The 115,343-nt window shown below is 69.6% G+C and carries 92 protein-coding genes and 8 pseudogenes (2 of these 100 only partly in view); 56 read left to right on the plus strand and 44 right to left on the minus strand.

Annotated elements, in window-relative coordinates; all coding sequences use genetic code 11:
• Positions 1-2,754, plus strand: the 3' portion of a protein-coding gene (locus OG470_RS23045; RefSeq protein WP_328415345.1) for a ThuA domain-containing protein. It extends 1,296 nt beyond the left edge of the window; only the last 2,754 of its 4,050 coding nucleotides appear in the window; its start codon lies beyond the left edge, outside the window; the stop codon is at positions 2,752-2,754.
• 59 nt (positions 2,755-2,813) lie between these two features.
• Here the strand turns inward: OG470_RS23045 and OG470_RS23050 are convergent, their stop codons facing one another.
• Positions 2,814-3,104 (minus strand): hypothetical protein, encoded by a 291-nt coding sequence (locus tag OG470_RS23050; protein ID WP_328415346.1) that lies wholly within the window; start codon positions 3,102-3,104, stop codon positions 2,814-2,816.
• A 393-nt stretch (positions 3,105-3,497) separates the two neighbouring features.
• Here OG470_RS23050 and OG470_RS23055 point away from each other — a divergent pair.
• Positions 3,498-3,842: pseudogene (locus tag OG470_RS23055) on the plus strand (IS6 family transposase); the annotation flags it as partial.
• A 274-nt stretch (positions 3,843-4,116) separates the two neighbouring features.
• Here the strand turns inward: OG470_RS23055 and OG470_RS23060 are convergent.
• The 8 genes from OG470_RS23060 to OG470_RS23095 all read right to left on the minus strand — a co-directional run bounded on the left by OG470_RS23060 (position 4,117) and on the right by OG470_RS23095 (position 15,825).
• Positions 4,117-4,896 (minus strand): FkbM family methyltransferase, encoded by a 780-nt coding sequence (locus OG470_RS23060; RefSeq protein WP_442930947.1) that lies wholly within the window; start codon positions 4,894-4,896, stop codon positions 4,117-4,119.
• A gap of 328 nt (positions 4,897-5,224) precedes the next feature.
• Positions 5,225-5,491, minus strand: a complete 267-nt coding sequence (locus tag OG470_RS23065; RefSeq protein ID WP_328415350.1) for a hypothetical protein — start codon at positions 5,489-5,491, stop codon at positions 5,225-5,227.
• Positions 5,492-6,504: 1,013 nt separating this feature from the next.
• Entirely contained in the window at positions 6,505-7,692 is a 1,188-nt protein-coding gene (locus OG470_RS23070; RefSeq protein WP_328415351.1) for a sugar phosphate isomerase/epimerase family protein, read from the minus strand.
• A 138-nt stretch (positions 7,693-7,830) separates the two neighbouring features.
• Complete coding sequence (locus OG470_RS23075) at positions 7,831-11,283, minus strand: ThuA domain-containing protein (protein WP_328415353.1); 3,453 nt, start codon at positions 11,281-11,283, stop codon at positions 7,831-7,833.
• A gap of 281 nt (positions 11,284-11,564) precedes the next feature.
• Positions 11,565-12,506 (minus strand): sugar phosphate isomerase/epimerase family protein, encoded by a 942-nt coding sequence (locus OG470_RS23080; RefSeq protein WP_328415355.1) that lies wholly within the window; start codon positions 12,504-12,506, stop codon positions 11,565-11,567.
• A gap of 19 nt (positions 12,507-12,525) precedes the next feature.
• Positions 12,526-14,631: a PQQ-dependent sugar dehydrogenase gene (locus OG470_RS23085; protein ID WP_328415357.1), complete on the minus strand. Its 2,106-nt coding sequence runs from the start codon at positions 14,629-14,631 to the stop codon at positions 12,526-12,528.
• Positions 14,632-15,418: 787 nt separating this feature from the next.
• Positions 15,419-15,610 (minus strand): hypothetical protein, encoded by a 192-nt coding sequence (locus OG470_RS23090; RefSeq protein WP_328415359.1) that lies wholly within the window; start codon positions 15,608-15,610, stop codon positions 15,419-15,421.
• Positions 15,607-15,825: a hypothetical protein gene (locus tag OG470_RS23095; protein WP_328415361.1), complete on the minus strand. Its 219-nt coding sequence runs from the start codon at positions 15,823-15,825 to the stop codon at positions 15,607-15,609. Before OG470_RS23095 ends, OG470_RS23090 begins: the two co-directional genes overlap by 4 nt.
• Here OG470_RS23095 and OG470_RS23100 point away from each other — a divergent pair.
• The 4 genes from OG470_RS23100 (at position 15,812) to OG470_RS23115 (ending at position 20,276) form a co-directional block, all read left to right on the plus strand.
• Positions 15,812-16,087 carry a DUF899 family protein gene (locus tag OG470_RS23100; protein ID WP_328415362.1) on the plus strand — a complete coding sequence of 92 codons (276 nt, stop codon included), beginning with the start codon at positions 15,812-15,814 and terminating at the stop codon, positions 16,085-16,087. The genes OG470_RS23095 and OG470_RS23100 overlap by 14 nt on opposite strands.
• Positions 16,088-16,260: 173 nt before the next feature.
• Complete coding sequence (locus OG470_RS23105; protein ID WP_328415363.1) at positions 16,261-16,602, plus strand: hypothetical protein; 342 nt, start codon at positions 16,261-16,263, stop codon at positions 16,600-16,602.
• A 298-nt stretch (positions 16,603-16,900) separates the two neighbouring features.
• Positions 16,901-17,446 (plus strand): excalibur calcium-binding domain-containing protein, encoded by a 546-nt coding sequence (locus OG470_RS23110; protein WP_328415365.1) that lies wholly within the window; start codon positions 16,901-16,903, stop codon positions 17,444-17,446.
• 1,246 nt (positions 17,447-18,692) lie between these two features.
• Positions 18,693-20,276 (plus strand): serine/threonine-protein kinase, encoded by a 1,584-nt coding sequence (locus OG470_RS23115; protein WP_328415367.1) that lies wholly within the window; start codon positions 18,693-18,695, stop codon positions 20,274-20,276.
• Positions 20,277-21,100: 824 nt separating this feature from the next.
• On the opposite strand, the pseudogene OG470_RS23120 reads toward OG470_RS23115, so the two are convergent.
• Positions 21,101-21,247 (minus strand): annotated as a pseudogene (locus OG470_RS23120) (ATP-grasp domain-containing protein); the annotation flags it as partial.
• An 80-nt stretch (positions 21,248-21,327) separates the two neighbouring features.
• On the opposite strand from OG470_RS23120, the gene OG470_RS23125 reads away from it, so the two are divergent.
• On the plus strand, positions 21,328-22,683 hold the full coding sequence (locus OG470_RS23125) for an MFS transporter (protein WP_328415369.1): 1,356 nt from the start codon (positions 21,328-21,330) through the stop codon (positions 22,681-22,683).
• A 263-nt stretch (positions 22,684-22,946) separates the two neighbouring features.
• Positions 22,947-26,135, plus strand: coding sequence for a glycoside hydrolase family 97 catalytic domain-containing protein (locus OG470_RS23130; protein WP_328415370.1), 3,189 nt, complete (start codon positions 22,947-22,949; stop codon positions 26,133-26,135).
• A gap of 160 nt (positions 26,136-26,295) precedes the next feature.
• Here the strand turns inward: OG470_RS23130 and OG470_RS23135 are convergent.
• A pseudogene (locus tag OG470_RS23135) lies at positions 26,296-26,595 on the minus strand (IS6 family transposase); the annotation flags it as partial.
• Positions 26,596-26,723: 128 nt separating this feature from the next.
• On the opposite strand from OG470_RS23135, the gene OG470_RS23140 reads away from it, so the two are divergent.
• From OG470_RS23140 to OG470_RS23190, 11 genes are all read left to right on the plus strand, one after another.
• Positions 26,724-27,410, plus strand: a complete 687-nt coding sequence (locus tag OG470_RS23140; RefSeq protein WP_328415372.1) for a M56 family metallopeptidase — start codon at positions 26,724-26,726, stop codon at positions 27,408-27,410.
• A gap of 105 nt (positions 27,411-27,515) precedes the next feature.
• Positions 27,516-28,346, plus strand: coding sequence for an ABC transporter permease (locus OG470_RS23145; protein ID WP_328415374.1), 831 nt, complete (start codon positions 27,516-27,518; stop codon positions 28,344-28,346).
• 116 nt (positions 28,347-28,462) lie between these two features.
• Complete coding sequence (locus tag OG470_RS23150) at positions 28,463-29,140, plus strand: response regulator transcription factor (RefSeq protein WP_328415375.1); 678 nt, start codon at positions 28,463-28,465, stop codon at positions 29,138-29,140.
• Between the two features lie 78 nt (positions 29,141-29,218).
• On the plus strand, positions 29,219-29,773 hold the full coding sequence (locus tag OG470_RS23155; protein WP_328415377.1) for an RNA polymerase sigma factor: 555 nt from the start codon (positions 29,219-29,221) through the stop codon (positions 29,771-29,773).
• A complete protein-coding gene (locus tag OG470_RS23160) occupies positions 29,770-30,507 on the plus strand; it encodes a hypothetical protein (protein WP_328415379.1) in 738 nt (245 codons plus the stop codon). Before OG470_RS23155 ends, OG470_RS23160 begins: the two co-directional genes overlap by 4 nt.
• A complete protein-coding gene (locus tag OG470_RS23165; RefSeq protein WP_328415381.1) occupies positions 30,504-31,250 on the plus strand; it encodes an ABC transporter ATP-binding protein in 747 nt (248 codons plus the stop codon). Before OG470_RS23160 ends, OG470_RS23165 begins: the two co-directional genes overlap by 4 nt.
• Before the next feature lie 62 nt (positions 31,251-31,312).
• Positions 31,313-32,704 carry a hypothetical protein gene (locus OG470_RS23170; RefSeq protein ID WP_328415382.1) on the plus strand — a complete coding sequence of 464 codons (1,392 nt, stop codon included), beginning with the start codon at positions 31,313-31,315 and terminating at the stop codon, positions 32,702-32,704.
• Positions 32,701-33,378: a hypothetical protein gene (locus OG470_RS23175; RefSeq protein WP_328415384.1), complete on the plus strand. Its 678-nt coding sequence runs from the start codon at positions 32,701-32,703 to the stop codon at positions 33,376-33,378. The genes OG470_RS23170 and OG470_RS23175 overlap by 4 nt, the downstream gene beginning before the upstream one ends.
• Before the next feature lie 79 nt (positions 33,379-33,457).
• On the plus strand, positions 33,458-34,873 hold the full coding sequence (locus OG470_RS23180) for a sensor histidine kinase (RefSeq protein ID WP_328415386.1): 1,416 nt from the start codon (positions 33,458-33,460) through the stop codon (positions 34,871-34,873).
• A gap of 108 nt (positions 34,874-34,981) precedes the next feature.
• Positions 34,982-35,536: a phosphatase PAP2 family protein gene (locus OG470_RS23185; protein ID WP_328415389.1), complete on the plus strand. Its 555-nt coding sequence runs from the start codon at positions 34,982-34,984 to the stop codon at positions 35,534-35,536.
• Positions 35,537-35,613: 77 nt separating this feature from the next.
• Complete coding sequence (locus OG470_RS23190; protein ID WP_328426558.1) at positions 35,614-36,291, plus strand: DedA family protein; 678 nt, start codon at positions 35,614-35,616, stop codon at positions 36,289-36,291.
• Between the two features lie 191 nt (positions 36,292-36,482).
• Here the strand turns inward: OG470_RS23190 and OG470_RS23195 are convergent, their stop codons facing one another.
• The gene (locus OG470_RS23195) at positions 36,483-37,670 is read right to left on the minus strand and encodes an FAD binding domain-containing protein (RefSeq protein ID WP_328415391.1); all 1,188 of its coding nucleotides are present in this window, start codon (positions 37,668-37,670) and stop codon (positions 36,483-36,485) included.
• A complete protein-coding gene (locus tag OG470_RS23200; protein ID WP_328415393.1) occupies positions 37,663-38,142 on the minus strand; it encodes a cupin domain-containing protein in 480 nt (159 codons plus the stop codon). Before OG470_RS23200 ends, OG470_RS23195 begins: the two co-directional genes overlap by 8 nt.
• A 90-nt stretch (positions 38,143-38,232) precedes the next feature.
• Between OG470_RS23200 and OG470_RS23205 the strand changes: the two genes are divergently transcribed.
• Positions 38,233-39,999: a helix-turn-helix domain-containing protein gene (locus OG470_RS23205; RefSeq protein ID WP_328415395.1), complete on the plus strand. Its 1,767-nt coding sequence runs from the start codon at positions 38,233-38,235 to the stop codon at positions 39,997-39,999.
• On the opposite strand, the gene OG470_RS23210 is transcribed toward OG470_RS23205, so the two are convergent.
• From OG470_RS23210 to OG470_RS23225, 4 genes are all read right to left on the minus strand, one after another.
• Positions 39,972-40,985 (minus strand): MFS transporter, encoded by a 1,014-nt coding sequence (locus OG470_RS23210; RefSeq protein WP_328415397.1) that lies wholly within the window; start codon positions 40,983-40,985, stop codon positions 39,972-39,974. The genes OG470_RS23205 and OG470_RS23210 overlap by 28 nt on opposite strands.
• Positions 40,986-41,158: 173 nt before the next feature.
• Positions 41,159-42,622 (minus strand): CoA-acylating methylmalonate-semialdehyde dehydrogenase, encoded by a 1,464-nt coding sequence (locus OG470_RS23215; RefSeq protein WP_386990798.1) that lies wholly within the window; start codon positions 42,620-42,622, stop codon positions 41,159-41,161.
• A 101-nt stretch (positions 42,623-42,723) separates the two neighbouring features.
• A complete protein-coding gene (locus OG470_RS23220) occupies positions 42,724-44,067 on the minus strand; it encodes a PucR family transcriptional regulator (protein WP_328415399.1) in 1,344 nt (447 codons plus the stop codon).
• A gap of 203 nt (positions 44,068-44,270) precedes the next feature.
• The gene (locus OG470_RS23225) at positions 44,271-45,248 is read right to left on the minus strand and encodes a LacI family DNA-binding transcriptional regulator (protein ID WP_328415401.1); all 978 of its coding nucleotides are present in this window, start codon (positions 45,246-45,248) and stop codon (positions 44,271-44,273) included.
• 525 nt (positions 45,249-45,773) lie between these two features.
• On the opposite strand from OG470_RS23225, the gene OG470_RS23230 reads away from it, so the two are divergent.
• The 6 genes from OG470_RS23230 to OG470_RS23255 all read left to right on the plus strand — a co-directional run bounded on the left by OG470_RS23230 (position 45,774) and on the right by OG470_RS23255 (position 51,801).
• The gene (locus OG470_RS23230) at positions 45,774-46,841 is read left to right on the plus strand and encodes an ABC transporter substrate-binding protein (RefSeq protein ID WP_328415403.1); all 1,068 of its coding nucleotides are present in this window, start codon (positions 45,774-45,776) and stop codon (positions 46,839-46,841) included.
• Positions 46,842-46,919: 78 nt separating this feature from the next.
• Positions 46,920-47,777 carry an ABC transporter permease gene (locus tag OG470_RS23235; protein WP_328415405.1) on the plus strand — a complete coding sequence of 286 codons (858 nt, stop codon included), beginning with the start codon at positions 46,920-46,922 and terminating at the stop codon, positions 47,775-47,777.
• Entirely contained in the window at positions 47,774-48,598 is an 825-nt protein-coding gene (locus OG470_RS23240; RefSeq protein ID WP_328415407.1) for an ABC transporter permease, read from the plus strand. The genes OG470_RS23235 and OG470_RS23240 overlap by 4 nt, the downstream gene beginning before the upstream one ends.
• Positions 48,599-48,647: 49 nt before the next feature.
• Entirely contained in the window at positions 48,648-49,412 is a 765-nt protein-coding gene (locus tag OG470_RS23245) for an ABC transporter ATP-binding protein (RefSeq protein WP_328415409.1), read from the plus strand.
• A 26-nt stretch (positions 49,413-49,438) separates the two neighbouring features.
• Positions 49,439-50,749 (plus strand): histidinol dehydrogenase, encoded by a 1,311-nt coding sequence (gene hisD, locus OG470_RS23250; RefSeq protein ID WP_328415411.1) that lies wholly within the window; start codon positions 49,439-49,441, stop codon positions 50,747-50,749.
• A 41-nt stretch (positions 50,750-50,790) separates the two neighbouring features.
• On the plus strand, positions 50,791-51,801 hold the full coding sequence (locus OG470_RS23255) for an amidohydrolase family protein (RefSeq protein ID WP_328415413.1): 1,011 nt from the start codon (positions 50,791-50,793) through the stop codon (positions 51,799-51,801).
• A 23-nt stretch (positions 51,802-51,824) separates the two neighbouring features.
• Here OG470_RS23255 and OG470_RS23260 read toward each other — a convergent pair whose 3' ends face one another.
• The 3 genes from OG470_RS23260 to OG470_RS23270 form a co-directional block, all read right to left on the minus strand.
• Positions 51,825-52,235 (minus strand): GlcG/HbpS family heme-binding protein, encoded by a 411-nt coding sequence (locus tag OG470_RS23260; protein ID WP_328426562.1) that lies wholly within the window; start codon positions 52,233-52,235, stop codon positions 51,825-51,827.
• Positions 52,236-52,240: 5 nt separating this feature from the next.
• Complete coding sequence (locus OG470_RS23265) at positions 52,241-53,131, minus strand: NAD(P)-dependent oxidoreductase (protein WP_328415415.1); 891 nt, start codon at positions 53,129-53,131, stop codon at positions 52,241-52,243.
• A gap of 91 nt (positions 53,132-53,222) precedes the next feature.
• A complete protein-coding gene (locus tag OG470_RS23270; RefSeq protein ID WP_328415417.1) occupies positions 53,223-54,479 on the minus strand; it encodes a PucR family transcriptional regulator in 1,257 nt (418 codons plus the stop codon).
• A 111-nt stretch (positions 54,480-54,590) separates the two neighbouring features.
• On the opposite strand from OG470_RS23270, the gene OG470_RS23275 reads away from it, so the two are divergent.
• Together OG470_RS23275 and OG470_RS23280 are read left to right on the plus strand one after the other, a co-directional pair.
• A complete protein-coding gene (locus OG470_RS23275; protein WP_328415418.1) occupies positions 54,591-55,286 on the plus strand; it encodes a cyclase family protein in 696 nt (231 codons plus the stop codon).
• Positions 55,283-56,083, plus strand: a complete 801-nt coding sequence (locus OG470_RS23280; RefSeq protein ID WP_328415420.1) for an SDR family NAD(P)-dependent oxidoreductase — start codon at positions 55,283-55,285, stop codon at positions 56,081-56,083. Before OG470_RS23275 ends, OG470_RS23280 begins: the two co-directional genes overlap by 4 nt.
• On the opposite strand, the gene OG470_RS23285 is transcribed toward OG470_RS23280, so the two are convergent.
• The 3 genes from OG470_RS23285 to OG470_RS23295 are packed head-to-tail and all read right to left on the minus strand — an operon-like array spanning position 56,080 to position 59,018.
• Positions 56,080-56,730, minus strand: coding sequence for a GntR family transcriptional regulator (locus OG470_RS23285; protein WP_328415421.1), 651 nt, complete (start codon positions 56,728-56,730; stop codon positions 56,080-56,082). The genes OG470_RS23280 and OG470_RS23285 overlap by 4 nt on opposite strands.
• Positions 56,731-56,775: 45 nt before the next feature.
• Positions 56,776-57,483 carry an enoyl-CoA hydratase/isomerase family protein gene (locus tag OG470_RS23290; protein WP_328415422.1) on the minus strand — a complete coding sequence of 236 codons (708 nt, stop codon included), beginning with the start codon at positions 57,481-57,483 and terminating at the stop codon, positions 56,776-56,778.
• A complete protein-coding gene (locus OG470_RS23295; RefSeq protein ID WP_328415424.1) occupies positions 57,483-59,018 on the minus strand; it encodes an aldehyde dehydrogenase in 1,536 nt (511 codons plus the stop codon). Before OG470_RS23295 ends, OG470_RS23290 begins: the two co-directional genes overlap by 1 nt.
• 29 nt (positions 59,019-59,047) lie before the next feature.
• Between OG470_RS23295 and OG470_RS23300 the strand changes: the two genes are divergently transcribed.
• From OG470_RS23300 to OG470_RS23320, 5 genes are all read left to right on the plus strand, one after another.
• A complete protein-coding gene (locus OG470_RS23300) occupies positions 59,048-59,941 on the plus strand; it encodes an NAD(P)-dependent oxidoreductase (protein ID WP_328415426.1) in 894 nt (297 codons plus the stop codon).
• The gene (locus tag OG470_RS23305; RefSeq protein WP_328415428.1) at positions 59,938-60,684 is read left to right on the plus strand and encodes an SDR family oxidoreductase; all 747 of its coding nucleotides are present in this window, start codon (positions 59,938-59,940) and stop codon (positions 60,682-60,684) included. Before OG470_RS23300 ends, OG470_RS23305 begins: the two co-directional genes overlap by 4 nt.
• Before the next feature lie 244 nt (positions 60,685-60,928).
• Entirely contained in the window at positions 60,929-62,032 is a 1,104-nt protein-coding gene (locus OG470_RS23310) for an LLM class flavin-dependent oxidoreductase (RefSeq protein WP_328415432.1), read from the plus strand.
• Positions 62,029-62,592 (plus strand): carboxymuconolactone decarboxylase family protein, encoded by a 564-nt coding sequence (locus OG470_RS23315; RefSeq protein ID WP_328415434.1) that lies wholly within the window; start codon positions 62,029-62,031, stop codon positions 62,590-62,592. Before OG470_RS23310 ends, OG470_RS23315 begins: the two co-directional genes overlap by 4 nt.
• Positions 62,589-63,311 (plus strand): alpha/beta fold hydrolase, encoded by a 723-nt coding sequence (locus tag OG470_RS23320; protein ID WP_328415436.1) that lies wholly within the window; start codon positions 62,589-62,591, stop codon positions 63,309-63,311. Before OG470_RS23315 ends, OG470_RS23320 begins: the two co-directional genes overlap by 4 nt.
• 199 nt (positions 63,312-63,510) lie before the next feature.
• Here OG470_RS23320 and OG470_RS23325 read toward each other — a convergent pair whose 3' ends face one another.
• Together OG470_RS23325 and OG470_RS23330 are read right to left on the minus strand one after the other, a co-directional pair.
• Positions 63,511-63,939: a hypothetical protein gene (locus OG470_RS23325; RefSeq protein WP_328415438.1), complete on the minus strand. Its 429-nt coding sequence runs from the start codon at positions 63,937-63,939 to the stop codon at positions 63,511-63,513.
• A gap of 114 nt (positions 63,940-64,053) precedes the next feature.
• Positions 64,054-65,055, minus strand: coding sequence for a Gfo/Idh/MocA family protein (locus OG470_RS23330; protein ID WP_328415440.1), 1,002 nt, complete (start codon positions 65,053-65,055; stop codon positions 64,054-64,056).
• Between the two features lie 274 nt (positions 65,056-65,329).
• Here OG470_RS23330 and OG470_RS23335 point away from each other — a divergent pair, with 274 nt between their 5' ends.
• Positions 65,330-66,478 (plus strand): flavin reductase, encoded by a 1,149-nt coding sequence (locus tag OG470_RS23335; RefSeq protein WP_328415441.1) that lies wholly within the window; start codon positions 65,330-65,332, stop codon positions 66,476-66,478.
• A 1,634-nt stretch (positions 66,479-68,112) separates the two neighbouring features.
• On the opposite strand, the gene OG470_RS23340 is transcribed toward OG470_RS23335, so the two are convergent.
• Both OG470_RS23340 and OG470_RS23345 read right to left on the minus strand, forming a co-directional pair.
• Complete coding sequence (locus OG470_RS23340) at positions 68,113-69,108, minus strand: hypothetical protein (RefSeq protein ID WP_328415443.1); 996 nt, start codon at positions 69,106-69,108, stop codon at positions 68,113-68,115.
• Between the two features lie 272 nt (positions 69,109-69,380).
• The gene (locus OG470_RS23345) at positions 69,381-70,937 is read right to left on the minus strand and encodes a hypothetical protein (RefSeq protein WP_328415444.1); all 1,557 of its coding nucleotides are present in this window, start codon (positions 70,935-70,937) and stop codon (positions 69,381-69,383) included.
• On the opposite strand from OG470_RS23345, the pseudogene OG470_RS23350 reads away from it, so the two are divergent.
• Positions 70,912-71,556: pseudogene (locus tag OG470_RS23350) on the plus strand (FAD-dependent oxidoreductase); the annotation flags it as partial. The gene OG470_RS23345 and the pseudogene OG470_RS23350 overlap by 26 nt on opposite strands.
• Positions 71,557-71,709: 153 nt before the next feature.
• On the opposite strand, the pseudogene OG470_RS37355 reads toward OG470_RS23350, so the two are convergent.
• Positions 71,710-71,817: pseudogene (locus OG470_RS37355) on the minus strand (hypothetical protein); the annotation flags it as partial.
• 55 nt (positions 71,818-71,872) lie between these two features.
• Positions 71,873-74,581, minus strand: coding sequence for a sugar-binding protein (locus OG470_RS23355; protein WP_328415448.1), 2,709 nt, complete (start codon positions 74,579-74,581; stop codon positions 71,873-71,875).
• 415 nt (positions 74,582-74,996) lie between these two features.
• Here OG470_RS23355 and OG470_RS23360 point away from each other — a divergent pair, with 415 nt between their 5' ends.
• From OG470_RS23360 to OG470_RS23395, 8 genes are all read left to right on the plus strand, one after another.
• Positions 74,997-76,160, plus strand: coding sequence for an ROK family protein (locus OG470_RS23360; RefSeq protein WP_328415450.1), 1,164 nt, complete (start codon positions 74,997-74,999; stop codon positions 76,158-76,160).
• Between the two features lie 36 nt (positions 76,161-76,196).
• Positions 76,197-77,246: an extracellular solute-binding protein gene (locus OG470_RS23365; RefSeq protein ID WP_328415451.1), complete on the plus strand. Its 1,050-nt coding sequence runs from the start codon at positions 76,197-76,199 to the stop codon at positions 77,244-77,246.
• A 128-nt stretch (positions 77,247-77,374) separates the two neighbouring features.
• Complete coding sequence (locus OG470_RS23370) at positions 77,375-78,448, plus strand: ABC transporter ATP-binding protein (protein WP_328415453.1); 1,074 nt, start codon at positions 77,375-77,377, stop codon at positions 78,446-78,448.
• Positions 78,445-80,241: an ABC transporter permease gene (locus tag OG470_RS23375; protein ID WP_328415455.1), complete on the plus strand. Its 1,797-nt coding sequence runs from the start codon at positions 78,445-78,447 to the stop codon at positions 80,239-80,241. Before OG470_RS23370 ends, OG470_RS23375 begins: the two co-directional genes overlap by 4 nt.
• A complete protein-coding gene (locus OG470_RS23380; RefSeq protein ID WP_328415457.1) occupies positions 80,238-81,098 on the plus strand; it encodes a creatininase family protein in 861 nt (286 codons plus the stop codon). The genes OG470_RS23375 and OG470_RS23380 overlap by 4 nt, the downstream gene beginning before the upstream one ends.
• Positions 81,095-82,048, plus strand: coding sequence for an amidohydrolase family protein (locus OG470_RS23385; protein WP_328415458.1), 954 nt, complete (start codon positions 81,095-81,097; stop codon positions 82,046-82,048). Before OG470_RS23380 ends, OG470_RS23385 begins: the two co-directional genes overlap by 4 nt.
• 65 nt (positions 82,049-82,113) lie before the next feature.
• Positions 82,114-83,571: an argininosuccinate lyase gene (locus OG470_RS23390; RefSeq protein WP_328415460.1), complete on the plus strand. Its 1,458-nt coding sequence runs from the start codon at positions 82,114-82,116 to the stop codon at positions 83,569-83,571.
• 106 nt (positions 83,572-83,677) lie between these two features.
• A complete protein-coding gene (locus tag OG470_RS23395) occupies positions 83,678-84,607 on the plus strand; it encodes an ROK family protein (protein ID WP_328415462.1) in 930 nt (309 codons plus the stop codon).
• 674 nt (positions 84,608-85,281) lie between these two features.
• On the opposite strand, the pseudogene OG470_RS23400 reads toward OG470_RS23395, so the two are convergent.
• Positions 85,282-85,719: pseudogene (locus tag OG470_RS23400) on the minus strand (sigma factor); the annotation flags it as partial.
• Positions 85,720-85,806: 87 nt separating this feature from the next.
• On the opposite strand from OG470_RS23400, the gene OG470_RS23405 reads away from it, so the two are divergent.
• Positions 85,807-86,265 carry a carboxymuconolactone decarboxylase family protein gene (locus OG470_RS23405; RefSeq protein WP_328415463.1) on the plus strand — a complete coding sequence of 153 codons (459 nt, stop codon included), beginning with the start codon at positions 85,807-85,809 and terminating at the stop codon, positions 86,263-86,265.
• A 221-nt stretch (positions 86,266-86,486) separates the two neighbouring features.
• Positions 86,487-87,362: pseudogene (locus OG470_RS23410) on the plus strand (ISL3 family transposase); the annotation flags it as partial.
• A 61-nt stretch (positions 87,363-87,423) separates the two neighbouring features.
• On the opposite strand, the gene OG470_RS23415 reads toward OG470_RS23410, so the two are convergent.
• A complete protein-coding gene (locus OG470_RS23415) occupies positions 87,424-90,156 on the minus strand; it encodes a M14 family zinc carboxypeptidase (RefSeq protein WP_328415465.1) in 2,733 nt (910 codons plus the stop codon).
• 256 nt (positions 90,157-90,412) lie between these two features.
• Between OG470_RS23415 and OG470_RS23420 the strand changes: the two genes are divergently transcribed.
• Positions 90,413-90,808, plus strand: a complete 396-nt coding sequence (locus tag OG470_RS23420; protein WP_328415467.1) for an effector-associated constant component EACC1 — start codon at positions 90,413-90,415, stop codon at positions 90,806-90,808.
• An 82-nt stretch (positions 90,809-90,890) separates the two neighbouring features.
• Here the strand turns inward: OG470_RS23420 and OG470_RS23425 are convergent, their stop codons facing one another.
• Positions 90,891-92,234: a glycoside hydrolase family 18 protein gene (locus OG470_RS23425; protein ID WP_328415469.1), complete on the minus strand. Its 1,344-nt coding sequence runs from the start codon at positions 92,232-92,234 to the stop codon at positions 90,891-90,893.
• A 143-nt stretch (positions 92,235-92,377) separates the two neighbouring features.
• Here OG470_RS23425 and OG470_RS23430 point away from each other — a divergent pair, with 143 nt between their 5' ends.
• The gene (locus OG470_RS23430) at positions 92,378-93,262 is read left to right on the plus strand and encodes a bile acid:sodium symporter family protein (RefSeq protein WP_328415471.1); all 885 of its coding nucleotides are present in this window, start codon (positions 92,378-92,380) and stop codon (positions 93,260-93,262) included.
• A 50-nt stretch (positions 93,263-93,312) separates the two neighbouring features.
• Here the strand turns inward: OG470_RS23430 and OG470_RS23435 are convergent, their stop codons facing one another.
• The 4 genes and pseudogenes from OG470_RS23435 to OG470_RS37360 all read right to left on the minus strand — a co-directional run bounded on the left by OG470_RS23435 (position 93,313) and on the right by OG470_RS37360 (position 96,534).
• The gene (locus tag OG470_RS23435; protein WP_328415473.1) at positions 93,313-93,732 is read right to left on the minus strand and encodes a PPOX class F420-dependent oxidoreductase; all 420 of its coding nucleotides are present in this window, start codon (positions 93,730-93,732) and stop codon (positions 93,313-93,315) included.
• 936 nt (positions 93,733-94,668) lie between these two features.
• Positions 94,669-95,285, minus strand: a pseudogene (locus OG470_RS23440) (transposase family protein).
• A gap of 143 nt (positions 95,286-95,428) precedes the next feature.
• Entirely contained in the window at positions 95,429-95,962 is a 534-nt protein-coding gene (locus OG470_RS23445; protein WP_328415475.1) for a hypothetical protein, read from the minus strand.
• 65 nt (positions 95,963-96,027) lie between these two features.
• On the minus strand, positions 96,028-96,534 hold the full coding sequence (locus OG470_RS37360; protein WP_442930950.1) for an endonuclease domain-containing protein: 507 nt from the start codon (positions 96,532-96,534) through the stop codon (positions 96,028-96,030).
• A gap of 276 nt (positions 96,535-96,810) precedes the next feature.
• Here OG470_RS37360 and OG470_RS23450 point away from each other — a divergent pair, with 276 nt between their 5' ends.
• Genes OG470_RS23450 through OG470_RS23460 form a run of 3 tightly spaced genes read left to right on the plus strand, consistent with a single transcriptional unit; the run spans position 96,811 to position 98,117 of the window.
• The gene (locus OG470_RS23450) at positions 96,811-97,134 is read left to right on the plus strand and encodes a hypothetical protein (protein ID WP_328415477.1); all 324 of its coding nucleotides are present in this window, start codon (positions 96,811-96,813) and stop codon (positions 97,132-97,134) included.
• A 15-nt stretch (positions 97,135-97,149) separates the two neighbouring features.
• The gene (locus OG470_RS23455; protein WP_328415479.1) at positions 97,150-97,599 is read left to right on the plus strand and encodes a hypothetical protein; all 450 of its coding nucleotides are present in this window, start codon (positions 97,150-97,152) and stop codon (positions 97,597-97,599) included.
• Positions 97,590-98,117: a hypothetical protein gene (locus tag OG470_RS23460; protein WP_328415481.1), complete on the plus strand. Its 528-nt coding sequence runs from the start codon at positions 97,590-97,592 to the stop codon at positions 98,115-98,117. Before OG470_RS23455 ends, OG470_RS23460 begins: the two co-directional genes overlap by 10 nt.
• 40 nt (positions 98,118-98,157) lie before the next feature.
• Here the strand turns inward: OG470_RS23460 and OG470_RS23465 are convergent, their stop codons facing one another.
• From OG470_RS23465 to OG470_RS23490, 6 genes are all read right to left on the minus strand, one after another.
• Positions 98,158-98,556, minus strand: coding sequence for a DUF4190 domain-containing protein (locus OG470_RS23465; protein WP_328415483.1), 399 nt, complete (start codon positions 98,554-98,556; stop codon positions 98,158-98,160).
• A gap of 30 nt (positions 98,557-98,586) precedes the next feature.
• Positions 98,587-98,976, minus strand: a complete 390-nt coding sequence (locus tag OG470_RS23470; protein WP_328415486.1) for a hypothetical protein — start codon at positions 98,974-98,976, stop codon at positions 98,587-98,589.
• Positions 98,973-101,426: an AAA family ATPase gene (locus OG470_RS23475; protein WP_328415488.1), complete on the minus strand. Its 2,454-nt coding sequence runs from the start codon at positions 101,424-101,426 to the stop codon at positions 98,973-98,975. Before OG470_RS23475 ends, OG470_RS23470 begins: the two co-directional genes overlap by 4 nt.
• A gap of 92 nt (positions 101,427-101,518) precedes the next feature.
• The gene (locus OG470_RS23480; RefSeq protein WP_328415490.1) at positions 101,519-102,337 is read right to left on the minus strand and encodes a ribonuclease HI; all 819 of its coding nucleotides are present in this window, start codon (positions 102,335-102,337) and stop codon (positions 101,519-101,521) included.
• Between the two features lie 27 nt (positions 102,338-102,364).
• Positions 102,365-103,108: a hypothetical protein gene (locus OG470_RS23485; protein ID WP_328415491.1), complete on the minus strand. Its 744-nt coding sequence runs from the start codon at positions 103,106-103,108 to the stop codon at positions 102,365-102,367.
• Positions 103,109-103,191: 83 nt separating this feature from the next.
• Entirely contained in the window at positions 103,192-103,716 is a 525-nt protein-coding gene (locus OG470_RS23490; protein WP_328415493.1) for a DUF4352 domain-containing protein, read from the minus strand.
• A 102-nt stretch (positions 103,717-103,818) separates the two neighbouring features.
• On the opposite strand from OG470_RS23490, the gene OG470_RS23495 reads away from it, so the two are divergent.
• Positions 103,819-105,723, plus strand: coding sequence for an N-6 DNA methylase (locus tag OG470_RS23495; RefSeq protein WP_328415494.1), 1,905 nt, complete (start codon positions 103,819-103,821; stop codon positions 105,721-105,723).
• Between the two features lie 2 nt (positions 105,724-105,725).
• Here the strand turns inward: OG470_RS23495 and OG470_RS23500 are convergent, their stop codons facing one another.
• Positions 105,726-106,127: a hypothetical protein gene (locus OG470_RS23500; RefSeq protein WP_328415496.1), complete on the minus strand. Its 402-nt coding sequence runs from the start codon at positions 106,125-106,127 to the stop codon at positions 105,726-105,728.
• Positions 106,124-106,435, minus strand: coding sequence for a hypothetical protein (locus OG470_RS23505; RefSeq protein WP_328415498.1), 312 nt, complete (start codon positions 106,433-106,435; stop codon positions 106,124-106,126). The genes OG470_RS23500 and OG470_RS23505 overlap by 4 nt, the downstream gene beginning before the upstream one ends.
• Positions 106,436-106,575: 140 nt before the next feature.
• On the opposite strand from OG470_RS23505, the gene OG470_RS23510 reads away from it, so the two are divergent.
• The 5 genes from OG470_RS23510 to OG470_RS23530 all read left to right on the plus strand — a co-directional run.
• Positions 106,576-108,537: a type I restriction-modification system subunit M gene (locus tag OG470_RS23510; protein ID WP_328415502.1), complete on the plus strand. Its 1,962-nt coding sequence runs from the start codon at positions 106,576-106,578 to the stop codon at positions 108,535-108,537.
• Positions 108,538-108,653: 116 nt separating this feature from the next.
• Entirely contained in the window at positions 108,654-109,760 is a 1,107-nt protein-coding gene (locus tag OG470_RS23515; RefSeq protein ID WP_328415503.1) for a restriction endonuclease subunit S, read from the plus strand.
• A complete protein-coding gene (locus tag OG470_RS23520) occupies positions 109,757-112,816 on the plus strand; it encodes a type I restriction endonuclease subunit R (protein WP_328415505.1) in 3,060 nt (1,019 codons plus the stop codon). Before OG470_RS23515 ends, OG470_RS23520 begins: the two co-directional genes overlap by 4 nt.
• Positions 112,817-113,137: 321 nt before the next feature.
• Positions 113,138-113,773 (plus strand): hypothetical protein, encoded by a 636-nt coding sequence (locus tag OG470_RS23525; protein ID WP_328415507.1) that lies wholly within the window; start codon positions 113,138-113,140, stop codon positions 113,771-113,773.
• Positions 113,774-113,817: 44 nt separating this feature from the next.
• Positions 113,818-115,343: the 5' portion of a serine/threonine-protein kinase gene (locus OG470_RS23530; protein ID WP_328415509.1), read on the plus strand. Its footprint extends 85 nt past the window's final position; only the first 1,526 of its 1,611 coding nucleotides appear in the window; it begins with the start codon at positions 113,818-113,820; the stop codon falls past the right edge of the window.

Raw genomic sequence — 115,343 nt, forward strand, 5'->3', positions numbered from 1 at the left:
ACCACCGGCATGGTGCGCGGTGACTGCCAGGCGACCATCGCGTCGAACTACCGCATCGAGCGGCTCACCACCACCAACCAGCCCGGGCAGCTCGACCAGATCGGCGAGCCGCACGGCCTGACCGTCGCGCCGGACGGCAAGGTGTTCTACATCGGCAAGGCGGCCTGCGCGTCCGGGCCGGTCGTCAACTGGGACGACCCGAAGGTCGGCCTCGGCTGCGGCACGATCCACCAGTGGGACCCGAAGACCAAGCAGGTCAAACTGCTGACCACCCTCGCCGTGATGGGCAACCGGGGCAGCGGCAGCGAGCTGGTCAAGAACGAGGAGGGCCTGGTCGGCATCACCCTGGACCCGAAGTTCGCCCAGAACGGCTGGGTGTACGCCTACTGGATGCCGCACGAGTCGATCGACCGGGACCGGCGGATCGGCCAGCGGACCGTCTCCCGGTTCACCTACGACGCGGCGAAGCAGTCCCTCGACCAGGGCACCCGCAAGGACCTGCTGCACTGGGACACGCAGATTCACAGCTGCTGCCACGCGGGCGGCGGGATGACCTTCGACGAGTCCGGCAACCTCTACATCGGTAGCGGGGACAGCAACTCCTCCGGCGGCTCCAACGGCTACGCCGGCAACAACTGGACGCAGGAGTACAAGGGCGTGTCGTTCCAGGACGCCCGGCGTACCTCCGGCAACACCAACGACCTGAACGGCAAGATCCTCCGCATCCACCCGGAGCCCGACGGTACGTACACCGTGCCGGCCGGCAACCTGTTCACCGGCAAGGAGCAGGGCGGTGGCAAGACCCGCCCGGAGATCTACGTGATGGGCGTCCGCAACATCGCGCGGATCGCCTGGGACCCGGTCAACGACTGGCTCACCGCGGCGTGGGTCGGCCCGGACGCCGGTGGCCCGGACCCGAACCTCGGCCCGGCCAAGTACGAGACGGCGACCATCATCACCTCCGCTGGCAACCAGGGCTGGCCGTACTGCATGGGCAACCGGCAGCCCTACCGGGACCGCAGCAACGTCGACGCCACCATGCTGACCGGCTGGTACGACTGCGACAACCTGAAGAACGAGTCCCCTCGCAACACCGGTCTGGTCAACATCCCGCCGGCGCGGGACAACATGATCTGGTACTCGCCGCAGGGCGGTGGGCCGGTCTACCCGAAGCGCACCGACGGGAGCGGACTGCCGACGTACCAGGCGGGTCAGGAGACCTTCACCCAGCCGTACCTCAAGGGCGGCGGGCAGGCCATCATGGATGGCCCGACCTACCAGCGGGAGAACGTCGACACCGCCAGCGGCGTGGCGTGGCCGGCATACTGGGACAACAAGTGGTTCATCGGTGACCAGTCCAACGCCAACAACCGGATCGCGGTCACCGTCGACCCGAGCAAGGTCGACAGCCACGGGCCGCCGGCCTTCGCCGAGGACCTGCGCAGCATCATCCGTTCGGGCAGCGGCACCACCCAGCTCCAGTCCTGGATGGACGCCAAGTTCGGACCCGACGGTGCGCTGTACATGCTCGACTACGCCGGCGGGTTCTTCAGCCTGCACCCCAACCAGAAGCTGATCCGGATCGCCTACCAGGGCGGCCCGGCGACGCCGAACCCGAACGACGCCACGGCACGGGCGGTGGCGCAGAGCAACCCGAAGACGATCGCCTTCTCCAATGCCCGGACCGGTGGCCTGAAGTGGGAGTGGAACTTCGGTGACGGCAGCGCGCCGTCACACGAGGCGAAGCCCACCCACACGTACGCGGACTACGGCACCTACCAGGCGACGGTGAAGGTCACCTACGCCAACGGCGAGGTCGCCACCGGCACGGTCCAGGTCGTCGTCGGGTGCGCCGCGCCCGACGGCCGGCAGACGGTGCAGATGCTCGACACCGACACCGGCGTGGCCAACCACCAGGCCGGCGGCGGCTGCACCATCAACGACCTGATCGACGACGAGCGGATGTGGTCCAACCACGGCCAGTTCGTCAGCCACGTCAGCGACGTGGTCAACGACCTGCGGGCGGACGGCGTCGTCGACAACCGTGAGGCGACGACGCTGAACCGGGCGGCGGCGCAGTCGGAGATCGGCAAGGTCGCCGGCTACCAGCCCATCTTCGACGGGACGGCGGGTTCCCTCGCCGACTGGCGACAAGCACCGGGCGGATCGTTCGCGCTCCGGCCGGACGGGTCGATCCGCAGCTCCGGCGGGCTGGGCATGCTCTGGTACGCCAAGGACGAGTTCGCCGACTTCTCCCTGCGGATGCAGTTCAGGGACGTCTCCGCCGGCAGCGTCTACGCCAACAGCGGCGCCTTCGTCCGGTTCCCGGACCCGAGGACGCCGCTGGCCGAGCGGCCGGAGGGCAGCTGCGGCACGTTCGGCTCGGCCCGGAGCTCGGAGGCGTGGGTCGCCATCTACTGCGGTCACGAGATCCAGATCTACGACGGACCCACCGGCGAACCGCAGAAGACCGCTTCGATCTACAACTTCGACCCGAACGGGCTGGACCAGGCGGGGGCGACCCCGAAGGGCCAGTGGAACGACTACGAGATCCGGGTGGTCGGCCAGCACTACACGATCATCCGGAACGGTGTGGTGATCAACGAGTTCGACAACACCCCGGGCAAGGCGTCGTCCCGCCAGGGCGACCCGCCCACGGACCTGCGGCAGTTCCTCAGCGGGTACATCGGGTTGCAGAACCACGGCACCAACGACCTGATCGAGATCCGCGACGTCAGGGTTCGCGAGCTGTAAGCGGAGGGCGTGCCGGGTACGGGGGACCTACCCTCCGTACCCGGCACTGCCGTTGGTGCTCAGGTCTTGCGCGCCGTACCGCGGCTGCCGAACGACTCCATGGTGGTCGCCTTCTTGGCCGGGGCCCTGGTGGCGGACGTGGTGCGGGCCCGGGTCGGCGCGGCCTTCTTCGCCGCCGCCTTCTTCGCCGCGGCCCTCGTCGCGGGCGCCTTCTTCGGCGGGGCGTTCTTCGCGGCGGCCGCCTTCGCCGTCGGCCTGCGGGTGGGCGTGGCCGTGGTGGCGGAGGTGTCCTTCTTCCGCGCGACGCGGGCCGTGGTCGGGGTGGGCTTCTCGCCGGGGCTCTTGGCCACGCTCGCGCCGGTGGCCCGCTTCGTGGCGGTGACGGCCAGCCTTCTTCGCCGCCGCCTTCCGGCTCATCGGAGCCTTCTTCGCCCAGGTGGCCTTGCGGGCCCCGGTCGGCCGGCTGCCCGCCGGGACGGCGCTCCTGCCTGCGGTCATCCTCGCTCATCCTCGGGTCTCCCGGCATCGCCAGTACTGCCGGACGACGGGCATGGCGGGTGCAGACTCGCCCGGCCCGGTCGGCCGGGTCTTCCCCCGCCTCCGCCGGGCAAACGCCGAAGGAACGGGCTGGTTGTGACGGTCTTCCTCGGCCCCACCCGGACGGTTCGGCGCCGTTGCATTGAGCGTTGGCAAGATCGAGGCAGACTTGAGCAGTGAAGTCATCGACCCGTCCTGGCCCATGGCTGCCTCCGAGGTCGGCGATCGCCGGGCTCCGGTTCCCGACCGAGGTGATCGTGGTCGCGGTCCGCTGGTATCTGCGGTTCAACCTGTCCTATCGCGACGTTGACGAGTTGCTGGCCGAACGTGGCGCCGAGGTCGATCACGTCACCGTCTACCGGTGGGTGCAGCGATTCACCCTGCTGCTGGCCGACGCCGGCCGGTTCTGCCGGCACTCACCAGGCGACAGGTGGTTCGTTGATGAGACGTACGTCAAGGTGAACGGGGTTTGGCGGTACGTGTACCGGGCGGTCGACCAGCACGGAAAGGTCATCGACGTGCTCTTAGGTATTCGGCAGGGGCAGGGTGCAGACCTGTCGGCGTGAGTTGCTGGACCGCGCGTTGATCTGGAACCAGCGCCACCTTTGCCAAGCCCTGCGGGAGTTCGAGCGGTTCTACAACTCCCATGGGCCGCATCAGGGCATCGCGAACGCCCGACCGCTGCACCCCTTGCCTCGGGCGATCACCGATCTAGGCCAGATCGCCCGCCTCGACTTACGTAGGCGTGAACGCCTGGGCGGCATCCTTCACGAGTACGAACATGCCGCGTGACCTGGGCGGACGAGGTTTCCGGCAAGGGCAGGGTCAGGCGGGCCGGGCGCGGGCGTAGACGTCGCCCGAGTTGGCCTCGTGGGGCAGCGCCCGCAGGTACGCCGCCACCTCGCCCGCCGGCCGCCAGCCATCGAGGGCGAACGCCATCTCGTCGCCGAGCGCCACGGTGAACGTGGTGAAGCCCAGCCGGGTGAGCCGGTCCAGGCAGTGCGCGGCCAGGTCCCGTTCGATGGTGGTGAATTCGAAGGACAGCGCCGGCAGGGGGCGGCTCAACCCGGCCAGCACGGCGTCCTCAAATCCCTCCACGTCGATCTTTACGAAGCCCGGTACGCCGTGCGCCGCGACCAGTGTGTCGAGTGTGGTTCCGGCCACCTCGATCTCGACGTCCCAAATCTCGTCCTCCCAGCCGCCGGCCCCGTCGGCAGCCTGCAGGAAACCCGCCGACGCCGTGGAGATCGTCGGGTTCGCCGAGTTGACGTGCAGCCGCACCGGCCCGGTACAAGCCCCGCACGCCGCCTCCACCACGGTCACCCGGTCGTCGTGCGCGTAGAGGGCGCGCAGGGCCCGGGTGCAGAGCGGTTGCGGCTCGACGGCCACCACGCGGGCGCCCAGCCGCCGGAAGCTGCCGAGCCGGTCGCCCACGTGCGCGCCGACGTCGAAGACCAGGTCCCCTGGGCGGACCAGGGGCGCGTAGAACGCGTCCATCGCCGCCTCGCGGGCCGGGTCGCCGTAGTACGCCTCCAGGGAGCGGCGCAACCCGGACAGGGTCGGGTCCGCCTTGAGTGCCTCCACCGCGCTGAGGTCATCGACCACTGGTCTGACCGTAGTCGCGTCCGGAGCAACGCGAGGGCGATTCGCGTCCATTTGCCGGGCACCCCTGGATACCCAGCCTCCTAGGACGGTGTAGACGGGGAGCGTAGCCATCGTGTGACGACGGCTCGGGTCGCCGTTGACGGCCCGCGCGAGTGCGCGACGTCCAGCGACGCTGCGGCCGTAGGCCACCACGGCGATGGCCTCGGCGAGTGCCTGTCGGGCTGTGTCGTCGCGGTCAGGCCCCTTCGCTGCTGTGAGCCACCGGTCCGGCCGGAACGAGCTGGTGAGCTTCGTCTGGTGGTTACCGACGTACTCCCAGACGGCGCGGTCAAGGGAAACGTTGACCACCGCCCCCGCCGGAAGCCGCTGGGTCCAGTCGGCGTGCAGCTGCCATCGCCAAGTCTTCGGGCTTCGTCTGGCGGCGCATCGTGACACCGATGAAGCGCAGCTTCCGCCGGACGACATCCCAGGGCTCGCGAACCTCGACGATCCAGTCGTTCAAAAGGTCGAACAGCTCGGCAAACGTCGAGCCTGCGTCGACCACGTCGACGAAGGTGACCGGCCGAGCCCGACGGGCCAAGGCGTAAGGGGTCACGCCCAGGTCTCTCAGCACTCGACGTGTCACCGCCCGCTGTTCAGCGGCGAGAGCTGGCAAGCGCCAGGTCCGCCGACCCGGATGGGTCGCCGTTGGAACAAGAGCGGCAGCCGTAACAGCCGACTGGCGGTGGGGGTGTTCGTCAGGCCCCGTTGAAGAGGTCGAACATCGGATCCAGCGACCGCGCCTTGGATCGGTCGCTTAACGGACATATTGAACGGAAGGCAGTCGGCAGTTAGCGTCGGCAGGCAATGCGGAACTCGCGAGGATGCTGATCGGTGCGGTGGTAGGGCACTCCACCAGCTCGGCTGGATGGCGGCCGTCGACCGGTCCATCGTTGAGGGTGCGGTCGTAGACGAGCCGGAAGCAGTACGGCAAGGCCCGTCCTCTCCGGTGCGCCGGTTCCACGAGTCGACGATCGGCGTCCGGCCGTGCACGCGAATCACCAGCACTATGCCGCCGGCCGGGTCGGATGTCGATCCGCGGATCAGCATGACCTCGACGCCCTTTACCCGTCCGGCAGTGCGGATAAAAAGATCCGCCCGGTCGGGACGGTAGTACTCGATCATTCGCTGCACGTCGCTCATCTGCAGTCAGGCGTCGTCCCTGATGCGCTCCTTTGCCTGGGCCAGGTCCTTCCAGTCCTGCCAGCCACCGCAGCCGGCCCTAAGGGCTGCCGGGCTGGCGTTGTTAAGGGGTAGCGGGCTGAGACTCGAATCCCGCCAGCATCGTGCTGAACAGCGTCTCCAGGTTGGTGACCTCTCCGATTCGCCCGAAGAGGTCACCAACGATCTAGACTTACGTGAGCTTCAAGGTCTTGCCGATCATCATCGGCGGTGGGGCAATGGTCTGTGTCGCCCCACCGACACGAACCCCCATGCCTGCGGTAGACGGGTCGTGACGGGTAGGCGCACCGAGTTGTCTTGAGGAAGCCGACGGCGGCGCTAGGCAGAAGATCGCCCGCTCCGGCCGACGCGCCGGGTCGGCCGGAGCGGGCGAATCTGTGGGAGTTGTCAGTAGCGCAGGGCGCGGAGGTTTGCGTAGCTGTCGCAGGCGGACGAGACGCCGTCCGGGCGGGGGCTGTCGTTCTCGGTCAGGTAGAGGCCGACGCCGCTCATCTGGCTGTAGGCGAAGATGCGGGCGAAGTCGATGGTGCCCTCGCCCACGTCGGCGAAGGAGCCGTCGGCGGCCATGTCCTTGACGTGGAACATCGAGAACCGGCCCGGGTACTGCTTGATCAGCTCCACCGGGTCGACGCCGACGCTGGCCGCCCAGTAGAGGTCGAGCTCCATCGCCACCAGGTTCGGGTCGGTCTCGCGGACCAGCACGTCGTAGCCGCGTACGCCGTTCTGGGCGGTGAACTCGAAGCCGTGGTTGTGGTACGCGACGGTGATGCCGGCCTGCTTGAGCGTGGCGCCGACGGTGTTGAGGGTCACGGCCACCCTGGAGTAGTCGGCGAGGGTCCAGGAGCCCGATCCGGAGATGCGGACGTACTTCGCGCCGAACGCCTTGGCGTTGGCGATGACGCCGTCGAGGTTGCTCTGGAGGTCGCCGAGGCCGATCCCGATGGAGGGAACGGACAGTCCGGCGTCGGCCACCAGGGGCGCGAGCGCGGTGGCCGTCCTGCCGTAGAAGTTGTTGACCGCGCCCGAGGGTTCCGCGTTGCGGTAGCCGCAGGCGGCGAGCGCGCCGAGGGTGGCTTCGGGTGCGCTCGACATGGTGGCCCGGACCGTGTAGAGGACGAGGCCGATGCGGTCGTCGGGTAGCGCGCGGGTCCCCGATGCCGGCTGCGGTGTGCCGATCTTGGAGCCGGCCGCCGCTCGTACGATGCTCGCGCTCTCCTCCGGTGTGATGACGTCGTCCTGCCGGAGCGTGTTGGTCAGGCCGCTGACAGTGCTCACGAAGCTGCCGTGGTCGGCGAACGGGGCCTTCGCCCAGACGGCGTCCAGGATGGTGCACCCGTTGCCGAGGTCGCGGTTGGGTACGCCTGAGTCGGCGCCGGCGCGGCCGAAGAAGACCGTGGACGAGGTGGTGTAGCCCCACGGGCAGAGGTCGGCGGCGACCTGTTCCGCGGCGGACGTGTCGGGTTCGGCGGCCGAGGCCGGCGCCGCGGTGAGCGGCAGGAGTGTCGCTGCGAGCAACACGGCGAGGTGACGGGCTCGCGGTCGATGGTGGGACGGGCGGGCGGAGCTGGAGTTCATCGTTTGTCTCCCGGAAGTCGGAGGGGCAGGTGGTCAGGCCACCGAGTGCAGCGCCACGGATGGCGGTTGCTGGAGGCTGTCGGGGCCGCGCCGGGTCGGTGGTGGCGGGGCGGCGTTCCGCCCCGCCACCCGTGACGCTCAGCTCACCGTCACGACCACGATCGAGGACGTCGTCGCCCCGACGCTGTCGGTGACGGTCAGTCGTGCCGTGTACGTGCCTCGGCGGGCGTACGTGTGACTGGCCGACGCCCCGTGCACGACGGCTGAGTTGTCGCCGAAGTCCCACGCGTGATCCGTGATGGTGCGCCCAGCCGCCGGCGAGGCTGTCCCGGCGAAGGCGACCGCCAGCGGCGCGGTGCCGGTGGTGGGCGTGGCCGAGGCCGAAACGGTGGCGTCGGTCTGTTCGCGTACCCCGGCGCCGTTGAAGCGCAGCCAGTCCAGCGCCATCAGGTCGGGGGTGCCACCCGTCTGGTTCGGGTTGAGGAAGACGAGGTAGAGGGTGGTCGTGCGGCCCGGATCGGTCAGCTCGACGGTGGGCGAGACGACGTTGTCCCAGCCGCCGGTGCCGCCGATGGTGGCCCGGCCGAGGAGCTGGCCGGTGGGGGAGTCGGCCCTGATCTCGATGTCGCCGCCGCTGCTGCCCGAGGCGACTCCGAAGGTGACCGAGTCGATGTTGCGGAGGTTGACCGGGCCGAAGTTGATCCACTCGCCGTTGTCGATGTCGCCGATGCGCTTGCCGGCGCTCGCTGTCGCGCGGTCGAGGACCTGGATGCCGCTCTGGCCGTCGAAGTGCTCGGCCTCCTTGCTCTTGGTCTGCAGCTCGGCCCGGGTCGAGCCGACCAGTTTCGGTGCCCCGTTCGCCCCGCCGTCGGTGTACTGGGCGGAGAGCAGCGTGTAGAGGTTCTGTCCCGGGCCGTGCCCGTCGCCGCCGTTGCTCTCGGTCACTGCCACCCCGACGCACCCGACGTAGTTGTCCAGCGGGTGGGCGTGTGAGTCATGGCCGAGCTGGGTCTGCACGACCACCTTGGAGCAATCGATGGTGCTCTCCTCCGGGTCGGTGACCGTCACCGTGTACGGGATGCGGTCACCGAAATCGAAGAAGGCCCCGTCGGGGACGCTGAGGGTCACCGTCGGGCGCGTGTTGCCGGCCGTGATCTCCTGTACGGCGACGGCGGTCTGCCCGTTGGTGGCGGTGACGGTGAGCCGGGCGGTGAAGCGCCCCGGTGTGCCGTAGGTGTGGCTGGGGTTGGCGGCGGTGGAGTCGACGCTGCCGTTGCCGTCGAAGTCCCAGGCGTACTGGATCGCGGTGCCGTCCGGCCCGCTGGAGCCGGCGCTGGAGAAGGCGACGGTCAGTGGCGCCGGGCCGCTGTCCTTGTCGACGGCCAGCTTGGCCACCGGCGGCCGGCTGTTGGCGACGTAGTCGATGCGGTAGATGCCGGCGCCCTCGTTGCTGCCGCCCCGACCGCTGCCGCTGCCCTCGCCGAAGTCGATGACGTAGAGGGAGCCGTCCGGCCCGAACTCCGCCTCGAACGGCTGGATCCACGACATGTTGCCGAGGATCCCGTTGATGGACTGCAGGTCACCGGCGTTGGTGGGGCCGAAGCGGGGATCGCTGAAGGTCTGGGCGGTGTCGTGGATCGACAGCGTCTTGAACCACCTGCGGGTCAGCTCGTAGACGATCCACTTGCCCTCGTAGTACTGGGGGAACTTGGTCAGCCGCTTGTTGGACGGGTCGTAGTCGTAGACGGGCCCGCTCATGGGGCCGCCGCCGCCCGTGCCCAGCTCCGGGAACTGCGGGGAGGCCGAGTAGGCGTACGAGACCAGGGCCGGCCGGGTTGCCGGGAGGTTGGTCAGGCCGGTGTTGTTGGGGGAGTCGTTGACCGGCGCGGCGCAGTCGAACTTCGGCCCCGAGGTGGCGGTGGCGAAGTCGTAGTCGTTGAACGGGATGTTGTTGCCGATGCAGTAGGGCCAGCCGTAGTTGCCGGCGCTGGTGATCCGGTTGAACTCGACCGTGCCCTCCGGCCCGCGGGCCGGGTTGGCGGACCGGGCGTCGGGGCCGTAGTCGGCGATGAGCAGCGCGTTCGTCTTGGAGTCGACGGTGATGCGGAACGGGTTCCGCATACCCATCGCATAGATCTCGGGCTTGGTGCGGGCCGTGCCCGGGGCGAACAGGTTGCCGTCGGGAATGGCGTATTTGCCGTTGGGCAGGGGCTTGATCCGCAGGATCTTGCCGCGCAGGTCGTTGGTGTTGCCGGCGGTGCCCTGGGCGTCGTACGCGCGACGGCCGGTCCGCTCGTCGATCGGGGTGAAGCCGCTGGACTCGAAGGGGTCGGTGTTGTCACCGATCGCGGCGTACAGGTTGCCCTGCTGGTCCATCGTCACCGAGCCGCCCATGTGCGAGTTGGCGCGAGCCTCACCGCGCCAGGTCGGGATCGTGAGCAGGCGCTTCTCCGAGGCGAGACTGACGCTGTCGCCGTCGACGGTGAAGCGGGACAGGTTCAGCTGCTTCTCCACCCGGTCGGACCAGAGCAGATAGAGCCAGTTGTTGTCGGCGAAGTGTCGGTCCAGAGTCATGCCGAGCAGGCCGTCGGACTGACTGGTCTGCGCCGGCGTGTAGGCGAAGTCCAGCAGCGTGGTGACCGCGAGGGTGTCCTGGTTGACGACCTTCAGCGCGCCGGTGCGCTCGATGTAGAAGACCCGGCGGTCGGGCGCCACCGCCAGTTCGAACGGGTCGGAGAGGTCCTGGTTGACCAAGGGGATCCGCTCGAAGTTGGTGGTCCTGGTGGCGCCGCAGTCACCGGGGGCGGCGCCGGCGGCCCACTTGATGCCGCCCAGCAGGTGCGCGAGGAAGGCCGGCTCCTGGAACGACGAGGAGCTGTGCCCACCGGCGGTGAACCAGGAGCGCCCGCCGTCGTAGTTCTGGCACCACGAGTAGGCATGGTCGGTGCCCTCGTCGAGCCCGGGAATGCCGTCGCGCACCTTGATCTGGGCGAGCGTGTGGACCTTGCCGGTGGGGTTGGTCCGCCAGTTGTACCACTCCTCGCTGCGCTCCCAGAGCTCCGGCAGGTCCTTCGTGGACGGGTGGGCGTGGTCGAGGACCTTGATCCGGCCCGGGAAGGTGCCGCCCGTGGCGGAGAAGTCCGGGTGCTGGTCGAAGATGGTCCCGACCAGTCCCTCGTACCAGGTCCAGTTCCGCTCGCTCGCCGACGCGGCGTGCAGGCCGACCCAGCCACCGCCGTTACGGATGAACCTCTGCAGCGAGGCCCGCTGGTCGGCGTCGAGGAGGTCGCCGGACGCCGGGGTGGAGTTGGTGTTGTTGAACACGAGAGCGTCGAAGCCGGCGAGGTTGGCGTCGGTGAACGCGCCCGCGTCGGTGGTCGCCTCGACGGCGAATCCCTGTTGGTCGCCGAGCTGCCGGATGGCGGCGACGCCGGCCGGGATGGAGTCGTGGTAGAAGTTCGTGACCTTGGAGAAGACCAGCACCCGGAAATTGGCGGCGCTCGCGGATTCGGCGGCGGTCGCTGCGGTGCTCGGCAACAGAAGTGTGACGGCCACGAGCAGGGCGAACAGTAGCGTGCGTTGGCGTCTCATACACGCGCTCCTTGGCGAGGGTCGGTGGTAAGAAAGCGCTTTCCACGTGCTCTGAACCCTACGAGATCAATTTTGGCAGGTCAATATTCTGACGGCGCCCGCATTCGGCGTTGGCGCATTTCTTGCTGCCGTTTCATGGCATGCCGATAACCACTCTCCTCGCGAAGAGGGAGTGGTTATCGCGGTCAGTTTGATATCGACAATAAATGCTGGTCGGGCACCAGAGCCGAGATTTCCGGCCGCCGGCCCTGGTGCCCGTCAGCACTCCCGTCGGCGGTTCCTCAGAACCGCAGCTTGCGCAGGTAGCGGTAGCCGATCTCGGCCGTCTGCTGCGGTGTCACGTCGGGCGTGTCGTTCTCGACGATGTATTCCAGGACCGAGTGCTCGCGGAAGATCCGGGCGAAGTCGACGGTCCCGGTCCCGAGGTCGGCCATGTCGCCGGTGGTCTCGTCCCGGTCCTTGACGTGGTACTGCAGGACGCGCTGCGGCGCGGAGCGGATGACGTCGAGGGTGAAGCCCTCGGGGTCCGCGATGCCGTCGCCGGAGTTGATGCCGCCGGTGACCGCCCAGTAGAGGTCGACCTCCAGGTGCACGAGTTTCGGGTCGAGTTCGGCGGTCAGCACGTCCCACGGCCGCTTGCCGCCGCCGAGGTCGATGGTGAACTCGTGGGCGTGGTTGTGGTAGCCGTAGCGGAGGCCGGCTGCCCGCGCCGCGGCGGCCTCGACGTTCATCTGCTCCGCCCAGCGTTTCCAGTCGTCCGTGCTTTCGGAGTACAGGTAAGGCACCACCATGAACTGCTGGCCCAGGGTGACCGCGTTCTGGACCTTCTGCTCCAGCTCCGCGGCAGTACCGCTGATCCCGTCGTGGCTGGAGCTGGCCCTGATGCCGATGCCGTCCAGGAACTGGCGCAGCTGGGCGGCGGTCCGACCGAAGTAGCCGAGCGCCAGCTCCACGCGCGGATATCCGATCCGGGCCAGGTGGGTGAGGGTGGCGTCGTAGCCGGGCGCACCCCACAGGGCGTCGCGCACGGTCCACAGCTGGATGCTGATCAGACCCGGGGGTACGTGGTGCCGTCCGGTCCGGTGGGCGGTGGCCGACGCGGCCGTCGCGCCGAGGCCGGACGAGGCGAGCCCGACGCCGACGGCGGCCAGCGTGCCGCGCAGCAGGCTGCGCCGGTCGACGGAGCGCCGCAGCGCGGCCATCCCGTCATGTCCGTAACACATGGTCTCTCCTTCTCGAACGTTATGCGCTGGGGACGAGGACGACCTCATCGGTGCCGGTCAGGGACGGCAGGCCGTCACCGCCGGGGTCGGTGTAGGACGCGACGAACACCCCGGTCAGGTGGTCGGTCGCCGGGTCGTGACCGGACGGCACCGTCGTCTGGATCGAGCCGGTGCAGCCGTTCGCGGTGGTCTGCGGGTGCCCGTGGGTGTCGTGGCCGAGGATGTACGTGACGCTGACCCGGGAGCAGTCCACTGGCTGGTCGTCGGTCACCCGTACCTCGAACTGCACGGTGTCGCCGAAGGCGAAGGGCTGGCCCGCGACCGGCTTGACGAGCTCCACCACCGGCGGGGCGTTACCGACCACCACCCGCACCGACGCGGCGGCCGAGAGCCCACCCGGGTCGGTCACCCGCAGGGTGGCGTTGTAGAGCCCGTTGTCGCGGTACGTGAACGTCGGGTTCGCCGCGCGCGAGTCGACCTTGCCGTCGTTGTCGAAGTCCCACGCATACTTCAGCCGGTCGCCGTCGTAGTCCGTGGTGCCGTCGCTGGAGAACGTGACGGTCAGCGGCGCGAGCCCGGCGGTGGGCGTGGCCGAGACCTGCGGCGCCGGAGTGTGGTTGCCCGTCCAGCCCGTGTAGTCGATCCGGGCCAGCTGCGCGTCCTGGTTCTCACTGAAGTAGCCGTCGCCGTACTCCAGCACGTAGAGCGCCCCGTCCGGACCGAACTCCAGGTCCATCGGGTTGTCGAATGTGAACGACGGCAGCACCGGCTCGATTCCGGTCAGGTCGCCGCCGGCGTCCAGCCGCAGGCCCTTCACGTAGTCGCGGGTCCACTCGGCCAGGAGCGGGACGCCGTCGTAGTAGGCCGGCCACGCCACCGGCGCGTGTCCCTGCGTCCCTGGCGGGCTGAACTGGTACGCCGGCCCGGCCATCGGGCCGATGCCGCCGGTGCCAAGCTCGGGGAACTGCGCCGACTGGCCGTAGGTGTACCACACCTGCGGCTGCGCCACCGGCGGCAGTTCCCGCAGGCCGGTGTTGTGCGGCGACTCGTTGACCGGCGCGGAGCAGTTGAACGGCGCCCCGGACACGCCCGTCGCGAAGTCGTAGTCGGTGTACGGCAGCGCCGCGGTGGCGCAGTAGGGCCACCCGTAGTTGCCGGCCTCGCGGGCGGCGAGCCACTTGCCGTGCCCGGCCGGCCCGCGCAGCGGGTCCGCCTGGCGCGCGTCCGGCGAGTAGTCGGCGACGTACAGGTCGCCGGTCTCGCGGTTCAGCTCGATCCGGAACGGGTTGCGCAGGCCCATCAGGTAGATCTCCGGACGGGTGCCGGCCGTGCCCTGCGGGAACAGGTTCCCGTCCGGGATGCTGTACCCGCCGTTGGCGCCGACCTTGATGCGCAGGATCTTGCCGCGCAGGTCATTGGTGTTGGCCGAGGTGCGCTGCGCGTCGTATGCCGGGTTTCGGCCCAGGCGCTCGTCCAGCGGCGCGTAGCCACCGGACTCGAAGGGGTTGGTGTCGTCGCCGGTGGACAGGTACAGATTGCCCTCGGCGTCGAAGCCGATGTCGCCGCCGACGTGGCAGCAGATGCCCCGGTCGACCGGTACGTCGAGGATCTGCTGCTCGGTGGTGAGGTCCAGCTTGTCCTTGACCAGCCGGAACCGGGATAGCCGCAGGGCGCCCTTGAACTTCGCGAAGTCCGCGGCGGTGCCCCAGGCCGGTGCGTCGCCCTCGTTGACGTTCGGCGTCGACGGGTCGTCGACCGGGGTGTTCATGGGCGGGGAGTAGTACAGGTAGACCCAGTTGTTGCCGGCCTTGCCGAAGTTCGGGTCGATCGCGACGTTCTGCAGGCCCTCCTCGTCGTGCCGGTAGACGTCCAGGGTCGCGGCGATCGTGTTGCGGCCGGTGTCCGGGTCGTGCAGCCGGACCTCACCGGCGCGGGTCACGTGCAGCACCCGGCGGTCGGGCAGCACCGCGAGGTCCATCGGCTCGCCCGGGTTGTCGTTGAGGGTCACCTTCTGGAAGTCGCTCTCGGGCGGCGGGCTGGTCGGCGCGGCCGTCGCGACGGTGGGGGTAGCGACGAGCGCGATGGTCGTCAGACCCGCTACTGCGAGCGCGAGTCGTCTCTTCATCTGCCTCTCCTTGCTCGGGACTGGTCGGGGCAGGTCGAGGAAGCCAACAACTCCTTGATGGACCTGTGCGGGCATGGCTGAGTCGCCCGTCGCGACGCACGCCGCCACCGCGGCGTCGAGCAGGTTGCCGACGGCCTGCGGCTGCGTGGTCGGGAACGGGGCGGAGGAGAGGGGTAGGGGGACAGGTGCGGTCAGATGTCGGCCGGCAGCCAGGGCCGCCAACGTCGCGGTTAACCGCGACGAAACACCATCGACCTGGCCGACGCTACAAAAGACATGTAGACGTGTCTATAGCTTTCCTTCGACTCAACCGAACTTTCGTCCGAGACGGACGAAAGTAGCTCTTCGTGCGCGATTGCCGATGGAGTCGGTAGGCTCGCGCGCTGGTCAACCGCGAGCCGCGGGTATGGCGCAGCCGGTTCGGAGGGCGGATGCACCTGGCCCCGGTTCGCACCTCAACAAGAAGCCAAGCTTCCCTGGGCGGGTGGCTTATGGTGAAGCCGGCGCGGCCATTGTGGTCCTTACTGGTGCGCGGCGGGCGCCCGGATCAGAGCGTAGGGCCTTCACGTCTTCCAGCTGAAGATGGGCCCACAGGATCATGATCCATGTGAGCTGCGACCTCGTCCGTCACGCCGGTCACGAAGACCTCATGCGCGAGCAGCACGACGGAGCGATCGGTTGGCAGCGGAAGAACAGCAACATCCCCCACGACTATGACTGGCCGGCGTACGTCAGCAAGCTGACGAAGCTCGCTGACCGGTTCGGATAGTCGTCCGGGGCTGTCATGTCACGCGCGGTCGGCGGCAGATCCGGACACTTGAACAACGTCACAGCAGGCAGAACAGCCAGGTGCCCTGTTGGTCGCATCGCTGCCCTGTGCCCACTCCAGCAACTGGTTCGGACTGCCGATCCCGCCCGCGCACAGCACCAGCACGGCGATCACCGCAGCGCTGATCGCGGCGAGGGCGCGGGCGTTCACCGCAGCGCTCCCGCAGCCGGCCGGCGATCGCAGGGCAGCTGTGGACCGCGGTCCACGCTGGGCGGGGTCAGGCAGCCGGCGAGCCGATAGGAGTCAACACGCGTGCCGTCGCCGGTGTGCAGGGCGATGGCGGCGGCGCCCGGGTCGATGAGGTAGATCCATTCGGCGTCGAGGTGACCGGCGTGGCACAGCGGGAAGACGGTGACCTTCCGCACCCAGGATGAGCTGGCCGAGGAGAAAGGAACACCGTGGACCGGCGGCCCTTGGACGGAAGACATGCGCGGCACCGAAATGCCCGGGATTAGCGCGTTCCTCCAGGTTGATGGCGAAGTGTTTCACACGTACTCTATGTACGGCCGGGGCATCGAGGAATCGACGTTCACCACCGCCGGTGTGCCGCGACCCGGCATCCTCATCGAGGAAGGACCCATGACCGTTCCCATATTCGACTGGTACCTGCAGCACCTTCACGAGTAGGTCATCACCACCGCCGTCAGCGCTTCACCCGCGAAGCTGTACGAGCGTGGCCACTGGGTCCGCCCGGGGCGGCGCAGAGCCCGACCTGGGGGAGGGCGTGTCGGACCTGCTCGGGCCTGCAGCCACGGTCGCCGACCGGACCCGCTCTCATTGCGGGAAGGGGTGAATCCTCTGTGCAGGTCTTTCAGGTCAGTCTCATCCTTTTGATCACCGCACCCGAGGACGCCTCGCTGCCGGCATTCATTGACGATCTGCGCGATCAGCTGACGCAGCTTCAGCACCGGTGGGAAGGCGTCATCGCGCCGACCGTTCGCTGCATGATCGAAACAGACACCTGCGAGGTGACCCTGAGTGTCATGGCCGATGACATCACCACCGCTCCCATAGCCGCAGGCCGGGCAGTCGCTTACGCCGCCGATCGTGCGGCACCGTCCTGGCGGGTCGCCGTCGGGCGCATCACCGTTCAGAGACCACCTCGGCCAACCACTCTCGAGGACCTGCCACCGCTTCCCTGACCCGGCCAGGCCGGGGTGCAGGTGCTGCCCACGCTCTTCGCCCGCATCCACGGACCCGGCCCGCCCCAGGCGCAGCAGTTTGGACGCACATGACGCACAACGCGGCGCGGCGACGCCGGCGCCCAACCAGGTGACGCTGCGGGTCGCTCTCACCGAGCCGCCCGCCACGGGCGCCACACCCATGCTCCTCATCACGGGCCTCGACGACACGGGAAGCTAAGAAATACTGCTGCCCGTCAGGCCCGGACCGTGGCCTACCAGATTCGTCTCCTACCCGACCGGCAGAAAGTCTCCACTGATGACACCCGACCCCCACCAGGCGCCGCACGGTGACACCGTGCAGCTACCCATCTACCAGCCCCCGTCAGCAGCCAGGAAGAAGGCGGTCCCCTGGGTGATCGCCGGCTCCGTCCTCCTCGGTCTCTGCTGCTGGGGGGGTTTCATCGCCGTCAACGACGACGAACCGAGCCGGCCCTCCGCCGGAAACAGCCCCACCCAGGCCGGCCCCTCCGCCGCTGCACCCCCCGACGGCGGCGCGACCGCCACCACCGACTCGAACGTCCTGCAGCAACTGCCCACACCGACGCGATCTACCCCGACGACGTCCGCGGCGCGGCCGAGCCCGTCATCAGCCCGGCCGAATCCGACCGCCACCCACAGCACCACGCCACGGCCGGCGCCCACCAGCTCCCGGCCGAAGCCTCCACCCGCGCCCACGACCGACCCGCGATTCGGCACCTGCAGAGAGGCCAACAACGCCGGCTACGGCCCGTACTATCGCGGCCTCGACCCCGAGTACGCCTGGTACATCGACCGGAACAAGGACGGCGTGGTGTGCGACTGATAAGTCCCCAGCCCCGGCGGAACGGAGCAACCGATCATCACTTGTGCCCACCGCTACGCCCTGCCGCTCCTGGCCGTACCCGGGCCAAGGTCGCGCACGGTGAGTGCGGCGAAGGTGGCGAAGGGGGCGGTGCCGGACGAGTGTAGATGTAACGCCCCACATTCCCGCGACGCCTGTAAATGATGGAAAGGTCGGGTGCGCGGCCTGACGAACGGGCGGGACTGCACCACCCCCGCGATCTCGCCCGGTGCATGGTCCGAACAGCGCACCATGAAGCCCGTCGGGAGATATCCCTATGGCTAATTCGACATCTCGTACCCCACCGCCGCGCTGGCCGGGCAGCCACAACGGCGTCGCCGCACCCGCCGTCTGGAACCTGCCAACCCAGCCACTTCCCCAACAGCCGCAACGCTCGGGCGAGTGGTGGCCCTATGCGGTGTTCGGCGCAGGGACCCTACTGCTCGGGTGCTTGGCGATGGTGGTCGTCCTGCTGGCCAGGTAGCCCGCGGGGCGCCGTTTCTTACTTGCTGTTAGGCAGCGGCAGGCCCGGCCACTGGCGTTCAACGCCTGTCGGCCACGGCCAGGTGCGAGGTCGGGCAGGCCACCGCGATCCTTAGGCCTTTGCCGACCGACGCTGCGACGGTCGCGTCGGCAATAGTTGCTAGCGCTGCCGCGCGGGCCCTCGCGGAAAGATCAGGCACGACGGCCCCTTCACCGGGGTGTGATAACACCTCCGCGCAGGCGTCAACGAGCCGCACCGCTGTTACATGATCCTGCCTCGGCCTGCAGCGCTAGACGATCATGGACGGGCCCTGAGCCGCCGCGGTACCCTCGCCAACCGTCGTGAGCAACTGGCGATCGGCTCGAAGCCGGTAGGAGCACGGCCAGTAGGCCTGGCAGTCTCGACACCGGCGGGGGTCGTCATCACACTGCCGGTGCCGCTCCGCCAACACCTGCCACTGCTCCAGGTCCATGTCCACGCCTTCCTGATACCCAGAGCGCGACCCCGGCACGCCCGGGCTGTGCAGCCGTGGCCCACAGTCAAGCGTGGCAGGAGTGTCATGTCCGGGGAGGTGTGCAAACGTGTGTCCCGGGACGTGTGTCATGGGGTGGGGGTGAGGCGGACGTAGCGGGTGTCGTTGGTGGTGGCATGGCCGATGGGTGGCCGTCCGCGGTGTAGACGGTGATGTGGTGGTGGTCGCGGATGGCGGTGAGGTGGTGTCCGCGCCAGGCGCAGCCGATGCCGATGCGGGCGGCTCCTTTCAGCACCGCCGCCGTACCCCAGCGCTGTCTCCTCGGCGCGCTCAGCCCGGCGGCGGCAGGGCGGTTGATGGCTGGTGCCGCCGGGCGGGCACACTGGACGGCCATGTCGCCGTTCACGCCCACCCTCCGGTTGCACGATCGGTACGTCCTGCGCGAGCGCATCGGCCTCGGCGGGATGTCCGAGGTGTGGCGCGCCGACGACGAGGTGCTCGGCCGGCCCGTCGCCGTGAAGGCGCTCGCCGGTGAGTTCGCCGTCGACCCGCAGCTGCGGGCCACCATCCAGCGCGAGGCCCGCGCCGCCGCCCGGCTGACCCACCCGCACGTCACCCAGGTGTACGACTACGGCGAGGCGACCCTGGCCGGCGGCACGGTGGTGCCGTACCTGGTGATGGAGCTGGTCGACGGGCGCAACCTCGCCGATCGGCTCACCGGCGGCCCGCTCGCCTGGCCGGAGGCGGTCCGGATGGCCGGCCAGGTCGCCGCGGCGCTCGCCGCCGCACACCGGATCGGGGTGGTGCACCGCGACATCAAGCCGGGCAACGTCATGCTCACCGACACCGGCGCCAAGGTGCTCGACTTCGGCATCGCCGCGCTCGCCGGCCCGCACCACCCGCTCGCCGGACAGACAGGCGAACTGCTGATGGGCACCCCGGCCTACTTCGCCCCGGAGCGGCTGGCCGCCGGCCCGCCCAACCCGGCCAGCGACGTCTACGCCCTCGGTGCCGTGCTCTACCGCTCCCTGGCCGGCCGGGCCCCGCTGCCCGTGCAGACCTGGGAGGACGCGATGGAGGTGCACGCCGGGCGCACCCCGGTACCGCCGCTGCGCATCCCCGGCCTGCCCACCGACATCGCCGAGCTCAGCCTCGCCTGCCTGGCGGCCGACCCGGCCCGCCGGCCTACGGCGGCACAGCTCGCCACCCGGTTCGGCGCCGGCCAGCCGGCCGACCCGCCCACCGCGGTCCTGCCCACCCTGCCGGCCAGCCGGGCGGCCGTCGCGCCCGCGCACCCGCGCACGCTGATCGACCGGTCGCTGCCCACGGCGCGACCGGTGCGCGCCGCATCGCCGGCAGGCCAGTCGCGCCGGTCGAATCGGCTGCTCGCGGTGCTCGTCGCGGCCGGCCTCGCCCTCGCCGTCGGGGTGGTTGGAATGCTTACCCTCGGCGGCGAACCGGACAATCCGCCCGCCGTGCCACCGGTCGCCGTCACACCCGTCGAGCAGCCGGCGTCGGATGCACCGGGTGATTCGTCCGATCCGGGTAGCCCTCCGCCAACGACCGGCGGGCCCACCCCGGTCACCCTGCGGCAGCTGGCCGCCCAGCTGACGGCGGTGATCGACAACGCGGAGAGCCGGAGCGAGATCGACCCAAAGACGGCCGAGGAGCTGCGGGACAAGCTCGCCGACCTGGACCGGGGCAAGCCCAAGGACCGCGCCAAACGGATTCGGGAACTGAGCGAGCGGGTCGCCGACGCGGCCGACGGGGGCCGGATCAGCGCCGACACCGCCACCCGCTTTCAGGACCTGCTCGCCGGGTACTCGCAGGCGCGGGACGAGGAAGACGACGACTGACAGCTCAGGCGCAGACTGATGCGGTCGGTTGTCCGAGGCAGGCGAGGGCTGCTAACCGACCGGCGTTCCGTTGAGGTGTCGTCGCGCCGTCCGGTCGGTGACGCCAGCTCGCCGGGCGATGTCTCCGCCACGGTGGCGGTGGGGTCGGCGGCGCGCGCGGCGAGCACGCGGGCGGCATTGGACGGGTCGAAATCGCCCGGGATCTGGCTCGCCTCACCGTGGACCATGGCGTTACTCGGGTGGCGCCCAACTCCGGTTTGGCCTTCGGCACCGGCGGCGGCCACGTCCGGCTGAATCTGGCCACCGCACCGGAGCTGATCACCGAGGCGGTACGCCGGATGGCCACCGCAGTCGCCTGAGAAGCCACTTCGGCCGCTGCCGACCGCCATGGCCCCGGAAGAACCCTTGCCCAGGGTGGATCAGCGCAGCGCGGCTCCGAGCGGTGGCACGTCGGCGGGGGTGAGGTCTAGGCGGGGGCGTAGGTAGCGGACGCGGTGGCGCCACCGGAGCCGGAGCTGCTGCCAGAGTTGGTCGAGATCGACGGGCTGCCCGACGATCTGCGCGAGACCCTCGCGGAGCGGCTTCTCCAGCGGCGGTAGCTCGTGATCGAGTGGCCGCGGTGAAATCTATCCGGTGCCGCCAGATGGCGACGGGCACCAGTGGCGACAGTTTCGGTCGATGACGGTTGCGCTTGAACGGCGTGTGTACGCTCCACTGGCTCCTGGACAGCCCTTGTCCGCGAAGGCCATCACAGCAGCGATGCCGTGGGCCGGGGCGCCCCAACAATCGGTTGATGCGGCTATCTGGGCGTGGGTTGCAGTTCGTCACGGACGATGATCATGGATTTGAGGTCGAGGTCGCCCCAGAGTTGTACGCCAGACGCCGTCGTCGCGTTGGGCGAGGTCGACGGTGACGAACGGCAGGCCGAGAGCGGCGACCAGCGGCGTGGTCGCGGTGAGGTCGAGGGCAGCGGGTGGGCCTCCTTGCCTACGGGAGGATCGTGAGCGTTTGCCCTTGACTTAAACCCGGGTCGATGTTTGAGGGTGCGCCCATGATCGTGTCTCACCGCCTAGTGCCCGAGGGCTACCGCACCGTCCTGGGCGACCCTAACTTCCGGCGGCTGTCGATTGCTGCGCTCATCTCCTTCCTCGGCGACGGCCTGGCGGCGGTGGCGCTGGCGTGGGTGGCGCTCACGCTCTCACCGCCTGGCAGGGAAGGGCTCGTCATAGGGGCGGCCATCGCGGCGTACACCCTTCCCGCCGCGGCCGGCGCGGTTCTACTCGCGCCGTGGCTCAGTCGCATCGACGCCCGGAGGCTGGTGAGCTTGAACGCGACCCTGCGCGCTGTGGCCTTGGGTGCGGTCACGGCTCTCCACCTCGTGGGCAAGCTAAATGTGGCCAGCTACGTCACGCTCCTGGCTATCTCGTCCGTCCTGGCCGCCTGGGGAACTGCGGGCACCTACACCCTGGTCAGCCGGATGTTCACCGCTGAGCGACGCCTGCCCGCCAACTCGCTGCTGAGCACCGCCCAACAGGTGAGCGTCATCATCGGCCCCGCCCTGGCGGGCGTCCTCGTGGCGAATGTCGACGCCGCCGTTGTGCTTGGCCTCGACGCGCTCACATTCGCCTTCCTCGGAGTTCAGGTGCTCCGCGTGGACACTCCACCAGCGGAAGCGGCACGCCGACGGCCTCGGCTGTCCGCCGGCTTCCGGCTCCTCGGCAGGCGTCCGCACCTCGCCGGATTGCTCGGCGTTACTGCGGTCTTCTTTTTCCTCTACGGCCCTGTCGAGGTGGCGCTTCCGCTCTACATCACTGGCGAACTGCGCGGCTCGGCGGGTCTGCTGGGCACGTTTTGGACGGTGTTCGGGGTCGGCGCCGTCCTCGGCGGCCTGCTCGGCGGGGCTCTGCGCGTCACCCGGCAGTGGCCGTTGGTCGTCGCCGTCGTGGCCGGCTGGGGCGCCGTGCTGGTCCCGTTCGGCTTCCTCGATTCGGCGGCGCCCGCCCTGTTGCTGTTCGCGTTCGGGGGCTTCGTCTATGGACCGTTCCTCGCCTTCAGCCTCGCCTTGTTCCAGAACGCGACCGACCCTGACGATCTGCCCGCGGTCTTGGCCGCGCGGGGCGCTATCACGACGGCCATGACGCCCATCGGCGCTGCGGTGGGCGGCCCGCTCGTCGTAACGGTGGGTGCTGGTGGCGCGCTGCTCGCCTCTGGCGCCGCCACGGTGGCCCTCGCGGGCATCACGGCTCTCGTTCTGCTCGCTGTCCGCCGCGCCCGTGGCGCACTGCAGATAATGCAACGGCACCCCGAGAGGAATGTCGACGACGACCAACGCGACGGCGGCGACCACGATGGCGGTGGTCGCCAGTCGACACCTGAAATCCGGCGTCCCGGCACGCCCTTGAATTGATTGGTGACGTGGATAACGTGGCGCGTCTCGACTGCTTGCTGCATAAAATGCACTAATTCTGAGGAATTTCGACTATTGACCATGGTCCCGCGCCGTCCCTAGGGTCTCTCCAGTGTTTCGGTCGGTTACGACCGCTTGAGGCGAGGATGGGACAGACGATGAACAGTGGCGGTCGAAGACTGGCCCTGAGGATGGGGCTGTCAGCAACGACCGCCCTCGTGATCTCAGCCGCCCTGGCCATGGCACCGGCCCGAGCAGAGCCGGTGCCGGTAGCAGCGGACGCCGCGCTGACCGCGAACGACGGGCAGATCGTGCGGTCTCCGGACGGATCACTGGGCGTCGCCGTCAGCGACGACAACGGGCGGCTCGCCTACAGCGTGACCAACCGCGGCAAGGTGGTCGTTGGCTCCTCCGGCCTCGGTCTCGACCTCGCCGGACGGCCCAGCCTGACCGAGGCGATGAGCATCGTCTCCGTCCAGCGCCGCATCATCGACGAGACGTGGAAGCCGCTCTGGGGCACGGACAGCAACGTCCGCAACCACGCTCGTGAGCTCACCGTCCACGCCGTGCAGGCGGGCACCGGGTTCCGTCTGGACGTGGTCGTTCGTGTCTTCGACGACGGCGTCGGCATCCGTTACCACATCCCCGCCCAGCCCGGGCTGGACCAATACACGGTGACCGCCGAGCGTACCGAGTTCACCCTGGACCCGACCTCGCGGAGCTGGTCCATCGCCGCCGGCAAGGACTGGAACGCCGACGAACAGCACTACCGCGACCAACCCCTGTCGGCGGTGTCAACGGCACAGACGCCCATCACGCTGGCGACCGGGAAGACCTACCTGGTGGTGCACGAGGCCGACCTCACCGACTACCCGAGCATGACGCTCAGGGCGGCGGCGGGTCAGCCGGGCCGGTACTTCAGCGATCTGATCAGCCTGCCGGACGGCACGAAGGCGAAGCTGCGCGGCGCCTTCTCCACCCCGTGGCGCACCCTGACCATCGGGGAACGACCCGGCGACCTGGCCGAGTCCCACCTGATCGAGAACCTCAACGACCCGTGCGCGGTCTGCACCGACGACACGTCGTGGATCAAGCCCGCCACCTACGTCGGCGTGTGGTGGGAGCTGCAGCGCCGCCAGACCACCTGGACGTACGGGCCGAAACACGGTGCCACCACCGCTCGCCTGAAGCAGTACATCGATCTGGCGAAGCAGGCGGGTTCCAAGTTCGTGCTGGCCGAGGGTTGGAACACGAACGCCGGTGGCAACTGGGCGAACCAGGACTTCCTCACTCCGCAGCCCGACTTCGACCTGCCCGCGGTGCTGGAGTACGCCAAGCAGAACGGCGTCGAGTACATCGCGCACAACGAGACCCGAGGCGACGTCGACTACTACGACAAGCACCTTGAGGAGATCTTCTCCCGGTACGAGGAACTCGGCATCCACGCGATCAAGACCGGCTACGCCACCAAGTTCCTGCTGGGCGGGGTGAACCGCAGCCACTTCGACCAGGAGGCTGTCCGTCACTACCAGCGGGTGATCAACGCCGCTGCCCGGCACCGCATCACGATCAACGCCCACGAGTCGATCAAGCCGACCGGCCTGGCCCGCACCTACCCCAACATGATGAGCGGCGAGGGCGTCGCGGGGATGGAGCAGCAGAACTACAAGGGCGCGAACGGCAACCCGCCGGCGCAGGCCACGATCCTTCCGTTCACCCGGTTCATGGGCGGCCCTGCCGACTACACCCCCGGCGTGCTGAACGTGACCTGGGACCCGGCCAAGCTCGGCACCCGCGTCCAGACCACCTCGACCGCCCAACTGGCACTGTCCACGATCTTCTACAGCCCCCTGCAGATGCTCGCGGACACTCCCGAGAACTACGCCGCACATCCCGGCTTCGCGTACCTGAAGGACCTACCCACCACCTGGGACGAGAGCCGGGTGCTCGACAGCGCCATCGGCGACTACACGACGACGGCCCGACGTCACGGCGACACCTGGTATGTCGGTGCGATCACCGACGAGAACGACCGAACCCTCACGATGCCGCTGTCGTTCCTGTCCCGTGGCTCGTACGTGGCGGAGGTCTACGCCGACGCCGCCGAGACGACCTGGCGCGGGAACCCGCTGCCCATCGAGGTCCGCAAGGTTCTCGTCCGCCCGTCGACGGAACTCAGCATGTCCCTGGTCGCCGGGGGCGGCCAGGCGGTCCGGATCCGGCCCGCCACCGACGAGGATCTGCGTGACCTCGACTGGTACGCCGCGCCCCGCGCAAAGTTCGGCGCCGCCGAGGCGACGTTGGACGCGGCCACGCAGCACCTGACCGTGACCGCGCCGCTCACCAATGCCGGTAGCACCGTGGCGGCCCTTCCCGCCCAGTTGTTCGTCGACGGTCGTGCCGCCGGCGAGACGCGGACCGTGCGCGTCGCCGGAGCCGGGAGCACCACCGTCGAGCTGACCCTGCCGGCGACCCAGGTTCCCGACCAGGACTTCAAGGTTGCCGTCGGCGCACCGGCCGGCGATCACGGCAAGCAGGTCCGGGTGCCGCAGACCCGGTCCATGCAGCGGCTCCTCCAACAGCTGCACAGGTCCGGCGAGGTGACGCAGTCGGCGCTCACCACGCTGCAGCAGCGGGTGGCTCAGGCCGAGTCCGAGCTGAGCAGCGGTGACGTGACCGGACGACTGCGTGCTCTGCAGAACCTTCGCCTGGATCTCTACCGTCAGCCGGTGGCGGAGGTGACCACCACGGCACGCACCGCGATCGACGATCTGCTCACCGTACGACTCGGGCCGCCTCGCGGGATGCTCTCGATCGCCAGGAACGTGCGGCTGGCCGCGGACCTTCAGACCATCGACCCCGCCCTGTCCAGGCGACTCCTCGCTGAGATCGCCACCGCGACCCGGTCCGCGTCGGCGAACGACACCACCGCGATGCAGGACGCTCTCAACCGGTTCGGTGCCCTCGTCACGGCGGCTCCGGCGGGACAGATCAACCCTGAGGTCGCGGCTGACCTGCTCGCTTCCATCGCCGCGCTCACCGCCGGGCCGAGCACCCTCCAGGCGGAGACCGCGCAACTGCTCGGTGAGGCATGCCTGCGGACCAACCACGCCGGATACACCGGCACTGGCTTCGTGGCCTGCCTCAAGACCCAGAACAGCGGCGTACGGTTCAACGCGCCGGTCGCGGGAGACGGCGACTACTCGGTTCGACTTCGGTACGGCAATGCGATGGGTGCCACCCAGACCATGACCCTCCGCAGCGGGGCGGCGTCGGTGCAGATCCAGATGCCGACGCTCCCAACCTGGCCGACCTGGTCCGAGCAGACCGTCAAGCTCCCGATTGCCCGGGGCGACTCCGTCGACCTCGTGTTCGGCCCCACCGACAACGGCAACGTCAACATCGACGCGATCACCCTCGAGCCAGACCTGGGCGTCGTCACGCGATCGTGAGGTAGCAGACAGGAGGGCCGGCCCGTCGGGCCGGCCCTCCTGTCGTTTCGGCACGGGACGCGGCGGCCGTCACGGCCACGCCAGATCTACGGAGTACGCGTCAGCGGACCACGCCGATGCCGCTGAACGACCTCGTCAGGTGGGGCGTGGGCCGCAGGGGCCCGTACTGGTCGACGGCCCGGTACACGTACCGCCAAACCCCGCTGACCTTGACGTACGTCTCATCAACGAATCACCTGTCGCCTGGCGAGTGCCGGCAGAAGCGGGCGGCGTCGGCCAACAGCGGCGTGAACCGCTGCACCCAGCGGTGGACCGTGACGTGATCGACCTCCACGCCGTGCTCGACCAGCAACTCCTCAACGTCGCGATAGGACAGGTTGAACCGCGGATACCAGCGGACCGCGACCACGATCGCCTCGGGCGGGAACCGGAACCCGGCGAACGCCGACTTCGGAGGCAGCCACGGGTCAGGCCGGGTCGATGACTTCAGTGCTCAAGCCTGCCTCGATCTTGCCAACGCAACAGCGCCCGCAAGCCCGCCTGCAACCCGCTACCGGCCGGCCGCCTGGCAGGCAGACAGTTCTCGCGGTGTCGGGTCTGCAGCAGCGGCCAGCTCTGGACGTTCTCGTCGACAACGCGGCGCTACTGGTGATCGTTGCGGTGTCGGTCACCCGACGGTGGCGCCGAGACCGCCGCGCGTTGCACCTCGGCCAGGTCGCCGTCGCCGGCACCGACCCGCTCGTGATGCTGCCCGACGCCAGTGCCCAGGCGTTCGCGGTTCCGGGCCGGCCCGGCCGCGTTGTCGTGACCACCGGCATGCGCCGGCTACTCACCGACCGCCAGTTCGACGCGCTACTCGCTCACGAACACGCGCACCTGACCTCGGGTCATCACCGGCTGGTCCGGTCGGCCGAACTCGCCGCCGCGATGCACCCGGCCCTCTGGTGGGTTGCACGTCACGTCGACTATCTCGTCGAACGAGCCGCCGACGAGCAGGCCGCCGTGGAGGTGGGCAGCCGTCATACCGTCGCGCACGCGATCGGCGTGGCCGCACTGGCTTCGCGAAGTGAAATGGATGTCCCGCAAGGCCCATACACCGCATCGCTGGGCGGAGTCGTTCCGCGCCGGGTGGCCCAGCTGCTGCGACCGCACGCCACCCTCCGCTCACCCGCGCTGCACGTGCTGCCGGTGGCGTTGGCGCTGGCGTCGCTGGTCTGGTCCGGCGAGGCGGTCTACGACCTCGTCGAGCTGATCGGCGCGGCCCGGCCAGGCTGATTAGCAGCCGGCTGGTAGCCCGATTTCCGGGGCAAAGTTCGTCAGCTATTGCCCGGCTGTTCGACGCTCCCGCCGGACAGGGGGTGATCATTCGACAGCGCCGGCATGTCTGTCACAACCGTCGGGACCGGCAGCGCCTACGCCCCTGGCCGGGCGTGGCGGGCAACTGATGGCATGTCCTCGACGATGCTCGTGGTCGGCCCGAAGCTCGGTGTTGCGCTGGTCGTCCTGACCCTCGTGGCTGCGGCCGTCGTGACCCTCGGAAAACTGGGCCACGGTCGGCAGGTCATGGTCGCCGCCGTGCGTGCCGCGATCCAGCTGGGTGGCGTGTCGCTGCTGATCGCGGGCATCGTGGTGTCGCTGTGGGCCACGGCCGCGTTTGTGGTCCTGATGTGGGCGGTGGCGGCTGGCACCTCCGGTCGGCGTGTCACGGGCGGTGCCGGAGGCTGGTGGGCCGGTGTGCCGATCGTCGTGGGCAGCATGGCCGTGGTGGTGGGGCTGCTGTTGGCGGGCCTGGTGCCGATGCGCGGCATCGCGATCATCCCGGTTGCGGGAATCCTGATCGGCGGGGCGATGACCGCGACGTCGCTGGCGCGCCGCCGCGCACTCGACGAGTTGACCAGCCGGCGCGGTGAGGTGGAGGCCGGCCTGGCCCTGGGCCTGCTGCCCCGCGACGCCGTGCTGCTGGTGTGCCGTCCGGCGGCCGGGCAGGCGTTGGTCCCGGCGCTCGACCAGACCCGGACGGTGGGCCTGGTGACCCTGCCCGGCGCGTCGCTGGGCGACTACCTGTCCCAGGCACCCAACGACGGCGGCCTCGGGCTGGGCACGGTCTTCACCAGCGCCCTGTTCCTCGCGACGATCCTGGGACTGGTCGCGTACCTGAACGTCACGAAGCGGGACGTGTCGGACCAGGACACCGGGGCCCCGCTCCGGTGACGGCACCTCACCATCGGGGTAGCAGGCCTGCCCCCGCCCCTTTGCACGCGATGATCGGAGGTGACGCGGACCCGGCCGGGCCCGCCGGGGACTACGGGCGGGAAGGAACGAACGGCGTGCGCGTGCTGGTCGTCGAGGACGAGACCGCCCTGGCGGAGGTGATCCGCACCGGCCTGACCGACGAGGGATTCGCTGTCGATGTGCAGCACAACGGGACCGATGGGCTGTGGGCGGCCACCGAGAACCCGTACGACGTGGTGGTGCTCGACATCATGCTGCCCGGTCTCAACGGCTATGAGGTGTGCCGCCAGCTGCGCTCGCGGGATGTGTGGACGCCGGTGCTGATGTTGACCGCCAAGGACGGCGAGTACGACCAGGCCGACGCGTTCGATCTCGGCGCCGACGACTACCTGATCAAGCCGTTCTCGTTCGTGGTGCTGGTGGCCCGCCTGCGGGCCCTGATCCGCCGCGGCGCTCCCGCCCGACCGGTGATCCTGACCGCCGGCGACCTGGCAGTGGACCCGGCCCGGCGGCAGGTGACCCGCGCCGGGCAACCGATCCGGGTGACCGCCCGGGAGTTCGCGCTGCTGGAGTTCCTCATGCGCCACTGCGGCGACGTGGTGTCCAAGCGGCAGATCATCGAGAACGTCTGGGACGCCAACTTCGACGGCGATCCCAACATCGTAGAGGTGTACGTCGGCTACTTGCGCCGCAAGATTGACCAGCCGTTCGGCCGGCGGGCCATCCAGACGGAACGGGGCATGGGCTACCGGCTGGCCGCCGACGGCGGGTGACAGCGTCGGGGGGCCAAGTTCACAAAATGCGTGTGTGATCAGTGAACCGATCCGCTCTGGAACGCAACAGTAGTGGCGATGGACAACGAGGATTTGATCGCTGCCGTGGCTGGCGGTGACGAGAGCGCGCTGCGGGAACTGTTCTCGCGGCACGCCCCGTGGCTGGCTGTTCGGCTGCGCACGGTGCTGCCGCCCCCCGACGTGGAGGACGTCCTGCAGGAGACCTTTCTGGCCGCCTGGCGAGGCGCCGCGGCGTACCGACGTGAGGGTGCCGGCGGCTGGCTGTGGGGGATAGCCCGCCGCCAGGCCGCGCTGTGGCTGCGCCGACGAGGGCAACCAGAACTGCTGCTCTCCGCCCTGGCCGAATCCGTTGACCAGCACGGCGCAGACCCGGCTGACGCGGCGCTGTCCAGGGCCGAGCTTGCCGACGCCGTGAAGGTGCTGGGGCCGGAGGGCAGCCTGCAGCGCGAGACCTGGCGGTTGATGTACGTCGAGGACAAGTCCGTGGCTGAGGTGGCTGAGTTGATGGGTGTTCCCGCGGGGACGGTGAAGAGCCGCGCGTACCAGATCCGCCGGCTGATGCGCGCTGCCCTGCGGCGCCACGAGCCGGCCCGCGATGGAGGTGGGCGGTGACCAGCGGTGATGCGACGCGCCAGGCCCAAGAGCCCCAGGAGCGCGGCCCCGGGCCAGAAGACGTCGATCTTGGTCGGGTCTGGATCGGGGTGGCCGCCCAGGTGTGGCGTCGCCATCCCGGGGCGGTGGAGCGGCTGGCGGGCCACCTGCTCCGCTCGCCGGGCCTGGCCCGGGCGTTAGTGACGACGCCGTCGCTGCTGCTCGGGTGGGTCAGCGCTACTGCGGTGGTGCTGCTCGCCGGACTGCTCGCCACGCTGAGCACCGGAACGCCGTACGTGGCCCTCCTCGCGCCCGCGGTCGCCGCCGTGGGCATCGCGTTCGCCTACGGCCCGGGGATCGACCCCACGTGGGAGCTGTCGTGCAGCATGGCGGTCAGCGATCGCATGGTGCTGCTGGTCCGGGCAATGGCGGTGTTCGGTGTGAACGCGGCGCTCGGGCTGGCCGCCTCGGGCGCCTCGGGATCCGCCACTGCGGTCACGCTCGGCTGGCTGGTCCCGATGACCGCGGTGTGCGCGCTGGCCCTGGCCGCCGCGACCGTCGCCCGGTCGGCGAACGTGGGCGTGGCCGCGGGCCTGCTCGGCTGGACGATCACCGTTCTGTCCGGGCAGGTGGCCGCCGGTCGCCTCACCGCCGCGGTCACCGAATCCGCCCTCTGGCCTGCCTACCTGGCGTTCGCCGCCTGCTGCGCGGCGATCGTCCTCTACGCGACCCGGACACCGAGAGGAACGTCATGAACGTCGAGATCAGCGATCTCACCCGACGCTTCGGCCGCACCGAGGCCGTCGCCGGGGTGACGATGCAGACCGGCCCCGGAGTGTTCGGTTTGTTGGGACCGAACGGGGCGGGAAAGACATCGCTGTTGCGGATGATGGCCACGGTGATCCCACCGTCCTCGGGTCGGTTACGGCTGCTCGGCCGAGATCCCGACCAGTACGGGCAGCGCCGGCAGATCCGGCGCCGGCTCGGCTACGTGCCGCAGACCCTCGGCTACTACCCGCGGTTCACCGTCGTGGAGTTCGTCGAGTATTTCGCACTGCTCAAAGAGATGCCGCCAGCGCGAGTGCATCACGCTGTAGCGGCCGCGATTGAGCGTGTGGGCCTGGGCGACAAGGCGACCGCGAAGCTACGCACGCTCTCCGGCGGAATGCTGCGCCGGGTGGGAATCGCGCAGGCCATCGTCAACGATCCCGAACTACTCCTGCTGGACGAGCCGACCGCCGGGTTGGATCCCGAGCAGCGGGTGGCGTTCCGTGCTCTGCTGCGCGACCTGGGGCAGCGGGCCACCGTCATGGTCAGCACGCACCTCGTCGAGGATGTCGGTGCCGCCTGCAGCGAGGTCGCCCTGATGGACCGGGGAAAGATCGTTTTCCAGGGGACGCCGGAGGAGTTGACCGCGCGCGCCGAGGGAACCGCCGCGGCCGGCGATGCTCCCCTGGAGCGCGGATACAGCGCGGTGCTAGCGCAGGCACGCGCGTGACCGCCGCATCAGTAATGCCTGCGCCGGGCGAAACAGCTCGTCGTACGCGCCTGGCGCTCACGGTGACGGGAGGGCTGCTGCGGCTGGAGACGCGCCGCAGCGTGATGCTGTGGATGCTGCCGCTGGTCGCCATGCTGTTCTGGTTCATCACCTACCGCCCGAGCATGGCGTCCCCGCCGTTGTGGAACGTCCGGGCCATGGCCATGCAGACGACCACCCTGGCGGTTTTCGCGCCGACGGTGGTTGGCGCCGCCGCCTGGCTGGGTTGGCGGGAGCGTCGTCATCGCATGGCCGACCTGGTGATCGGTACGGCCCGGCCGCGATGGGCTCGCCAGCTCGCGACCTGGGCCGCGACCACCTGGTGGGCGATCGTCGCCTACCTGGGATGCGTGGGTGTCCTGTACGGGGTGACCGCGTGGCAGGGTGCCTGGGGCGGGCCGTTGTGGTGGCCGGCCGTGGTGGGCGCCGTGAGCATGCCAGCGTTCTCCGCGCTCGGGTTCGTAGCCGGGGTGCTTCGCCCCAGCCGGTTCACCGCCCCGCTGGTCGCGATCGGCGTGTTCCTCGCGCTGCAGATCAGCCTGCAATTCATTCACGGCGACCACTCGTACTGGCAGATCTCGCCGTTGGTCGCCGGCCCCTGGGAGATCGGGCCCGACCCGGGTGTGGCGACCTTCTACCGCTACCTGCCCGACCTTCCCATCGCCCAGGTGCTGTTCCTCGCCGGCCTGACCGCGGCACTGCTGGGCGCCCTCGGCCTGCCGGCCGGCGCTGGCGGGCGGTGGCTACGCCGGTGCGCGGCGGCCATCACCGCGGCCGGGCTGGTGGCAGCCGGAACCGCGGTTATGCTGGCCGGCACCGGCCGGCTCGACGCCCACGGCATGATCGCCATTCCGCTGCTGCACAATGCGGGCAACGACCGTCCGGTGCGCTACACGCCGGTCTGCAGCCACACCCCGATCCCGGTCTGCCTGCACCCCGCCTACACCGGCTACCTGCCCGCCGTGACGGAAGCCCTCGAACCGATACTTACCGAGGTGGTGGGCCTGCCCGGCGCACCCGTGCGGATCCGCCAATCCGCCGCGATATATGAACAGGGGCCCGACAATCGCGTCAGCATCAGTCGGGCTGGCCCTCCTACGAGCGGCACGCCGCCGGTGTTTCACCTGCTCCTGCCCCACCAGCTGACCACCGACGAATTTGCTGTCGAGCTACGCGCGGCCGCCGGGCACAGCATCGTGAACAGCGTCGTGGGCGGCGGCCGCGACGCGAATCCGGCGCAGCAGGCGGTCACGGAGGCCATCCTGGGCACGTCCAGCGTGGCGCCGCCCGGTAGCCCGACCGCCGCTGCGGCGCAGCGGTTAGCCGCGCTGCCGACTACTGCCCGGCGCGCCTGGCTCCTGGAGCACGTGGCGGCGCTGCGAGCGGGCCAGCTCACCCTGGCGCAGCTGCCGTGACCGGGGACGAAACGCGTAATCTCTTGTCGGCGGTGGCGCCGGGCGGTGCGGGGCGGGCGAGGCTGCGGTTGGCTCGCCTGTACCTGGTCAACCGCCGCGTCCCGGCGGCCCTGGCAGCGGTGGCGGCCTGCGCTGTCGGCCTGAGGGTCGCGCTGCGGTGGCAGTGGGAGGCATACGGGGCGCTCCAGCTGCCGCTGATCTTCGAGACCGGTTGCGCCGTGGCCATCGCTGTCACCGCCACCAGTCTCCTCGGCGAGCCGGAACGCGTCACCGGACGGTGGCTACCGTTCCTCCGGTTGGCCACCGCGGTGGCACTGACCGTCGCCGCTGTCGGTGCGCTGGCCGCCGCCGGAGCCGGTGGCCACGTGGCCGGCGGCGCCCTGGAGGTGCTGCGCAACGTCGCCGGGCTGACGGGCATTGGCCTGTTGTGCGCTGCCCTGTTCGGCGGCGCGCAGGCATGGGCCGGCCCTACCGCCTACCTGATGGTCGCCCTCTACGCGCTGTACACGCAGTGGCACGGGCCGGCGGTGACCACGCCGTGGATCTGGCCGGCCCGACCGCCGCATGACCTCGGCGCCGCACTCTGCGCCGGCTTAGTTTTCGTCGCCGGCGTGGCGCTGGTCGCGGTGCGCGGAGCCCGTGACGCCGATCCCGAAATCCCGCGCAGCGAATGATCGCGACAGACGGCGGGGAATCGCACCACCCCGCCGTCTCTCAGCGCCTTCTCAGCCCTGAGGACCCTAGGCTGCGGATATGGCCGCCATGCGCACCTCGTTGCGGGCCCCGGCCCGGTGGGCACGCCGCCGCTTGGGCGTGCGGCTGCGCTCGGCGCTGGCCGCCACCATGGTGGCGGCGGTGGCCTTCGGAATCGGCGCAGCCGCCTTCATCTACCTGGCCCGGGCCAACCTGGTCCACACCGTGGATGCGGCTGCCCGGCAACGCGCCGCTGAGGTGGCCACCGCGGTAGCTGACGGCGACTCCGACACCATCGCTCGGACGCTGAAGCTCAGCCCGGGGGAGCAGAGCCTGGTGCAGGTACTGGCGCCGTCGGGTGAGGTGCAGGCGGCATCGCCGACGCTCGGCGGCGCGGAGCCGCTGTCCTCACTGCGCCCCGCCGCCGGTCAAACGCTACGGGAACAGCGGACGCTGCCCTTTGCTGTCGAAGACCCCTACCGAGTGGTCGCGATCGGTGTCGGCACCAACTCGGGCACCCGCACAGTGCTGGTGGCCCAGTCGTTGCGACCAGTACACGAGAGCACCGAGGTGATCGCCGCGATCCTGGTCACCGGTTTGCCGCCGATGCTGCTGCTGATCGGCGCGGCCGTGTTCCTGTTCGTCGGCCGGTCACTGCGCCCGGTGGAGGCGATCCGCCGCCGGGTCGCGGGCATCACCGCCCGCGACCTGCACGCCCGGGTGCCGGTGCCGCAAGCACACGACGAGGTGGCGGCACTCGCGCAGACGATGAACAGCATGCTCGACCGATTACAGATGGCGGCGACCAGCCAACGGCGGTTCGTCGCCGACGCCAGCCACGAACTACGCAGCCCTCTGGCAACCTTGCAGGCCGGCCTCGACCGCCTCACGATGACACCCCTACCCGGCGCGAACGACGACCTGGTCCGACTGATGCGACACGAGTCGCAGCGACTGGGCCGGCTGATCGCCGACCTGCTGCTACTCGCCCGCATCGACGAACACGGCCTCGCCCTGCGCCGCGAGGACGTCGACCTCGACGACCTGACCTACACCGAGCGGGACCACCTCTCCGCCCGCCGACCTGACCTGACCGTCCGAACCCAGCTCACCCCGGTCCGGGTGACCGGCGACCCTCACGACCTCGGGCGGGCGCTGCGCAACCTCGTCGACAACGCCGCCCATCATGCGCGCCACGAGGTGCTCCTACGGGTCCGGGTCGAGGACGGGTGGGGATGTTTGGAGGTCACCGACGACGGGCCGGGCGTTCCAGAGGCCCAGCGGGAACGCATCTTCGAACGGTTCGTCCGGCTCGACGAAAGCAGAGCCCGCGCCGACGGCGGGAGTGGTCTCGGCCTGCCGATCACCCGGGAGATCGTCGCGGCGCACGGCGGGACAGTGCGGGTGCTGCCCGGCCCGCCAATGACGATCCAGGTCCGACTGCCGCTGACCAGCGACGGCGAATCGAGCGACTGACCCGCGAGAGATTTTGCGCCTCGCTCTTCAGGGTCCTCTCAGTCGCGAGCGGAGAGGGTCAGCTCAGCCGGTCGAGGGAGCCGGGTCGGCCACGGGATCGGACGCCCGATGAACTACCACCTGTTTCACCTCATCAACGCAGCCGCCGGACACCACGATCCGCTCGACGACGTGCTGGAGTGGTGCGCCGTCTGGCTGATCTACCTTCTCGGCGCTCTGGCGGCGGTCGCGCTGCTGCTCGCCCTGAGATCGCGTAGTTGGTCGATATTGGTGCGCGTCGGGGCGTCGCTGGCCCTGGCGTTCGTCATCGGTCAGGTGGTCGCCCTCGCCAGCACCGAGGTCCGCCCGTTCCAGACGCACCCTGTGCACCAGCTGATTCCGCACGACCCAGGCGGATCCCTGCCTAGCGACCACGCCACGGCGGCATTCGCGGTGGCCTTCGCTGTCGGGGTGTTCCTGTCCTGGCGCTGGGGACTCCTGCTGTCGGTGCTGGCCACTGTCATCGGATTCGCTCGAGTCTGGTCGGGTGTGCATTACCCGACGGACATCCTCGCCGGCGCGGTCATCGGAGCGGGAGCCATCCTGATCATCGCGCTTGCCGTACGCGTCTTCGACCGGCGTGCCCATCAACACCGTTCCGGCGCGGCTGCCAGCCACCACTAGCCGCTCCGGCCCGTCTGCCCCGCCCGCTCCACCCGTCACGCCCTCTCGGAGGTCTCCTCGTGTCAACGTCCCTCGCCTTGGCGGCCGTGGGTCCCAGCTTTCTCAACCCGGAGTGGCTGATCTCCACCTTCGGGCTGATCGGCATCCTCGCCATCGTCTTCGCCGAGTCCGGGCTGCTGATCGGGTTTTTCCTGCCCGGTGACTCATTGCTGTTCACCGCCGGGCTGCTCGTCGCCGACGGCCACTACCTGCACCAACCGCTCTGGCTGCTCTGCCTGCTGGTGGCCGTCGCTGCGATCGCCGGAGATCAGGTCGGGTACCTGTTCGGTAAGCGCATCGGTCCGAGCCTGTTCCGCCGACCCAACTCTCGCCTGTTCAAACAGGAAAACGTGCACCGGGCCAACGACTTCTTTGCCCGCTACGGTGCCCGATCCGTGATCTTGGCCCGATTCGTGCCCATCGTGCGGACGTTCACCCCGATCATCGCCGGGGTCAGCCGGATGCGCTACGGGACGTTCCTCATCTACAACGTCCTCGGCGGGACCCTCTGGGGCGTCGGCGTCACCGTCCTGGGCTACTTCCTCGGCCAGGTCGCGTTCGTCAAGGCGAACATCGAGGCCATCCTGATCGGCATCGTCGTGGTCTCCGTACTGCCGATCGGCATCCAACTACTCCGATCCCGCCGCGCCGCCGCCCGCATATCCCCAGAGGCAGTGAACCCCGCGGCAGCGGCACAAGCGCCCCGAACCGAGTGATGCGCCGCACCGACGCGGATCAGCGCGGTGCGTATGGTGAGGAATTCGCTGGTGCGGTCGCCTTGGGCCCGCGAGGACAAGAAGGCTACGTCGCCCACCGTCTCTTCGTCCGCCCAGCCCCAGGCGGTCAGGTAGGCCGCAGTCGAGGGGTCTTCCCGTTGCCTGCGTCGCACAGCCCCACCTGAGGCGTCCTACTGATCGGGGCCGTAGAGGCCGAAATGCAGCGCTGGGTCAGCCGGATCCCAGGTGTTCGTGAACTGCGACCGTGCACCCATCTCGGCAACTCGACTGAGAAGGTTGTTGCCCAACGCCAGCCGGGCCGGCTCCCAGGCGGCCAGCGCGCGCGGAATGTCGGGCTCAGCAGAGAGCGCATCCGCGAGCGCCCAGGCGTCGGCGGCCGCCTTGGCGGTGCCGGCCGCTGCGTGGGGTCGCGCGGCGAACGCAGCGTCGCCGATTAAGGCCACGCGTCCGAAGGCCATCTTGCGCACCGCGATGTCGAGAACGATCTGGATGTACGGCTGCGCGCTCCGGGTCACCAGCTCGGCTGCCGCGGGCGGCAGCAGCTCCAAGGCGTCGGAACGCATCCGGTCGACGTACCGCTGCTGCACCTGGCCCGGGTGCACCGAGACGGGCGCGGTGAAGCCGCGCTGGTCGGTGACCATCTCGTCCAGTTCCGGACCCTCGGGCACGTTGCGGTACCAGACGTAGTTGAGCTGCCGGTCCCCTCGGGAGAGGCTGCCGTTGCTGTCGGGGATCGGGTACATGCAGAGGTGCGAGGCGTCGATGACGGCGTAGCTCGTCGCGTTGTGGATGAGGTCGGCCGTCTCGACCGACACCGCGCGCTCGGGCACGGTTCCACGCCAGCCGATGTAGCCCGAGTAGCGCGGCTGGAACTGCGGCTGAAGCCGCCGGCGCCCGATCGACGAGATTCCGTCGGCGAACACCACGAGCTCGGCCCTCTCGGTCCGGCCGCTGGTGAAGCGGATGTCCACGCCGTCGTCGTCCTGACTGACTCCGACGGCGTACTCGCCGATGTGGTAGCGGTCGGTGCCGAAGTCGTCCAGCAGCACGCGGTACATCGTTGTCCAGGAGCTGAATCGCCAGGCGGCGGGCTCCTCATGCACGATCTTGTTTCCTACGCCCAGGTAACGCGTCACCGACGAGCCGATGCTGATGTCGTCGACGCCGAAGCTGTGGGGTCGTTCGACGATCCAGCGGACGGTGTCGGGCTGGAGGACGATGCCGCCGCCTCGGCCGTCGAGGTACGTCGGGGTTCGCTCGAAGACGTCGACCTCGAAGCCCTGCTCCCGCAGCAGCAGGGCCGCGGTGAGTCCGGCGAACGAGCCGCCGACGACGACCGCGCGGCGCGCCTCAGTCATGGTCGTACCTCTCGCTGTTGTCGAGTGCGGGTCCGTACGGGTGGTGCTCGAGGTTGACGACGATGGCGTCCTGGGTGGTGCGCGCGACGATCATCCGCACCGGCTCGGCGCCGCTGGCGTTCTCCTCCCAGTGCACGACGTGGGGCTTGATGTAGACGAAGTCGCCTGGGTGCGCCTCCCGCATGTCGTCGAGGGTGTCGCCGACCCACCAGCGACCCACCCCACTGAGCACGTAGAGCGCGGTCTCGGACTGGCCGTGGTGGTGGACACCGGTCTTGCTGCCCGGGGGGAGCACCGAGAGCCCCATCCACAGGTCCTGGGACCCGAGGCGGCGGGCGGAGACGGCCTCGAAGCGCTTCAGGCCGGACGTCTGGGGTGTCTCGTCGGATAGGTCGTCGCCGCGGATGATGTGCACGTCGGCCTCGCGGGACCTCCCGGGCGGTTCGGCCTCGGACAGGTGGTGATCGTTCATGGCGCCTACTGTGGCCTCCGCTGGCCCCGTTCGGACATGTGTCGCCACACAGGTATGGCGCGGAGTCGGGTGTCGTGGCACAGTCGCGCCATGCAGACAAGCGGTGCCCTGCACCTGCGCCCCTGGCTCGAGGCGATCGCGACCATCGCCACCGTGATCAATCGACCGGTTTCGCTGCCAGAGGTGCTCGACCTCGTGTCCGAGACGGCGGCTCGCCTGCTTGGCTACGACTTCTGCGCCGTCTTGATCGTCGACGAGGAGGGCAATTCGCTGGCCATCACCGGCACTTACGGCCTCTCGTCGAGCTACATCCAGCAGGTCAACGCCGACCATCCGGTGATGCTGGACCCGGACGACGAGCTGCAGGCTCCCTCCAGCAAGGCGTTCCTCACCGGTAGGTCGGTGCAGGTGGTTGATACCCTGGCCGACGCGACCTTCCTCCCGTGGGGTGGGGTGGCGCGCCAGCAGGGCTACCGCTCGTTGATCTCGGTCCCCGTTGTGTCGTCGGGCGTGCCCGTCGGGACGCTCAACTGCTACAAGCGGGTTCCCCACGAGTACGGCGCCGACGAGCGGGATCTGCTCTCTCTGCTCGCCGACCAGGCTGGCGTCGCGATCGAGACGACCAGGCTGCGCGATCGCGAGGCCGCGACCATCGCCGAGCTGCTCGCGGCCAACACCGCTCTCGCCGAGCAGCACGAGTTGCTGCGTCGCGGGGAGGCGGTGCATGAGCAGTTCACCCAGGTCGCGCTCCGGGGCGGTGGCGTTGCGGGGGTCGCGGCGGCGCTGACCGAGGTGCTGGGTACATCGGTCGTGGTGACCGAGGAACCGTCTGGGGCCGAGCTGGCCGCGGTGAAGCGCGACGAGAACCCTCTCGTTACGCAAGACACGGAGGCGCACTCGACGCCGGTGATGCTCGGCCTGGACACGGTCGCTCGGATCTGGGTCCCCCGGTCCGTGCTGCCGCTGCCCGCCATCGACGTCCGCGCGCTCGAGCACGCCGCCACGGTCTGCGCCCTCGAGGTGCTGCGGGCCCGCACGGCACTCGAGGTCGAGTGGCGCCTGTCCGGCGAGGTGGTCACGGACCTGCTCACCGGGAACCCAGCCGGGTTGGTGACGGCCGCCGAGCGGGCGGGCCGGCTCGGTCTCGACCTGACGAACCCGCATGCCGTGATCGTGGTCCACGGCGGCACGCAGCGTGCCGGGTCCGCCCGCGTCCTGTCGGTCGCGAGGTCGCTGGTGGCCACCGCTCACCCCCGTGCGTTGGTCAGCGCGATCGCGGACGACGTCGTGTTGCTGTTGCCGGCGAAGGACCAGGCCGACGCCTTGGACCGCGCCGGTCAGCTCCAACGGCAGCTGCGCCGTATCGGCGTCGGGGCGGACACCGGGGTGGCAGTCTCGCCGCTCTGCACGACGCTTGCCGACTACCCCGCGGCCTACCGACGTGCCCGCGGTGCGGCGACGATCGCCCAGCTCCGTGGGCAGGCCGACACGGTCGCGAGCTTCGAGTCGCTGGGCGTGCACGGGCTGCTGCTGCAGCTCGAGGACGTCTCGGAGCTACGTCGCTTTGCCGCCGAGACGCTCGCCCCGATCCGCGCCCACGACGCTACGCGCGGGACTGCTCTCGAGCAGACGCTGCGCGCCTACGTCGCCCACGACCTCAACACCGCTGCCACTGCCGCAGCGCTGTTCGTGCACCCCAACACGGTCGGCCTGCGCATCCGCAAGGCCGAGCAGCTGCTGGGGGTGTCCACCGCGCACGTGCGGTCCCTCGCCGAACTCCAGATCGCGCTGAGTGCCGACGAGGTGGCCGACGCGCTCGGGACCCGTGGTCAGGACGGCGGCACGGTACGTGGCTGAGCACCGCGCGGGAGCACGAGCAACGGCACCAGCCACAGCATGGCGACGACGACCAGTGTCCAGGAGGCGTGCCCGTGGTCGGCTGCCCACCCCATGGCCGGGGTCGCCGTGACGACGAGACCGAACGCGGCCGTGTTCATCATCCCGACGGCAGCCGCCGGTCGCTGCGGGTAGCGCGCTTGGGCGGCGCCGACCACGCTCGCGAACGGCAGTCCGCTGAACAGCCCGAGCACCACCACGGCCAGGACCGCGACCACCGGCGCGGTCGGTCGGGACAGCGCCACGGTGGCGGCCGAGCACGCGATCAGTGCGAGGACACAGATCGTCCGGCTGTGGGTGGGCCACATCGCCGCGATGTGGCCGCCGAGGGGCCGGCTCACCACGGAGAGGCCGAGCACGCCCGATCCGATCACGGCGGCCGCCGTGGACTCGAACGACCAGATGTCGACGAGCAACGTGGTGGCCCATGACGAGAGTACGAGGCCCACGCCGAGCGTGACGGCGTGGACGGCGGCGAGGCGGAACAGCTCACCGTCGCGCAACAGCGTCGACGGTGGTGATCCGGCGGTGTGGACGCCATGCGTGGGCATCGCTCGGCGGGCTCCGTCCGGCGGTTGTCGCGCCGTCAGTACCAGCGCGAGGGCCGTCACAGCAGCTGTCGTGACCCAGGGAGCCCGCCAGCCCAGCACGAGCTCGGCGAACGGCACCACGAGCACGGCCGCTCCCGACGCGGCGAGCGCCACGCCACCGAAGATCCCCATGCCCCACGATCCGCGGCCGCTGCTGCGCGCCCAGCTCGGCTCCGGAGACGAAGCAGACGGCGAATCCCGTCCCGGAGGCGATCCTGGCCGCCACCGCCAGCCAGGGCAGGGGAGCCAGCAGGGCCAGCAGGTGCGCGGCGACGGCGAGGGACAGCCCGGCGGCCGCCGCCGTTCGCACGCCGAGCCGGTCGACCAGGATCCCGCCGGGGAATTGGAGGGCGGCATAGGGCGCGGCCAGCGCGGCGGTGAGCAGGCCGACCCAGAGAAGGCCGGCGCCGTAGGCGGCCGCCATGGTGCTCGCTGCGGCGCCCGCGGCCGTCATCGCCCAGCCGGCCGAACCGCCGAGCAGGCAGGCAAGAAGGAGCGTCGGAGCGGGGGGTGCCGCCGTGGTCGCCACTTCAGGTGTTCTGCGGGAAGCCGAGCTGCACTCCGCCGCTCGGCGCGCCCCACCGCGACGTGATGACCTTGGCGCGGGTGAAGAACCGCACCCCCTCGGCACCGTGGGCGTGCGTGTCGCCGAACAGTGAGTTCTTCCAGCCGCCGAAGGAGTGGTGCGCCACCGGCACCGGCACCGGCACGTTGATCCCGACCATGCCGACCTGCACCTCGTTTTGGAACCGCCGGGCGGCCGGGCCGCTGGAGGTGAACAAGGCGGTGCCGTTGCCATAGGGGTTGGCGTTGATCAGGCGAAGCGCCTCGTCGAAGGACTCCGTTCGTACGACTGCGAGAACCGGGCCGAACACCTCGTCGCGGTAGACCGACATCTCGGGTGTGACATGGTCGACCAGCGTCGGCCCCAGCCAGAAGCCTGACGCCTCGCCATCCACGTCCCAGTCGCGGCCGTCGACGACGAGCTTGCCGCCCTCCGCCTCCGCCGCCTCGACGTACGAGGCAACCCGATCGCGGTGCTCGCGCGTCACGAGCGGCCCCATGTCGACGTCGCGGCGCCCGGACCCGACCGACAGGGCACGTGTCCGGTCGGCGATTCGGGTCACCAGGTCGTCCGCTACCGGTCCCACCGCGACGACAACGCTGATCGCCATGCACCGCTCGCCGGCCGAGCCGTAGCCCGCGCTGACGGCGGCGTCCGCAGCGGCGTCGAGGTCGGCGTCGGGGAGCACGACCATGTGGTTCTTGGCGCCGCCGAGGGCCTGCACGCGTTTGCCCGACACGGCTGCGGTCTCGTAGACGTGCCGCGCGACGTGCGTCGACCCCACGAACGACACCGCCTCGATCGCGGGATGTCTGAGCAGCGCGTCGACCGCTTCGGCGTCACCCTGCACGACGTTGAACACACCGGCCGGCAGGCCTGCCTCCTCCCACAGCCGCGCCAGCCAGATTGAGGCCGACGGGGTCTTTTCGCTGGGCTTGAGCACGACGGTGTTGCCCGCCGCGATGGCCACCGGCACGAACCACAGGGGCACCATGGCCGGGAAGTTGAACGGGTTGATCACGGCGACCGGTCCCAACGGCTGGCGCACGGTCGACACGTCGACACCGGTGGCGGCGTTCTCACTCACGGCGCCGTGCAGCAGCTGGGCGATCCCGCAGGCGACTTCGACGACCTCCTGGCCGCGGCTGACCTCTGCGACGGCGTCCGCCATCACCTTGCCGTGCTCGTCGGTGATCAGCTCGGCCAGCTCCGTCTTGCGTGTGTTCAGCAGCTCGCGGAAACCGAACAGTGTCTGGGTGCGGCGGGCTAACGACGTGTCGCGCCACGCCGGGAACGCCGCGACGGCGGCGTCGACCACGCGGGCCACGTCGTGCGTGGACGCCAGTGCCACCGCGGCGGTCACCGCTCCGGTCGCTGGGTTGGTGACCGAGGCGGTACGGGTGCTCGCACCCGCGAATTCTTGCCCCATCCAGTGGTTCACACGCGCCACGTCGCCGTTCATCTGCTCGCTCCTCATGCGGGGACCCTCAGGATGGGAGGTCCGACCGAGCGGTGTACTCACGCCGGGCGTCATCCCGGCGTGCCGGGACTGACCGGCGGCGGCAGTATCGGGCTGTCGGCCCGACTGTTGTTCTCGGTCAGCAGCCGCGCGAGCCTCAGCGCGACCTGGAGCTCGGTCCGTCGCTCCGTCAGCGGGCGGCCCAGCAGCTCTGCGGCCTTCTGCAGCCGGTTGCGCACGGTGTGCTCATGCAGGTGGAGGTGCGCGGCGGTGGTCACATGACTGCCCCACCGTTGGGACGCCTCCACGGTCTCGCGCAGCCGCGCGGCCAGGTCGTCGTCGGCACCTAGCTGTCCGAGTTCGGCGTGGACGAACGCACGGGCCTTGACCGAGTCGGCCATCAACAGGATCTCGAGGCTAACGTCGGGGTGGCCCAGCACCCTGGGGCTGCCCGCCGCACCCCACGCCGCGCGCACCCGTTGCACGTCCCGCACCTGGAGCCAGCCGGCCCGCACGCCCTGTACGCCGACGTGCGGGTCGCTGACCGACGCTTCGACGCCGAGGCCGCGGAGGCAGTCGGTCAGGTTGGCGATCCTCGCGGCGCGCCATCCCGGTGGCCGGGGGTGTGCCAGCCACACCACCGTGTTGGTGAGGTCGACCGGATGGACGAGGGTGTCGCGGGTGTGGCACGCCTCGCGCAGCGCGTTGAGGATCTGGCGCGCAGCGCCTTCGGGCATCGCCGCCAGCAACACGGTGATGTGGCTGGCGTCGAGGGGATAGTCGAGCAGAACCAGGTCCGACGGTGGGAGTGGCGTGGAGTCCTCGCGTAGCAGGTGCTGGACGAGGCCGTTGCGTACGTGCTCGCGCGAGCGGCTCAGCGCCTCGTCGGCCCGGGCGAAGCTGTCCGCGACCTGCGATGCCACCTGGTGCTGGTAGCCGAGCAGCAGCGCAGTCATGCCGCGTAGTGCCTCGAGACTCTCTGCGCGCGGGACGTCGTTGCGGTCGGCCCGCTCGACCAGCCGGTCGCTCCACTCGTGCCACATGGTCAGGAAGCCCACACGGTAGGACCGCTGCAGCGCCGTCTGCGGCAACCTGAGCCGGGCCTGCAGGCGGGCCAGGGCGAACGGCTCGGCGAGCGTCACCTCAGTGAGGTGGATCCGCCCGGCGATGACCTGGCGGAGGTGGCGGAGGTTCTCGACCACGCTGGCCCGTAGCCGGGACACGAACTCGTCGTTGTCGCGCAACGTGTCGAACGCCGCCGCGAGGTCCGCCTCGACGACCCGGTCCGCCAGGGCCACCAGATCCACGCCGTCGGAGGCCTCGCGTGCCCACGTCGGCAGGCGCACGTCGGCGTCTGGACGCGGTCGTGGGGCTGGTGTGGGCGTAGTCACCTGGTGGAGCGAGGCGGAGGTCATGAGGCCACGGTGCCGCCGGCCGCGGATCCGTGCCGATGTGTCGCTCACCACACTGTCGCCTCAGAAATGGGTGGCCCCACATGGTGGCGCGTCGCGTGACGCGGCGAGGCTGTGGCGCGTGGGGCGGTGCCGAACCTACCGCCCCCTCTCGAGGAGGACATGCCATGTCACCAGCGACGGCCGGGCCCTGTGGGCACCGGGTGTCAGCGGGCCACCCGCTGGGTGGTCGACCGCTGCACGAGGCTGGTGGCGAACAGACGCTCGCGCCCGGCGCCGATGTCGCCGCCGTGCTCGATGCGCTCCACGAGCAGTCGGGCGGCCGTCCGTGCCATCTCCGACAGGGGCTGGCGGACCGTGGTCAGCTGGAACACCTCCCAGGCTGCCATCGGAACGTCGTCGAAGCCGAGCACCGAAACGTCGCCCGGCACGTCCAGGCCAAGCGACTTCGCGGCGTCGATGGCGCCGAACGCGATCACGTCGTTGCCGCAGATCAGCGCGGTCGGGGGAGTGGCCAGCCGGAGCAGCTCTCGGGCGTTCTGGTAGCCGCACTGGTGCGAGTACGGTCCTTCGCGGACGAGACGCTCGTCGAGTGCGACCCCGGCGTCGACGATGCCGGCGTGCCTGTCCCTGCTCGTCGAGGTGTTGGCGGGGCCACGGATGACGCCGATGGTGCGGTGGCCGAAGTCCAGCAGATGGCGAGCGGCGGCGCGTCCGCCCTGGTAGTTGTCCGCAATGACGCGGTCGACGTCCATCCCGTCGACGTACCGGTTGAGAAGCACGACCGGCAGGTCCCGCCCGGCGAGGGCCTGGCCGAGCCGCGAGTCGAGGGTGGCCGTCGTGACCAGGACGCCGTCGATCGACCGGTTGAGCAGGTTGACCAGGGCCTCCTGCCCGGTCGGGATGTCGGTGCGCTCGGCAAACAGCACGACCCGGTAGCCCATGATCTGCAGCTCGTCGTGCACCGGCGTGAGCAGCGTCGGGAAGAACGGGTTGGTCAGGTCGGAGACGACAACGCCGATGGTGCGTGTGCGCTGTGGCGTCGGGGGAGCCACCCAAGATGGGCGGTAACCCAGCCGCTCGGCGGTCTCCTCGATGAGGCGGCGGGTGTCCTCCCGCACCCGGGGGTCGCCCCGCAGGGCGCGCGAGACCGTCGACTGGGAAACGCCGGCGGCCTGCGCCACGGTCGAGCTGTTCGTCGCAGGGCGCGCGCGGCGCCGTCGTCCCGGACCATCGCCCGTCGTGCCCGGATTCACGCTCACAACCCGTCTCACTTCCTTCTCGTGTCCAGGCGTCGGCCCTCGATGCGGGCAGAAATGCATAATCTATGCACGACGAAGATAGACGATCATCTCGTTTGCTGTCAACTTCCTAGCACCCCGTCTGAGTCCGGAAATATCGGCTACGCAGGCGTGAACCCGGCGGCCGTCGAGCGCATGGTCGAGAACAGGAGCATGCATAAGTTTCCGAGAAATGCTTGACTTGCAAGATTAGTCACGGCAGTCTCAGGCGCCACATCCCCACCACTCCATCCCCACCACTTCACCCCCCACCGCTTCACCCCCCACCGCTTCACCCCCCACCGCTTCACCCCCCACCGCTTCACCCCCCACCGCTTCACCCCCACCCCCAACCACCACCGGGCCCGTCGTAGCGCGTCGCCCCTGATCGCACCCTCGGACCGGTCGAACGACTCTGAGAGGCACGATATGACCACTGCACGCATCTTCCGTCCCCACCGCTCGCGCCTGGTGGCCGCCGCCGGTGTCATTGCCCTGCTGGTCTCCGGCTGTGGATCGCGCCCAGGCGCCGCCAAGGGCGGCGAGGCAAAGGACGCCGGCGGCGTCGTCAACATGGTGATGGCTCCCGACCCGGTCTGGAAGTGGATGGAGAGCCAAGGCATCAAGCAGCAGATGGAGGAGGAGGCGGGGATCCAGGTCCTCACCTCGTCCTCTTGGGACGAGTACGGGGTGTACGCCGGCGGTCACGCGGACGTCGTCTCAGCCGCGTCGTACGAGGTACCCGACCTGGAAAAGCAGACCGGCGAGAAGACAACAATCTTCGGCAAGTTCAATTCCGACAGAAGCATCCTGGCCGTGTCGGCAAAGAGCAACGCCCAGACCATCTGCGACCTCAAGGGCAAGAAGATCGTGACGCACAGCGCCGTCTCGATCACGATCATGTGGGGCGTCTACGCCCGCAAGTTCTGCAACCTCGACCTGCGCGCCGGGGGCGGCGACTTCGAGCTCGTCGTGACCGACCCGCAGAACGCCGCCGGCCTCATCGAGCGTGGTGACGCCGACGCCGGTCTGCTGCTGCCCGACTTCTCGATTCCGCAGCTGTCCAGCGGCGCGATCAAGCCGCTCTACGACTCCAAGTCGGTCTCGCAGATCTACGCCGAGAAGTTCTCTTCCGACCCGCAGAACATCACCCACCCGCAGAACAATGTCTTCGTCGCTCGTAAGGCCTGGGTCGAGAAGAACCCCGAGGAGGCGGCCTTCCTGGTCAAGATCTGGGACCGCGGCGTGCAGGAGTGGGCCAAGAACCGCGACGCGATCGTCAAGGCCTACCCCGAGGACTTCGCCGCCGAGACGCCCGAGGAGAAGGCGTTCATCCAGGACTGGCTGGCCAACAAGTACGACTGGTTCGTCGACACGACCTACCTCGACCAGGCGTGGGTCGACAGCGAGACCAAGCTGTTCGAATTGATGAAGGAGACCGGCTTCGTCGACAAGAACACGCCGGCCCCCGACTTCACCATCATCCCGAAGTCCTGAACCTCGAGTCCCGACGCATCCAGCAGGCCCGGTGTGGCCGGGTGAGTGGGCCCGGTAGGGCCGAGTGAAGGAGAGATGATGACGGATCAGCTGGTGGGCGCGGCTCCGGCCGCGCCCCCCGCGGACCCCGACGACCGCGAGGCGAGCGCCCGCAGGATCGGCCGGCTGCGGCGCTGGCGGCGCACCGGCCTGCTCGTCCTGGGCTGGATCGCGATGTTCCTGCTATGGGAGTTCGGCTCCTGGTGGTACGGATCCCGGCTGCTGCCCCGCCCGCACGAGGTCTTCCAAGCGGCGGTCGAGATCGTCGAGAACGGCAACTTCGTCACCGACTTCTCGGCGAGCGTGCTGAAGACCTTCGCCGGTTTCGGGGTCGCCGCCGCCATCGGGGCGCCGGTCGGCTATCTGATGGGCCGGTACAACTACTGGCGGGCGTTCTTCCACGGTGGCGTGACCATCGCCGGCACGATCCCCGCGATCGTCTACGCGGTCATGTCGCTGATCGTGTTCGGCCTGTCGAACTTCGGGCCGATCCTCGCGGTCGCGCTCGTGTCCGCGCCCTACGTCGCGCTCAACGTCGCCGAGGGCATCCGGGGCGTCGACAAGTCCCTGGTCACCATGAGCGAGGCCTTCGGGCGGGCCCCGCACCAGATCCGCCGGGAGGTGCTTCTCCCGACGATCGTGCCGTTCGTGTTCGCCGCGATCCGGATGTGCTTCGCGGTGGCCTGGAAGGTCGAGGCGCTGACCGAGGTGTTCGGAGGCCGCAACGGTGTCGGCTTCCAGATCCGCACCGAGTACCAGCTCTACGACATCGCTGCCGTGCTCGCGTGGACGTCCCTGTTCATCGTGTTCATGCTCCTCATTGAGCGCCTGGTCCTGTTCAAGGCCGAGGCACGGCTCCTCGCATGGCGTCCGGAGGAAAGGAGTTCCGCCTTATGAGCACCACGTTCCAGGCCACCGTCAACCGGCGCCGCTCGACCAGCGAGATCGAGCAGAGCACGCCGCCCTGGCGCAAGCGGCTCACCTCCGACGGGGCCGCCCGGGTCGCCGCGCTGCTGTCCTTCTTCCTGTTCTGGGTCCTGATGTCGCTGCTCTTCGGCCGCGTCCCGGGCCCGGTCGAGGTGGTGCAGCGGCTCGGCGAGGAGTTCTCCCGCGGCGAGGTCTTCGGCAACTTCGGCTCGACGCTCTACCGCTTCGGCGTCGGGTTGCTGCTCGCGACCGTCGTGGGCATCGCGATCGGTGTGCTGATGGGCCTCTCCTCGCTGTCCCGGGCGTTCTTCGAGAGCCCGGTCCTGGTCGGCCTGTCGATCCCGGCGATCATCTGGTCGTTTCTCACGGTGATGTGGTTCGGCTTCGGCGACATGAGCCCGATCATCACGACGTTTCTGACCTCGGTGCCGTTCGTGGTCGTCAACGTCGCCCAAGGCGTGCGGGGCGTCTCCCGCGACCTGCGCGATATGTCGTCGACGTACAACGTGCCGGTCACCCGCCGCATCCGCGACCTCGTCCTCCCAGCCGTCACCGGGTACATCGCGGCCGGCGTGCGCTTCGCGATCATCATCGGCTGGAACGGCGTCCTGCTCGCCGAATGGTTCGGCGGCGGCGGGGGTGTCGGTTACCGGGCCCGCTTCTGGTACGACGCCAACCGGTTCGGCGGGTTCGCCGCCTGGGTCGTGCTGTTCGTCGGCTTCATCGTGCTGCTCGACCGGCTCGTGCTCGACCGCGCGATCAAGCGCGCCTTCCGCTGGCGGGATGGCTGATGATCCCGTCCGCCCCCATCCTGCACACCCCCAGCCCTAGGGAGCTCTCGTGGCAGTCCTGACCGTCAAGAACCTCGCCAAGACCTTCAACCTGGGCACTCCCCGGGCGAGCCGGGTCCTTGACGACATCTCCTTCGAGGTGAGCGGCCAGACATTCGTGTCGATCGTCGGGCCCTCGGGCTGCGGCAAGAGCACGCTGCTCAACATCATCTCGGGCGTGGAGGAGCACACCTCCGGCGAGATCAGCCTGACCAGTGACGATGGCGGCCCGGCCCGTATGGGCTACGTCTTCCAAGACCCGCGGCTGCTTCCCTGGCGCAGCGTCATGCGGAACATGATGTACGTCCAGGATGACCGGAGCGAGGCCACCGTGGCCAGGGCCAAGCGGTACCTCGAGATGGTGGGCCTGGCGAAGAACGCCAACTTCTATCCCGGTCAGCTGTCCGGCGGCATGCAGCAGCGCGTCGGCATCGCCCGTGCCTTCGCGGTCGAGCCCGACCTGCTGCTGATGGACGAACCGTTCAGCCACCTCGACGCGATCACCGCCCGAGGGCTTCGCGCGCAGCTACAGGACATCTGGGCCCAGTCGAAGAAGACCGTGGTCTTCGTGACCCACGACGTCGTCGAGGCCGTCGAGCTGTCCGACCGGATCATCGTGCTCCAGCCCGGCGGCCGGATCTACGAGGACATCACCATCGATCTGCCCCGCCCGCGCCGGCAGACCGACCCTACGGTGGCCACCCTCCAGGCCGAGGTGCTCGCGCGTCTCGAGGCCATGAAGGAAATGAGCCCCACTGCCGAGCCCGTGGCCTGACCGCACCCGCCCAGTACAGGAGCACCATGAGCACCCACCTGAAGTCCCCCACCGGCGGCGTGCCCGCCGCCCACGGCAACGACGACGTCTCCACCGTCGTCCGTGAGGTGATCAAGGACGTTCGCGCGAACGGCGACGAGGCCGTACGCCGTTACTCCGAGAAGTTCGACAACTGGTCGCCCGAGTCGTTCAGGCTCAGGCCGGATCAGATCGAGGAGCTCGTCGCGTCACTGACCTCCGAGGTCGTCGACGACATCCGAACTGTGCAGGCCAACGTCCGCGACTTCGCCCAACGCCAGCGCGACACCCTGCAGGACCTGGAGGTGGAGACCCAGCCGGGCGTGTTCCTGGGCCAGAAGCACCTGCCGATCGTCGCGGCCGGTGCCTACGTGCCCGGGGGCCGCTACCCGCTGACCGCCTCGGCGCACATGACCGTCGTGACGGCGAAGGTCGCCGGGGTCGAGCGGGTCACTGCCTGCACCCCGCCGCTGCGCGGAAAGATCCCAGCGGCGACCGTGGCCGCCCTACACATGGCCGGCGCGGACGAGATCTTCCTGCTCGGCGGTGTCCAAGCGGTCGCCGCGATGGCCATCGGCACCGAGTCGATCGGCAAGGTCGACCTGATCGCCGGCCCGGGCAACGCGTACGTCGCCGAGGCGAAGCGGCAACTGTTCGGTGAGGTCGGCATCGACCTGTTCGCCGGACCGACCGAGATCCTCGTCGTGGCCGACGATGCCGCCGATCCGTTCGTGGTGGCCGTCGACCTGCTCAGCCAGGCCGAGCACGGGCCGGACTCCCCGGCGGTGCTCATCACCACCTCAGAGGCACTCGCCCGAGCGGTCATGGTCCACGTCGACGAGATCCTTCCGGGCATGTCGACCAACGACATGGCCGGCCCCGCGTGGCGCGACCACGGGGAGGTGCACGTCGTCGAAAACCTCGACGCGGCGTACGCGCTCGCCGACACCTACGCCAGCGAGCACGTGCAAATCCTCACCCGCAACCCGCGCGAGGCGCTGGACAAGATGCGGCACTACGGCGCGCTCTTCCTCGGCGAGGGCACCTGCGTGTCATATGGCGACAAGGTGATCGGCACCAACCACGTGCTGCCCACCCGCGGTGCCGCCCGCTACACCGGCGGGCTGTGGGTCGGGAAGTACCTGCGCACGGTGACGTACCAGGAGGTCACCGATCCGGCCGCCAGCGCCCGGCTCGGCGAGCTGTGCGGCCGCGCCGCACGCGTGGAGCTCTTCGAGGGTCACGCCCGCTCCGGCGACGTCCGGGCCGCGAAGTACGCCGGCGCGCAGCTGCCCTGGGCGCCCACGCCCGTCGGCTGAGTCCGCTTTCGCCCCACGTCCCAACGAACAGAAGGTCATCCATGCCCAGCGGATCCCACCGAACCGTCGACATCCACGCCCACGTCATCCTCCCCGACTGCCAGCCGCTCGTGGAGGGGCTGATGGCGCCGGAGATGGAGCCGTTCAGCTACTACGGCGGCGACGAGACCAACGCCTACCAGCTCGAGCACGTCCGCGAGATCATGCCGCAGGCAACCGACCCGCAGACACGGATCGCCGACATGGACCGGATGGGCATCGACGTCCAGGCCATCTCGGTGGCCCCGGCCGGCTACTTCTACTGGGCCGACCCGGAGCTTGCCCGTGAGCTCGCCCGGATGCAGAACGAGAACCTCGCCAAGATCGTCGGCGACCACCCCGATCGGTTCGTCGGGTTGGCCACCGTACCGATGCAGGACGTGCGATCGGCGGTCGAGGAACTCGAGCGGTGCGTCACGGAGTACGACTTCCGGGGCGTCGAGATCAACACCAACGTCATGGGAATGGATCTCGACGACCGCCGGTTCCGGCCGTTCTTCGCCAAGGCGGAGGAGCTCGACGTCGTCGTGATGCTGCACCCCAACGGGTTCACGGGCGGCGAACGGTTCCGGAAGTACTACCTGACCAACGTCATCGGCAACCCGCTCGACACCACCCTCGCGCTGACCCGAATCATCCATGGCGGGGTCCTCGAGGAACACCCCAACCTCAAGCTGGTCGCCGTGCACGGCGGCGGCTACCTGCCGTTCTACTCCTCCCGAATGGACCACGCCTACGACTTGCGGCCCGAAGGCCGGCACCACATCTCACGACCGCCGAGCACCTACCTCAAGCAGATCTACGTCGACTGCCTGGTGTTCGACGCGCCGCACCTGGAGTTCCTGGTCGAGCAGATGGGCGCCGATCACGTCGTCATCGGCACCGACTATCCGTTCGACATGGGCCACTACGACCCGCTCGGCCAGATCGACGGGACCCGCGGGCTCAGCGACGACGACCGGGAGGCCATCCGCGGTCGGACGGCAGCGCGGTTGCTGAAGCTCACCGACTGATCCGCCGACCGGGGCGCGCGCCGTCAGACCAACCCGGCGGCCGCGATCCCGGCCAGCACGCACGCCTCGTCCACGTCCGAGACGTCGCCACTCGCGCCGACGGCTCCCAGCAGGGAGCCGTCGGCGTCGCGTACCAGAACACCTCCCGCCGCGGGCGCCAGCCGACCGCCGGTCACTGCGGCAAGCGAGGCGAAGAACGTCGGCTGCCGCTCCGCCCGCTGGGCGATCTCCCGCGACGACATGCCCATACCGAGCGCGCCGAAGGCCTTGGCGGTCGCGATCTCGACGCGCAGGATGCCCGCGCCGTCCTCGCGCTTCACCACGACCACATGGCCGCCCGGGTCGAGCACCGCCACCGCGAGCGGCGCCGCCCCGGCCGCGCGGGCGTGTCGCAGCGTCCCGGCGGCAACCGCCTCCGCCTGCGCCAAGGTCATCCCGCTCAACCCCGCACCTCCGCCTCGACGACCTCCAGCAGCGCGGCCGCGTCGGCATCGGCCCACCCGGCGTCCACCGCCTTCGTGTACAGCGGCAGTGTCGCGTCGAGCACCGGCGTGGCGACGCCGACCGACGCGGCCAGCTCCTGCACCAATGAAACGTCCTTGACGAACATCGACACCCGCGCGGTCGCCGGCCGGTAGGCACGCTCGACCATGAGCGACCCGCGCTTGTCGAAGATGACCGACCCGCCCGCCCCCTCGCGGACTGTCTCGTAGAGGACGGCCGGGTCGAGGCCCGCGGCCACGCCGAGCGCGAACGCCTCCGCCGTCGACGCGTTGTGGATCGACACCAGCAGGTTGGCGACCAGCTTCATCGTGATGCCGTGGCCGAAGGGCCCGACGAACCGTACTGACCGCGCGAACGCTGCCATCACCGGACGGGCTTTCTCGAACGCCGCCTCGTCGCCGCTGCCGAGCACCACCAGGTCGCGGTCGCGGGCCTGCGCGCCGGTACCGCTGAGCGGGCAGTCGAGCAGCGTTACGCCGACCGCGGCGAGCAACTCGCGGCACTCCTGCTTCACGGCCAGCGACAGCGTCGACGTCTCGACGACGACGAGGTCGGCCGGCTCTGCGGCGGCGAGGCCCCGGCACACCTCCAGCGCCGCTGCGGCGGACGGAAGCGAGGTGACCACGACCGCCGACTCGCGCGCGAGGGCGGCGAGGTCGCGGGCCGGGCGGCCGCCGCGGGCGACCAGTTCGTCGACCGCGGGCCGGGCCAGGTCGGTGCCGGTCACGTCGAAGCCGGCGGTCAGCAGGTGGCCGGACATCGCCGACCCCATGATCCCGAGGCCGACCACGCCGACCGTCGTCACGTCCGTCTGGGCTGTCGTCATCCGGCCACCCTAGGGCGAGCCGGTGTGAACAGGGGTGTCAGCAAACGTCAGTGCCGGGCCGCCGGACTGCTGGGCGACAGGTGTCCCAGGCTCAGGGGCGGCGCAGCACAAGGTCGCAGGCGATGCGGACCTCGGGGCGGTCGAGCCGGAGCCCCGAAATCGCGGCTATCCGGTCGAGCCGGTGCCGGACGGTGGTGACGTGCACGCCGAGCTCGCGGGCCGTCGCCGAGGCGCTGCCGCACGCTGCGAGGAACGCGCGCAGAGTGCGCTCCAGCTCGCCGCCTTCTGGCCCGGTGCCGCGGTCGGCCGCGCGCAGCCGATCGATCCCCGACAGCCGGACACCCGCCGGCAGCGCGGCAACCACGTCCGCGACGAGCACCTCGGCATCGACGTCCGCGTACGCGACGAACGACCCGTCGTCGCCTGCCACGACTGTCGCGGCGGTCGCCTCGGCGCGCAGCCGCGGCAGGACGGCGAGGCCGGCGCCGACCGAGCTCGCCGCGACCCGCATGGTGCGCAGCGGGCCGTCGCCAGCGAGCCTCAACACCTCCTGGCCGAGCCGCGCGGCCATCTTCTCGGACTCTTCGGCCCGCAGGGCCACCAGGGCGAGCCCGCCGTCGCCGCGGGGGGTCACCACCCAGCGGCGGTGGAACGAGTCAAGACAGAGACGCAGGTGCTCCAGCAGGCGCGTTCTCCCGGCCTCCCCGTCCTCCGTCCGTGCCCGCGCCTGTGCCGGACCGGCGACGGACAGGACCACGAAGCGGCCGTCCCGGTCGAAGCCGAGCCGGTCGGCGGCGGCAGGTGCCCCGGGCAGTCCGTCGAGCAGCGCGGAGGCGAGCCGCGACCGGTGCGCCTCCTCGGCGTCGAGCCGCTCAAGGTGCCGCAGCAGGGCGGGCGTCTCCTCGTCGACGGCGTGGCGGAAGACGCGGGCCGCCCCATCGCCGAGCGGCCGCTCGCCCTCCGCGACCCAGGCGAACCCCAGCAGGCGGTCTCCGGCCCGGAACGCCGTGATCAGCCGGCGGTGCGCCTTCCACGGGCCGTCGGACAGGTCGACGACGTCCGCGGTGCCGCGGAGCCGGTCGAGGCTTCCGGTCCGGGTCAGATGCTCGAGCCACACACCCGGGATCCTGCGGCCGAGGATCGCCTCGGCGCGGCCACGGTCCATCGGGCCGACGAAAGCGGAGTAGCCGAGCACTCGGAACGACGGGTCCTCCAGGATGACCGGGCCGCCCACCACCTCGGCGATCCGGTCCGCGATGTCGAACGGCGACGCGGTGGCCCCGGGCCGGGGCGGTGTCCTGGCTGCCGAACCGGGACGCCGGACCGCTTCACCGATCGGTGCGTTCATGACCGTAAACCTACTCCGATTGAAGCGTCCGTGCCGCGCGCGGCCGCCCTAGAGTTCCGACACCCAGCCACCCCGGTCAGCGGGGCCGGCCCGACGGAAGGGAGTGTCGACGTGCAGCTCGTCGACCTGTCACAGGACATCTACCAGGGCATGCAGGTCTATCCCGGCCACCTCAAGACCGTGGTGTTCGACCACGCGTTGCACGAAGAGACGGCGCTGCGCTTCGTGGGCGGCTTCTCGTTCCAGACCAAGGGCATCATCTTCAACGACAACGGCCCGACCCACGTCGACTCGTTCTCCCACCTCGACCCCGACCCGTCGGCCCAGACCATCGACCAGATGTCGCTCGACCTGTTCTACGGGCCGGCGGTCTGCCTCGACGTCTCGCACGTCGGCGCCGGCCAGGACATCACCGCCGAGCATCTCGACGCGGCGCAGGACGCCGTCGACGTGACCGTCGAGCGCGGCGACATCCTGCTGCTGCACACCGGGACGCACGGCCGGTACGCCGGGCAGCCGCAGTACCTCACCGAATTCCCCGGCCTCGGGGAGACCGGCAGCGAATGGATCGTCGAGCACGGGGTGAAGACGTTCGGCGTGGACAGCCCGACACCCGACAACCCGACCAGCAAGTCCTACCCGTGCCACATGATGTGCCGCCGCCACCACATCACCCACTACGAGAACCTCACCAACCTCGACCAGCTGATCGGCAAGCGGTTCACGTTCATCGGCTTCCCGCTCAAGGTGCTCGGCGCCCACGGCGGCCCGACCCGCGCGGTCGCCCTGCTCGATGGTCCAGCGTGACCACCGTCGACGGGCCCGCCTTCCCGGGCGACCGGGTGGCGGGCCGTACCGCCGTCGTGACCGGTGCCGGCAGCGGGCTTGGCCGTGCGATCACGCTCGCTCTCGCGGCCCGCGGCGCCCGCGTGGTCGCGGTCGGGCGTAACCGGGAGCGGCTCGATGCCGTGGCGGCCGAGGCCAAGGCGATGTCCGGGAGCATCCGGGTCACGGCGGCCGACGTGTCCGACCCGGCGAGCGTTGCCGCGCTCGCCGAGGAGGTGGCCGACGAGACGGTGGGGATCCTGGTCAACAACGCCGGCGTCCCTGGCCCCGTCGCGCCGCTGGTCGACATCAAGCCCGACGAGTGGGACGACGTCTTCGCGATCAACGTCCGCGGCATCTACCTGATGTGCCGGGCGTTCCTCCCGGCGATGGTCGAGCGGGGCGTCGGCGACGTGATCAACCTCGCGTCGGTGAGCGGCAAGCGCCCGCTGACCCGCCGCACGCCGTACACCGCCTCCAAAATGGCGGTGATCGGGCTGACCGCGACGCTCGCGTACGAAGTGGGCCCGGCGGGCGTCTCGGTGAACTGCCTGTCGCCGGGTCCGGTCCAGGGGCCGCGGATGACCCGCAACTTCAACCTGGAGGCCGAGCGCACCGGGACGACGTACGAGGAGGCCGAGGAGGCGTTCGTGTCGCGGGCAGCGCTGCACCGGATGCTCACCGAGGACGAGGTGGCCGCGGCCGTCGTCGCGATGCTGCACATGCCCGGCCTCTGCGCGGCCGACATCGACCTGTCCGCGGGGATGGTGGCGCGCTAAGCCCCGTCCCGCTCCTGGGTGAGCAGGTAGTCGAGCACGACGGCGTGTGACGACGCGAGGTGGGCGCGGGTGAGCTCGGCGGCAGCCCGCGCTTCCTGCGCCTTCACCGCGTCGAGGATCTGCCGGTGCTCCTCCTGCAGGTGCCCGGCCTGGCCGACCACGTCGAGGTGGAAATAGATGTAGCGGTCGGCGAGCCGCCGCAGCTGCTCGACCATCGCGATCATGCGCGGCCGTCCGGCCAGCGTGTAGACCTCCGCGTGGAAAGCCGCGTTGGTCTCCACCCAGGTGCCCGGCCCGATGGCCGGGTCATCCATCACCGCGAGCAGATGGGTCATCCGCGTGATGCCGGCCCGGCCCACCCGCGGGACGGCGAGCCGGGTGGCGACGGGTTCGACCGCCTCACGCAGCTCGTAGAGTTCCTGCAGGTCGTCGATAGACAGCGGGGTCACCACCGCGGTCGCGCCGCGTAGCTCGACGAGCCCTTCGCTGGCGAGCTGCTGGAGGGCGTCGCGGACCGGGATACGGCTGACGCCGTACTCCTCGGCCAGGCCTGCCTGCGACAGCGCGGTCCCCGGCAGGAGCTGCCCGCTGGACACACGCTCGCGCAGGCTACCCGCCACTCGCGCGGCGGCCGACTCGGTGGACACCCGAGCAGTCTGCCGTACGCCGGTTGAACCCGTCATGCCGCCACGTCAGCCCTCGCCACGGCGTAGCGACCCGACCACGAGCCGGTCGATGCTCACGTCGAGAGCGCGCTCGTCGCCAACATCGCCGAACACCCGGAGCATGTCCTTGATGTCGCCGTGCACCCGCGGGCTGCGGGCGCGCAGCTGCGCAACCATGTCGTCGACCCGCTTGGTCAGGGCGTCACGCGTGTCGACCACCTCGTTGAGCAGGCCGAGCGCCGCCGCCTGTTCGGCGGCCAGTGGCTCTCCCGTCGCGGTGAGCCAGAACGCCTTCCGGCGGCCGACCACGCGAGGCAGCCAGGCGAGGACCAGGGCCGGCGCGAGGCCGATGCCGACTTCGGGGAACCGGAAGGCCGCGTCCCGCACCGCGACCGACACGTCGAAGGCCGCCACCAGGCCGACACCGAACCCGGCCGCGTCGCCCTGCACCTCGGCGACGGTCACCAGCCTCGTCCGCTGCGCCGAGCGGGTGAGCCCGGCGAGCGCCTCGGCCTCCGCCCGCACCTCGGCCGGAGTCGAGCCGCCACGGTCGCGGCCAAGGCAGAACACGTCACCGGTTGCCCGCAGGCGCAGCACGTGAGCGCCCTCCGGCGGGTCGTCGAGCACGGCCGCCAGCTGTCCGCATAGCTCGATGCTGAACAGGTTCTCCGGGGGCCGGGACAGCTCGGCCAGGATCACGCCGTTCTCGACCGGGTGGATGGTCAGGTCGCTCATCAGTTCAGCCTTCCGGTCGCTTTGCCGCCGTACCAGTCAACGTCGTCGGGCGCCGTCCGGACGGTCACCGCACGCACCTGCGTGAAGTCGTGGAACGACTCCCAGCCGCCCTCGCGGCCGATTCCGCTCTCCTTGAGACCACCCCACGGGGAGGACGGGTCCAGGCGGTGGTGGTCGTTGATCCAGACCATCCCGGCCTCGAGCCGGGATGCCACGCGGTGGGCGCGGGCGATGTCACGGGTCCATATCGCGGAGCCGAGGGCGTACGGCGAGTCGTTGGCGATCGCGACGGCCTCCTCCTCCTCGTCGAAGGGGATCACCACGACGACGGGCCCGAAGATCTCCTCGCGGGCCACGGTCATGTCGTTGGTGACATTGGCCAGCACGGTCGGCTGCACGAAGAAGCCGTCCTCCAGCCCGGGCACGGTCGCGGCGGCGCCACCCGTGACGACGCGGGCGCCGGACCGCACGCCCTCGGCGATGCGGCCGAGGATCCGGTCCCTGGCTCGGGCGGAGATCACCGGGCCGAGCTGTGTGGACTCGTCGCTGGGGTTGCCGATGCGAATTCCCTCGGCGACCGCGGTCAGCGCGTCGAGGAACCCGTCGTGAATGCTGCGGTGCACCAGCAGCCGGCTACCCGCGATGCAGGTCTGGCCGGCCCCGATGAAGCCGCCGAACGCGGCGCCGCGCGCGGCCACGTCGACGGGGGTGTCACCGAAGATGATGACCGGCGACTTGCCGCCGAGCTCGAGTGTGGTCTTGGCGAAGCGCCTCGCCGCCGCGAGCGCGATCGACCGGCCAGGCTCGGTGCCGCCGGTGAACACCACCTTCTTCACCAACGGGTGCTCGGTGAGAGCGGCGCCCACGACCGGGCCGAGGCCGTTGACGACGTTGAGTACGCCGTCGGGAATGCCGGCCTCGTGGGCGATGTCGGCCAGCAACATCGCGGTCAGGGGGGTCTGCTCGGACGGCTTCAGCACCACCGAGTTGCCGGTCGCCAGCGCGGGCGCGAGAGCCTTCGACGCGATCATCATCGGGTGGTTGAACGACGCCAGGATCGTGACCACGCCGAGGGGCAGCCGGCTGGTGTACGAGTGGTAGGGCCCGGGCATCGGGACCACCGCGTCGCGGTCCGCGAGCAGCAGCGAGGCGTTGTAGCGGTACCACTCCGGCAGCCGGGTGATCTGCGCCTTCGTCTCGGTCAGTGGCCGGCCGTTGTTGGCGGTCTCCAGCTGGTAGAGGTCGCTCATCCGCGCCGCGATCCCGTCAGCGAACCGGTGCAGGATCCGCGACCGCTGGTGGATTGGCATCCGGCTCCACACGCCGGAGTCGAAGGCCGCTTGCGCGACCCGGACGGCCTCCTCGACGTCGGCCTGGTCGGCACTGTCGGCGACCGCGAGCACGCCGCCCGTCGCGGGATTGACGACATCGAGCCGAGGGCCCCGCCCCTCGACAACCCGGCCGCCGATGCGTAGCCCGGTCGCCAATGGTCCAGAGGGGAGCGCCACCGTCGGCCGGATGTGGGCCGTGGTCACGGCGCCATTCGCTTGGTATACATCATGGCGTGAAGGTATACACGAGTTCCGGTCAGGTCAACGGTCCCCGCGTCTCCGTGCTCGGCACCGGGGTGATGGGCGCCAGGATGGCGCGCAACCTCGCCGCGGCCGGGCTGCCGCTCAACGTCTGGAACCGCACGCCCGAGCGGGCGGCCCCGCTGGCCAAGGCCGGCGCCCGCGTGGCCCCGACGGTCGCCGACGCTGTCCGCGACGCCGACGTCGTGCTGACGATGCTGTGGGACGCCGACACCGTCGAGGAGGTGCTCCGCGACGCCGACGGAGCGTTCGCGCAGGGCGCGGTGCTGCTGCAGACCAGCACCGTCGGCGTCGACGGCGCCGCGCGCCTGGCCGACGTGGCGGCCGAGCTCGGGTTGCGGTACGTCGACGCGCCGGTCCTCGGCACCAAACATCCCGCCGAGCAGGGAACCCTCGTCGTGCTGGCGTCCGGGCCCGCCGACACGCGGGCCGTGCTCACCCCAGTGCTCGACGCCATCGGCTCCCGGACCGTCTGGCTCGGCGAGGCCGGCACGGCCTCGCGGCTCAAGCTCGCGGCCAACGCGTTCGTGCTCAACGTGACGGCGGCCATCGCCGAGTCGATGGCGGTGGCGGGCGCGCTCGGCCTCGCCCCGACAGCGTTCCTGGACGCGATCCACGGCGGCCCGATGGAGTCGCCGTTCGTCGCGGCCAAGGGCACCCTGATGGCGGCAGGCGACTACCCGCTCTCCTTCGCAGTCGACAGCGGGATCAAGGACGCCCGATTCATCCTCGCCGCGGCCGGCGACACCGCGCCCCTCACCGCCGTCACGCTCGAGCTGCTCGCGACCGCCTCCGCGGCAGGCCACGGCGGCGACGACATCGCGGCGCTCGCCCACGCCGTACCCCAGCCGCGGGGGGCGCGGTGAGCCGCCCGGTTGCCGTCGTCACGGGCGGAACGCGTGGCATCGGGGCTGCCACGGCCGAACTCCTCGCCGACCGCGGCCACGACCTGGTGCTTGGCTACCGGTCGCGCGACGCCGAGGCGGCCGAGCTGGCCGAACAGCTGGGCGAGCGGGGCGTCGAGGTGCGCACCGTACGCTGCGACGTCGCGGACGAGGCCGACGTCGAGCGACTGTTCGCCGTCGCCGACGCGCTGGGTCCGCTGGCCGCGCTGGTCAACAACGCCGGAGTCCTCGAACAGCAACGGTCGATGGTCGAAATCAACATGGCTCGCTGGCGCCGGGTCTTCTCCGTCAACGTCTTCGGCGCGGCCGCGTGCTGCCGTGCCGCGGTCCGCCGTATGTCCACCCAGACCGGCGGCAAGGGTGGCGCGATCGTCAACCTGTCGTCGCGCGCCGCGCAGCTCGGCTCGCCCCTGGAGTACGTCGACTACGCCGCCAGCAAGGCCGCCGTCGACACGATGACCCGGGGACTCGCGCTGGAGGTGGCCCGCCACGGGGTGCGGGTGAACGCCGTGCGCCCCGGCATCATCGACACCGAGATTCACGCGAGTGGTGGGGATCCGGGGCGCGTGCCGCGGCTCGGCCCCGCGCAGCCGATGGGACGGCCGGGCACGGCCGTCGAGGTCGCAGAGGCCGTCGTGTGGCTGCTCTCAACATCGGCGTCGTACATCACCGGCACCGTGCTCGACGTTTCGGGCGGCCGCTGAACCGACGACGCCTGCCGGCTCCCTCGGTGCGCGGGCTGATCACCGAAGCCGGCCGCCTGCACGTCATCGACAGCCGCATGACAGCGGTGGTGGAGCGCTGGCCACCGCACCCGGCACTGACGACTTGCGTCATTCACCGCCTGCGGATTCACAGGCCGCGCCACTGCCCAGACACGGATCGCGAACGAGACTGCCGATACGCGGAACAGACCGCGGGGCGACACACAGGAAGCGAGAGCACGCCGTGAGACTGGGTTACTTCTCGATGCCGCTGCACCCACTCGGCCGGACGTGGGCCGAAACCCTCCGGGAGGACCGCGAGGCGGTCATCCTGGCGGACTCGCTGGGCTTCCACGACGCGTTCATCGGAGAGCACCTCACCGACCAGCACGAGAACATCACCAACAGTCTGCTGTTCCTGGCAACGCTGATCTCCGACACGCAGCACATTCGGCTGGCGACCGGCACCACGAACCTGTCACAGCAGCACCCGGTGCTGGTAGCGGCGAACTCAGCGATGTTCGACCACCTCAGCAACGGCCGGTTCATCCTCGGCATCAGCCCGGGCGCGCTGACGTCCGACGCGGAGGCGCTCGGCATCCTGCACGAGGACCGCAACCGGATCTTCGCCGAGGCTATCGACGTGATCACGAAGATCTGGGAGCTGGACCCGCCGTACTCAATCGATCTGCCCGACAACCGGTTCAAGGTCACCACCGAGACCACCATCGACCTCGACTTCGGCGTCGGCATCATGCCGAAGCCGCTCCAACAGCCCCGGCCCGAGATCGTCGGCACCGTCGTGGCGCCGTTCTCCAAAGGCGTCATCGCGATGGGCCAACGGGACTTCCACCCGCTGTCGTCCAACTTCCTGCTCCCGCAATGGGTGGCCACGCATTGGCCCAACTATGTTCAGGGCAAGCAAGCCGCCGGCGAGGTGGCAGACCCGGCCGACTGGCGCGTGGCTCGTACGGTGTTCGTCGCCGACGACCCTAGCGTGGCGCAGGCTTACGGCCGCGACAACGAGGACAGCCCGTACCGGTTCTACTACTCGCAGATGCTGAAGAAGATGCGGAAACTCGGCCGCCTCGAGCTGTTCAAGACGCACCGGGACCAGCCGGACGAGGAGATCACGCTCGACTACGTTCTCGACAAGCTGGTCATCGCGGGCACGCCGGAGTCGGTTACCGAGCAGATCCTCGCCTTCCGCCAGGAGATCGGCGAGTTCGGCGAACTCGTGTACGCCGGACTGGACTGGGTCGACCCGAGGCTGGCCCGCCGCTCGATGGAGTTGATGGCGCAGAAGGTCATGCCCGACGTCAACTCGGCCCTGGGTTCCGCGGCGTGAGCGACCGCCTGCCACTGCCCTCCGACGCCGAGCTCACCCACGAGCAGCGCGCGGCCGCCGCACGGATCGCCGCCGGTCCGCGCGGCGCGATCTTCGGGCCGTTCGTGCCACTGCTGCGCAGCCCCGAACTGATGACCCGGCTCCAACTGGTCGGCGAGTACCTGCGGTTCGACAGCGCACTCGACGACGACCTGGTGGAGCTGGTGATCCTCTACGTCGCGCGGGCTTGGGACCAGGAGTTCGAGTTCGGCTACCACCAGCCGCTGGCGTTGCAGGCCGGCCTCCCCGAGGACGTCGTTGACGCCGTCGCGCGAGGCGTGCGGCCGGCGGGTGGCCGGCCGGAGGTCGGTTATGTGTACGACCTGCTCGACGAACTGCACACCACGCGCCAGGTCTCCGACGCGACGTACGCCTCCGCTGTCGAGGCACTGGGCGAGGCGCGGGTCGTCGAGGTGGTCGGCACAGCCGGCTATTACACCACTCTGGCAATGACGATGAACACCGCCCGGACACCCCCGCCCGACCGGGCGCCACGACTTCCGGCCCGGGAGCGCGCATGAAGGCCCCACTGGTCCTACTGCACCCGCTGGGTGCCGACCACCGGTTCTGGAACCCAGTGGTCGAAGCGCTGCCCGACGACGTGGGCGACGTCGTTGTGCCCGACCTGCTGGGTCACGGGTCCGCCCCGCTGCCGCCGCAGGGCGCGACAATTGATGACTTCGCCGATGCGATCGAGGCTGACATCGCCAGGCATAGCCAGATCCATCTCGTAGGGGTGTCGCTCGGCGGCCTGGTCGCCCAGGTGCTCGCCGCTCGACGGCCCGACCTTGTGAAGCGACTCGTCGTCGCCGACGCCGTCGCGGTCTACCCCGACGCCATGCGAGCGATGTGGCGCAACCGGGCGGCCACGGTGCGGCGTGAGGGCCTCGAGGCCGTCGTCGAGCCGATGGAGGCACTGTGGTTCTCCGAGGCGTTCCGCCGGGACGCGACCGATGCGGTCGAGCGCGTGCGCCGGATCCTGCTGGCCAGCGACCCGGAGGGGTACGCCCGCACGTGTGAGGCGTTGGCGATCGCGGACACCACCGCCTTGGTGGGGTCGGTTACGGCGCCCGTGCTCGTGGCGTGCGGCAAGGACGACGCGCCGCCGTTCCGGCAAGCGACCCAATGGTTCGCCGCGACGCTTCCAGCGGTGACGGTGGCGTGGCTTCCGGGCGGGCACGCCACGGCATACGAGCACCCGAAGCCTTTTGCGGACGTGGTGGCGGGCTTTCTCTCCTGACCGTCGGTGCGGATAAGCCGTCGCCTCGCGTTCGGGCTGGGCGAGGGGAACGTAGGAGCAGCCGTACCAGCCGGACGGCGACCTCAGGCAGGGTTCGCCGCCGCTGAAAGGAGTGGCCGAGCAGCGCGGTCTTGTGCAGCCGGTTTCGCACCGTGCGCTCGTCGCAGTCGTAGCTGCTCTGCCGCCGTTACGTAACTGCTTACTCCACCCCTGCCCACTCGTCGTCCAGACCGTAGAGCTGGCCGAGGGGGAGGGAGATAACGCTGTTGGCGTATCCGGAACTGGCGAGGATTTGGTCGACTTTGTTGACGATCCACCGCTCGCCTGCCTTGCCGTCGGCGTCGAGCTGAGTCAGGTGGGTGAAGGCTTCCATCGCGGCGGCGACATCTGTTCCTGACACGGCAACACCACATTCTGCAAGCGCGGCCGGGAGCAGGGCCCGGACCTCGTGCGGGTCGTCGCCGTGAAGCCCGGCGAGCTCGACGAGGGCTGACCCGTCGTATCCCCCTGCGAGCCAGAACGCGGCCCACCGAGGGATCCATTCGGTGGGCAACATGCCCAACGTCAGCCACGCGACAGGAGTTGGTGCGGGAACCTCGCTGCCGGAGTGTCCGGGCCAATCGTGCATTCGGTCATCGTGTCGACTCGATGGTGATCGCGCGAGACGTTTCGTCGCTGGAGTGGTTAGGCGCGGACCGCTAGGGAAGCCGGCTGCTGTCGAACCACGATGCGCCTGGGGTCGTCACGACGAACCACCCACCCGTTCAACGAGCCCGCTGTGCGCCGAGCGGGTGATCGCCTCGAACGCGTCGACGTTGTACAGCATCTCCTCGTACAACACCGGGTACGGCTTCTCGCCCGCGGCGGCACGGGCGAATGCTTCGATGTTCTCGCGGACGCTCGGGTGCGGCGGAAAGAACACCGTCTTCGGCTCCGCTCCCCGGTGCACGGTGGTGACATCCCAGCCGCGCGGGAGCTCGGGGTGGTTGCGATCACGGATCTCCACCCACGCCTTGGACCCGAGCACCGTCACCCGGCCGACGAACGGGGTGGTGAGGATGGCCGTGATCATCGCAGTTCGGCCGTTCTCGAAGCCCATGGTGATCGTGAGAGTGTCACCATTTTCGAACGTCGTCGCGTGGATGCCGAGGCGGGCCCACACCTCCACCGGTCGACCGAACACCGCGATAGCCAGGTCGACCATGTGGATGCCGGTGGCCGACAGCGGGCCGACCGGCGCGTCGGCGGTGGACAGCCGCCAGTTGTCGCCCGGCAGGTCCAGGAACTTGTCCTGGCTGAAGTTGCCCTCGAACACCAGCGGGGTACCTACCTCGCCGCTGCGGCACATCTCGCGCAGTTGCTGGACGGCCGGCTCGAAGCGGCGCTCGTGGCCGATGCCGAGCTGCACGCCCGCCGCCTGCACCGCCGCGATGGCGGCACGGGCCTCGCGGCCGTTGGTGGTCAGCGGCTTCTCGCAGAACACGTGCTTGTCAGCCCTGGCCGCGACCACAATCTGTTCCGCGTGCAAGCGGTGCGGCGTGCAAAGGATCACCGCATCGACGGCCGCGTCCGCGAGGGCTTCGTCCAGCGACGTCGCCACGCGGATGCCGTGCTCGGCTCCGCGCTCACGGGCGGATTTGGCGACGTCCACGCCCAGTACGACTCGAACGTGCTCGCTGTTGGCCAGGTCGGTGACGATCTTCTGGCCCCACCATCCGAGGCCCACGACGGCTGCGTTGATCACCCTAGAAGTCAAGCCTCGGGACCGGGGAAAGCGGAGTGTCCCCCGACGTGAAATTCACCCGCCGCGATGGCGGAATCCGTCAGTCCCACCGGATACCTCGCCGGGTAGGACGCGGAGCAGCAGCCTTCTTACGGCCCCCGGCACCCCGGCACCCGCAATCTCACGGCTTGCGTGAGTGCCCGCCATCCGCCCGCTTTGTTCAATGAGCAGCACCGGGAAGAAGGACGTGACACCGTCCGCAGCCAGTCCCGGCAGCGACGACGGAGGTAGGGGAATGAAGCCCGCCAGCACCAGCACGGATCCGTCGGTGGATGCGGCCAACTTCCGGCACGTCGTCGGTCACCTCGCCAGCGGGGTCACCGTCGTCACGACCGAGGCGGACGGCAAGCGTCACGGCATGACCGCGAGTTCCGTGACGTCGCTGTCGCTCGACCCGCCGATGATGCTCGCCTGCATCAACAATGCCGTCCCAACCGCACAGGCGGTGTCGATGTCCAGGCGGTACGTCGTCAACGTGCTCGGCGAGGACCAGGGCGAGCTCGCCAAGCAGTTCGCCATCGCGAGCAGTGACAAGTTTCGCGGTGTCGCCCTCCACATTGGGGCGCTCGGGCTGCCGCTGCTCAGCGACGCCCTCGCGCACATCGAGTGCGAGGTCGTCGAGTCGGTCGCCGGCGGTACCCACACGATCTTTCTGGGGCGGGTGGTGTCCGCGACCGCCGGCCAGGGGCAGCCGCTGACGTACTTCCGCGGCGGGTTCGGCCGGTTCGAGTTCGCTCGCGACGATGAGGTCTACGGACGCGCGCGCGAGCTCGTGCTGAGCCGGGTGTACCCCGCCGACCACGCGTTGCCGCTCGAGGAACTGGCGACGCAACTCGACGTCGACCAGGCAGCTGCGTTCTACGCGCTGACCCGGCTGTCGTCGGATGGGCTGGTCCGCCGTGACCCGGACCGCGGCTACGTGATCGCGCCGCTCGACGTGCGCACCTCCGACGAGACCTTCGACGCCCGGCTCGCGATCGAACTCGGCGTCATCACGCTATCGATGCATCGGGTGACCGATGACGAGGTGGCCGAGCTGCGTCGCCGTTTCGACACGATGGCCGCGTTGCTCGTCGGCGAGCGGTTCGTGGACTTTCACGGCTATCTCGACGCCAACTACGCGTTTCACGAGCACCTCGTGTCCCTCGCCCGCAATCCGCTGCTCACGTCGACGTTCGGTCGGCTCAGCATCAAGAGCGTGATGACCCGCTCATTCGGGTCGACGCCCGAAACGTCACAGAAGTTCGTGAAGGTTCAAGGGCGCCTGATGGAAGCGTTCGAGCGGCGCGACGCACGCGCCGCAAGGCAGGCCGCCGTCGACTACTGCGAGCTCGCAAAGAAGCGGGTCCGCGAGATCCTGGTGTACACCGGCGGACGGCTCTAGATGCGCCTGCTTACAGTCGGCCGATCGGGGATCCGCCGAGCGCGCTGTGCCGTTCGGCTCAGTCCCGCGTGAGCTTCCTCGATCGCCGCAAGGGTGGCCTGCAGGTGCTGGACGGTCAGGCGCACGGCGGCCTGTTCGTCCCGCCGCTGGTAGATGTTCAGGAGCTCCTTGTGCTCCGCGTTCGCCTCGGCAACCTGGCATGGCCGCGCGGTGAGCGAGAGTGGGACATAGGCTTCTGTGGACGTCTGAGCTGGCGGGATGCGGCCGGAGCAGGTCCTGCGAGGGTTCGGGACGGGGCTATCGACGACGGTTGGCCCGGTTCGCTGGCCGGCAGGAGCCTCATCATGCAGGCCTGCCTGTGGGCTACCAACACCTTGGCTACGTGGCTGAGCTGCGCATCGGTCCAAGTCGCTCATACTCGTGATCAGCAGGTGGAGGACGGGCTGACGTTCTGTCCGCGCGTGGGTCAGGCCAGCGGCGACGGAACATTTGGAGCATAACGGTTGCAAGTGCAGGGCCCGGATGTCCGCCCATCGTGGTGACCCTTCCTGATTTTCGGTCAAGGACCTGAACAGTCCTTAACGAAAGGCCGAGGTGAGGTCCGATCACGGTTTACCAAGTCAGGCGCGAGGGGTAGCCTCCTGGAAAACTCTCAGTCCATAAGTCGACGAGCGACATGCCACGAGACAGGCCTCCGGTATAACTCATTCCGATTAATCGTGTTGGTCCACGCTCAGAGGCCTCTGTCGAGGCCGCCCGATTCGGAGGTGTTTGATGAGGTCGGACGAAGGTGTCCCAATCCGATGGATCACTTGGCCAGCTGGCGTAATCGCCGCGTTCGCCTGGGGGGCTGGTCGCCTTACGTCGATCGCGTTTCTTGACCTCATCTTCGTCGCCGCGGTCGCTTGGTTAGGCGGTTGGTTGTTGAGCGACTTTGCATGCCGCTACCTCACCCGTCGTGGGGAGCTTGCACCGCGGGAGGGTGAAGTCGAGTGGGCGGTCGACGAGCCAAGACCGCACCCACGGTGACGGAGCCGCCACCTCCTTCCCCGGTTGTTCGTGCCGACCGACGGGTGGGTAGGAGAAAGGAAGGGTCCTGGTCCGGCGAACGATGGACCGGCGAGATCATCGGGTACACGCCGGGCACAACCGACGCCAACAAGGGCTGTAGCCAGATGGTGCCGCTGGACCGCGGCCTGATCATGAAGTCCTCGGCGTCGGGCACGGGCGGCAGTTGCGCGACGGACAGGAATGTGCAGGTAGGAAGCCCGTTGCCGGAATAGCCGGTAACGGGCTTCGCTGCATTTGCGGCGTACATTGAGCCATTTTCATCGTAGGTGGCGGCGTCTTCGGCGGGCTTGAGGACGAGGATGGCTTGCAGCTCGTTGTTCGATCGCTTTGGATGTCGATGTCGTTCTCGTCTTTCGAAATAAGCGCGGAGACAGTATGACGCGCCAACAACAGGAACCAGCGGTCGTAGGGATGACCGAGGTGTGGTTCCTCGTGGGAAACTCTGGCTGGCCGATCCAGGCAGACGCGCTGCGCCGCCACGATGCCAGGACCAGAACTGCATACATCAACAGCGATCAAATCTGCCGGGCGGACGGAACCGGCGTCGGCGCGAATTATCGAGGCTAAGCCCGTCCAACTGTCCGGTCAGTTTGGTCGTGGTCAGGACGTCCGCTGCCTGGACTGGACCGTTGCGCTTTAATGGGTGACAGCTCTCCAGGATCGCCGCCATCGGGCCGGGGCTCGTCGCGCCACCGTTCGATGGTCTGCACCATCCAGAACACGGCAAAGAACGCGGCGACGACGATCTCGAGCAGGAACAGACTGATCCAGTCGACAAGCCACAGCAAGATGCCTATACCGGCGGCCCCTAGCAGGATCCGCGCGAACCATGCGTAGAAATCCTTGGAGCGGGCTAGCGCGCCGGGAATGGCGTTTAAAGTCTCCTGCCGCCCCTGGTCGCGTCGAAGTGCGTTGGCCACCGCCACGACGATGATGCACGCGAGCAGCCCGACGGCGGCGATGTAGTGGGCGTTATCAATAAACCATGCCTTGGACGCCGCGAAGGCACCGGCACAGCCCCCGTACACCACCAACGTCGCGACGAATGCCCACCGAGGGAACTTTGCCCCAGGCGTCCTCCGGTCTTTCAACGAGTAGAAGAGTATGGCGGCGAGGAGAGCCAGCGCGCCCACAAACAGCAGAGCAACCGTGCTGTTCTCGACGTTCGCATTGGTGGCCTCGGCCAACGTCCGGACAGTGGGGCAGTCCAGCTTTTCGAGCGCCGGACTGTCCGCCTGCTCGCAGGCACGAACCGCCGTCCTATAGTCCGCGCCGCGCGACGTGGGAACGATCGCGACCACGGCCGCAAACATGCCGCCGAGGTTGAGGAATACGTCTTCGACCTCGTTGGTCCCTTTCAGAGCGATCATGCAGGTTCCGAGGGCGATGAGGGCGCCGACGAAGATCGCCTGCGCAGGGGTGTAGTAGTAGGCACTAACGGATGCGAGGAAAGCACCCGCTTGCAGGCTGTGGTACACGACAGCTGCTCCTAGGCCTAGCAGCAAAGCGACCATCGCCGTTCGCAGGTAGCGGTAAGATTTCACCTCGATGTTGGACATTTCGCTGCTCCTCGACCGCAGTGAGCGTGCCCTTGTGTACGCATCGTGTACCGAGAAAAGTGCGCCTGGCGGGCACCGGCGTCCAGCGTGGTGTCGTCAAGCCGACAGCCAACGAAATGCGATTGGATACAAGCGGGATCGGGGGACTGCCTCGTGAACGGTGTTTCCGGCGATCTTGGTTAGTAGGTTTCAGCGGCTGGGAAGCGGTCGCTGAAGGTGATGTCACTACGGCCTGGGAGTATTCGTTGATCAGGCCGTTGAGGATCTTTCCGTCAGGGCCGACCGGCCTCGGCCGACTGGGTTTTCGACCGACGCCGAACGGTCTCCGAGCTCGGTCGCGGGTCCCCGTCGTCCCGCCGACGCGGTCGCGGTCGCGACGCTGATCGTTGCTCGGTGGCCTTCTCCACCGCGTCGGGGGCCGCGACGGGTGGTGTGGTGCGGCTCGCCGCGGTGTTTACCAGATCCGGCAGGTCCCGCCCGGCCACCAGGGGTAGCTCTCGCGTGACTTGCGCGGTCGGCGCCGCCTCGCCCGCCAGGTCGGCGACTCGGGCGGCACCTGCCTGTCCCGTCGCGGTTCGCGGCATCGGTGCCGCGCGGCGGGTCGTTGCCCGCGGCGCGGTGTCGGCCGGCTCCGCGACGGAGCCTGGCGCGTCCGTGGTCGACGGCGATTCCGCCCGGCTGGTGGCCGACCGGCCTGCTGTGTTGCGCGGCGTTCGGCGCGATGGGGCTGCCGGTAGGAGCGGGGCGAGTTCCGCGTGCAGCGCCGCCCAGTCGGAAGCGGGGGGCGGGTCGGGCTGATCCGTGGTCGAGGTGAGCTGGCCCGTGTCTTCGGACCGCTCCGACTGCCGGTCGGTACGGTCCGGCGTCACCGCCCGGGACCGCTCCGATCCCGGGCGCTCGTCACCGTCTCCTCCCGCCTGCTGAACGGCGTCCCCGGCCGACTCTGGCCGCGCTGAGCCGCCGGAGGCCACGTCCGCCGCAGGGGCTACGGGGGCCGCGTCCATGAGCGGCTCGGGGGCGTGGGCGAGCAGCCGCGCGGCCGAGGCTAGTGCGGCGGGGTCGGGGTGGCCGGCCCGACGCCACCGTCGGCGGCGGCCGCCAGCCGGCAGGTTCCCGGCCAGCACGCGCGCAGGTGCCAGATCGGCGGCGATCAGCGCGGTGAGCCCGTCGTAGTCCGCCTGCTCGGCCAGCCGCTGGGCGATCTCGTCGAGGTCGTACACGGCCAGGGCGATGTCCGCGGTGGTGGCGTCCAGTGCTCGGCTGATCTTGCGGCGCAACACCTTTCTGAGCGCCGTCTGCCGCCGCTCGGCGCGAATCTGCGCGCGGGCCGCGTCGAGCGAACCGTACAGCCCGAGGCCGGGATCGGCCTTGGCCAACGAGCGGGCGCGGCGGGTCAGCCACGGGTGCCGCAACCAGTGCCCGGCCGGTTCGTACCCCGGCGTCGTGGGTGGCAGCTGCTGCCTGGCGCGCAGCCGGTCCCGCCGCTGATTCTCGCTGCTCATCAGCCACACGAGATAACCGAGTAGCGACATGCCCGCGTAGAAACCGCCTTCGAGGTGGTTACTGTGAGCCAGCCAGTTGAAGGCGACAGCGGCGGCGGCGATGCCGGCCGACAACACCCGGGACAGCATCGCCCCTTCGCCTAGTCGACGGCGTACGTCAGCGTTCGCCAGCACCACGACGCCGCCCAGCTCCAACGCCCCAACCGCGGGAAGGGCGACGTACCACGGCATGCCGAGCCCTTCCATCGCCCCGGACACCTGGCCACCGAGCGCGATCAGCAGCACGACAACGTAGAACCCGGTGCGCAGCACGGCAACGTGCCGCATCGCCTTGGCTAGCTCCGCGTCCCACACCTCTGGCGGCCCGGCGCCTGACGCCCCGTCCCTGGCGCCTGGGGCCCCGCCAATTGAGTTTCCGCCGATCATCCGAGTCTGGTCCGGTTCCTGGAACACGCCGAGCAGGTTCCTCTCTCACGCCGGCCCCGGCCTGACCGGCGCCGCGGCCGCCCGACCCGGCGGTGCCGCCACCGAGTCGTGCCAGAGCCGCGCTCCAGCTGCCGGCCGTCGTCCGCCGCATGCTACAAGGTTGCGGGCCGAATTGGAGTTCTCAGATACCACTCTGAGTGCGTCGGGTCGCCCCTCCCGTGCCTTGGCGGTTCAGCCGCGCACTCTGGAGGTCCTCGCCAGTCTCGGGGTGACCGATGAGATGGTGGCCGTGGGGAACCGCGCGGTGCGACTGCGTCTGCACGCACGGGGGCGGGCACGTACCGTGCCGCTGTTTGACTTGGGTTTGTCCGGCACCGCGTATCCGTATCTGTTGTTCCTGTCGCAGGCGGAGACCGAGCGCATCCTGGGGGAGCACCTCGCGGCGGTGGGGCTTGACATCGAACGGGGTGTCGAGCTGGTGGGTCTGGACCGTGCCGCCGACGGCGCGGTGGCGATGCTGCGGCACGGGCGGCACTCGCCCGGGCCGCTTGTGCCGCAGAAACGACGACCACTGCGCCATCGACGGCTGATACCGCTGTCCGTAGCGGTCGAACCGGCCCACCTCCCGCGAAACGGTCGACGCCGCCCGTCCCAACCTGCGCGTGATCGACCGCAACGACTCACCCGCAGCCCGACCCAACCCGATCTGTTCCCGCTCCAGCGGGCTCAACCTTGAGCCACAACCACCCCAACGAAAATCACAGAAGAGTGTTGCAACCACTGGTTGAGCCCGCCGGTGGAACGACAACTATCCAAGATCACTGTCCGGAGCGGAGTCAGCGGTGGATCGGGGCCTGCTTCGCCAGCGCCGCGCCATTCGCCTCGAAAGCGGCCAGAACCGAGGTGGCCGTTCCGTCGGACACCGGGACCAGTACCTTCACCGCTCGGCCGGGCCGCAGCTCGACGGTGCGGCTGCCTAGCGCCCGGTCACCGTCCCAGCCGTAGAGGTACGCCGTACCCTTCCGGTCCGCCTTGACGGTCACCTCGACGCCACCGGCTACCGGGCGCTGCCCGGTCAGGGTGAGCGTCCGCTCGGGCAGCCGGGCCACGGCGGCCGGGGCCACCCCGTCCACGGCAGACTGGGCGATCGTCTGCGGGCTGTGAACGCTACGCGCGGAGGTGTCCGGGAAGACCGGGGCGCTCGGCGCCCGGTCCGCCGGGGTGTAGCCGGGCAGGGTCACCAGCCCGTACCGGTACGGGTCGGCCCGGACGCCGGTGAAGGTCGACCAGCCGAGCCGGGACTGGGACGACAGGTCCTGGGTGTCCGAGTCGTAGACCAGCACGTTGAAGCCCATCCGTGTCGGGTCCACCGCGTCCGGCAGCACTGCGAAGGGGATGCTCGTCTCGATGGTGTAGCCGGTGTAGGGCGAGCTGACCCGGCTGACCACGGTCATCCCCGGAGCGGTCTCGGCGCCCGGCCCCTGCCGGTTGTCGGCGTCGCGCTGCCAGCACGGCGGGTTGCCGTTGGCCGGGTCGTCGGTGACCGGGAAGATGCCCGCCTTGAACACCGTGGAGGTGTCCGAGGAGTTTCCCTTCGGGTCGACGATGATCTCCACGCTGTCGGTGCGCCGCTGCCGCTTGCAGTCCTGCGGTACCACCTTCCTGCCGAGCACGTCGTCAGTGACCGTGACGATCACCTTGAGCGCGTCCTCGGTGTACGCGATCCGGCCCTTCGCCGAGGCGTCCTGCGGCGTGCTGGCCTCACCCTCCCAAATCCGGGAGAGGTCCAGCTCCGGGCCGGGGTACTCGCCCGCGCTGGCCACCCCGTCGACCGCGTGGTCGCCGCCGGCGTGCGGCACCTCGCTGGCCGGCACGATCTCCAGCGCACCGGTCTCCACCGTGCTGCCGACGGTGCTGGTGGTGGTGATGGTGACGCCGTAGTCGCCGTTCTCGCCGCCTTCGTTGGCGGTGGGCAGCGAGGCGTCGGTGTTGGTCACGGTGAAGGTGACCGCGCCGGTGGCGCCGGCCGCCAGGTCGGCGTAACTCTTGGTGGTCTCGTCGGCGGTGAACCCGGCGGGCAGGTCGAGGGTGACCGTGCCGCGCTGTGCGGTCTCACCGACGTTTCGCAGGTCCACCCGGACCTCGCGGCCCTGACCCGAGCCGATGGTGAGCACCGGCTTGATCAGCGTGTCGAGCTGGCCGTAGCCGCCCTCGGCGGCCCACTCGCGGAACAGGCCCACCTCGGGCAGCGGCTCCAGGGTGCCCCTGACATCGGCGACCACCCGGAGCGCCTCGTCGGTGGTCCCGGTGCCCTGGCCCTTGGTGGTCAGGGTGGCGGTGAGCAGCTTCTGCGCGCCGGTGTCGGCGCCCTTCGGCACGGTGACCGTGAAGGTCGCCGTCCGCTCTTGGCCCGCCGGGACCACGGTGCCGAGGCCCTTGCCGGCGGAGACCTGCCAGCCGTCCGGGGCGCGCAGCGCGACCCGGGGCACGTCCAGCTTCCGGTCGCCGCCGCGTACGTGTGCGGTGACCTCGACGCTCTCGCCGGGGGCGACGTCGAACCGGTCGGTGGTCAGGTACAGCTCGGTGCCCTTGGGCAGGCCACCCTTGACCGGCGGCAGCACCGGCCCGCGCAGGATCGCCGCGGGTGAGGTGTCCGACGGGTCGTAGGGCACCCGGCTGTCTACCAGGGTGTAGAAGTCGCAGCGCCGTGCGGCGGGGTCGGTCGGGGCGGCGGCGGTGCCGGCCCAGCCCTGGGTGACGTACTCCCGGCGGGCGTCGACCTCGATCTCCGCCCAGCTCTTACCGCTACTGCTCGGGGTGCCCTCCCATACGCCGAAGACCTGGTCGGTCGGCACGGTCGGGGTGAAGCTGGCCGCGCACTGCGGGCCGGCCGAGGAGCTGCCGGTGCCGCCGGTACGCAGGAACTTCGCTGCCCGGAACGGCTTCAGCCCCTCCTTGCGCAGCTGGTCGGGGAAGGCATTCGGGTCGGCCGCGGCCTGGAACGCCTCGGCGGCGAACCGGGCCGCCTGCTGGTGGTTGCCGTGGTTGCCCGGGGTCGGCGACGGGTTCATCGTCATGATGATCTCGGGCCGGGTCTGTCGGATCACCCGGACGATCTGGCCGAGGGTCTCGTCGTGCCCCCAGATCTGCTCCGACAGCGGAGCGGACGCGGTGTACCAGAAGTCGACCCGGTCCAGGTTGTACAGGTTCGCCACGCCGGCCTTGCCGATCGCGGAGCGCTCCTCGCGCTCCCGGATGATGCCCAGCGGCGGCCCCTCCTCCAGGCCGACGGCGTTGCCGCCGCCCTCGCCGCGGGTGATGGTGACGACGCCGGCCCGGGCGCCATACTGCTCCTTCCACTGGCCGAGGGTGGCCAGGCTGCCCGCCTCGTCGTCGGGGTGGGCGCTGACGAAGAGCACGTCCAGGTCGACCGCGCCGGTGGGCCGCTTCGGGGCGGCGTCGGCGGGCGCGGCGAACGCGGTGGTGGGGGTCGCCGTCAGGGCCAGGGCCAGGGCGGCGGGTAGCAGGAATCCCTTTGCTCGCATGCAGATCCTTCCGGACCACGGATCCGACCAGCGTCGACCGGCGGCGGACGCACAGCCGCGTCGGCGCCGGGCAGGGTGGTCGGATGGCTGGTGGGGAGCGGACGGTGCTGGACGCCGACGGCGTCGGATCACCGGGGTGCACAGCGGCACGGCTGGTCCGTACACACTGGAAGGCCTTCGCCGGGTGACGCTAAAGATCGGCGGTACGGACCGTCAATACCTTGGAGAAGGTTTTCTTCGTTTGCGAAAGAAACTAAGCCGGTCCGCTCTGGCCCGCCCCCGGCGGCCATCCGCCGGGGGTGCTCTCCCGTCCATCCCGCTCGCGGAGGTCGTCTACGCAGCTCAGCGCAGCATTCGGATACCCGAGACGCATTCGTTACTTGACTCATTACTTTGTTCGCCGTAGGAAGGAAGTGTGACTGACGTGGTGACACCCCCAACGAGCCCGGTGAGCCGGGAGCGGTCGAAGGAGATCAAGCGGTTGTCCGTGATCTCCACCGCCCGTCAGGTCCGGTTGCTCTCGCGCGCCGAGCTGACCGAACTCACCGGCCTCAGCCCCGCCACGCTCACCCCGCTGGTCCGCGAGCTGATCGCCGAGGGCTACCTGATCGAGCGGGGGCCGGGCGCCTCCCGCGCCGGCCGGCCCCGGGCCATGCTGGAGTTCAACCCGCGCGCCGAGCTGGTCGCGGCGGTCTCCCTGGAGCCGTCCCGGATCAGTTGCGAGATCGCCGACAGCGACGGCAACGTGGTGGCCCACCGCGGCGTCCGGCTCACCGGCGACATCGTCGACACCATCTGCCGGTTCATCCCGGAACTTACCGGTGACGCCCTGCCCGCCCTGCGCGGCGTGGCCATCGCGGCGCCCGGCGTCAGCTCCGGCGGTGCCGTCCGGCTCGCCCCGTCGGTGGGCGTGGTCGAGGGGCTGCCGATAGGGGAGTCGGTGCAGCGGCGGCTCGGCGTGCCGGTGGTCGTCGACAACGACGTCAACCTGATGGCGGCCGGCGAGCACGCCGCCGGTGCCGGCAGCGACGTCGCCGACCTGCTGCTGCTGCACGTGGCCGACGGGATCGGTGCCGGGCTGGTGCTCGACGGGCAGGTCCGGCGCGGTGCCGGCGGGGCCGCCGGCGAGGTCGGTTTCCTGCCGCTGGACCCGGCCGACCGGGGGCACGACGGGATCGGCCCGTTCGAGGCCCGCTGGTCGGAAAGCGCGATCGCCGAGCGGGTGGTCGCGCTGCGCCCGGGCCGGCGTCCCGAGTCACCCGTCCGTGCCCTGGTCGAGCTGGCCGGCACCGACCCGGCCGCCGCCGCGTACCTGGACGAGGTGCTGCACGCCTGGTCCCGCCTGATCGTCTCGTGCGCCTGCGTCATCGACCCGGGCCGGGTGCTGCTCAGCGGGGCCGCCGCCCAGCTCGACGACGCGGCCGTCGCCCGGGTCCAGGAATACGTCACCGCCGCCGCGCCGGCGACCACCGAAGTACGCCGGGCGGTGCTCGGCGACCGGTCCGTGCTGCACGGGGCGGTGAGCTACGCCCTCTCGGCCGCCGCGTCCGGCCTGCCCAACCTGCTGCCCACACCCTGATCCCCCTGCAGTTCCCTTCCCCCTCGGAGGTACCCCATGAGACGTCGCCTGTTCCTTGCCGGAGCGCTCGCCACCGTGCTGGCCGCCGGCACCGCCTGCGGCGGCGGAGGCGGAGACGGCGCGGCTGACGGCGCCGGCGCCGAGAAGCTGACCATCTACACCGCCCGCGACAAGAAGGTCTCCACCTTCGTCGTCGACCAGTTCACCGCGAAGTACCCCGAGTACAAGGGCAAGGTCGAGATCCTCAACCTCGGCGCCCAGGAGATCCTGGAGCGGGTTCGCGCCGAGAAGGCCAACCCGCAGGCCGACGTCTGGTGGGGAGGCACCCAGCAAGGGCTCACCGCCGGCGCGACCGAGGACCTGCTGACTGCCTGGCAGCCGACGTTCGCTGCCAAGATGGACGCGCAGTACAAGGACTCCGAGGGCCGTTGGTTCGGTGAGATCCTGCTGCCCGAGGTCATCATGTACAACAACAAGGCGCTCACCCCGGAGCAGGCCCCGAAGGACTGGGACGACCTGCTCAAGCCGGAGTGGAAGGACAAGATCCTCATCCGGGATGTCGCCGCGTCCGGCACGATGCGGTCGATCTACGCCTCGATGATCGTGCGGCAGTCCGCCGACGGCAGCAACCCGCAGCCCGGCTACGACTGGCTCAAGAAGCTCGACGCCAACACGGGCGCCTACGCCGCCAACCCGGCCGACCTCTACCTGAAGCTGTCCCGCCAGCAGGGCCTGCTCAGCGCCTGGAACCTCCAGGACATCCTGCTCCAGGCCAACCAGTCGAACATGCCGTTCGGCTTCGTGATGCCGACCTCCGGCGCTCCCGTGCTGGTCGACGGGCTGGCCGCGGTCAAGGGCGGCAACACCACCGGAGCGCAGAAGTTCGTGGAGTTCCTCTTCGACGACAAGCTCCGCGCCGACCTGGCCAAGGACTACTACCAGATCCCGGCTGTGGACATCGCCCAGAAGCCACAGTGGCTGGCCGAGCTCAACCTCAAGCCACTCGACGTCGACTGGGACGTGATCGGCAAGAACGAGACCGAGTGGATCAACCACTGGAACAGCCAGATCAAGAACAAGGGCTGACCGGACGGGCGCCGGACCGGGTTTACCCGGGGCCGGCGCCCGCCGCCACCCGGCCCGCACCGCCCACTGGGCCCGGCCCCCACCACCTGCGACCGGCCAGCCCCGGTACCAGACAGAGGAGAGACATCATGATCGATGTCACGTTGGAGTCGGTGAGCAAGCGCTTCGCGCGCGCCGGCGACACGGCCGCCGTCGACGGCGTCGACATCACCATCGCCGCCGGACAGTTCTTCACCCTGCTCGGCCCGAGCGGTTGCGGTAAGACCACCACGCTGCGCATGGTGGCGGGCTTCTACTTCCCGACCTCCGGCCGAATCCGGTTCGGACAGGAGGACGTCACCCGCCGCCCGCCGAACAAGCGGGACACCGGCATGGTCTTCCAGAACTACGCGCTCTTCCCGCACCTGAGCGTCGCGCAGAACGTCGCGTACGGGCTGAAGATCCGCAAGGTCGGCAGGGCCGAGTCGAAGCGGCGGATCGAGGAGGCGCTCGGCCAGGTGGACCTCGCCGGTTACGGCGGCCGGCGCATCGACGAACTCTCCGGCGGCCAGCAGCAGCGGGTCGCGCTGGCCCGCGCGCTGGTCATCCGGCCGCGTACCCTGCTGCTCGACGAGCCACTGTCCAACCTCGACGCCAAGCTGCGCGAGGAGACCCGGACCGAGATCCGCCGGATCCAGAAGGAGACCGGCACCACCGCCCTGTACGTCACACACGACCAGGCCGAGGCGATGGCAATGTCGGACCGGATCGCGGTGATGCAGTCCGGCCGGGTGCAGCAGATCGGCTCGCCGCAGGAGATCTACCACCGGCCGGCGACCACATTCGTCGCCCGGTTCATCGGGCGCAGCAACGTGCTTACCCTGCCGGTGCTCGGCGCCGGCCCGGAGACCGTCACGGTGGGGCTGCCCGACGGCAACGAGGTCACCGTCGCCGCCCCGGCCGACCACGGCCTGCGCGCGGGGGAGACCGGCCTGGTCTCGATCCGCCCGGAGCACATCGGGCTCACCTCGACCACCGCACCGGACGCTCTGCCCGGCCGGATCACCGACCTGGAGTTCACCGGCATGGCCACCAACCTGGTGATCGACGTGGCCGGCGAACCGGTCCAGGTCGCTGCTGTGGACGTACCGGCCGGGATCGCGGTCGGCGACCAGGTCGGACTGCGGCTGCCACGGGAGCGGATGTGGGTGGTGCGGCCGTGACGACCATCCCGGCCACGCCGAGCCCGGCGACCGTCCCGCCGATCACCGAGGACCGCACGCCCTCCGACGACGGCCGTCGGCCGCGGTTCACCGACCGCTTCGCCGGGGGTACCAACTCCCGCTGGTTCCCATACCTGCTCGTCTTCCCGCTCGCCCTGATCCTCTTCGGGTACGTAGTCCAGCCGATGTTCGCCACCTTCGTGGAGAGCTTCGGCGAGGACGGCACGGCGAACTACACAAGCTTCCTCACCGGCGCCGGGGTGGCCCGGTCGTCGCTGGTCACCTCCCTGATCATCTCGGCGGCCAGCGTGCTGCTCTGCGGGATCGTCGGGGTGTCGATGGCCTTCCTGCTCAAGCGCTTCTCGTTTCCCGGCCGCCGGCTGATCGAGGCGATCATCCTGGTGCCGGCGGCGCTGCCACCGCTGATCGGGGCGATCTCGTTCCAGCTCCTCTACAGCGAGACCGGCATCCTGCCGCGCGGCCTCCAGCAGCTCTTCGGCACCGAGAACCCGGTGCTGCCGTTCAGCGGCATCGCCGGGGTGCTGGTGGTGCACACCTTCACCATGTACCCCTTCTTCTACCTGTCCGCCTCGGCAGCCCTCGCGGGGATGGACCCATCGGTGGAGGAGGCCGCCTACAACCTCGGCGCCGGCCGGGTCCGGGTCTGGCGTACCGTGCTGCTGCCGATGCTCACCCCGGCGCTGGTCTCCGCCTCGCTGCTGGTCTTCATGACCTCGCTGGCCTCGTACACCGCCCCGCTGCTGTTCGGGGTGGACCAGACCATGACCATGCAGATCTACATCAACCGCACCAACAACGACCTGCCGATGGCGTCCACCTACGCCTCCGTGCTCGCGGTGGTCTCGGTACTCTTCCTGCTCGGCATGCGCTGGTACGAGGGGCGGCGCAGCTACCGCTCCCAGTCCAAGGGCGTCGCCGCGCACCGCCGGGAGATCACCAACCCTTTCGGCAAGTGGCTGGCCCTGGCCGCCTCGCTGCTGGCCACCGCGCTGCTGCTCGCCCCGGTGGCGACCATCGCCCTGGTCGCGTTCTCCCAGGACGGCTCCTGGACCACCGAGGTAATCCCGGCCGCGTACACCTGGCAGAACTTCGTCACGATCTTCTCTGACCCAGACGCGTTCCAACCGATCCTCAACTCGCTGCAGATGAGCCTGCTCGCCACCGTCGGCTGCGTGGTGATCGGCGTGCTCATCGCTTACGCGGTGCGTCGGCTCAACTTCCGCGGCCGGGGCCTGCTGGACGTAGCGGTCATGCTGGCCTGGGCGCTGCCCGGCACGGTGGTCGCGATCAACCTGATCTCGGCGTTCAGCACCGGAAACGCGTTCAGCTTCGGGCAGGTGCTGATCGGCACCTTCTGGATCATGCCGCTGGCGTACTTCGTGCGATTCCTGCCGCTGGTCTTCCGGTCCAGCTCGGCGACGCTGGCCCAGATCGACCCTTCGCTGGAGGAGGCCGCCCGCAACCTCGGCGCCTCCTGGTGGCGAGCGTTCGGCACGGTGACCCTGCGGCTGATGCTGCCGGGCGTGATCGCCGGCGCACTGCTCGCCTTCGTGCACGGCGTCGGTGAGTTCGTCGCCTCGGTGCTGATCTACACCTCGGAGACCGCGCCGATCTCGGTGGAGATCAACAACCGGATGTACTCGTTCGAGGTCGGCACCGCCGCCGCATACGGCATGCTCCAGGTGGTGTTGATCTTCGTGGTGATGGTGGTCTCCGGCCGGCTGCAGAGCGGTCGCCGAGCCACCCGCGAGGCGGCACAGTGGACCACGTGACATCCTGGCCGGCACCCGGGGGGCTCGTCCCGGCCTCCCGGATACCCGGCGGCGAGCTGGCGGCGGTCGCCGCGGCGGCGGACTTCGCGGTCCTGCCGGTCGGCGCCGTCGAGTGGCACGGCCCGCACCTGCCGCTGGGCACCGACCTGATCCTGGCCGAGGGCTTCGCCGCCGAGAGCGCCGTGCCCGGCGACACCGGCCCGCGCGGGGTGCTCTTCCCCGCCGTGCCATACGCGGCCTGCCCGGGACAGACCCGGCCGTGGCCCGGCACGGTGGCGATCCGACCCGAGATCGCGGTCGGCTACCTCGCCGACGTGATCGAGGGGATCGTCGCGGCCGGCTTCCCCCGGCTGCTGATCGTCAACGGCCACGACGCCAACATGTCCACCGTCCGGGCCGCCATGGAGTGGGTCTCCGGCCGTCGGCAGGCCAGCCTGCTGCTGGTCAACTGGTTCCAGCTGGTCACCCCGGCGGAGACCGCCGAGATCTACGGCCCGCTGGTCTCCCGTGGGCACGGCGGGGCGTACGAGACCTCGGGCGTGCTCGGCTTCGACCCCGACGCGGTACGCCTCGACGCTGCGACCGACCTGCCGCCGAAGCCGAAGCTGCCGGTGACCCAGCCATACGTCCTGGTCGAGTCCCGGCCGGACCCCTGGCAGGGCTGGTCCGGGCACGTCTCGTTGGCCAGCGAGGCCGCCGGCCGGCAGATCCGCGAACTGGCCGGAGCCCGACTGCGCGAGGTCGTGACCGCCTGGGTGGCCGCCGAGCTGCCCGCCCCGCCCACCGCCGACCCGCTGCCGTCCGATTCGCCGCCGTTCTCGGCGCCGGCCAGACCACTGCCAGAGGAGAGCGCATGACCGTGGACCGTGGACTGGACATCGTCGACTTCCACCTGCACTTCCGGATCGGTGCCGACGAGACGGTCAAGGGTTGCGAGCACGCCGCCGGCATGCACCCCGGCGGCGAGCACGAGGCAGCTGTCCGGGCCGCCGGCTCTGCTCCGTACGCCCGGCAGTGGCGCCGCGCCTGGAGCTTCCCCGACCCGGAACCGCCCGCCCAGCGCTGGCAGGACGAGGCTGACCGGTGGGCCCAGGAGCTGCGCGAGGTCAACATCCGCCGGGCGGTCTTCGTCACCGGCGGCGGCAACGACACCGTGGCCGACGTGGTGGACCGGCATCCGGACCTGCTGCTCGGCTTCGCCCACCACGACCCGTATGGCCCGGACGCCGCCGGTGAGCTGGAGCGCGCGGTGGTCGAGCGCGGCCTGCGCGGGCTGAAGCTCTTCGCCCCGTTGTTGCGCGGCCCGCTGGACGACGAGGCCCTCGATCCGCTCTGGGGCACCGCCCAGCGACTCGGCGTGCCGGTGCTGATCCACATCGGGCACTACGGCAGCGCCGGCGGCCTCACCGTCGGCCGGTACGGAAGCCCGGACGAGCTGGCCCGGATGGCCCGCCGCTTCCCTGAGCTGGCGGTCGTGGTGCCGCACTTCGGGGTACAGCACGTACAGGAGCTGTTCTTTGCCGCCTGGGGCTGTCCGAACATCCACATCGACACCTCAGGCTCCAATCAGTGGGTGCGCTGGATGCCGTACAAGCTCACGCTGGAGGACCTCTTCCGCCGCTGCTACGAGACCATCGGCCCGGAGCGGATCGTGTTCGGCAGCGACTCGTCCTGGTTCCCGCGCGGCTACGTCACCCGGTACCTCGACGACCAGCTCCGGGTCTGCCACGAGCTGGGCCTACCCGACGACCACCTCCGCGCGATCTTCGCCGGTAACGCCGAACGGCTGCTCGGCCTCAGCGACTGACCGGCTGACCCCTCCGGGGGCGGCGAACCGGCCGCGTCCGGCCTGGAAGGAAGTAAGGAACCGCCATGAGCACACCCGCGCTGACCACATACCAGCGGCACCACCTGCGGCCCACCTACGACCACCACGTCGGGTACCTGTACCCGGCGATGGTCCGGGCCAGCCAGGCCCACGTGGTGATGCTGACCGAGCAGGGGCTGATCCCGGCCGAGCGGGGCGCCCGGCTGCTGCGCGGGCTGGCCGAGCTGCGCGCGGACACCACACCGGCGCCAGCATTCGACGGCAGCTTCGAGGACACCTACTACCTGCTCGAGAAGCGGCTCGCCGAGGCGTGCGGTGTCCCCACCTCCGAGCTGGACGTGCAGATGGCCCGCAGCCGCAACGACCTCGACGCCGGGGTGTTCCGGATGCTGCTGCGCGACCAGCTCCTCGGCGTGCTGGACCGGGTGCTGGCCGCCGGGCGGACCGCGCTGGAGCGGGCCGACCGGTACGCCGACGTGGTCATCACCGGCTACACCCACCGCCGGCCGGCCCAGCCCACCACCATCGGCCACGCCCTCGCCGGCTACGCCGAGGCTCTCGCGGGCGAGGCGGTCGCCTACGCCGACCTGATCGACCAGCTCAACACCTCGCCGCTGGGCTCCTGCGCCTTCGCCGGCACCGACCTGGACATCGCCCCGGCCCGGGTGGCGGAACTGCTCGGCTTCGCCGGCCTGGTCACCAACTCGTACGAGGCGGTCGCCGGCGCGGACCACCTGGTCCGGGTGGGCACACTCAACGCCCAGGCGCTGGCCACCGGCGCCCGGCTGGCCCGGACCCTGATGGACTGGCTCACCTGGCGCTGGGTCGCCACCCCCGGCGACTTCACCCAGGGCAGCAGCATCATGCCGCAGAAGCGCAACCCGGTGGTGCTGGAGCACCTGGTGTCGATGGCCGGCGCCACCGCCGCTGACGCCGCCTCCGTGCTCAACAACGTCGGCGCGGCCTGGTGGGAGGACTCCAACAACGCCACCACCGACGTGCAGGTGCGGCTCTGGGACAGCAACGACCGCACGGACCGGTTCTTCGCCCTGCTCGGCGGCTTCCTGGCCGAGCTGGAGCCGCTGGAGCCGCCGACCCGGGAGGAGATCGTCGCCTCCGGGGCCACCACGACCGCCGCCGCCGACGCGCTTACCCGGCACGGGGTGCCGTTCCGGGCCGCGCACTCGGTGGTCGGACGGCTGGTCCGGGGCGGTGCGCCGGACGGCTGGACCGTCGACTCGGTGCGGGCCGCGGCTGACGGGATCACCGCCCGGCTCGACGACGCGGCCGTCGCCGACCTGATCGCCGCCGCAGTCCAGCCGGAGCTCGTCCTCGACCGGGTCCAGGTCGACGGCCCCGGCGCGGCCGCCGTCCGCGCCCAGGTGGGCGTGGTACGTGGCACTTTCGACACGGTCGCCGGCCGGCTCTCGGCGGTCCGGGACCGGCTCGCCCGGGCGGACGCGGCGCTGGACGCGGTCGCCGCCGAGCAGGCGGCCCGGTGACCGCGCGGTGGTCGGAGGATCCGCGGCCGCTGACCGCCGGTTGCCCGGTGAGCGCGCGACGGCCCGGCGCGACGCCCCCGAGCCCCAGTGCCGAATGGCGGGACCGATGAACGTCCGGCTCGCCGGCCAGGCCGCTCAGCCTGTCGCACCGACCGGCACCGGCCCGCTGCTGCTCGGCATCGACTTCGGCGGCACCAAAATGGCGGTCGGGGTGGCCGACCGCCAGGGCCGGCTGCTGGCCCGGGAGCGGGTGCTCACGTACGCCGAGCAGGGTGCCCCGCAGGCCCTGGACCGTGCGCTGGAGCTGGCCGCGAAGCTGGTGGCGCAGGTCGGCGGCCCGCTGACGGCGGCCGGCATCGCCTCGCCCGGGGTGGTCCGGCCGGACGGCATCGACCTGGCGCCGAACGTGCCCGGCTGGGACCGGCTGCGGCTGGCCGAGGCGGTCCGGGAGCGGCTTGACGTGCCGGCGGTGGCCGTCGACAACGACCTGAACGCCGCCGCCCTGGCCGAGCTGCGGCTCGGCGCGCTGCGCGACGCCGACCCCGGCCTGGTGGTCGGACTCGGCACCGGCGTGGCGGCGGCGGTCACGGTACGCGGGGAGGTGCTGTCCGGTCACCACGGCGCGGCCGGCGAGATCGGGTACGCCGTCGCCGGTGCCGCCCGGCCCGGCGTCATGCTGGAGGCGACCTTCTCCGGTCGGGCGTTGGATCAGCTCGCCGAGGAGCTGCTCCTGCCCGGTGGGGCGACCGGGCTCGCCGTCCGGGCCGGACAGCCCGGCGGGATCCGGGACGCGTTGCTGGCCCGGGTCGACGAGCTGGCCCGCCACCTGGTCACCTGCTGCCTGCTGGTGGATCCGCAGCGGGTGGTGCTGGTCGGTGGGGTGACCGGCAGCGACCTGATCCGGGGAATGCTGGTCGAGCGGATGGCCGAGGTCCTGCCGTACCCGCCGGAGGTCGTCCGCTCCGGGTTCCCCGACGACGCCGCCCTGCTCGGCGCGGTAATCCTGGCCCGCGAGGCGGTGTCTGCCCCGCACTGACCCACCGCCGGGCCAATTTCGTCGCCTGGACGCGGTACGCCAGCTGGCGGCACGAGGACGTTAGTCGTGTCGACCAGCCGGCGCCGGGCAAGGCGGCGATGACGGGGCGTTGCCACTGTCGTTCGCGGGGACCACCCTGCGGTACTTCGGGATGCTGTCCGCGTCGAGAGGAGGACCGGGGTCAGGTTCGCCGCCAGAACCTGTCCCCAGAGGTAGCGTCCAACTCGCCAGGAGAGCGAACTCACCGAACATGCCAGCATGAGCGCGAGCTTGGCTGGGTCGATCACAGCGGTGATCTCGGTGATGCGGCCGTCGGCGACGGTGAAGGCGAGCAGGGACAGCGGGGTGCCGTCCTCGTTCCAGGAGATGACGCCGGGGTGGCCGTTGACGGTCGCCGCATGTCCTCGTGCTGCACTGCCGGCCACTCGGGCGCGGGTGGCGACTTCGGTGGCTCCGAGCGTGACGAACTGACCGTTCGGGGTGTGGACGGTGAACTTCACTTCGGGGTGGAGAACTTCCAGCAGACGCTCGAACTGGCCCTCGCCGGCCGCGGCCAAGAACGCCCCGACCACTTCGCGGTGCCGCTGTCGGTCGCTTGCCGGCTGCCGGGCGGCCTGCACCTTCCGGCGGGCGCGGCTGGTGAGCATCTTGGTCGCGTCGGCGGACTTGCCGAGGATGGTGCCGATCTCCCCGTGGGGGACGGCGAACACGTCGTGCAGCACGAACGCCAGGCGCTCGTCGGGGCGCAGCGAGTCCATGACCGTCAACAGCGCCAGGCCCACCGAGTCGCCCAGCGCCACAAGCTCTTCCGGAGTCGGACCATCGTCGAGCGTCACGGTGAGTTCGGGCAGCTGGTCGTCGAGTGGGACTGTCGGGCGCGTGCGGCCCGAGCGTAGGAGATCGAGGCTGATGCGGCCGACCACGGTGGTCAGCCAGCCGCCGAGATTGTCGATGGTGTCGGTGTCCTGGCGGGACAGACGCAGCCACGCCTCCTGGACCGCGTCGTCCGCGTCGGCGTGCGAGCCGAGCACGCGGTAGGCGACGGCTGTGAGCCGGTCGCGGTGCACCTCGAAGGCCTCGGCGATCGGATCGGCTGGATGGGCGCCGGACATGGTGTTACCTCCCTGGAAGCTGCTCCGTCATAGGGGTGACGGGCACCAGCCCCGCAAGGTAACCCCGACCAAGGAGAGCACCCTGCCATGCAGAGCCGACTGAAGAACAAGAACACCAACAACCCCGACGTGTGGAAGGCGGTCGGGCACCTGCAGAAGGCGATCGCCGCTGGGGGCGTCGACCCGAAGCTGCTCGCGCTGGTCCATCTGCGCGCCAGCCAGATCAACAGCTGCTCGGCGTGCGTCTACGCCAGTGTCGCCGGGGGGAAGAAGGCCGGTGACACCGACGAGCGGCTGCACAACGTAGCGGCGTGGCGTGAGGCGCCGTTTTACACCGATGCGGAGCGCGCGGCACTGGCGCTGGCCGAGGCCGCCACCCGGCTGCAGGACGGCGCGGAGGGAGTCACCGACGAGATCTGGGAAGGGGTCAACGCCCATTTCACTGAGGAGCAGATCGGCGCGATCAACCTGGAGATCGCACTGACCAACTTCTTCAACCGGATCAACCGCACCATCAAGGAACCGGCCGGCCAGACCTGGGGCTGAGCCTCGGCGACCGGGCCCGTCGAAGGACTCCGGCGATCCCTCGACGGGCCTGATTCGTGGGGGAGCGTCGAACTTCTCCAGGAGTGGAACCTCGCCACGTCCTCCGCCGTCCATCCGGAAGACGTCGACGTGCCTGACGTTACCCCTCATGCGGGCTTCGCCTGCCCCGACCTGACCACGTTCTGCCGGCTCGACGAGCTCGGCCTTGAAGCTGTTGGGCAGCCGAGGGCAAGCGGGTGCTGATCGACGACGTCGGCCGGTTCGACAACGTGTTAGTCATCGGTGTCGATGAGCATGTGTGGCGCCACACCCGTCGCGGCGACAAGTACGTCACCGTGATCATCGACCTGACCGGCATCCGTGAGGGCACCGGCCCGGCCCGGCTGCTCGACATGGTCGAGGGCCGCTCCAAGCAGGCGTTCAAGACCTGGCTCGCCGAGCGCCCCGAAGCGTGGCGCGACGCGGTGGAGGTGGTCGCGATGGACGGATTCACTGGCTTCAAGACCGCCACCGCTGAGGAGCTGCCCGACGCCGTGGCGGTGATGGATCCCTTCCACGTCGTCCGCCTGGCCGGCGACGCCCTCGACCGGTGCCGTCGCCGGGTCCAGCAGGCCATCCACGGACATCGCGGCCGCAAGAGCGACCCGCTCTACTCCGCGCGCCGGACCCTGCACACCGGCGCGGACCTGCTCACCGACAAGCAGAAGGACCGACTGGCCGCCCTGTTCGCCGACGACGCCCATGTCGAGGTCGAGGCCACCTGGGGCATCTACCAGCGAATGATCGCCGCCTACCGCGAGGAGGACCGGCGTCGTGGCCGCGAGCTGATGACCAACCTGATCGAGTCGATCAGCCACGGCGTTCCGAAGGCACTCAGCGAGGTCATCACGCTGGGACGCACGCTGAAGAAGCGCGCCGTCGACGTCCTGGCCTACTTCGACCGGCCCGGCACATCCAACGGGCCGACCGAGGCCATCAACGGCCGGCTCGAGCACCTCCGCGGATCTGCGCTCGGGTTCCGCAGCCTGACCAACTACGTCGCCAGGTCACTGCTCGAGACCGGCGGCTTCAGACCGGCCCTACACCCTCGATCGTGAAGAGCCACGAAAGCGCCCGTCCCCAACGCGGGGACGGGCGCTTCGTCTTACAGGTCCGGCGTCAGCCCACCACGGACCGCAGCGGCACCTGGGCGTCGTGCAGGGCGCGTACCAGATCACCCAGGAACGGGTGTTCGTCGGCCTGGCGTCCCTCCGGGTTCGGGATCACCAGGTAGGCCGAGCCGCCCGCCTCGGACGACTGCGCGTCCGTGGTGAAACGCTCGACGATCGCGCGGGTGCGCGGCAGGTCCGTGGCCGCCACCTCGATGGTGGTCGGTCGCCACCCGCCGCCCAGCTCCGGCGTCACCGGTGCGGCTGCGGCGCTGGCGCGTGCGGCGTCGACCCCGGGCGAGCGCTGGGCGTCCGGCGCGGTGGTCGCGCCCGCGCCCGCCGGGTAGAGCAGCGCGTTGGCCACCAGGTGCAGACCATTCTCGTTGTACGCCCGGAAGAGCGGGTTGAACGCGAACAGCACCGCCCGACCCGCTCCGGTGGGCTCGTCGACCAGTGCGGCCGTCCCCTTCAGGGTGTCGCCGCCGACGGTGTAGCCGTTGGCCCAGAAGGTGTCACCCGTCGGGTAGCGGAGCACGTTGGTCCCGGTTGTGGTCGGGTTGAGGATCGGGTCGCTGTTGTTGAACTCGAAGTCCTCCGCCGGGCGGCCCAGCGCCACGGGGCTGTCGTGGTCGACGTCGACCCGCAGGTGTGAGCCGAGCACCTGGTAGCCGGCCGGTTTGGGCTTCTCGGTGGTGGAGGTGAGCCCGGCGGCCCGGGCCACCCGGGTGCCCTCGTTGCGCAGGCCGATGTAGGTGTGGCCCTGGGCGATCCAGTCGCGCAGGTTGGCCTGCCCGGTGGCGGTCAGACCGCCGGTGGGGCTGCTGCCGTCCGGCACCAGCAGCACGGTACGTCCGGTGAACGCCTCGGTGTTGTCGTTGATGTCGGCCGTGGTCACCGGCTTCAGGTCGAGCCCCCACCGCTTGCCGAGCACGTACCGGGCCTCGCCGTGCGAGCCGGACGTGGTGGAGATGCCGGTGCCCTGGAACAGCCCCACGTCCGGCAGGGCGAGTCGGGTGCCGGTGGCCCGCCCGCCCGGGGTGAGGGTCACCCCGAGTGATTCGGCCAGCTCGTCGACGTCGCGGCTCAGCTTGTTCGCCGGTAGGGCGACAGCGCTGGTGTTCAGGTCACGCACGAGCGGCACACCGCGGCCGAGCAGGGTGAAGGTGAGCTCCGCGGCAGCCGCCGAGTCCAGCGGGTACGTGTACGAGCCCCACGGCCACGCCGGCGCGGTCCGGCCTCCGGAGATTTTCCGGACCAGTTGGGCCTTCGGCTTGACGTTGTCGCCGGTGTAGATCGTGGACACGCCCATGAGCAGCGGGTTGCTCCAGGACGAGACGTCGTAGAAGTAGGGGAAGGGGGTGTACGGGTCCTCGCCCATGATCGACTGGATCCAGTGCTTCTGCGGCTGGTCCATCGGGATCCAGTACGCGCCCTTCGGCACGGTCACGTTGCTGGCCGACCGGCCGCCGAAGATCCGGGCGGTCGGCACTCGGGTCGGCTTCTGCACCTCGTAGACCTCGACGTCCATCCGGCGCAGCCGCTCGACGAGCTGGCGTACGTCGGCGAGCTGCCGGTCGGGCAGCAGGAAGTACGAGCGGATCTTGATGTCGGGCACCGGGAACTGCACCTCGTTGGTGGGCTCGACCACCTCGTTTGGCTCCAGCGTGCCCGCCCTGCCCTGGGCGAGAGCGTCGGTCCAGATGTCGAAGTAGTCGGTCAGCACCTCGTGCTTGTTTGCGGCGGCCCAACCGAGCGTCGCCCACTGGGTGTTGAACTGCTGCTGGACCCGGTCGGCCACCGCCGACGCGCTGCCCTTCTCGTACGTCATGCCGGCCGCACCGAACCCGGTGGTCGGCACGGTGTCGCCGTAGCCCATGAAGAACATGTCGTAGGTCGAGTAGTTGAAGTAGCACTCGGTGGCGTCGTCGTCGGCGCAGGCGCCGTTGTAGCCGAAGCCGGCCTTGTTGGCCTCGCCGATCCGGTTGATCCAGTCCACCGCCTCGCCGGCGATCTCGTGGTGGATCGGGTCGGCGTTGGGCGGGAAGAAGTACTGGCGGCCACTCATCTCGTGGGCGTCGATGAAGACCTGCGGCGGGTACCGGCGCAGGAGTTCGAGCTTGCCGTCGGTCTCCTGCTGGGTGCGGGCGAACCAGTCCCGGTTCATGTCGAAGCCGAACTCGTTCTGCCGCCGGGTGGCATCCCGGCCGTCCGGGTTCTGGGTCGGCACGATGATGGTGACCAGGTTGTCGTTGCGCTGGGCGACCGCGCAGGACAGGCCGGCGGCCAGCTCGTACAGCGTCTTGAGCGCGGCGTCGGTGCCGCTCTTCTCGCCGCCGTGCACGTTCGCGGTGACCCAGACGATGGCCGGGCTGTCCTTCGCCGTCCGGGCGGCCGTCCTCGCGCTGGTCCGGCGCGGGTCCCGCAGGTCGCGGACGTCGTCGGCGATCCTTCGCAGCTCCGACGGCCGCACGTTGCGCTCGTTGGACACCACCGCGTACGGCAGCGGCTGCCCGAGCACGCTGGTGGCCATCACACCGGTGACGACCCGGTCGGAGGCGCCGTCCACGGCCCCGAGGTATCCGCGCACCTCGTCGTTGGTGACGACCCGCTCCTGGCCGACCCCGAGCGGGAAACCGAGCACGGCCTCCGGAGTGGGCACCGTGCTCAGCCGGGCGGTCGGGTCGTTGCTGCAGGGGGAGGGCCGCGCGGCGCTCGCGGCCGTGCCGCTGAGCAGGGGAGTCATGCCGAGTAGGAGCGTGATCGCGGCGGCACTCGCCAGCCGCCTCGGGGGAACCGTCCAGAACGGACTTCTCGATCGGGCCATGTCTCGTGCTTCCCTTCTCGGGAAATGCCTCACAGTGGCCGGAGCCTATGAACCGTCGATACCCCGGTCAAGGCCTGATCGACTTCGGTGACTGCGTGGGATGCCGACACGGGCGACGGCTGGCAGGATGACGGGGGAACCCGCACTCGTTGTCCTCGCCCGGAAGGAGGAGACAATGCCGGCGTTTCTGGAGACGATCACGCTCTCGGTCCATCCGGATCTTCCGTCCGCCGACTCTCGGCGTTCTCTCGCGTCCTGGTTGCGGTCCGAGGCTCGACTTCGCGAAAAGGTGACGGCGCCGCGCGCCGCCGGTGCCACGACGCCGTCCGACGAGAGGTCGGCGGAGGGCACGGACGCGCTGCTGGTGGCCGTCGACAGCGGCGGAGTCGTCATGGTGCTGGTCCAGGCCATCGCCGGCTGGTTGACCCACCGCCGCGACGACGTGACGGTGAAGCTCACCGGCCCGGACGGATGGTCGGCCGAGCTGGATGTGCGCCGGGCTCGTGACATGGACGAGGTGACCGCGCTGATCGAGGCCGCGGTACGCGCGGTGGCACCCGCCCAGGGGTAGGCCGTCGCACGGACCACCGGCCCGCCGCCGGCCGAGGAATCGGTCGGCGACAGGCCGGGGGACTGCCGCAAGCGGGGTACGGCTACCAGGTCGTCAGCCCGAGGCCGATCGTCTTGGTCAACGTGGCGTTGTCGTCGTCGCCGTCCAAGGACCAGATCATGGCGCCACCCAGTCCGGCCCGCCGGATGTACAGCGTCTTCTGCAGCACGACCGCCGGGTCGTCGTACGTCCAGAGCGTCGTACCGTCGAACAACCAGGCGTGCCCGGCGCGGAGGTCGCGGTGCACGGTGAAGCCGTTGCCGGCCAGGGTCTTGAGCTTCTTGTAGTCCTCGTACCCGGCCTCGAAGGTGGCCGGCGCGGGGCCCGTGGCGGGCTGGAACAGACCATTGCCGCCCCCGGTGATGCCGGTCCAGCCCCGACCGTAGTACGGGATGCCCAGGACCAGCTTGTCGCGCGGCGCGCCACGGGTGATCCAGCCGTCGATCGCCACCTCGACAGAGAAGTCCGGGTTGTCCGGCGCGCCCGCCGGCACGCGCAGCGCCGACTGCTGGTTGGCCACCGCGTCCCAGCCGCCGTGGAAGTCGTACCCCTGCACCGTGGCGAAGTCCAGGTACTTGAAGATCTTGCGACCCTCGTACCCGGCGTCCATGGTCGCCGGGTTGGCCGGCAGGAACGCGGTCAGCGGGTGGTGCGCGCGGGTCTTGCGGCCGTACGCGTCGAGTTGCCGGCGGAACTCGGCGAGCAGCTTGGTGAAGTTCTCCCGGTCCTCCGGGCGGATGACGTTGCCCGGTTCACCGGCCCAGTTCGGCCATTCCCAGTCGAGGTCGATGCCGTCGAAGACGCCGGCGGCGGCACCCGGGCCACCCGCGCTCCCGTCCCCACCCGGCAGGTTGCCCTTCAGGTAGAGATCGATGCAGGAGGTGACGAACGCCTTGCGGGAGGCGTCGGTACGGGCGGCGTTCGAGAAGTACGTCGACCAGCTCCAGCCACCCAGCGAGATCAGCACCTTCAGGCCGGGGTGCTTGGCCTTCAGCTTGGCCAACTGGCCGAAGTTGCCGTTGAGCGCCTGACCCGGGCCGTCGGCGACTCCGTCGACGCTCTCCTCCGCCGGAACGGGACGCTGGTAGTCGGCCCAGGCGTCGCCCTCGCCCGGCCCACCGTCCACAAAGCAGCGTCCGTCTTCGCTGACGTTGCCGAAGGCGTAGTTGACGTGGGTGAGGCGGCTGGCCGCCCCGGAGGTGTCGAGCTTCTTGACCGGGAACGCCCGGCCGTAGATGCCCCACTGGGTGAAGTAGCCGACCCGGTGGTAACCGGCCCGGTGGTCAGGCTTGTCGCCCGCGCTCGCGGCGGTCGGCGGGGCGGCGGTGACCAGCATGGTCGCCAGGGCAACGATGGCGGTGAGGCGGCGGTGACGGAATTGTCGCATCGGCACTCCCACGAGGAATGGAGCGGAATTAGTAAAGACACTTATCTGATCGATGAAGTTAAGCCGACCACGGTCTGAGGTCAAGAGCCACCAGCCGCACGGGGGATTGTGGGGGCGTTACCCGGTGGTAACGATGTCGTGTCATGGACTCAGCCTTGACCCTGATCGGACTGCCCATCGCCCTCGGCATCATCATGCTCGGCCTGGGTCTCGGGCTGACCACTGAGGACTTCCGTCGGGTGGCTCAGCATCCCAGGGCCGCCGTCATCGCGTTGGTGTGCCAGGTGCTGGTGCTACCTGCGCTCTGCTTCGGGCTGGTCGTCGCCTTCGACCTGGCGCCGGAGCTGGCCGTCGGGATGATGCTGCTGGCCGCTTCGCCCGGTGGCACGACGGCCAATCTCTACAGCCACCTGTTCGGTGGGCACGTGGCCCTGAACATCACCCTCACCGCCATCAACTCGATAATCGCGGTGTTCACCCTGCCGATCCTGGTCAACCTGTCGGCGGCGTACTTCCTGCCCGACGGCAGGAGCATCGGCCTGCAGTTCGACAAGGTGCTGCAGGTGTTCGCCATCGTGCTCGTCCCGGTGGCGATCGGCATGCTGATCCGGGCTCGGGTACCCCGCGTCGCCGAGCGCCTGAACCGCCCGGTCCGGATTCTGTCCGTCGTCGTGCTCGTCGCGGTGATCACCGGCGCTGTGCTCGGCGAGCGCGAGAACATCGCCGACTACTTCGTCTCGGTCGGCCTCGCCGTGCTCGCGTTCAACCTGCTGAGCCTCGCCATCGGGTACGGGGTGCCGCGGCTGGCCGGGGTCGATCGAAGCGCCGCGACGGCGGCCGGGTTCGAGATCGGCATCCACAACAGCACCCTGGCCATCACGATCGCGCTCAGCCCGGCGCTGCTCGACAGCACCCAGATGGCGATCCCCGGGGCCGTCTACGGCATCGTCATGTTCTTCACCGCGGCGGCCTTCGGCTACCTGGTGACCCGAGTCGGCGCCCCGTCCGCCACCACCGTGCAGCCCTGACCGTGGGGTCGCTGGCCCGGCCGCCGGTGCCGCCGGCCGGGCCGCGTTGGTCAGCCGATCTGGTTGTTGTCCTTGAGCGCGCCCCAGCCGTGCCAGCGGTCGATCTCGATCAGGGCGCTGACCCGAGCGCGCTCCCGCCGTGGGTACGCATTTCCCGTGTAGTGCTGGGACAACCGGTCGATGTCCGCGAGGCCCTCGTCCGACCGCAGTTCGGCGACGTGCCCGATGATGCTGACGTGGGTGTACCAGCCGGCCTCGTCCAGCACGGTGAGTGAGACCCGAGGATCCTTCCGGACGTGGCCCAGGCGGCGACGGCCCTCGTCCATGTTCACCAGGATCCGGCCGTCCTCCCACAGGTACCAGGTGGCGGCGGACACCGGCTGACCCTCCGCCTGAAGAGTGGTCATGACGGCCGGGTTCGGCTTCTGGAGCATGGCAATCGCGGGCTCGGGCAGCGGTGGCTTGGACATGAAGTCTCCTCGTCGCGTCGGCGTTTTCCCCTGCACGTTACGCACCCGCCGGTCCCGATCGCGTTCGGATGGTTAGGTACATCGCGCGGAGTACCTCGTGGAGCGGATGTGCACCCCGGCTGGTGATTCGAACGGTCCCTGCCATGACCGGGAAACGTGCTTCGCTGCTCGCCAGTCGCCGCCTCTGGGCCGGTATGGCCGTCGTCCTCGTTGGCATCGTCTTCAACCCCGGGTGGTTCTTCGTCCCCCACACGTGTGGCTCGACGACCCCGGGTTCGTGCCGATGCCCGAGGTCTGCTGAGTTGTCGTGCCTCTGAGGGCCGCCATGGGGACATACGGCATGCTGATCGGGTGGAGTTCTGGAACGCACTCTCCCAGCCGCAGGCCGCGCTCGTCGCCGGCTTGATCGGGGCATGCGGGGCGTTGCTTGCTGGCCTCCTCGCGACCACGCTCACGCAGCTCTTGACCTTTCGAGGACAGGACAAACGGCGATGGGAGGAGGCCCGCCGATCGGCCTACGCGCGGGTCTACCGCGCAGTGATGGCTGCTTGGGATGCCTATGACGATGCCGGCGAGGAGCTTGAAGACGGGGAGACCGTCGGCGAGGCCCGTGCCGAGATTCGGGATGCCTACACGGAGGCAGCGCTACTGGTACGCCGGCAGAAGACCGACCGTGCACTCAATGATGTGTACGACGCGTCCTCGTATCTCTGGGCACGACGTGGGCGCGGTTGGCAGCAGGTCGAACGACACCTGCACGATGCGCAAAACCGCTTCCTGCAGGCGGTGCGGAAGGAGCTAAGGATGCCTGCTCTGAAGTGCGAGTCCTACGAGGATTACAAGGCGGCGTTCCACGGCAACGGCCGCTACAGCCCGCCGCGACCTAAAGGACGTCTCGTAACTCACCGAAGGTGTTGCCCCGCCCGGGCTGGCGGTTCAGCCGGCGAGGATGATGTTGTGGAGATGGGCGATGCCGGAAGCAGCGTCGGTCAATGTGTGGGCGGCGCGGCGGTAGTCGCGGAGGATCTTGAAGCACTTCATCCTGGCCAGGGCGTGTTCCACCTGTGCTCGGACGGTGCGGTGTTGCTTGTTCAGGTCGGCCTTCCACTCGGGCAGCTCGCTGCCGTCGGCTGGCTTGCGGTACGGGATGATCACCTCTGGGTTGCCGCGGTAGGCGCCGTCGGCCATGACCGGCCGTCCGGCCAGCTTCTGGTCGATGCCGCTGGTCCGGTAGACGATGGTGTCGTTGCGGTTGCCGGGTTGCGGGTCGCCGAGGGCCACGACGAGGCGGGTGTGGGCGTCGATGGCGACCTGCAGGTTCGTCGAGTAGCGGTAGGGCCGATCTGGCGCATCGTCAGGTTCGTGCGCCAGTACGCGGCGACCAGCAGCACCCGATCCGGCAGGTCGAGAGCCCACTGCCGGCCTGGCCGGCCGTCAGCGATCGCGACACCGCCACGCTCGGCGACCAAGTGGACCAGCCGGCGGAACTGGGCGGGCTGCAGTCCAGTGAACGGAAAGATCCACTCCGGGTGCCTCGCGGTGATCACCTGCACCCAGACATCCTCGATGATCGTCCTCAACAGACAGACGCCGGGGTTACGAGACGTCCCTTAGTGAAGCGGTCAGCGTTCTGCAGCCGACGGTAGCCCTGCCTCGATCGCCCGTGTCCGCGCGGTGCTCTGCTGCTGTAAGGAGGCTATTTCTCGGGCGAAGCGTTGCCCGGTACTAGGTCCTCTCTTGCCGCCGCTCTGAACCCCAAAATCGTTTCTGTCCAACGCTCGTCGCCATAAGCGGCTCCGGCAATCACCTCATCAACGAACGTCAGCACCGATGAAGCGTGATGCCGAACCGGTTGCGCGCTGATTAGCTGAATCATCGAGAACGCATCGAACAGGTCATTCCTTAATTCCCCAAGATTAGCGCCGATGACATCCGCAGGCTCTGTATTGCGTGCCCGAATTAGCATTCCTTGGCGAGCCTTACCTGCGGCAACTGCAAACGCCCCGTATGCTTCTCGTCGCTCACGATGCCAACGAAGCTGATCTTCTCGGTGCTCCGTGTCCCTGCGGAGCCGGATCTCGTGTTCGCGGGCCGCGGCAGTCTCGTCGCGCTGATACGCCAATGTCTTGCTCGTGTTACGCATGGCAAAGATTAGCCCACCTAGACCGACAGCCGTCGATCCTAATGCGGAAATAATGCCTGCGATGAAGGTGGCGGTTGGCTGGTCCATGCTGGCGCATCATCCTCGCGGTATGGACTGCAGCAACCACCTTATCGGGTAATTGACTCAGAATCTCAGAGCGCCACTGGCCATTGCACGTAGCCTCGTCCGACGTATGCCTCCGCCGAGATCAACCAGTCCATGTCCCGATCTGCCACCCGGGCCATGCCACGTTCGGCCCCTTGCGATCCACCCAAGTAGTGTTCTTGGCCGTTAGTGGGCCAGAACAGCGACAGTCTGCTGTTGCAGGTCGAGCAGACTAGACCACGAATACACCGACCGCAGGACCCCCTACCCGCGCAGCATTCGTGATCATGGTCGATCGCGAGGTAAGGGCTGTCAACACGGGACCGCTCGCTAGGGCACAGGGCGCAGTGGAGGTTTTGGCGGCGTAGCAGCCAGTCGTACTGCTCCTCTGTGATGCCGTGACGCTGGCGTAGGTACCTGTCCCTCACGGTACGAGCCGGTGTCGGAAAGACCTGCTTGGCCTGGCGTCGTAGGGGCGGCACTGACCAGGCTAGCCATTCGTCGTCGCTTGCCTCATGAAGGAGACGCTGGTACTGCTCGACGAGGTCGTCCATCTGGGCATGATAGAGCTATCGCCCAAGCGGCCCGGCCAGCACGGGGTGCAACCTACCGGTCGGGTACGTTCCCCCTAGTAGAGCGGTAGCTGTCAGTTCGTCGCCTCTGGAGCGGGCGGCTGGTACTGGTAGACCTCGGTGTCGTCAAGCCTGTCGGCCAGGACGTAGACGCACTCAACCGCGGGCTCCGCGGGGTCGTTCGGACCGACGTAAGAGCCGGTCTGAGGCAGCCTCACCACGGTCGGCTCACAGCGTCGTGCCGGCAACGCGCCGTCGTTGGCGGAAATGCCCGCTGCTAGTGGCCTCGATCTGGAGCTTCGCGCCGACCTTGCCGACGCCTTCGGCGAGAAGGAACCGGCGACACCTATTCCGACGTCCGCCCCGGTGGCCCGACGGAAGCCGATCCGCCAAGCCGCAGCCGACATCGCATCGTCGCCGGTGCGGACGGTAGCCGTCGCCTGCCGTCAGCACACCGCCGTGACGCTGGCCGTCACCGCACGCGGCCTCGTCCGGCGGCGGGCGACCGGTAGTCAGATCATCGAGGAAACTGCCGACTGGCAGTTTCCTGATGCGGTCGCGCCGTGGGTGCATGTCGGTTGACGTCCGGCACCCGAGGTGATCGTCACCGCCGACCTCGAAGGCTGGACGGTGGCGATCGCGGCCGTCGGGCACCACACGTCACTCGGCGTCCGCCACCGCGGTGACCAGCCCACCTGGTATCAGGTGACCGAGGACAGCGAGCTTGACCTCCTGCGTGGCGCGCTCGGCGTCGAGCTGCTCGGGGAGCACACGTTGGTGTCACTCGCCGCACACACGTCGGTACGGGACCTGCGCGGGCCAACCCTCCTGGGCGCCACCCCGCTTGCTCGGCGTGCCAGCCGGCAGGTCACCCGACTGCCCTTCGGTCAGCCCCGCCGGGCCACGATGTCCCCGGCCGCCGCCGTCGCGGCCGTCATGCCCGACACCACACCCACAGCCCCCGCCGCCGGTGCACAGATACCGGCCGCGTTGCTGACCGAACTACGTCAGCAGGCAATGAGCCGCCGGTCAGCGAAGTGGACCTGACCGTGGGCCTGAACGTGGAGGAGGAGTGGCGCCTCGCCAACGGCGACACCATGGCCGTCGCGTATCAGCTCGTGGCCGGGGAGACCGTCGGGTATCTCCGCGACGCCGTGACCGGCGAGCCGCTGCACCAGGCGAGTGTCTGTCGGCTGCACCACCTGGTGTGGCAGGTGGAGGTGTGCGCCACCTGCCTCACCGCCACCTGCCCCGCCTGCCCCGACCCCGTCAAGCCGTGTGTCCTGTGCGGTGGTCGGCTCTGCGGCCGGTGCGTGGCCTCGACCGACGGCCGCTGCCCCGCCTGCATTCAGCTGCGCAAGGTGAAGTTGCTGGATCGTGGCCGATTTGGAGTGTCGCTGCGGGGTGCGGCATGGCACGGGGTGGGGCCGCATGCCCAGGTGACCCTGCGGCGGGACAAGGGCCGATGGTCGTTGGAGCGGTGGGACAACGCTGGCCGGATCACGGCGCCTCTCGACGGCGACCGTCTGCTCATCATCCGCCAGATGATCGGCGACGCCGAGTGAGATGGCGGGCGCGAGGTCGCGCTGGGCGTGCGGCCTCGGTTCACGGGCTGGGCGTGGTCGAGGGGGTCGCCGCGCCGATCAGTCCGCCGAAGAAGACCATCATCGTGAGCATGATCATGGGGGCGACGAAGACGTACCCGAGGACCAGGCCGGCGACCGCCATGCCGCGCCCGGACTTCATGTTGTTGCGGGTGTCGTGCAGGCCGACGTGGCCGAGGACGACGGCGAGCAGGCACGGCACCCCGAACAGGCACCACCCGCCGATCACGCCGAGGATCCCCAACACCAGCGACGCGACGGCCAGGCCGGAGGTGGGTGGGGCGTGCACGACGATGTGCGCCGGCGGATAAGCGATCGGCAGGTACGGGCCGGGGCTGGCCGGCGGGGCCGATGCCGGCAACGCCGCCCGGTTCGGGTCATAGCCGGGGTGGTAACTCATGGTCACTCCTGTACGGGTCGGTAGGTCCGGTCATCGCTGGTCGAGTCGGGCGAGCAGTGCGTTCACCTCGGTGTGCAGCCGGCGCAGCTCCGCGGCCGTCGGCGCCAGCTCGTAGCAGTGGTGGTGCGCGGCGGTCGAGAGCGTGGCCCACGCGTACGCCACCCGCCGGGCGACCTCCGCGCCCGGCCCGAGCCGGCCGCGCAGCATCAGCTGCTTGGCTCGGCCCTGCCGGCAGGCCGCGACGCTCGGCTTGACCCGCCGCCAGTAGGCGTCGATGCCGCCTTCCAGGGCGAGCCGGATCAGGCAGGCGCAGGCCCGAGGCCACCAGCCGCCGGGAACGGCGACGACCCCCAGCAGGCCGGAGCCGCGCAGCAACTGGTCGGCCGCCGCCAGGCAGCGCTGCGGCGTCGGCGCGGTCACCGCAGCGCCCCCGCCAGGAAGCGGGCGTCCGCGACCAGGCCCGGCAGGTCCGCCAGGTACGCGCCGTGCACGCCCTCCCGGCACGCCTCGTACGCGTCCACCGCCCGTCGTCCGTGCCGACGGCCCAGCTGGTTGCGCACGTCACCGCCCCGATCGGCGTCGTCGAACAGCGCCAACGCGACGATGGTGGCCAGCCGACGCGACGCGGCCTCGATGGCCTTCTCGATGTCGTCGTGCGGGACACCCCGGGCGACCCGTACCCGCCAGACCACCCGGTGGCAGGCCGCCTCCAGCCCCGCGCGGCACAGCTCCGCCACCACCGGACCGCGCACCTCGGCGGGGATGTCCTCGTTGCGCGACAGCGCGTACGCGTCGTCCAGGTAGCGGCTCACCGGATCCGAGCCGGGCCGCAGCGTCACGACCGACTTCTCCGCCCGGTGCACCTCGACGATGCGGGCGTCGCCGAGGCCGAGCCGGGTGACCGCGTCGTGCAGGCGGGTGTCGTGGGTGAAGACCACCACCTGCCGCTGCTCGGCCAGCTCGGCGAGCACCCGCGCGAGACCGTCCACCTTCGACGGGTCCATGCTCTGCACCGGGTCGTCGACCACGATGAACCGGAACGGGCTCTCCGGGGCGCAGCTGCGCGGCAGGAAGGTGGCCAGCCCGAGCGCCTGCATCTCACCCTGGCTCATCACACCCAGCGCGGTGCCGTTGTCGGCGCCGTCGACGCTGACCGGGAAGACCACCCGCCGCCGGGTGTTCGCGCCTTCGAGCGTCATCGCTCCCAGCTCGACGTTGCTCTCCTGCCGCAGCTGAGCCCAGATCCGCTGGGAGTGCCCGGCGAACGGCGCGACCCGCTCGTTGCGGATCTCCGTACCGGCGTCCTTCAGCCAGCCGCGCGCGGCCTTCAACCGGGCCAGGGTCGCCTCCCGCGCCGGCAACCCGCCGGCCGCGGCCACCCACTCGCGCACCTCGGCCGCGGCCGCCCGCCAGCCGGTGTCGCGCTGCCGCAGAAACCCCTCCGCGTACGAACGGGCCGCGTCCGCCGCGGCCACCACCGCCGGGTACCGCGCGGCCAGGTGGTCGGCCAGGTCGGCCGGCTTCCCGGGTACGCGCCGCAGCGCCGCCACGGCATCGCGCAGCGCCCCGACCGGCGGCTCCGACCCGGGATCGTCGGGCACCGCGAGGTCATCGATCAGGTGGTGCGTCTGTCGCAGCAGAGTCGTGAGCCGGGTCGCCGCCGTCTGGGCGGCGACACTGCGCTGCCGGAGGTCGGTCAGGGCCTCCGCGGCGGCGGCACGCCATCCACCATCGAGTGTGCCGGTAGCGCAGACCGGGCACGACCCCTCGCCCTGGTCCTCGTGATGTTCCAGGGCGAGGCGGAGCAGCTCGGCGCTGCGCAGCGCGGCCCGGGACCGGCCGCCGTCGTACCGCAGGGCCTCGACCGCCGCCTCCCGCAGCTGACCCGCCAGCCGGACCACCTCGTCGAGCGGCGGCGGAGCGAGAGCGGCGAGTTCCCGGCAAAGCAGCACCTCCCCGTCGGTGGTCGGCTCGTCGGGCTCGTCGAGGATCGCCGTCACCGCCGTGAGGTCGACCGCGCCCCGTCCGTGCAGAAGCGCGACCGTCCGCCGGGCCCGGTCGTCGGTGATCCCGGACAGCGCGTCGGCCAGGGCGGCGCGCTGTGCGCGTACCTCCTTGATGGTGGTGTCGTGCGGCCGGGCGGCGCGCAGCAGACGCTGGTCGGCGTCGGTGAGCGCGTCCAGGCCGAGGATCGCGAAGAGCGCGTCGAAGAGCTGGCTCTGCGTGCCGGCGGCGAGCTTGCCCAGCTCGGCGGCGGTGAGGAACGGCCGGTACAGCTCCAGCGGGCGGGCCAGACCCAACTCGGTGAGGCCGGTGTGCCGGCCCCGGGCGCTGGTGACGGTCACCTCGGCGTCGGCCAGCTCGGCTCCGACCGGCCAGGCGCGGTGCACCCGGGTCGGCGTGGCCACGCCGTCGACCCGCAGCTCCACGCCGACCCAGCACGGATCCGGGTTGTGCAGGTTTCGCCACCCCGTACGCCAGACGCTCGTCTTGTCGGCCCACCGGGCGCTGTCGCCGGTGAGGGCGAGTTCGACGGCCTCGGCGAAGCTGGACTTGCCGGAGCCGTTGCGGCCGACGACCAGGGTGAGGCCCGGACCGGGGTCGATCTGGACGGTCCGTTCCGGGCCGATGCCGCGGAAGCCCGCGACGGTCACCGACTTCAGCCAGATCCGGTCCGCTGGACCGTCGCCGGTGGGGGAGCGGGGGTCGAGCCGGGTGGGAGTGCCGGCGAGGGCGGCGGTCAGGTCTTCCTCGCTGGTCAGCGCGGCGAGGACGAGCTCGGCGGTCTCGGTCGGTACGTCGTCAGCGGCGGCGAGTCGGTCGAAGATCAGCTCGATCAGCGGTGCGGTCGGCTGGGGAGGCTGGGTCATGGTCGTCTCCAGGCGTGTGGTGTCCGCGGGTCGACGACTCGTCGGCCCGCCCGGGTGAGCGGTGGAAGTGGGGGTGGTGACGGTCGCGCGGGTCAGACCGTGGCGTTCGCGTGCCAGTCGCGCAGGAACGCGTCGACCAGGGCGTACGCCCGGGGGCGCAGGTCGAAGGACTCCTCCCGCCGGCGGCGGGCCATGTGGCACAGTCCGTCGGCAGCCTCGTTGAGCGGGTGGCCGCTGTGACCCTTGACGTGCGCGAAGGTCAGGCCGGGGCGGTGGGCCACCTGCTCGGCGAGCCGGACCAGGGTCGGCTGGTCGGACCAGCGGCGCTCCCGCAGGCTGTAGCCGGCGGGCATCGCATCGGTCTCGCCGGCCTGCCAGCGGTGCAGGTATCGCAGAGCGGTCAGGCTGTCCAGCAGCACGGTCATGCCGGTCGGCACCTCGTCATACCCGGTCAGCAGGTAGTCGACCGCGCGCAGTTCGTCGACGAGCACCCGGGAGGCGCCGGTCGGGTCGAGCCTGCCGGTACCCCGACCAAGCAGGCCGTAATGGCCGTCGCTGACCACGTACCCGATGCCACCGGCGCGGCCCTTCCAGCTGGCGTCGGTCGCAGCCACCAGCGGCGCGGACGCCCCCGCCCAGCGGATCACCCGGCCGCGCCCGCGCTGCGGGTCCGGGCGCGGCGGAGCGTGCTCGGTGTGCTCGCCAGCGAGCCGCTCGGCGGTATCGAGCAGTTCGCTGGCGGAGGTCAGCTCGTCGTAGTGGGCGGCAGTGAGGGCGAGGCGGACGGCGTCACCGATCCGCTGGCAGTCGTCGCAGCGGGTGGAGCGGGCGTAGGGACGGAGGGTGACTGCCCGGCCGTGCAATGGTGGGGGGAGTTCGGCCAGGGCACGGAGGAATTCATCGGGCCGCACGACGCCTCCTGACGTCTCAGGGGAGTTTCAGAGGACCTTGATGGAGTCAACCTGGAGCAGCGGAACGGTGGTCTCGCCGCCGATCTGGGTGTCGTAGCTGAAGGAGCCGAGCACCGTGACGTTGGCGCGGAAGACGTCGTCCTCGACGAGGTTGTCGAGGTCCGACTCGGATCCGTTGAAGATGGTGTTGGTCTCGTAGTCGTACTCCTCAGCCATTCGGCGGTGAGCGACGTTCGCCCGGAAGCTGTCGACGCCAGTGGCCGCGTCGAACTGGGTGACCCGCCCGTAGACGACGTAGGTCTTCCCCAGGTAACCGTCCGGGTCCTTCGCGATCAGCTTCCACTGCCGCTCAGTGAGCGTCTTGTACGACGGCGGCTTCGGCTTGGGCGGCGGGACCGTCTTCGTCGGGCTGGGGCTGGCGCTGGTAGGGGCCGCGCTGGTCGGGGCGGCAGTGGTGGGAGCGGCTGTCGTCGGCGACACGTTGGTGGGACTGATCGCAGGCGAGCTGCTGGCACCGGCGGTCGCCTCCGGTTCGTCGCCGGCGACCATGCCGATGACAGCGCCGCCGCAGCAGAGGGCGATGGCCAGGGCGATGCCACCGACAGCCCACGCCCGCACGTGGGACCGCTTCTCGCTGGTGACCGGGCCGAGCTCGCCGACGAGCAGGATGTCGGCAGTCGTGGCGGACGGCGGACCGACGACCGGCGGCATCGGAGGCTGCGGCAGTTCGGTCGGTTGGTCGGGCCGATTCGGGGTGGTCGGGTCCGTCATGACAGGGCTCCTCGTGTGAACAGTTGGGCTGTGAACAGCCGGGGCGGATCGTTCAGACCCGCCCCGGTGCTACGGGGGAGTGGTCAGCCGAGCGAGACGTCGACGCCGCCGGAGAAGGGCGAGTCGTGCAGCTCGAGCTTGGCGATCTTGACGTTCTTCGGGATGTCGAAGACGACGACGCCGCTGACCTGGTTGCCGGGGTTGACGTCGTTGAGGAACGTCTCGGCGTTCTTGTTGGCGTAGATGGCGGCGCCGCCGTCGGCGGAGTACTCGGTGCCGTCGGCCGCGTACGCCTTCTGGCTGCTGCCGTCGAACATCTGCGCTTCCTTGCCGATGTTCTTCACGTTGACCGTGACCAGGCAGAACTGGCCCTGCGCCTTCTGGCCGAGCAGGTCGCTGCCGACCTTGGCGACGCCGCACTTGGCGGACTTCACCGTGAACTCGAACTTGCCGTCGCGGGCCGCCTCGCCCACCTTCGCGGTCTTCGCCGGGGCGTCTTCGCCCGTGCCGCTGCCGCCGGAGCTCGTGGACTTGTCGGCTGCACCGGAGCCGCAGCCCAGGGCGATGAGACCGGTGGCGATCAGAGCGAGAGTGGTGGTCTTGCGCATCGTTGTCCTCCTGTTGTGAACGTTGCGGCGTCAATAAGAACATCGTCCGCGAACGGTGTCAACAGACGATCTCGTGCTTGACAGATGTGCGAGACTTTCGACGTGCAGGAGAACCCGACCATCACGGCAGCGGAGACCGCCCGGCTCGCCGGCGTCGGTCGCGCTGCGGTCAGCAACTGGCGCAAAAGGCACCCCGACTTCCCCGCCCCGGTGGGCGGGACGACGGCGAGCCCCGAGTTCGACCTGATCCAGGTCGAGCAATGGCTACGCACCCAGGGCAAGCTCCCCGAGCTCGCCACCGCCGACCGGCTCTGGCGACACCTCGCCGCGGCTAGCGACTCCCCAGCCGCCGGGCTCGCGGCCGTCGGTGCGCTGCTGCTGGCCCGTCAGCGCGGCTCCCGAAGCGGTCACCCCGACGCACAGCTCGCGCCGCTGCTGCCCGACGTCGACGCCCTCGCCGACGAACTGAGCCCGCAGGGCGCGTTCGACGAGCTGTGGCAGCGGTTCTCCGCACCCGGACCCGGCCGCCCATTCGCCACCCCCGACGACCTCGCCGACCTGATGATCGGGCTCGCCAGCGTCGGCGGCGGCTCAGTGCTCGACCCGGCCGCCGGCTCCGGTGCCATCCTGCGAGCCGCCGTCCGCGCCGGCGGCACCTCGGTGTACGGGCAGGAACTCGACGAGGACCTGGCCCGGCTCGCCGGCCTGTGGCTGGCCCTGCACGACGTACCCGGAGAGGTCTGCCCCGGTGACTCACTGCGCGCCGACGCCTTCGCCGGCCGCGCCGTCGACGCCGTCGTCTGCCACCCACCGTTCGGCGCCACCAACTGGGGCGACGAGGAACTCGGGCACGACCCACGCTGGATCGTCGGCACCACACCCCGTACCGAACCGGAGCTGGCCTGGGCGCAGCACGCCCTGGCCCACCTGCGGGTCGGCGGACACGCCGTACTGCTGATGCCGCCCACGGTGGCCAGCCGGCGCGCCGGCAAGCGGATCCGCAGCGAGCTGCTGCGCCGAGGCCACCTGCGCGCCGTCATCGCGCTCCCGCCGGGTGTGGCGGCGCCGCACGGCGTACCGCTGCACCTGTGGGTGCTGCGGCGGGCTGCGGCCGACGCGCCGCCACCGGCGCGGGCGCTTCTGATCGACGCCGCCGGAGGCGACCTGACCGACACCGTGCCACGCGTGCTGGCCGCGTGGCGGGCGTTCGCCGCTGCTGCGGACGCCGACGTCGAGGAAGTCGGCTTCGCCCGCGCGGTCCCGGTCATCGAACTTCTCGATGAGGAGGTCGACCTCACCCCCGCGCGCCGGCAACCGGCCGTCGCGGGCGAGGCTTCGGGAGAGCATCTGGTACGCACTAGAGAGCGGCTGGCCGCCATCGTCGGCGAGCTGCCGGCGCTGCTGCCGCAGGTCACACCCGCGCCCGACGGGTCGGACGGCCTCTTCCTCACGGTGGGGGAGCTGGCGAAGACCGGGGCGCTCCAACTGATCGGCCCGGTCCGCGCCGGCACGTCCACACCCACACCCGACGGGCCGCCGGTGCTCACCGTGCCGGACGTGCTCGCCGGGGTGGAGGCGTCCGGGCGGGTCGACGACCGGTTCGGGCAGGAGATCCTTCTCGCCGTGGGGGACGTGGTGGTGCCGATGATCGCGCGGCAGCTCATCCCGCGGGTGGTCACCGCCGACGGCGCGCTGTTGGGGCGCAACCTCTACCTGCTGCGACCCAACCCGGCGGCACTGGATCCGTGGTTCCTGGCTGGGCAGCTGCGGACGTCGGCCAACGAGAAGCAGGCGTCGAGTCTGTCGGGGACGATGCGGTTCGACATTCGACGGGCGCAGGTGCGGCGGCTATCGCTCGACGAGCAACGGGCGCACGGGGACGCGTTCCGGCGCCTCGACGCCTTCGAGTCAGCGATCCGGCAGGCCGCCTCGCTGGGAGCGGAGCTGGCTCAACTCACCGCCGACGGCCTGGCGCGTGGGTCGATCCGGCCGGACGACCCGCGGTGAGGTCAGACCTCGACGATGGGCCAGTCGTCGCCGAGCACCTTCCGCACCTGATCGGCCCGAGACGTGATGAGGCCGGCAGCGTTGCTGATCGCGACGAAGGCTGCGTGGCCGGCTCCGAGGCGGCCGGCCTGCCGAGCCATGCCCCCGATCACGGGACAGTCGTCGGCCCGGTCGACGTGCAGGGCCGGTGTGATGACGCGTACGGCTGGGTTGCGACGCAGCATCGACAGGTACTCGTGCTCGGTGTGGTCGAGCAGGCTGTACGCCTCGAGCAGGCAGACCAGCGGCACGGCAACCGTCGCATCGGCGTCGGCCGCCTCCACCATCGCCTCACCGACGGCGTCGACACCCTGGGCGTAGGCCATCAGGGCGCCGGTGTCGAGCACGTAGACCGGTGTGCTCACGCCGCACTCGGCCGGTCGAAGTCGGCGCGGACCTCGTCGACCGGGCGCTCCAGCAGCTCCGCCACACGGGCTATCGCCGCTTCGCGCATCTCCGCGGTTACCTGGCGGGCCGCCAGCCGCTGCATCGCGCCCTCCGGGTCGTACGGGAACTCGCCGTGCCCGGCTGCCCGCAGAGCAGTCCGCATGTCGTCGGATATCCGACGGCGGCGCAGCGCTTCGGTGACATACGCGGAAACCTGGCGGGCCGGGAGCGCATCCAGCTGCTCGGCCACGTCATCAGGGACCGAGATCGTCACACGCCGACTCATACTCCTGAGCCTAGCGAAGTATGAATCCTCCGTCAGCGACGACCCGCTGACACACGGTTGATCATCTCCACCAAGTGGGGGACCCCGGCGACGCGGGCCAGCAGCAATACTCCTGACTTAAGGCAATCGAAAGGAACCTGGTGAGTACCAAGCACCAAGAGCTCGCGAACTTCATCTGGTCGGTCGCCGACCTGCTCCGCGGCGACTACAAGCAGTCCGAGTACGGCCGGGTGGTCCTTCCCCTGACCGTGCTGCGTCGGCTCGACTGCGTGTTGGAGCCAACGAAGGATGCGGTGCTCGCCCGGCACAAACAGCTCAAGGACATGGGCGTGCAGAACATGGACCCGGTGCTGCGCAAGACCGCCGGGCTGTCGTTCTACAACACCAGCGAGATGTCCTTCCGCAAGCTGCTCGGCGACCAGGACCACGTAGCGCTGAACCTGCGTGCCTACATCGGTGGCTTCTCCCCGGGTGCGGTCGACGTGCTGGAGAAGTACGGCTTCGACACCCAGATCAGCCGCCTCGCCGAGGCCGGACTGCTTTACCAGGTGATCGCCAAGTTCGCCGACATCGACCTGCACCCGGACGTGGTCTCCAACCACCAGATGGGCTACGTCTTCGAGGAGCTGATCCGTCGCTTCTCCGAAATCAGCAACGAGACCGCCGGTGAGCACTTCACCCCGCGCGAGGTCATCAAGCTGATGGTCAACCTCCTGCTCGCCCCCGACGAGGACGACCTGGTCACCCCGGGCATCGTCCGCAAGGTCTACGACCCGGCCTGCGGCACCGGCGGCATGCTCAGCGAGGCCCAGGACCACATCCAGGAGCACAACCCACACGCCACCGTCGAGGTGTACGGGCAGGAACTCAACGGCGAGACATACGCGATCTGCCGCTCCGACATGATGCTCAAGGGTGGCGACCCCACGAAGATCGCCTACGGCAACTCCTTCAGCCAGGACGGCCACGAGAGCGAGCGCTTCGACTACATGCTCGCCAACCCGCCGTTCGGGGTGGAGTGGAAGAAGGTCGAGAACTACATCAAGGCCGAGCACGCCCGCGGCCACGCCGGCCGGTTCGGCGCCGGTCTGCCGCGGATCAACGACGGCTCGCTGCTCTTCCTCCAGCACATGATCTCAAAGATGAAGCGCCCCGAGGACGGTGGCAGCCGGCTGGCGATCGTCTTCAACGGCTCGCCGCTCTTCACCGGAGCCGCCGGGTCGGGGGAGTCGGAGATCCGCCGCTGGATCCTAGAAAACGACCTCCTAGAGGGCATCGTCGCCCTGCCTGACCAGCTCTTCTACAACACCGGCATCTCCACGTACTTCTGGATCCTTACCAACCGCAAGGACCCAGCCCGCCGCCGCAAGGTCGTGCTGCTCGACGGCCGCGACTACTGGACCAAGATGCGCAAGAGCCTCGGCGACAAGCGCAAGATGCTCACCGACGAGCACATCGCCGAGCTGACCCGGGCGTACGTCGACGCGTTGTCCATCGCGGACGATCCGGAGCACCCGCAGCACGCCAAGGTGAAGGTCTTCAAGACCACTGATTTTGGTTACCAGCGGATCACCGTCGAGCGGCCGCTGCGATTGCGCTTCGAGGTCACCGAGGAGACCGTGGCGCTTCTCGCAGAGGCACGGGCGGTGCTCAAATACGCCGAGCGGGATTCGCTGCTGGCCGGGGCGAAGTCGCTGATCGGTACGAGGTCTGCGACGCGGGCCGAGTTCGCGATGAAGCTGAACGGACTGGGGAAGCTGCCGGCTGCGGTGGAGAAGGCGGTGTGGGAGGCGTTCTCGGTCAGCGACCCGGAGGGGGAGGTGCAGACCGACCGCAAGGGCAAGCCGCTGCCGGACGCCGATCTGCGCGACAACGAGAATGTGCCGCTGAACGATGACATCCACGACTACCTCAAGCGCGACGTGCTGCCGAACGTCCCCGACGCCTGGATCGACGAGACCAAGACCAAGATCGGCTATGAGATCCCCTTCACTCGCCACTTCTACGCCTACCAGTCGCCGCGTCCTCTGGCCGAGATCGACGCCGAGATCAAGGCGCTGGAAGCGGAGATTCAGGCCCTGCTCGGCGAGGTGACCTCTTGACGGTTCCTGTCAGCTGGCCTCGCCAGCGCCTCGGGCGCGTCGCGCGTACCATCGGAGGATCTGGCTTCCCTCCTGAGTATCAGGGCTCATCTGAGGGTGACCTTCCCTTCGCTAAGGTGTCCGACCTTCGCTTTCCCGGAAATGAATCTGGCGTTTCGACAGCTGCGAACTACGTATCGCGTGCCCAAGCTCGTCAGCTTGCTGCGCGCATCATTCCTCCGGGATCCGTGGTTTTTCCGAAGGTGGGTGCGGCACTCCTGGGCAATGCGAGAGCCCAGACCCTTCATGAGTGCCTTATCGACAACAACATGATGGCTGTGGTGCCACACGCCGGCGATCCTCGCTATTGGCTTTATCTACTTTCCACCATCGATCTCGGTGAGCTCTCTCTTGGTGGACCTCTCCCTTACGTGAGCGAAGCCCAAGTTCGTGATATTCGAGTCTCAGTCCCGCCGCTCGACGAACAGCGGCGGATTGCCGACTTCCTCGACGCTGCCACAGCTCGACTGGATACACTCGCCGCTTTGCATAAAAGAACCCGCCACGCGATTGCTGGACGAGCCCGAGCCTATGTTGATGACGTGGCCGCGCGGGTGACATCAACTGTTCGCTTCAAGTATGTCGTGCGGTACCGTGAGGGCCCCGGGATCATGGCTGCCGACTTCCGCGAATCTGGCGTTCCTCTCGTCCGAGTAGCGGGCCTCAAGGGCCGTTCGGCCTCACTGGCTGGCTGCAACTACCTTGACGAATCTAAGGTGTTGACAAGCTGGCGGAAGTTCCGTATCCGTATGGGCGATTACCTGCTGAGCGCCAGCGCGTCGACAGGTCAGGTATCCGTCGTTGACGATCCCGACCTTGTCGGAGCCGTCCCTTATACGGGGATTATCATACTGAGGCCAGCAAGGCCCGACGTGGACATGGGATTTGTCGAGGCAATGCTTGCTTCCAGCATGTTCCTATCGCAGATCGATCAACTGAAGGCTGGTATGGCAATACAGCACTTCGGCCCCACGCATCTATCGTCAGTTGACCTACCCTGGCTCGACAGAGCCGAGCGGACGAAAATTGGGCACAACTACCAACGCCTCCTTAACGAAGCCAGCTCCCTGTGCGGTCGACTTGACCGCGCATTGAACCTGCTCGAGGAGCGGCGGCAGGCGCTGATTATGGCGGCCGTTACCGGTCAGATTGAGGTGGCCACGGCGCGGGGAGTGGACGTATGAGTCCAGCTCATCAGGAGCAGTCGTTTGAGGCGGGCATCGAGGCGGAGTTGCTCGGCTCAGGGTGGTTGGCCAGCGCTGCCACCAACTACGACCGGCAGTTTGGGCTAGATACCGCTGAGCTGTTCGCGTTCGTCGGGGCGACTCAGCCTGACGAGTGGGCGAAGCTGCTGGCCTACCACGGGAACAACCCAAATGAGGCGCAGCGGCATTTCGCTCAGTACCTTGCCAAGCAGATCGACGAGCGCGGCCCCCTCGACGTCCTCCGCCGAGGCCTCAAGGACAAGGGCGTCCTCATCCGCCTCGCCTACTTCAAGCCCGCTCATGCCATCACCGACGATGCGCTTAAGCTCTACCGCGCCAACCGCCTCACCGTCACCCGCCAGCTCGCCTACTCGACGAGCAACAGCAACACCCTCGACCTGGTCCTCTTCGTCAACGGCATCCCTCTCGCCACGGCCGAGCTGAAGAACCCGCTCACCGGGCAGACCGTCGAGGACGCTAAGAAGCAATACCGGGAGACCCGCGACCCGAAGGAATTGCTCTTCGCACGGCGTACCCTCGTGCACTTCGCCGTGGATCCCGACCTGGTATTCGTCACGACGAAGCTGGCCAGCGACAAGACCCCGTTTCTGCCCTTCAACACCGGCTCCGACGGGCCGGGCGTGTCCGGCGGCGCTGGCAACCCGCCCGCCGGCGAGAGCGGCTACCGCAGCTCCTACCTGTGGCAGCAGATCTGGCACCCGGACACCTGGATGGACCTGCTCCGGCGGTTCCTGCACACCGACAAGGAATCGAAGGCGCTGATCTTCCCGCGCTACCACCAGTGGCACGCGGTCACCCAGCTCACCGACCACGCCGCCCGCAATGGCTCTGGCCACAACTACATGGTGATGCACTCGGCCGGGTCGGGCAAGTCGAACACCATCGCCTGGCTGGCACACCGGCTCTCCAGCCTGCACACCGCACCGGCGCTCGACGAGGAGGCCCGGGCCAAGGGGCTGCGCCCCAACGAGCCGGTCTTCGACAAGGTCATCATCATCACCGACCGGGTGGTGCTGGATCGGCAGTTGCAGGACACCGTCTTCCAGTTCGAGCACGTGCCGGGCGTGGTGCAGCGGATTGACAAGGATTCGGCCCAGCTTGCCGCCGCCCTCCAGGGCGAGACGGCCAAGGTCGTCATCACGACCATGCAGAAGTTTCCCTACATTCTCAATCAGGTGCAGGGGCTGCGCGGTAAGCGGTTTGCCGTCATCGTTGACGAGGCGCACTCGTCGCAGTCCGGTGACTCGGCCGCCGCGCTGAAGAAGGTGCTGCTCAAGCTCGGTAGCGACGACGTGGACGAGTCGGGCGACCTGCTCACCGCGTCAGCGCTGGCCCGCGGCCGGCACGAGACGCTGTCGTACTTCGCGTTCACCGCCACGCCGAAGCCGAAGACCCTGGAGCTGTTCGGCACGCCGCACCCGGTCACCGGCAACCCGCAGCCGTTCCACACGTACTCGATGCGGCAGGCCATCGACGAGGGCTTCATTCTCGATGTGCTGCGCAATTACCTGACCTACAAGTCTTACTGGAAGCTGGCCAACGCCAACCCCGACGATCCCGAGGTCGACCCGAAGAAGGCCGGCGCCCAGCTCGCCCGCTTCGCCAGCCTGCATCCCACCATGCAGGCGCAGAAGGCCGAAATCATCGTCGAGCACTTCCGCAAGCACACCGCGCCGCGCCTGGGCAATCGCGCCAAGGCCATGGTGGTCACCGGATCCCGCGAGGCCGCGGTCCGCCTGCACACCGCCATCAAGAAGTACGTCGAGATGCAGGGCTACGTCGGGTGCGACTCCCTGGTCGCCTTCTCCGGCGACCTGGAGGTCGACGGCGTCGAGCACACCGAAGCGCGGAGCAACGGCTTCAGCGAGGGCGAGTTGCCCGAGCGGTTCGCCTACACCGCCGCCGACGACAAGCATGCTGGCACGCCCAAGGCCAAGCAGCCGACCGAATATCGGATCCTGGTCGTCGCCGAGAAGTACCAGACCGGCTTCGACCAGCCGCTGCTAACCACGATGTACGTCGACAAGCTTCTCAAGAACGTCGCCGCCGTGCAGACCCTGTCCCGGCTCAACCGCACCCACCCGCTCAAGGCCCAGGGTGACGTCTTCGTCCTCGACTTCGTCAACGAGGCCGGCGACATCGCCGAGCATTTCAAGCCGTACTTCGAGACCGCCGCCACCACCCCCACCGACCCCAACGTTCTCTACACCGCGCAGAACGCGGTGACGGGCTACCCGGTGCTGGTGGACTCGGAGATGCAGGCGTACGCCGACGCCCTGCTCGCCGCCGAGCAGAAGGCAACCAGCGACACCGCGCTTCAGCGGGCGCACGCCGCTCTCTACCGCTTCACGGAGCCGGCCGTCCAGCGCTTCAACGCCCTGGCCGCCGACGACCCGGAGGCAGCGGACACCTTCCGGTCCGCGCTGCGCGACTACACCCGGATGTACGCGTTCCTCAGCCAGGTCGTGCCGTACCACGACGAGGATCTGGAACGGCTCTACCTGTACGGACGGGCGTTGCTCAACCGGTTGCCCCGGCGGCAGGACCCGTCCGTCGACATCGGTGAGGTGCAGTTGACCCACCTGCGGGTCAGCAAGACCGGCGAGCACGACGCGTCGCTGTCGCCCGAGGGCGAGCAGATGCTGCCCGGCTTCCTCGGCGGGGGAGCGGGTCAGCAGCACGACCTGGAGAAGGTCGTGTTGTCGGAGCTGATTGACGTCTTCAACGACAGGTTCGGCATCGGGCTGGGCGAGGCCGACAAGGTCTGGGTCGAGCAGCAGATCGTCGCGCTGGCCGAGGACGGCACCCTCGAAGCCGCCGCGATGGTCAACGACGAGAGCAACTTCGGCGTGGTCTGCGACAAGCGGATCGAGGACGTGATCCTGTCCCGGCACGACGACAACGGCAAGCTGATGCAGCGCTACCTCGACGACGATGCGTTGCGCTCGCAGCTCAACCAGTTCGCGCGTCGCCAGGCGTACCAAATGATCCGCCGCCGTAAGGGCATCGCCTAGCGGCAAAGCCGGCCGGGCGGCATCTAGATCGCTCCCGGTCGCACCGTCCAGGAAGCTACTTTCGCCTTCAACGCGGTAGGGAATGAGATGCAGGTCTGGATCGCTAGGGACTCCACCACAACGGCCATCGCCCTCCGCCCTGTGGGGATCAATAGAAATCCCAATCGGCATAAGTTGCCGAGCATCACCGTCGTCACTCCTGGACCGCCTTTGACGGAGAAATCTGCGAGCCGCAGAGCCAAGTTTCAGCTCGTACTAGTGGCATTGGGCGCCCTCTACCTGTGCGGCACCGGTGCAGGTGCGTATTGGTGGTTGATCCTCATGGCTGCGGTCGTGCTCGCTATGGCGATCTTCTCCGCCTCCGTCAAGGCTGAGCAGTTGGGCACGGTGATCACCCCCGATCGCCATCGCCATCCCGATGCGCACCGGGTGCTCATGAGCCAGCAGGAGCGAAGCGAATTTGACGCTCTGTTGAGGCTGGCGGAACGGGTAGCCAAGACACTTCCCGCACTTCAAGGCCTCGTGGACTCGAACGAAGCAGGTAGGTTGCTGGCGCAGGGCTTGTGGCATGGCGCGAAGAATCTAGCGCGCAAGCAGGAGATCCGAGAGGTGCGCGACGATCTGAAGCGGCATGCCGTGGCGCGGTCCGACGAGGTGAGCCGCTCCCGGTTGGATCTCCTGCATCAGCAGCAGCGGGCTGGCGCTCTCTGGAACGAGGTCAACGCAGAACTCGAGAAGCTCACCTCCCAGCTGACCGCCGCCGCGGCGGCTGGAGAGACCTTCATCCGCGATCGCGACTTGGATGACACCCTGGACCGCACTGAGAAGGCGCTCGCAAAGTTGTCGATCGACGACCCGGCAGTGCCGTCAGCTGCGACCGAGCATCTGGCGGAGGAGACGACCGCGGTCGTGCAGGCCTACCGGGAGCTTAACGACCTGTACGGCGGCAAGCGCTAGCAGCATTCGTAGATAGCGGCGACTCACAGCGGGGGGAGGGCTTCATGCGGGCGCAGGAGCGTGTCGCCGACCGGTACGAGCTGACTTACCCGGTCGGCCGCGGGGGCATGGGGGAGGTGTGGGCGGGCTTCGACGAGAAGCTGGACCGGCCAGTCGCCATCAAGTTCCTCCGCCAGCTCGCCATCCCCGAGGGCGAGCGTGAGAACGCCGTCGAACGCTTCATGCGAGAGGCTCGGGTCACCGCCCGCCTCGACCATCCTGGCGTGCCGAGCGTGCACGATGTCGGCTACCACGGCGACGACATCTACATCGTCATGCAACTCGTGCCTGGCCTCGTACTGGCCGACCTGGTCGCCGAGCGGGGCTGGCTCTCCGTACCGTGGGCCGCCGCAATCGGCGCCCAGATCTGCTCGGTGCTAGCCGCCGCACACGCCGCCTCGCTTGTACACCGCGACCTCAAGCCACAAAACCTCATGGTCACCCCGTCCGGGTCGGTCAAGGTCCTCGACTTCGGGGTGGCCGCGCTGCTCGGCCCGGACGTACCCCGCCTCACCGCCACCAGCCACACCCTTGGCACCCCCACCTACATGGCTCCGGAACAGGCCCTCAACAGCGCGGTCGGCCCTCGGGCCGACCTCTACGCCCTGGGGTGCGTCCTGTTCGAGCTTTTGACCGGGACCCCGCCGTACCGCGCGGACACCGCGCTCGGCCTGCTGCACCGGCACATGAACGACCCGATTCCGTCGGTAACCGAACATCGGGCTGGGGTGCCAGACGGTTTGGTGGAACTCGTCGCGCGGTTGCTCGCGAAGGACCCGCAGGATCGCCCCGACTCGGCGACCGACGTCTACGAGGTTCTGGCGCCGCTGGGTGCGGTCGACACCGACTTGGCCGGCGACCTCGGCGTGACCGTCGCAGGTGACCAGCCAATCGACCCGACCACGCCCTACCGCTACCCGTTCGGCCCCCTGCCGCCCCGCACGCCGCCGGCACCCACCAGGGTCGACGTCGTCCGGCCGCGCACTGCCCCTGAGGTCGCTGCCCCGCTGTCCCTCGAAGAGCTGACCGAGGTGGAGGAACGCGCTTGGGAACTCGCCGAGGAGGAGCGCTTCACCCAGGCCGCCGCCCTGCTCGAGACAGCGCTGCGGCCGATCAGAAAGGGCCACGCCGCCAAGCAGCCGAGGATCCTCGAGTTGCGGCTCCACCTCGCCAACCTGTACGTCCTCGCCGGGGCTTTCCGGCAGGCGCTGCCGGAGTTCCAGCGACTCATCCCCGACCTCGCCGCGCGTCCAGTGCCCGATCAGGAGCTGATCTGGCAGTGCCGCCAGCAGGCGGCGGTATGCCAGGCGGAGTTGGGTGAGGCAACCTCCGCGCTGGACGCGTTGAGGGCGTTGCTCGCAGAGGAGCAACAAGCGATGTCGCCGGCCGCCCCGGAACTCTTCGGCTTGCGTCAGCAGATTGCCATGCTCGCTGCGGGCGTTGGTGACGTCCGGGACGGGCGACATCAGCTCGCCGAGCTCCTCGACGACGTGCGTCGGTTGCACGGGCCGTACTCATCCGCTGCCGCCGA

It is taken from the genome of Micromonospora sp. NBC_00389 (assembly GCF_036059255.1).
Lineage (GTDB): Bacteria > Actinomycetota > Actinomycetes > Mycobacteriales > Micromonosporaceae > Micromonospora.

Bases quoted from the DNA above. Each gene is read 5' to 3' on its own strand.
- OG470_RS23405 (WP_328415463.1), top strand. From the start codon at position 85,807: ATGCAGAGCCGACTGAAGAACAAGAACACCAACAACCCCGACGTGTGG.
- OG470_RS23200 (WP_328415393.1), bottom strand. From the start codon at position 38,142: ATGAACGATCACCACCTGTCCGAGGCCGAACCGCCCGGGAGGTCCCGC.
- OG470_RS23505 (WP_328415498.1), bottom strand. From the start codon at position 106,435: ATGAGTCGGCGTGTGACGATCTCGGTCCCTGATGACGTGGCCGAGCAG.
- OG470_RS23145 (WP_328415374.1), top strand. From the start codon at position 27,516: ATGTCTGTCACAACCGTCGGGACCGGCAGCGCCTACGCCCCTGGCCGG.
- OG470_RS23390 (WP_328415460.1), top strand. From the start codon at position 82,114: ATGAGCACACCCGCGCTGACCACATACCAGCGGCACCACCTGCGGCCC.
- OG470_RS23215 (WP_386990798.1), bottom strand. From the start codon at position 42,622: ATGGGGCAAGAATTCGCGGGTGCGAGCACCCGTACCGCCTCGGTCACC.
- OG470_RS23205 (WP_328415395.1), top strand. From the start codon at position 38,233: ATGCAGACAAGCGGTGCCCTGCACCTGCGCCCCTGGCTCGAGGCGATC.
- OG470_RS23385 (WP_328415458.1), top strand. From the start codon at position 81,095: ATGACCGTGGACCGTGGACTGGACATCGTCGACTTCCACCTGCACTTC.
- OG470_RS23180 (WP_328415386.1), top strand. From the start codon at position 33,458: ATGGCCGCCATGCGCACCTCGTTGCGGGCCCCGGCCCGGTGGGCACGC.
- OG470_RS23070 (WP_328415351.1), bottom strand. From the start codon at position 7,692: ATGAACTCCAGCTCCGCCCGCCCGTCCCACCATCGACCGCGAGCCCGT.
- OG470_RS23355 (WP_328415448.1), bottom strand. From the start codon at position 74,581: ATGCGAGCAAAGGGATTCCTGCTACCCGCCGCCCTGGCCCTGGCCCTG.
- OG470_RS23125 (WP_328415369.1), top strand. From the start codon at position 21,328: ATGATCGTGTCTCACCGCCTAGTGCCCGAGGGCTACCGCACCGTCCTG.
- OG470_RS23525 (WP_328415507.1), top strand. From the start codon at position 113,138: ATGGCTGCGGTCGTGCTCGCTATGGCGATCTTCTCCGCCTCCGTCAAG.
- OG470_RS23270 (WP_328415417.1), bottom strand. From the start codon at position 54,479: ATGAACGCACCGATCGGTGAAGCGGTCCGGCGTCCCGGTTCGGCAGCC.
- OG470_RS23490 (WP_328415493.1), bottom strand. From the start codon at position 103,716: ATGCGCAAGACCACCACTCTCGCTCTGATCGCCACCGGTCTCATCGCC.
- OG470_RS23335 (WP_328415441.1), top strand. From the start codon at position 65,330: ATGAAGCCCGCCAGCACCAGCACGGATCCGTCGGTGGATGCGGCCAAC.
- OG470_RS23230 (WP_328415403.1), top strand. From the start codon at position 45,774: ATGACCACTGCACGCATCTTCCGTCCCCACCGCTCGCGCCTGGTGGCC.
- OG470_RS23210 (WP_328415397.1), bottom strand. From the start codon at position 40,985: ATGCCGCCCTCCAATTCCCCGGCGGGATCCTGGTCGACCGGCTCGGCG.
- OG470_RS23365 (WP_328415451.1), top strand. From the start codon at position 76,197: ATGAGACGTCGCCTGTTCCTTGCCGGAGCGCTCGCCACCGTGCTGGCC.
- OG470_RS23220 (WP_328415399.1), bottom strand. From the start codon at position 44,067: ATGACCTCCGCCTCGCTCCACCAGGTGACTACGCCCACACCAGCCCCA.
- OG470_RS23080 (WP_328415355.1), bottom strand. From the start codon at position 12,506: ATGTGTTACGGACATGACGGGATGGCCGCGCTGCGGCGCTCCGTCGAC.
- OG470_RS23290 (WP_328415422.1), bottom strand. From the start codon at position 57,483: ATGAGCGACCTGACCATCCACCCGGTCGAGAACGGCGTGATCCTGGCC.
- OG470_RS23235 (WP_328415405.1), top strand. From the start codon at position 46,920: ATGACGGATCAGCTGGTGGGCGCGGCTCCGGCCGCGCCCCCCGCGGAC.
- OG470_RS23435 (WP_328415473.1), bottom strand. From the start codon at position 93,732: ATGTCCAAGCCACCGCTGCCCGAGCCCGCGATTGCCATGCTCCAGAAG.
- OG470_RS23395 (WP_328415462.1), top strand. From the start codon at position 83,678: ATGAACGTCCGGCTCGCCGGCCAGGCCGCTCAGCCTGTCGCACCGACC.
- OG470_RS23165 (WP_328415381.1), top strand. From the start codon at position 30,504: ATGAACGTCGAGATCAGCGATCTCACCCGACGCTTCGGCCGCACCGAG.
- OG470_RS23075 (WP_328415353.1), bottom strand. From the start codon at position 11,283: ATGAGACGCCAACGCACGCTACTGTTCGCCCTGCTCGTGGCCGTCACA.
- OG470_RS23115 (WP_328415367.1), top strand. From the start codon at position 18,693: ATGCGGGCGGCTCCTTTCAGCACCGCCGCCGTACCCCAGCGCTGTCTC.
- OG470_RS23415 (WP_328415465.1), bottom strand. From the start codon at position 90,156: ATGACTCCCCTGCTCAGCGGCACGGCCGCGAGCGCCGCGCGGCCCTCC.
- OG470_RS23465 (WP_328415483.1), bottom strand. From the start codon at position 98,556: ATGAGTTACCACCCCGGCTATGACCCGAACCGGGCGGCGTTGCCGGCA.
- OG470_RS23195 (WP_328415391.1), bottom strand. From the start codon at position 37,670: ATGACTGAGGCGCGCCGCGCGGTCGTCGTCGGCGGCTCGTTCGCCGGA.
- OG470_RS23155 (WP_328415377.1), top strand. From the start codon at position 29,219: ATGGACAACGAGGATTTGATCGCTGCCGTGGCTGGCGGTGACGAGAGC.
- OG470_RS23260 (WP_328426562.1), bottom strand. From the start codon at position 52,235: ATGACCTTGGCGCAGGCGGAGGCGGTTGCCGCCGGGACGCTGCGACAC.
- OG470_RS23520 (WP_328415505.1), top strand. From the start codon at position 109,757: ATGAGTCCAGCTCATCAGGAGCAGTCGTTTGAGGCGGGCATCGAGGCG.
- OG470_RS23475 (WP_328415488.1), bottom strand. From the start codon at position 101,426: ATGACCCAGCCTCCCCAGCCGACCGCACCGCTGATCGAGCTGATCTTC.
- OG470_RS23320 (WP_328415436.1), top strand. From the start codon at position 62,589: ATGAAGGCCCCACTGGTCCTACTGCACCCGCTGGGTGCCGACCACCGG.
- OG470_RS23485 (WP_328415491.1), bottom strand. From the start codon at position 103,108: ATGACGGACCCGACCACCCCGAATCGGCCCGACCAACCGACCGAACTG.
- hisD (WP_328415411.1), top strand. From the start codon at position 49,439: ATGAGCACCCACCTGAAGTCCCCCACCGGCGGCGTGCCCGCCGCCCAC.
- OG470_RS23255 (WP_328415413.1), top strand. From the start codon at position 50,791: ATGCCCAGCGGATCCCACCGAACCGTCGACATCCACGCCCACGTCATC.
- OG470_RS23430 (WP_328415471.1), top strand. From the start codon at position 92,378: ATGGACTCAGCCTTGACCCTGATCGGACTGCCCATCGCCCTCGGCATC.
- OG470_RS37360 (WP_442930950.1), bottom strand. From the start codon at position 96,534: ATGGACGACCTCGTCGAGCAGTACCAGCGTCTCCTTCATGAGGCAAGC.
- OG470_RS23370 (WP_328415453.1), top strand. From the start codon at position 77,375: ATGATCGATGTCACGTTGGAGTCGGTGAGCAAGCGCTTCGCGCGCGCC.
- OG470_RS23340 (WP_328415443.1), bottom strand. From the start codon at position 69,108: ATGTCCAACATCGAGGTGAAATCTTACCGCTACCTGCGAACGGCGATG.
- OG470_RS23345 (WP_328415444.1), bottom strand. From the start codon at position 70,937: ATGCGGCACGTTGCCGTGCTGCGCACCGGGTTCTACGTTGTCGTGCTG.
- OG470_RS23185 (WP_328415389.1), top strand. From the start codon at position 34,982: ATGAACTACCACCTGTTTCACCTCATCAACGCAGCCGCCGGACACCAC.
- OG470_RS23240 (WP_328415407.1), top strand. From the start codon at position 47,774: ATGAGCACCACGTTCCAGGCCACCGTCAACCGGCGCCGCTCGACCAGC.
- OG470_RS23085 (WP_328415357.1), bottom strand. From the start codon at position 14,631: ATGAAGAGACGACTCGCGCTCGCAGTAGCGGGTCTGACGACCATCGCG.
- OG470_RS23325 (WP_328415438.1), bottom strand. From the start codon at position 63,939: ATGCACGATTGGCCCGGACACTCCGGCAGCGAGGTTCCCGCACCAACT.
- OG470_RS23445 (WP_328415475.1), bottom strand. From the start codon at position 95,962: ATGGACCAGCCAACCGCCACCTTCATCGCAGGCATTATTTCCGCATTA.
- OG470_RS23265 (WP_328415415.1), bottom strand. From the start codon at position 53,131: ATGACGACAGCCCAGACGGACGTGACGACGGTCGGCGTGGTCGGCCTC.
- OG470_RS23425 (WP_328415469.1), bottom strand. From the start codon at position 92,234: ATGCGACAATTCCGTCACCGCCGCCTCACCGCCATCGTTGCCCTGGCG.
- OG470_RS23420 (WP_328415467.1), top strand. From the start codon at position 90,413: ATGCCGGCGTTTCTGGAGACGATCACGCTCTCGGTCCATCCGGATCTT.
- OG470_RS23110 (WP_328415365.1), top strand. From the start codon at position 16,901: ATGACACCCGACCCCCACCAGGCGCCGCACGGTGACACCGTGCAGCTA.